General features: G+C 37.6%; 93 protein-coding genes, 4 tRNA genes, 6 rRNA genes, 1 pseudogene and 1 riboswitch (1 of these 105 only partly in view). Of the genes and pseudogenes, 44 read left to right on the top strand and 60 right to left on the bottom strand.

Translation table 11 applies throughout. From position 1 onward, the window contains the following. From MUW56_RS13430 to MUW56_RS13410, 5 genes are all read left to right on the top strand, one after another. Positions 1–211, top strand: partial view of an ATP-binding protein gene (locus tag MUW56_RS13430; RefSeq protein WP_292013659.1) — the 3' portion only. It extends 575 nt beyond the left edge of the window; only the last 211 of its 786 coding nucleotides appear in the window; its start codon lies off the left edge, out of view; the stop codon is at positions 209–211. Continuing rightward, positions 208–849, top strand: a complete 642-nt coding sequence (locus tag MUW56_RS13425) for a response regulator transcription factor (RefSeq protein ID WP_292013658.1) — start codon at positions 208–210, stop codon at positions 847–849. Before MUW56_RS13430 ends, MUW56_RS13425 begins: the two co-directional genes overlap by 4 nt. A gap of 246 nt (positions 850–1095) precedes the next feature. After that, the gene (locus MUW56_RS13420) at positions 1096–2100 is read left to right on the top strand and encodes a zinc metalloprotease (RefSeq protein WP_292013657.1); all 1005 of its coding nucleotides are present in this window, start codon (positions 1096–1098) and stop codon (positions 2098–2100) included. A 305-nt stretch (positions 2101–2405) separates the two neighbouring features. Then, positions 2406–3398 (top strand): zinc metalloprotease, encoded by a 993-nt coding sequence (locus tag MUW56_RS13415; protein ID WP_292013656.1) that lies wholly within the window; start codon positions 2406–2408, stop codon positions 3396–3398. Between the two features lie 102 nt (positions 3399–3500). Next, on the top strand, positions 3501–4886 hold the full coding sequence (locus MUW56_RS13410; protein ID WP_292013655.1) for a phosphatase PAP2 family protein: 1386 nt from the start codon (positions 3501–3503) through the stop codon (positions 4884–4886). Between the two features lie 37 nt (positions 4887–4923). Here MUW56_RS13410 and MUW56_RS13405 read toward each other — a convergent pair whose 3' ends face one another. From MUW56_RS13405 to MUW56_RS13365, 9 genes are all read right to left on the bottom strand, one after another. Next, on the bottom strand, positions 4924–6789 hold the full coding sequence (locus tag MUW56_RS13405; RefSeq protein WP_292013654.1) for a M1 family metallopeptidase: 1866 nt from the start codon (positions 6787–6789) through the stop codon (positions 4924–4926). Positions 6790–6978: 189 nt separating this feature from the next. Then, entirely contained in the window at positions 6979–7806 is an 828-nt protein-coding gene (locus MUW56_RS13400; RefSeq protein WP_292013653.1) for an endonuclease/exonuclease/phosphatase family protein, read from the bottom strand. 66 nt (positions 7807–7872) lie between these two features. Next, positions 7873–8076 (bottom strand): hypothetical protein, encoded by a 204-nt coding sequence (locus MUW56_RS13395; RefSeq protein WP_292013652.1) that lies wholly within the window; start codon positions 8074–8076, stop codon positions 7873–7875. Beyond that, positions 8073–9335: a S8 family serine peptidase gene (locus MUW56_RS13390; RefSeq protein ID WP_292013651.1), complete on the bottom strand. Its 1263-nt coding sequence runs from the start codon at positions 9333–9335 to the stop codon at positions 8073–8075. The genes MUW56_RS13395 and MUW56_RS13390 overlap by 4 nt, the downstream gene beginning before the upstream one ends. A gap of 12 nt (positions 9336–9347) precedes the next feature. Beyond that, complete coding sequence (locus MUW56_RS13385; RefSeq protein WP_292013650.1) at positions 9348–9926, bottom strand: hypothetical protein; 579 nt, start codon at positions 9924–9926, stop codon at positions 9348–9350. Then, positions 9926–10624 (bottom strand): hypothetical protein, encoded by a 699-nt coding sequence (locus tag MUW56_RS13380; protein ID WP_292013649.1) that lies wholly within the window; start codon positions 10622–10624, stop codon positions 9926–9928. The genes MUW56_RS13385 and MUW56_RS13380 overlap by 1 nt, the downstream gene beginning before the upstream one ends. A 15-nt stretch (positions 10625–10639) precedes the next feature. Next, the gene (locus MUW56_RS13375) at positions 10640–11527 is read right to left on the bottom strand and encodes a DUF2589 domain-containing protein (RefSeq protein WP_292013648.1); all 888 of its coding nucleotides are present in this window, start codon (positions 11525–11527) and stop codon (positions 10640–10642) included. A 163-nt stretch (positions 11528–11690) separates the two neighbouring features. Then, a complete protein-coding gene (locus tag MUW56_RS13370; protein ID WP_292013647.1) occupies positions 11691–13628 on the bottom strand; it encodes a M1 family metallopeptidase in 1938 nt (645 codons plus the stop codon). 78 nt (positions 13629–13706) lie between these two features. Then, complete coding sequence (locus MUW56_RS13365) at positions 13707–14588, bottom strand: SDR family oxidoreductase (protein ID WP_292013646.1); 882 nt, start codon at positions 14586–14588, stop codon at positions 13707–13709. A 126-nt stretch (positions 14589–14714) separates the two neighbouring features. Between MUW56_RS13365 and MUW56_RS13360 the strand changes: the two genes are divergently transcribed. Then, a complete protein-coding gene (locus MUW56_RS13360) occupies positions 14715–17012 on the top strand; it encodes a GH92 family glycosyl hydrolase (RefSeq protein ID WP_292013645.1) in 2298 nt (765 codons plus the stop codon). 237 nt (positions 17013–17249) lie between these two features. On the opposite strand, the gene MUW56_RS13355 is transcribed toward MUW56_RS13360, so the two are convergent. Beyond that, entirely contained in the window at positions 17250–18587 is a 1338-nt protein-coding gene (locus MUW56_RS13355) for a dihydroorotase (RefSeq protein WP_292013644.1), read from the bottom strand. 208 nt (positions 18588–18795) lie between these two features. On the opposite strand from MUW56_RS13355, the gene MUW56_RS13350 reads away from it, so the two are divergent. The 8 genes from MUW56_RS13350 (at position 18796) to ribA (ending at position 25873) form a co-directional block, all read left to right on the top strand. Further along, positions 18796–20241: a lipopolysaccharide biosynthesis protein gene (locus tag MUW56_RS13350; RefSeq protein ID WP_292013643.1), complete on the top strand. Its 1446-nt coding sequence runs from the start codon at positions 18796–18798 to the stop codon at positions 20239–20241. Positions 20242–20370: 129 nt separating this feature from the next. Next, positions 20371–21387 (top strand): sugar phosphate nucleotidyltransferase, encoded by a 1017-nt coding sequence (locus MUW56_RS13345; RefSeq protein ID WP_292013642.1) that lies wholly within the window; start codon positions 20371–20373, stop codon positions 21385–21387. A 113-nt stretch (positions 21388–21500) separates the two neighbouring features. After that, positions 21501–22343, top strand: a complete 843-nt coding sequence (locus MUW56_RS13340; RefSeq protein WP_292013641.1) for a DUF4292 domain-containing protein — start codon at positions 21501–21503, stop codon at positions 22341–22343. Next, positions 22340–23902: a peptidoglycan DD-metalloendopeptidase family protein gene (locus MUW56_RS13335; RefSeq protein WP_292013640.1), complete on the top strand. Its 1563-nt coding sequence runs from the start codon at positions 22340–22342 to the stop codon at positions 23900–23902. Before MUW56_RS13340 ends, MUW56_RS13335 begins: the two co-directional genes overlap by 4 nt. 52 nt (positions 23903–23954) lie before the next feature. Further along, on the top strand, positions 23955–24170 hold the full coding sequence (locus MUW56_RS13330) for a twin-arginine translocase TatA/TatE family subunit (protein ID WP_292013639.1): 216 nt from the start codon (positions 23955–23957) through the stop codon (positions 24168–24170). A 15-nt stretch (positions 24171–24185) separates the two neighbouring features. Then, a complete protein-coding gene (locus tag MUW56_RS13325) occupies positions 24186–24800 on the top strand; it encodes a DUF4254 domain-containing protein (RefSeq protein WP_292013638.1) in 615 nt (204 codons plus the stop codon). Beyond that, on the top strand, positions 24797–25258 hold the full coding sequence (locus MUW56_RS13320; protein WP_292013637.1) for a hypothetical protein: 462 nt from the start codon (positions 24797–24799) through the stop codon (positions 25256–25258). Before MUW56_RS13325 ends, MUW56_RS13320 begins: the two co-directional genes overlap by 4 nt. 18 nt (positions 25259–25276) lie before the next feature. Further along, on the top strand, positions 25277–25873 hold the full coding sequence (ribA, locus tag MUW56_RS13315; RefSeq protein ID WP_292013636.1) for a GTP cyclohydrolase II: 597 nt from the start codon (positions 25277–25279) through the stop codon (positions 25871–25873). A 148-nt stretch (positions 25874–26021) separates the two neighbouring features. Here ribA and MUW56_RS13310 read toward each other — a convergent pair whose 3' ends face one another. After that, entirely contained in the window at positions 26022–26561 is a 540-nt protein-coding gene (locus tag MUW56_RS13310; protein ID WP_292013635.1) for a hypothetical protein, read from the bottom strand. Positions 26562–26675: 114 nt separating this feature from the next. On the opposite strand from MUW56_RS13310, the gene MUW56_RS13305 reads away from it, so the two are divergent. Genes MUW56_RS13305 through MUW56_RS13285 form a run of 5 tightly spaced genes read left to right on the top strand, consistent with a single transcriptional unit; the run spans position 26676 to position 31582 of the window. Further along, positions 26676–28400 carry a glycoside hydrolase family 3 N-terminal domain-containing protein gene (locus tag MUW56_RS13305; RefSeq protein ID WP_292013634.1) on the top strand — a complete coding sequence of 575 codons (1725 nt, stop codon included), beginning with the start codon at positions 26676–26678 and terminating at the stop codon, positions 28398–28400. 4 nt (positions 28401–28404) lie between these two features. Next, complete coding sequence (bshA, locus tag MUW56_RS13300; protein WP_292013633.1) at positions 28405–29553, top strand: N-acetyl-alpha-D-glucosaminyl L-malate synthase BshA; 1149 nt, start codon at positions 28405–28407, stop codon at positions 29551–29553. A 28-nt stretch (positions 29554–29581) separates the two neighbouring features. Further along, on the top strand, positions 29582–30844 hold the full coding sequence (locus MUW56_RS13295; RefSeq protein ID WP_292013632.1) for a DUF2851 family protein: 1263 nt from the start codon (positions 29582–29584) through the stop codon (positions 30842–30844). Position 30845: 1 nt separating this feature from the next. Then, positions 30846–31067 carry a PspC family transcriptional regulator gene (locus MUW56_RS13290; protein WP_034695702.1) on the top strand — a complete coding sequence of 74 codons (222 nt, stop codon included), beginning with the start codon at positions 30846–30848 and terminating at the stop codon, positions 31065–31067. A gap of 2 nt (positions 31068–31069) precedes the next feature. Next, positions 31070–31582, top strand: coding sequence for a GNAT family N-acetyltransferase (locus MUW56_RS13285; protein WP_292013631.1), 513 nt, complete (start codon positions 31070–31072; stop codon positions 31580–31582). 67 nt (positions 31583–31649) lie between these two features. Here the strand turns inward: MUW56_RS13285 and MUW56_RS13280 are convergent, their stop codons facing one another. The 3 genes from MUW56_RS13280 to MUW56_RS13270 all read right to left on the bottom strand — a co-directional run bounded on the left by MUW56_RS13280 (position 31650) and on the right by MUW56_RS13270 (position 33935). After that, positions 31650–32384 (bottom strand): SIMPL domain-containing protein, encoded by a 735-nt coding sequence (locus MUW56_RS13280; protein ID WP_292013630.1) that lies wholly within the window; start codon positions 32382–32384, stop codon positions 31650–31652. A 111-nt stretch (positions 32385–32495) separates the two neighbouring features. After that, positions 32496–33284 (bottom strand): carboxypeptidase regulatory-like domain-containing protein, encoded by a 789-nt coding sequence (locus MUW56_RS13275; protein ID WP_292013629.1) that lies wholly within the window; start codon positions 33282–33284, stop codon positions 32496–32498. Between the two features lie 6 nt (positions 33285–33290). Beyond that, positions 33291–33935, bottom strand: a complete 645-nt coding sequence (locus MUW56_RS13270; RefSeq protein WP_292013628.1) for a hypothetical protein — start codon at positions 33933–33935, stop codon at positions 33291–33293. Positions 33936–34218: 283 nt separating this feature from the next. Between MUW56_RS13270 and MUW56_RS13265 the strand changes: the two genes are divergently transcribed. The 19 genes and pseudogenes from MUW56_RS13265 (at position 34219) to MUW56_RS13175 (ending at position 55071) form a co-directional block, all read left to right on the top strand. Next, positions 34219–37359, top strand: a complete 3141-nt coding sequence (locus MUW56_RS13265; protein ID WP_292013627.1) for an exodeoxyribonuclease V subunit beta — start codon at positions 34219–34221, stop codon at positions 37357–37359. 180 nt (positions 37360–37539) lie between these two features. Then, positions 37540–37731 (top strand): annotated as a pseudogene (gene tssD, locus MUW56_RS13260) (type VI secretion system tube protein TssD); the annotation flags it as partial. 265 nt (positions 37732–37996) lie between these two features. Beyond that, positions 37997–39922 carry a phage baseplate assembly protein V gene (locus MUW56_RS13255; RefSeq protein ID WP_292013626.1) on the top strand — a complete coding sequence of 642 codons (1926 nt, stop codon included), beginning with the start codon at positions 37997–37999 and terminating at the stop codon, positions 39920–39922. 29 nt (positions 39923–39951) lie between these two features. Beyond that, a complete protein-coding gene (locus MUW56_RS13250) occupies positions 39952–41133 on the top strand; it encodes a hypothetical protein (protein ID WP_292013625.1) in 1182 nt (393 codons plus the stop codon). Between the two features lie 10 nt (positions 41134–41143). Further along, entirely contained in the window at positions 41144–41578 is a 435-nt protein-coding gene (locus MUW56_RS13245; RefSeq protein WP_292013624.1) for a hypothetical protein, read from the top strand. A 155-nt stretch (positions 41579–41733) separates the two neighbouring features. Next, a complete protein-coding gene (locus MUW56_RS13240) occupies positions 41734–42336 on the top strand; it encodes a hypothetical protein (RefSeq protein ID WP_292013623.1) in 603 nt (200 codons plus the stop codon). Between the two features lie 15 nt (positions 42337–42351). Further along, positions 42352–42636: a hypothetical protein gene (locus tag MUW56_RS13235; RefSeq protein ID WP_292013622.1), complete on the top strand. Its 285-nt coding sequence runs from the start codon at positions 42352–42354 to the stop codon at positions 42634–42636. 145 nt (positions 42637–42781) lie between these two features. Beyond that, entirely contained in the window at positions 42782–43579 is a 798-nt protein-coding gene (locus MUW56_RS13230) for a hypothetical protein (protein ID WP_292013621.1), read from the top strand. Continuing rightward, a complete protein-coding gene (locus MUW56_RS13225; RefSeq protein ID WP_292013620.1) occupies positions 43579–44472 on the top strand; it encodes a hypothetical protein in 894 nt (297 codons plus the stop codon). Before MUW56_RS13230 ends, MUW56_RS13225 begins: the two co-directional genes overlap by 1 nt. 25 nt (positions 44473–44497) lie before the next feature. Continuing rightward, the gene (locus tag MUW56_RS13220; RefSeq protein ID WP_292013619.1) at positions 44498–45379 is read left to right on the top strand and encodes a hypothetical protein; all 882 of its coding nucleotides are present in this window, start codon (positions 44498–44500) and stop codon (positions 45377–45379) included. Next, positions 45333–45764 (top strand): hypothetical protein, encoded by a 432-nt coding sequence (locus MUW56_RS13215; RefSeq protein WP_292013618.1) that lies wholly within the window; start codon positions 45333–45335, stop codon positions 45762–45764. Before MUW56_RS13220 ends, MUW56_RS13215 begins: the two co-directional genes overlap by 47 nt. Positions 45765–45975: 211 nt before the next feature. Then, positions 45976–46779 (top strand): hypothetical protein, encoded by an 804-nt coding sequence (locus tag MUW56_RS13210; protein WP_292013617.1) that lies wholly within the window; start codon positions 45976–45978, stop codon positions 46777–46779. 4 nt (positions 46780–46783) lie between these two features. Beyond that, positions 46784–48736 (top strand): PAAR-like protein, encoded by a 1953-nt coding sequence (locus tag MUW56_RS13205; protein WP_292013616.1) that lies wholly within the window; start codon positions 46784–46786, stop codon positions 48734–48736. A 19-nt stretch (positions 48737–48755) separates the two neighbouring features. Next, positions 48756–51020, top strand: a complete 2265-nt coding sequence (locus tag MUW56_RS13200; RefSeq protein WP_292013615.1) for a glycoside hydrolase family protein — start codon at positions 48756–48758, stop codon at positions 51018–51020. Next, complete coding sequence (locus tag MUW56_RS13195) at positions 50995–51969, top strand: hypothetical protein (protein ID WP_292013614.1); 975 nt, start codon at positions 50995–50997, stop codon at positions 51967–51969. The genes MUW56_RS13200 and MUW56_RS13195 overlap by 26 nt, the downstream gene beginning before the upstream one ends. Before the next feature lie 289 nt (positions 51970–52258). Further along, the gene (locus tag MUW56_RS13190) at positions 52259–53068 is read left to right on the top strand and encodes a tetratricopeptide repeat protein (RefSeq protein ID WP_292013613.1); all 810 of its coding nucleotides are present in this window, start codon (positions 52259–52261) and stop codon (positions 53066–53068) included. Positions 53069–53172: 104 nt separating this feature from the next. After that, complete coding sequence (locus MUW56_RS13185) at positions 53173–53844, top strand: hypothetical protein (RefSeq protein ID WP_292013612.1); 672 nt, start codon at positions 53173–53175, stop codon at positions 53842–53844. A 240-nt stretch (positions 53845–54084) separates the two neighbouring features. Next, positions 54085–54528: a hypothetical protein gene (locus MUW56_RS13180; protein WP_292013611.1), complete on the top strand. Its 444-nt coding sequence runs from the start codon at positions 54085–54087 to the stop codon at positions 54526–54528. A gap of 108 nt (positions 54529–54636) precedes the next feature. After that, positions 54637–55071, top strand: coding sequence for a hypothetical protein (locus MUW56_RS13175; protein WP_292013610.1), 435 nt, complete (start codon positions 54637–54639; stop codon positions 55069–55071). An 82-nt stretch (positions 55072–55153) separates the two neighbouring features. On the opposite strand, the gene MUW56_RS13170 is transcribed toward MUW56_RS13175, so the two are convergent. From MUW56_RS13170 to folE, 18 genes are all read right to left on the bottom strand, one after another. Further along, positions 55154–55663 (bottom strand): ferritin, encoded by a 510-nt coding sequence (locus MUW56_RS13170; RefSeq protein WP_292013609.1) that lies wholly within the window; start codon positions 55661–55663, stop codon positions 55154–55156. A gap of 127 nt (positions 55664–55790) precedes the next feature. Next, positions 55791–56237: a hypothetical protein gene (locus MUW56_RS13165; protein ID WP_292013608.1), complete on the bottom strand. Its 447-nt coding sequence runs from the start codon at positions 56235–56237 to the stop codon at positions 55791–55793. A 178-nt stretch (positions 56238–56415) separates the two neighbouring features. Then, the gene (locus MUW56_RS13160) at positions 56416–57396 is read right to left on the bottom strand and encodes a hypothetical protein (RefSeq protein ID WP_292013607.1); all 981 of its coding nucleotides are present in this window, start codon (positions 57394–57396) and stop codon (positions 56416–56418) included. Positions 57397–57534: 138 nt separating this feature from the next. Continuing rightward, the gene (locus MUW56_RS13155; RefSeq protein ID WP_292013606.1) at positions 57535–60186 is read right to left on the bottom strand and encodes a 4-alpha-glucanotransferase; all 2652 of its coding nucleotides are present in this window, start codon (positions 60184–60186) and stop codon (positions 57535–57537) included. A gap of 153 nt (positions 60187–60339) precedes the next feature. Then, on the bottom strand, positions 60340–61506 hold the full coding sequence (locus MUW56_RS13150) for a T9SS type A sorting domain-containing protein (protein WP_292013605.1): 1167 nt from the start codon (positions 61504–61506) through the stop codon (positions 60340–60342). A 1446-nt stretch (positions 61507–62952) separates the two neighbouring features. After that, positions 62953–63060: ribosomal RNA gene (gene rrf, locus MUW56_RS13145) — 5S ribosomal RNA — on the bottom strand. A gap of 159 nt (positions 63061–63219) precedes the next feature. Then, a 23S ribosomal RNA gene (locus MUW56_RS13140) occupies positions 63220–65977 on the bottom strand. 148 nt (positions 65978–66125) lie between these two features. Beyond that, positions 66126–66202, bottom strand: a tRNA-Ala gene (locus MUW56_RS13135). Between the two features lie 88 nt (positions 66203–66290). Further along, a tRNA-Ile gene (locus MUW56_RS13130) sits at positions 66291–66364 on the bottom strand. A gap of 204 nt (positions 66365–66568) precedes the next feature. Next, positions 66569–68085: ribosomal RNA gene (locus MUW56_RS13125) — 16S ribosomal RNA — on the bottom strand. A gap of 1566 nt (positions 68086–69651) precedes the next feature. Further along, positions 69652–69759, bottom strand: a 5S ribosomal RNA gene (rrf, locus tag MUW56_RS13120). A gap of 159 nt (positions 69760–69918) precedes the next feature. Further along, positions 69919–72676, bottom strand: a 23S ribosomal RNA gene (locus tag MUW56_RS13115). A gap of 149 nt (positions 72677–72825) precedes the next feature. Then, positions 72826–72902, bottom strand: a tRNA-Ala gene (locus MUW56_RS13110). Positions 72903–72990: 88 nt separating this feature from the next. Next, positions 72991–73064, bottom strand: a tRNA-Ile gene (locus tag MUW56_RS13105). 204 nt (positions 73065–73268) lie between these two features. Then, positions 73269–74785: ribosomal RNA gene (locus tag MUW56_RS13100) — 16S ribosomal RNA — on the bottom strand. Together the 16S, 23S and 5S rRNA genes with 4 tRNA genes alongside form the textbook arrangement of a ribosomal RNA operon. A gap of 1024 nt (positions 74786–75809) precedes the next feature. Further along, a complete protein-coding gene (cysS, locus tag MUW56_RS13095) occupies positions 75810–77276 on the bottom strand; it encodes a cysteine--tRNA ligase (RefSeq protein ID WP_292013604.1) in 1467 nt (488 codons plus the stop codon). 123 nt (positions 77277–77399) lie between these two features. Then, positions 77400–77831 carry a DinB family protein gene (locus MUW56_RS13090; RefSeq protein ID WP_292013603.1) on the bottom strand — a complete coding sequence of 144 codons (432 nt, stop codon included), beginning with the start codon at positions 77829–77831 and terminating at the stop codon, positions 77400–77402. A gap of 3 nt (positions 77832–77834) precedes the next feature. After that, complete coding sequence (gene folE, locus MUW56_RS13085) at positions 77835–78503, bottom strand: GTP cyclohydrolase I FolE (protein WP_292013602.1); 669 nt, start codon at positions 78501–78503, stop codon at positions 77835–77837. 101 nt (positions 78504–78604) lie between these two features. Here folE and MUW56_RS13080 point away from each other — a divergent pair, with 101 nt between their 5' ends. Then, a complete protein-coding gene (locus MUW56_RS13080; protein WP_292013601.1) occupies positions 78605–79756 on the top strand; it encodes a hypothetical protein in 1152 nt (383 codons plus the stop codon). Between the two features lie 52 nt (positions 79757–79808). Here MUW56_RS13080 and metF read toward each other — a convergent pair whose 3' ends face one another. From metF to MUW56_RS13045, 7 genes are all read right to left on the bottom strand, one after another. Then, positions 79809–80768, bottom strand: a complete 960-nt coding sequence (metF, locus tag MUW56_RS13075) for a methylenetetrahydrofolate reductase [NAD(P)H] (RefSeq protein ID WP_292013600.1) — start codon at positions 80766–80768, stop codon at positions 79809–79811. Positions 80769–80775: 7 nt separating this feature from the next. Beyond that, entirely contained in the window at positions 80776–83436 is a 2661-nt protein-coding gene (gene metH, locus MUW56_RS13070; protein WP_292013599.1) for a methionine synthase, read from the bottom strand. Positions 83437–83441: 5 nt separating this feature from the next. Continuing rightward, positions 83442–84533 carry a fatty acid desaturase gene (locus MUW56_RS13065; protein ID WP_292013598.1) on the bottom strand — a complete coding sequence of 364 codons (1092 nt, stop codon included), beginning with the start codon at positions 84531–84533 and terminating at the stop codon, positions 83442–83444. Between the two features lie 83 nt (positions 84534–84616). Then, positions 84617–85627: a homocysteine S-methyltransferase family protein gene (locus tag MUW56_RS13060; protein ID WP_292013597.1), complete on the bottom strand. Its 1011-nt coding sequence runs from the start codon at positions 85625–85627 to the stop codon at positions 84617–84619. Between the two features lie 72 nt (positions 85628–85699). Further along, the gene (locus MUW56_RS13055; protein WP_292013596.1) at positions 85700–86860 is read right to left on the bottom strand and encodes an O-succinylhomoserine sulfhydrylase; all 1161 of its coding nucleotides are present in this window, start codon (positions 86858–86860) and stop codon (positions 85700–85702) included. 76 nt (positions 86861–86936) lie between these two features. Next, positions 86937–88475 carry an NAD(P)-binding domain-containing protein gene (locus MUW56_RS13050; RefSeq protein WP_292013595.1) on the bottom strand — a complete coding sequence of 513 codons (1539 nt, stop codon included), beginning with the start codon at positions 88473–88475 and terminating at the stop codon, positions 86937–86939. 4 nt (positions 88476–88479) lie between these two features. Next, positions 88480–89418, bottom strand: a complete 939-nt coding sequence (locus MUW56_RS13045) for an alpha/beta fold hydrolase (RefSeq protein WP_292013594.1) — start codon at positions 89416–89418, stop codon at positions 88480–88482. 58 nt (positions 89419–89476) lie between these two features. After that, a riboswitch (SAM riboswitch) is annotated at positions 89477–89584 on the bottom strand. Positions 89585–89771: 187 nt separating this feature from the next. On the opposite strand from MUW56_RS13045, the gene MUW56_RS13040 reads away from it, so the two are divergent. Beyond that, the gene (locus MUW56_RS13040) at positions 89772–92387 is read left to right on the top strand and encodes a glucosidase (RefSeq protein WP_292013593.1); all 2616 of its coding nucleotides are present in this window, start codon (positions 89772–89774) and stop codon (positions 92385–92387) included. A 78-nt stretch (positions 92388–92465) separates the two neighbouring features. On the opposite strand, the gene MUW56_RS13035 is transcribed toward MUW56_RS13040, so the two are convergent. From MUW56_RS13035 to MUW56_RS12995, 9 genes are all read right to left on the bottom strand, one after another. Continuing rightward, a complete protein-coding gene (locus MUW56_RS13035) occupies positions 92466–92885 on the bottom strand; it encodes an OsmC family protein (RefSeq protein WP_292013592.1) in 420 nt (139 codons plus the stop codon). A gap of 97 nt (positions 92886–92982) precedes the next feature. Further along, complete coding sequence (locus tag MUW56_RS13030; protein WP_292013591.1) at positions 92983–94305, bottom strand: DUF58 domain-containing protein; 1323 nt, start codon at positions 94303–94305, stop codon at positions 92983–92985. Between the two features lie 67 nt (positions 94306–94372). Then, positions 94373–94498: a four helix bundle protein gene (locus MUW56_RS13025; RefSeq protein WP_292013590.1), complete on the bottom strand. Its 126-nt coding sequence runs from the start codon at positions 94496–94498 to the stop codon at positions 94373–94375. Positions 94499–94580: 82 nt separating this feature from the next. Beyond that, positions 94581–95612, bottom strand: a complete 1032-nt coding sequence (locus MUW56_RS13020; protein WP_292013589.1) for a MoxR family ATPase — start codon at positions 95610–95612, stop codon at positions 94581–94583. Positions 95613–95691: 79 nt separating this feature from the next. Then, on the bottom strand, positions 95692–96852 hold the full coding sequence (locus tag MUW56_RS13015) for a hypothetical protein (protein ID WP_292013588.1): 1161 nt from the start codon (positions 96850–96852) through the stop codon (positions 95692–95694). Positions 96853–96865: 13 nt separating this feature from the next. Continuing rightward, positions 96866–97294 (bottom strand): DUF4129 domain-containing protein, encoded by a 429-nt coding sequence (locus MUW56_RS13010; protein ID WP_292013587.1) that lies wholly within the window; start codon positions 97292–97294, stop codon positions 96866–96868. After that, on the bottom strand, positions 97276–97653 hold the full coding sequence (locus tag MUW56_RS13005; RefSeq protein WP_292013586.1) for a hypothetical protein: 378 nt from the start codon (positions 97651–97653) through the stop codon (positions 97276–97278). Before MUW56_RS13005 ends, MUW56_RS13010 begins: the two co-directional genes overlap by 19 nt. Beyond that, positions 97646–98608, bottom strand: a complete 963-nt coding sequence (locus MUW56_RS13000) for a DUF4013 domain-containing protein (protein ID WP_292013585.1) — start codon at positions 98606–98608, stop codon at positions 97646–97648. Before MUW56_RS13000 ends, MUW56_RS13005 begins: the two co-directional genes overlap by 8 nt. Next, a complete protein-coding gene (locus tag MUW56_RS12995; RefSeq protein ID WP_292013584.1) occupies positions 98592–99575 on the bottom strand; it encodes a stage II sporulation protein M in 984 nt (327 codons plus the stop codon). The genes MUW56_RS13000 and MUW56_RS12995 overlap by 17 nt, the downstream gene beginning before the upstream one ends. A 28-nt stretch (positions 99576–99603) precedes the next feature. Here MUW56_RS12995 and MUW56_RS12990 point away from each other — a divergent pair, with 28 nt between their 5' ends. Further along, positions 99604–100353, top strand: coding sequence for an RDD family protein (locus MUW56_RS12990; protein WP_292013583.1), 750 nt, complete (start codon positions 99604–99606; stop codon positions 100351–100353). An 80-nt stretch (positions 100354–100433) separates the two neighbouring features. Here the strand turns inward: MUW56_RS12990 and gwsS are convergent, their stop codons facing one another. From gwsS to MUW56_RS12975, 3 genes are all read right to left on the bottom strand, one after another. Beyond that, positions 100434–101501, bottom strand: coding sequence for a grasp-with-spasm system SPASM domain peptide maturase (gene gwsS, locus MUW56_RS12985; protein ID WP_292013582.1), 1068 nt, complete (start codon positions 101499–101501; stop codon positions 100434–100436). A gap of 440 nt (positions 101502–101941) precedes the next feature. Continuing rightward, complete coding sequence (locus MUW56_RS12980) at positions 101942–102604, bottom strand: hypothetical protein (protein WP_292013581.1); 663 nt, start codon at positions 102602–102604, stop codon at positions 101942–101944. A gap of 95 nt (positions 102605–102699) precedes the next feature. After that, entirely contained in the window at positions 102700–103533 is an 834-nt protein-coding gene (locus MUW56_RS12975; protein WP_292013580.1) for a hypothetical protein, read from the bottom strand. Positions 103534–104092: 559 nt separating this feature from the next. On the opposite strand from MUW56_RS12975, the gene MUW56_RS12970 reads away from it, so the two are divergent. Further along, positions 104093–104461, top strand: a complete 369-nt coding sequence (locus MUW56_RS12970) for a helix-turn-helix transcriptional regulator (protein ID WP_292013579.1) — start codon at positions 104093–104095, stop codon at positions 104459–104461. A 24-nt stretch (positions 104462–104485) separates the two neighbouring features. Next, a complete protein-coding gene (locus tag MUW56_RS12965; RefSeq protein ID WP_292013578.1) occupies positions 104486–104776 on the top strand; it encodes a GNAT family N-acetyltransferase in 291 nt (96 codons plus the stop codon). On the opposite strand, the gene MUW56_RS12960 is transcribed toward MUW56_RS12965, so the two are convergent. From MUW56_RS12960 to smpB, 6 genes are all read right to left on the bottom strand, one after another. Continuing rightward, positions 104765–105187, bottom strand: coding sequence for a glycosyltransferase family protein (locus tag MUW56_RS12960; RefSeq protein ID WP_292013577.1), 423 nt, complete (start codon positions 105185–105187; stop codon positions 104765–104767). The two genes, MUW56_RS12965 and MUW56_RS12960, sit on opposite strands and share 12 nt — an antisense overlap. A gap of 26 nt (positions 105188–105213) precedes the next feature. After that, positions 105214–105735, bottom strand: a complete 522-nt coding sequence (locus tag MUW56_RS12955; RefSeq protein WP_292013576.1) for a glycosyltransferase family protein — start codon at positions 105733–105735, stop codon at positions 105214–105216. Next, positions 105736–106560 (bottom strand): UDP-2,3-diacylglucosamine diphosphatase, encoded by an 825-nt coding sequence (locus MUW56_RS12950; RefSeq protein WP_292013575.1) that lies wholly within the window; start codon positions 106558–106560, stop codon positions 105736–105738. Between the two features lie 57 nt (positions 106561–106617). Then, complete coding sequence (locus tag MUW56_RS12945) at positions 106618–107358, bottom strand: YebC/PmpR family DNA-binding transcriptional regulator (RefSeq protein ID WP_292013574.1); 741 nt, start codon at positions 107356–107358, stop codon at positions 106618–106620. Between the two features lie 94 nt (positions 107359–107452). Beyond that, positions 107453–108955, bottom strand: coding sequence for an OmpA family protein (locus MUW56_RS12940; RefSeq protein ID WP_292013573.1), 1503 nt, complete (start codon positions 108953–108955; stop codon positions 107453–107455). A gap of 77 nt (positions 108956–109032) precedes the next feature. Continuing rightward, positions 109033–109491, bottom strand: a complete 459-nt coding sequence (gene smpB, locus MUW56_RS12935; protein WP_292015412.1) for an SsrA-binding protein SmpB — start codon at positions 109489–109491, stop codon at positions 109033–109035. 120 nt (positions 109492–109611) lie between these two features. Between smpB and MUW56_RS12930 the strand changes: the two genes are divergently transcribed. After that, positions 109612–111234, top strand: a complete 1623-nt coding sequence (locus tag MUW56_RS12930) for an ABC-F family ATP-binding cassette domain-containing protein (RefSeq protein ID WP_292013572.1) — start codon at positions 109612–109614, stop codon at positions 111232–111234. Positions 111235–111316: 82 nt separating this feature from the next. On the opposite strand, the gene MUW56_RS12925 is transcribed toward MUW56_RS12930, so the two are convergent. From MUW56_RS12925 to MUW56_RS12915, 3 genes are all read right to left on the bottom strand, one after another. Further along, positions 111317–112129 (bottom strand): M48 family metalloprotease, encoded by an 813-nt coding sequence (locus MUW56_RS12925; RefSeq protein WP_292013571.1) that lies wholly within the window; start codon positions 112127–112129, stop codon positions 111317–111319. Positions 112130–112557: 428 nt separating this feature from the next. Beyond that, positions 112558–113637, bottom strand: a complete 1080-nt coding sequence (locus MUW56_RS12920) for a hypothetical protein (RefSeq protein WP_292013570.1) — start codon at positions 113635–113637, stop codon at positions 112558–112560. A 796-nt stretch (positions 113638–114433) separates the two neighbouring features. Next, positions 114434–115234 carry a T9SS type A sorting domain-containing protein gene (locus MUW56_RS12915; protein WP_292013569.1) on the bottom strand — a complete coding sequence of 267 codons (801 nt, stop codon included), beginning with the start codon at positions 115232–115234 and terminating at the stop codon, positions 114434–114436. Positions 115235–115343: the final 109 nt, after the last annotated feature.

The following is a 115343-nucleotide window of genomic DNA, read 5'->3' as shown; positions in this document are numbered from 1 at the left end:
TTTTATTAACTTAAGTACGGCTGAAAATATCCTCTGGGAGCTTACCATTAATGATGATGGTATCGGATTTGACACCAGCCGGATAACTTCTAACGGGATTGGTCTTACCAATATGAAAAACAGAGCTGAAATCATCGGGGCAGACTTCCACCTTAACAGTAAGGAAAACTCAGGAACCCGGCTTCACATTATCTTAAAAAAACAATCATGAAAAAAACAATTGTAATCGTTGATGACCACATCCTTATCGCTAAAGCACTGGAAGGGATTATTGGAAATTTCAGTGACTTTGAAGTAATCTATGTATGTGAAAACGGAAAAGATCTGATACAGAAATTTGAAGACGGCATGCAGATCCCGGATATCATTTTGCTGGATATCAGTATGCCTATTATGGATGGCTTTGAAACAGCCTCCTGGCTTTCAGCTCATCACCCGGGCATTAAAATCATGGCCCTGAGTATGCAGGGTGATGACAACAGCGTCATTAAAATGATCAGAAACGGAGCAAAGGGATATTTATTAAAAAATACCCATCCAAAAGATTTGGAAACAGCCCTTACAAGATTAAATTCCGATGGTTTCTTCTATCCTGAGTGGGCATCAAAAATTATATTTTCTAATCTTAATAAGGATAAGGAAGCCGAAGTTTCCATAAGGATTTCTGATAGAGAAAAAGAATTCCTGAAATACACGGTAACGGAGCTCAGCTATAAAGAGATTGCAGACAGAATGTGCTGCAGCCCCAGGACGGTTGAAAGCTATCGTGACCAGCTCTGTGAAAAACTGGAACTGAAAACCCGTGTAGGGCTTGCAGTGTTTGCGATCAAAAATGGCTTCGCTAATTAATTCAAATTAAAAAAATCATAAAAAATATAAATAATATTAATTATTTACATTAAATCAATTTTAAAAATAAAATATTTTGCCTCATTAATGCAAAATGATTAAAAATCAACATAAATTCAATTTCTTTATAAAATATTCATTTATTTAAACTAAAAACAATATAAATATCAACTAAAAAGAAAAATAGTTTGCATATTAATTTTAAATGCTATAATTTCATATTCTTAAACAAAAAGAAATTGTAATATGAAAAAACTATTATTTGGAGCACTTATGCTCGGTCTGATGTCTGCCTGTAACAGCGACAACATTACCAATCAAAATGAAATTTCACCTGATCAACCCGCAACATCGGCTGATCTGGCTAAAAGAGGTTGTGCTTCTGAAGAAATACGACAGGAAGCTCTGAAAAGCAGTCCAGAGCTCAGACAAAGATATACAGCTTTAGAAAGCAATACTGAGAAATTTACCAATGATATGAAATTAGGAAAAGTTCTTGCTGATGGAAGCGTAGAGATCCCGGTCATCGTGAATGTTATCTATAAAACGTCTTCAGAAAATGTTTCTGACACAAGAATTGCTGAACAAATAAGTGTATTGAATGCTGACTATTCCGGTACAAATAGTGATGTCAGCAAAATCCCTTCGGAATTTCTGCCCGTAAGTTCAGGTGATGTTAAAGTAAAGTTCAGACTGGTAAATACGGTTAGAAAATCTACCTCAAAAACAGTCTGGTCTACCAATAATGATATGAAAAAAGCATCCAAGGGAGGTATTGACGCCACTAATCCTACCAACTATCTGAACATATGGATAGTAGGTAAAATGACGAGCCAGGGGCAGACCATTCTCGGATATGCTACATTCCCTGAATCAGCGGGCTTATGGAATGACGGTGTTGTAATCGCAGCTCCCTATTTTGGTAAAACCGGCGCTTCTTCTCCTTTCAACTTAGGAAGAACGGCAACACATGAGGTAGGACATTACCTGAATCTAAGACATATCTGGGGTGATGCCAATTGCGGAAATGACCTGGTTAGCGATACTCCTACACAGACAACCGCCAATTACGGAAAACCTACCTATCCTCTAAACAATACCTGCGGTGGTGTGCAGAGATCTGTGATGTTTATGAATTATATGGATTATGTAGATGATGCCGCAATGTTTATGTTCTCTGCTGGTCAGAAAACAAGAATGCAGTCTGTAGTAGCTTCTTCAGGCGCGAGATCGGGACTAAGAACACTCTAATCATCAGAAACTTAAACCCAATAAGATAGTAAAACCGTTCCATTATTTGGGACGGTTTTTTATTAAATGAGAAATTTATAAAAAAATTAAATCAATAGTATTTTTTTCATAAAAAACACACAATAAAGTGAAATAAAATAATATTTTTAATTAAATTAACTAAAATTCAAAACAAAGCCTCTTTTATTAACACAATCGTAACATTTGAAAGTAAAAAATATTAATAATCAAATAATTTGAAGAATAATTTGCATATTAAATTTAATTGATATAAATTCACAAACTCAAATCCAAAATAATATAATATGAAAAAAATTCTTTTGGGAGCTGGAATTCTATTTTTAGCTTCCTGTAACAACGATGTCAATTCTGTAGCAGAACAGCCTGAAACACAACCTCAACAACTATCCGGCAAAAGGGTTTGTCCTTCCGATTTGATGAGGGATAAAATTTTAAGCATGGATCCTGCTGCCAGGGCCAGAGTTAACGCTATAGAAGAATTTACACAACAACGCCTCAGCGACATCAAAGTAGGCAAAGTACTGGATGACGGCACCGTAGAAATCCCTGTAGTATTCAATGTTGTTTATAATACAGACAATGAAAATGTATCTGATGCCAGATTACAGTCGCAGATTGATGTCCTGAACCGGGATTATGGTGCTACAAACTCAGACATCAGCAATACCCCTTCAGAATTTGTTCCCGTAAAAGCAGGAGACACTAAGATCAGATTCAGACTGGAAAAAACAGTAAGAAAACAGAGCAGCACCACGGTTTGGACCCCTGACGAAAACAAAATGAAATCAGCTTCCACAGGTATTGTCGCTACTTCCCCTGACAATTATCTAAACATCTGGATTGTGAATAAAATGACCAACGGCACCCTTGGGTATGCCTATTATCCGGGAACGATCGATGCTTCTTTAGACGGTGTTGTGATTGGTGCTCCTTATATCGGAACAGGTTCTGGTACATCAGCTCCTTTCAATTTGGGAAGAACAGCTACTCATGAAGTAGGTCATTATTTAAATCTGCCGCACCTTTGGGGATCATATGATGTAGGATGCCAGACCGATTATTCTAATGACACTCCTGCTTCTCCAGGCCCTAATTACGGCGTTCCTTCTTATCCTCTAAACCGTGTCTGCAGTGGGGTGAGCCGTTCTCAAATCTTCATGAACTATATGGATTATGTAGATGATAGGGCTATGATCATGTTTACCACCAATCAAAGACAAAGAATGCAGGCTGTAGTTTCTATTTCCGGACCAAGATCAGGACTTAGGCTGTATTAACGATAAGTATTTATTTATCAGTAAAATAAATTCTATAATAATAAATTCATCTCTTCTTAGAGATGGATTTTTTTTATATTTTTATGCGACTTTACATTAAGGATGAAAAAAATAGTATTAGCAGCCTGTATATTTTTACATATATGCTGTTATAAAGCACAAGATACCATTCAGTCTCGAAATCTTCAGAAAGATATTACCTCCATCAGCACCGGCTTGCCCCTTGAAAACAAAACGACCTTCTTTCAGAGGGAATGGGTAAAAAAATCAATGGCTCCGGCACTACTTTTTACCGCTGCAGCTGCTACCTGGGGAGAAAAAGAGAGCATCCGTGAGATCAGAAACCGTTACCTTCCTACTTTTAAAGCCAAATATGATGATTATCTCCAGTATGCGCCTGCAGCTGCAGTTTATGGGCTAAAGCTTTCCGGAGTAAAAGGAAGAAACAATATAGGAAGGGCCAGCCTTTCTTATGTTACAAGTTTAGCTATCATGGGAATTCTGGTCAATTCTATCAAGTATACGTCAAAGGTTGAGCGCCCTGACGGCTCTAAAAACAATTCCTTCCCGTCAGGCCATACCGCAATGGCTTTCACCAACGCGAGCTTTCTGCATAAGGAGTATGGTATGGTAAACCCGGCATATAGCATTGCAGGATATGGTACGGCAGCTCTTACCGGACTTGGAAGAAATTTAAACAACAGACACTGGATTCCCGATGTTCTGGCAGGCGCAGGGATTGGGATCATATCTACCGAACTGGGCTATTTCTTTATCGACAAAATGTATAGAAATAAAGGAGACAATCTAAGTCTTTTATCCGGAATACAGGGGAATGACTACCCGTCTTTTATTGCGATAAAGCTCGGCTCTGCACTGGGTACTACTAACTTTTTAAAAGAATCCGACCTCGACAACAAAAAACAGGTAGGATTTGAGGGTGGATTGGAAGGCGCGTATTTCTTTTCAAAAAAATGGGGTATCGGAGGAGACCTCAGTTTCAGCAGCTTCCCTATTAAACCGCTGAAAATTCCTTTAGAGGAAGGAGAGAATTTTGGAAACTACAGTATCATCACTCAATCTTTAGGTTTTCTCGGTTCCGGAGCAGGTCCCTATTTTTCTCACGAGTTTTCCGACAAATGGCAGCTCACCCTGAAGGCAACTGCCGGATACTCAGCAACAGCAAGTGGAAAAGTATTTATAAAAAGCGACAGTATAGACACCCCTACTCACGAACTCCAGATTGCCCGATACAAGCCTAAGCCTGCCTTCCGCTGGAATGCAGGAACTTCTCTCACCTATAAATTCAACCCCGGATTAGGGCTTACTTTATATGCAGACTATAATCAGATCAAATCCAGCATCCGCTATCATTTTAGTGATGAAGTCAAAGAAAGTGATGAATTGGATCAAGAGCTTAACCGTCTGATCGCTAAAGAGAGAATCAACTACATCACCTTGGGCCTAAGGTTAACTGCCTATTTTTAACATTAAAAAAGCCTTCAGATTGTGAAGGCTTTTACTTTTATAAAGTTTTACTGTTATCTCCCGGTGTATAATCCATAAAAAGATCTCCATCCAACTGTACTGATTTTACTTTTTTCTTGATCGGAATCACAAGATCTGTCAGCTTTTGATCTTTCTCCCAGACGGAAGGTGAAAAATGAAGCTTTTCCATTGTCCCATCCTCATATGACAGTATCGCATCAAAAGGAATAGCAAATCCTCCCACATTTACAACATTTACCGTAAGCAAATCATTCTTCTGCGAAGCACCAGCTACCTTTAAATCGATATAATTATTGGTGTAAAACCAGTTATGGAAGAACCAATTCAGATTTTTACCCGCTCCCGCATTCATAGAGTTAAAATAATCCCAGGGCACCGGATGTTTCCCATTCCAGTTATTCATATAATGATGTAAAGCTTTTTTAAACAATTCATCTCCCAGGTAGTCTTTTAAAGCCAGGTAAGATAAGGACGCTTTTACATAGGAATTATTTCCGTATCCCGGGCCGCTTACCTGTGTACTCATCGTAATAACCGGCTGATCCTGTTCTGCAGACGGATCATTGATCCATTTTTTAACCCTGAAATTCTTATAAAACTCTTTCGCGGCAGCCTCCCCGTTTTCATCAATTCCGATGAGATATTCCAATGTTGTTGCCCATCCCTCATCCATAAAAGCATATCTTGTTTCATTGATTCCCATATAAAACGGGAAATAAGTATGGGCAATTTCATGATCGGCAGTCAGTCTTGCATCCTTCAGGTCATCGGGAATACTGGTATCATTGATCATCATTGGATACTCCATATCTGCATACCCCTGGATTGCGGTCATTACATTATATGGGTATTCTACGCCTGGCCAGTTTTTAGAAAACCAGTCCAGATTATAACGCATCCAGCCCACATAATGTTCAAAATCTTTTGCTCCGGCTTTATATCCTGCCTGCACACTGGCTCTTTTGGTTTTCAGCTGAACACTCGCGGCATCCCATACATAATGATTACTCATTGCAAAACAGAAATCCGTAATATGATTGGCTTTAAACTTCCAAACATTCCATTTGCTCTGTTTGGTTACTTTTCCTGACTTCATTTCCTGCTCCGTAGCGATACTCATCACTTTGTCACTTTTTAATGAAGCTTTATATCTTTTTAAATATTCCGGCTGAAGCACAGCATCCGGATTCAGAAAATCCCCGGTTGCCCAAACTACATAATTCTTTGGTGCTGTAATCGCAAAACTATAATCATTGAAGTCATTATAAAATTCTTGCCGGTCTGAATGAGGAAGCATATCCCAGCCATTATAATCATCATACACAGAAATTCTAGGGAAAGAATAGGCTACATAAAACGTTTCCGGATCTATCTGGCCTTCTCTTCCGCTCTGTACCGACAGCGGATACTCCCATTCAATTTTTACTTCAGCTTTTGATTTAGATTTTAAAGCTGTTTTTAACTTTACTTTTTCAACGGTACTCCAATCATCACTGTTGATATCATATTTTTCACCGTTTACAATGAAAGATCTGATCTTCAATCCTGAGGACAGAAAATCTTCAGATACAAATCCTGATCTTGGCGACTGCGGCTTGTGAAGATTATTCACAAATCGTATAGCCAGCTCATTCAAATTATCCGGACTGTTATTCGTATAGACAATTGTTTCTTTTCCGGAAACCACCTTGGTATTGGCATCTACTTTTACTTCTACCTTATAAATCCCTTTATTCTGCCAATAATTTTTACCAGGAGCTCCGGAAATATCGCGGGTTCCTTTTTCATAGGCTTTTTTAATGTTTCTAGGCATATATAATTCCTGGGCAGAAAGCTGTAACAATGAAACCACCATCATCATTCCGGAAAAAATTCTCTTCATAAATATCCTTTTTAAGATTGGCCTCAAAAATAACGAAAATGTCGCATAGAACAGCATTTCTTTTATCATAATATTTTTCAAAATAACCTTTGCACCCATTATTTCACAGCTCATTTTTCTCCACAATTACATAAAAAATCCAATCCCTAAAAAGAATTGGATTTACTATCGGTTTACAACCAGATAATATTATAATGAAAGTTCTGCAAGAACCGGAAAATGGTCTGACGGATACAGCAGATTTTCTCTTCTGTCATTAATATGTCGGTGAGATTTTATGGTGAAACCTTTGGTAAAAATATAATCAATCCTCTCCTTCGGAACTTCATTGATATTGAACGCGGTAAATGTTCCTGCCGGACCATAATGTTTTGTTTCCGAATGATAGAAAGTATCCTTCATATTCTGAGAAAGAATTCTAATAGGTTCTGAATCTTCGGTCAGATTGAAATCGCCGCTTAATGTTACAGGCAGATTTTTAGGATTAAGTTCTTTGATCTTTTTCAGGATCAGCTCAGAAGATTTCACCCTGGCCACATTTCCGATGTGATCAAAATGAAGATTCATTGCCAGGAATTCTTTTTTTGATTTTTTATCTTTAAATACTGCGTAAGTACAGATCCTGTTCAATGCAGCATCCCATCCCCTTGAAGGTTTTTCAGGGGTTTCAGACAGCCAGAATGTCCCGGACGTCACCACATCAAGCCTGTTTGTATCATAAAAAATCGCAGAGAACTCTCCCTTTTCTTTACCATCATCTCTTCCTACTCCGATGTAATCATAATTTTTCAGTCCGTTTTTAATATCCTTCATCTGCTCAGGAAGAGCCTCCTGCACTCCGAAATAATCCGGATGATAATAAGTAAGCAAATCGGCAACATCCTGTTTTCTCTGGGGCCATGAATTTTCTTTATCCGATTCAACATTAAGCCGGACATTAAAACTCATTACTTTAAAGTCCTGTGAAAATCCCAATACAAAAAGCATCAGGAATACAATTGAAAATCTGAAATTCATAATCTATTTTATCAATAAGAGACAAAAATAAAACTTCTCCGTGACAGAAAAGCTTTATTGATATGATTATATTGTTAAATTATCTTTTTCTTCTTCTATAGATATAAAATACTCATGAAATTCGTTCTCTGAAACAGGTACGCTACTTTCAAGTTTTACAACCCCAATGGTTTTATAGTGAGCTGCCAGCTTTATCTCTTTACTTTTGAGAAGAGCTTCAAGCTTTTTAATATTTATATCTTTCTTTACAACTGCGAGATAAGTGATCATAGGTATACCTGTATTAAACCATTTCCTATATCTCTGTATTTTATGCCTTCAATAGGCCTGGCCCTGTTTTCAATAAGTTCCCAGATTTCTTTTGCCGGTTTATTGGGAAATTGTTCCATATACAAGGCAGCAAGTCCGGAAACATGCGGTGCAGCCATACTTGTACCACTCATGCTGTAATAAAAATTATTTTTGTTCTTTGCATTTTTAGGATAAGCACTTATAATATCTACTCCGGGAGCACACACATTGATATTCCCTCCTGTAGACGGATTGATACCCGCATTTGAAAATCTGGCGATCTTCATTTGGCTGTCAATAGCTCCCACAGCCATTATAGATTTTGAATTGGCAGGCATTGAAACGGGTTGCGGAATCTGCGGTCTGTTGCTGTCATTCCCTGCAGCCGCTATAATAAGGCAATTATTTTCCAATGCTCTTTCTCCTATGGTTTCGAAAAGCAGGGAAGGCTGATCATCAAGTTTCACCGGAGATGCCAGCGAAAGGGACAGTATTCTGAATTTTTTCGTAATCGCCCAGTCTATGGCATCAATCACGCTGCTGGTAGTCCCTCTCCCATTGTCTGCGAGCACTTTTGCAATCTTCAGATTGCAGTCTCTGGCAATTCCGTAATATCTTCCCGTATCGCTTCTGGTATTTCCTGTGGCAACTCCCGCACAGTGTGTACCATGCCCGTTGGGATCTCTGTTCCAATCTTGTCCGTCGATGAAAGATTTACCTTCAATTTCTTCAGAGGAAAAATCAGGATGGGAAGTTTCAAGTCCTGTATCCAGAATGCAGACATCAATCCCTTTTCCTGTATAGTTGGCATTTTCCAGCCCAATAGCTTTCAGTCCCCATTCCATCTCAACCAATGATTGTTGGGGTAAAGGCTTGCTGGTGATGTATTTTTCAAGTTCTGAAATTTTTTCTGCGAGTCCGGCAGACTGTTTTTTAAGCTCGTTGACCAACTGCAATTCATCTGCAGGAAAAAATTCCCGTTCTTTTTCGTAATAAACGATAGAATTCGATTCGTTTTTCACAGCACTTTTCAATTGATCTTCATCCCTATTTTCCACCACGAGAATCCCCAGATTTTTGTAAAGCACACCGTTATCCTGATCAATAATTTCATAAGAACGGTTTTCTTTGGAGAGAAGCTCTGAGGAAGTAATACTCATTTCCAATTCTTTCTCTATTTTTTTGAGTGCGTTTTTCTGCTGATCTTTCAGCAGAACGATATATCTTCCGGTTTCCATAATGATCTTTTTTTAAATTAACTTCAGAAATACTTTTTCCAGAATAAGGAAAATATCTTCCGGGATAATAGTCAGTCTTAGTTTCTTATTAATTCCTGATATGGCTGTATTCTGCTCGGCCAGTGAATTCCAGAAGCTTTCAATTTTGGGAACAGAATTCATTTCTTTCACCTTTTCATCATCCAAAATTCCATTCTGGTATAATGAAACAATGATCCCTGAAATAAGTTCTTCTGCATCGTCCAGTTTTTTGTTTTCCTTCGCATATATTTCCATCAGGATATCATAAATACCTTCTAACCCGTTGAAAGAAAACCCTCCGAGAAGCTCTCGCCTTCCCGTTATAATCTTCTCCATTTTTATGGGATTAAAACCTCTTTTCACGGTTGCAATCCTATTCATGATCTTCAAAACTTCGGATTCGTGGCTGGTGTTTCCTTTTGTACGGAAATATTCCAGGACCTCGCTGAGAAATACATCAAACCGGGCATCAAAGTCAAATGATTTTGACAGGTATAAAGCCTGAACTTCATTGAAATGTTCCAGAAGTTCTTTGATTTTCTGTACTGTGTAGTGAATAAGTTCCTGCATTACTCAAAAGTTATCTGTTCTATTTCATTACCGTCTTTATCTTTGTAAGACACAATTCTGATTCCTTCTTCCTCCATTTCCACATGAAGGTTGATGAACAGCTTATCTTTATCTTCCGCTGCGCTGGTATTGGGATCTATATAAATATTGTTCAGTTTTGCATTCACCAGTGTATATTTATTCAGTAAAACCTTTGAAAAAATCTCTTTCAACTCATCAGTTTCTTCTTCTGTTGTCCCGTCCTGAGGCCGGAAGATTCCGGAATTAAGAAGCTGTACTTTGTTTCTGAGATCCAGTTTAAGAACTTCATTGGCAGGGAGTTTTCCGAATTTCTGATCATTCTTTTCCAGTTTACTGAACAAGGCCTTAAACTCTTCAGTCTGAATCTGTTTTCTTGTAATTTCAGGAATATTCATCTTTTTCTCTCTGTTTACCAGACGGATTCTCTCATTCATTTCTATCACGAACTGATCCTGATTCAGTTTAAAATTATATTTGGGTGCAGAATCTATATCCGTGATTTTGATGGGGATATCCATCTTTACACTGGGCAGGGCATATCTCGGAACCTTAAAATATTTAAGGTATTCATGACGGGCATATTCTTTGGCAATAAGAACAGCATTCTCGTCTGCTTTTTTACGAGCCTGAATTATCTCGTTGTTGAGATAATCCAGGTAATCTGATAATTTTATCATATTTCGTAAAACGTATTATTGAGAAAGAAGTCCAAGAACCTTCTCAAGTCCGGCAGGCATTTCATCATTGGTTGCTCTCACTTTTACCCCAAGAGAATATTCTTTTTCCACTTTGATTCCTGTACTGGAAGTTCTTTTGTAAGAAACATCCACTTTGAATTTTACAGGCCCCCATCCACCGGATACTCCGGCATTGATTCCGAATTCGTCACTTACGTCTTTGGTGTATGTTGAATTAAGTTTAACATTAAAGTCTACTTCACAGGTTTCAATTCTGAAGCTTGGAACGTTTAACAATGCTATAAAAGGAACCGTAAGTTCTACCGGATCAGGAATCGTTTTAGGATTAGTGCTGCTTACCGGCTGGTCCGGATCAAAATCCGGGTTGGGAATATTTTTGGTGTATTTGAATTCTGCCATTCTTAATTTTTTCGCGCTATTCGGGTTGTTGGGATCCGTAAGCTCGAAACCTACTTCATTGATGAAATTAACGGTGGCAATAGAGGCATTAGACTGTGCTTTTACACACGCATCCAAAGGTCCGCCAATAATGGTGGCAAAGTCAATACTTCCCAATTCTGCAGCGAAATCTGCATTAGCAGCGTCTGAAGTTTTGAAGATCTCTTCATCAGCGGCCATTTTACCGGCAATAAGTTTCATAATTTCTGAAGATGCGCCGGAAAAAGATTTTTCCCACTTTTCATCATAGTTTTTTTTGAAGTCTTCTACGATACTTAGCAGTTCTTTATTGGTAAGGGCACTTAATTCTGAAGTCTCGATTCCTGATACCTTTTCATAGACTGCAGGGCTAAGTACTTTTTCTACTCCCGACAAGAGGTCGATTAACTCATTTTTTGTTTTTTTGGCGTGGCTTGCTTCAAGCACTGATTTTAATGTTTCCATGTTGTTTTGTTTTTGTATTAATATGGTAGAGCAAAACTACATCACTGACAATCCAAACACCGTAGGGAAACACCTCTACTTACCCCGGAAAAACACCCTAAAAATAAAAGCCTGACTTACAATTGCAAGTTCAGGCTTTATAATAAGTATATTTTGCTAATATCTATGCCGGTTTACGGCTGTTATTTTCCAGATTGATATCTGGGACTACCGAATTCGGATCAAGCTTTACCTCATCTATTTCTTTATTTGAATCAACTTTAAAAGTCCATTCTGTATTTCTTTTCCAAACTTCAACAGGAATTTTCACCGTTTGCGCCGTCCCATCTTTGAATTTCAGCTGTACGGTTGTAGGCATTGGTAGCTGGCCAAGGTTTTCAATGGTAATCTGAACTCCGTTTTTAAAGTCTCCGTTGATATAGCGTACGTCTTTAACAGCCTGATCAATTTTCCACTTACTGAAAAACCAGCCTCTCCAAAACCAGTTCAATTCCTCCCCGGAAACATTCTCCATGGTATGAAAGAAGTCCCAAGGAGTAGGATGTTTGAACGCCCAACGGTCAATATAGGTTTTAAAAGCTTTGTCAAACTTCTCAGGTCCGAGAATGGTTTCCCTTAAAATTGACAACCCCGCTCCAGGTTTATAATAAGCCAGCGCTCCAATACTCCTTTCTTTCATATTATCCGGACCTACCATAACAGGTTCCAAATTATCGCTCAGCAGAAAACTTCCTGACTGAGCCATATTCGGTTTTCTATTATATTCGCCTTTATTAAAAGCCTCTGTTGAAAGCCCATTGATGAATGTATTAAACCCCTCATCCATCCAGGCAAATAATCTTTCGTTAGACCCTACGATCATTGGAAACCAATTGTGTCCAAATTCATGATCCGTTACTCCCCAAAGATCCTCACCCTTAGAATCCATATGACAGAAAACAATTCCCGGATATTCCATTCCACCTTCATTTCCTGCAACATTGGTCGCTGCAGGGTAAGTATAACCATACCATTTATTTGAATAATGCTCTATGGCGGCCTTCGTATATTCTGTAGATCTTCCCCATGCTTTATCACCGGCGCTTTCAACAGGATAGGCAGAGATAGCCAATGATTTTTTACCGTTCGGAAGATTGATTTTCGCTGCATCTAAAATAAATCCGGCAGAAGATGCCCAGGCAAAATCTCTGGCCTGTACAATTCTAAACTTCCAGGTTTTTGTTCCGGCCGCCTTGTTTTTATTTATTTCAGATTCAGGGCGGATTATCACGGTTTTATCACTGTCTCTGGCCTGCTTCCATCTGTTAATTTCCTCTTTAGTATACACTTCCTTCTCATTAAGCAGTTCTCCGGATGCAACCACATAATGATTGGCAGGTACAGTAATATTAGCTGTAATATTTCCGTATTCCAGATAAAACTCCGAAGCCCCAAGGTAAGGCAGGGTATTCCAACCCATTACATCATCATACACACACATTCTCGGATACCATTGTGCCATCGTAAAGATCTTGCCGTTTTTAGTATCCTGTACCCCCATTCTGTCTGAGCCATATTCCGGAGAAATAAAAGAGTAGTCAATGACAATATTCGCCACACCTCCTCTTCCTTTCAATTCTTTAGGCAGATCGATCTGCATTCTTGTATCGGTAATGGTATATTTCACCGCTTTCCCATCAAGTTTCACAGACTTAATAGAATATCCTCCCTGAAGCTCTTCACCATGGGCCCCGTTTCTGCTGCCCGCTAAAGGAACAACAGCGTTTCCACGAGAATCTTTTGCAAATAAATTCTGGTCCAGCTGCAACCAAAGAAAATTCAGCTGATCAGGGCTGTTATTTGTATATTTAATCTCTGCCGTACCGGCAATCTCTTTCTTATCTTCATTCAGGCTGACATTCAGATGATAGTCTGCTGAATTCTGCCAATAGGCATGGCCTGGCTGACCGCTTGCGGAGCGGGTTTCCGTACCTGTCTGAGGATAGAAGAACGGCTTAAATGCCTCTACATAATCATATTTTGGGGTTTCCTGAGCATACACAGACCCTGAAAAAAGGAAAAGCGCAACTGCAGAAACAAGTGCTGGAATTTTATAATTCATTTGAAACAATTTACAGATAAGTAAAAAAGGTGCCCGGAATTGTTACAAATCCGGGCACCTTTTCATTATTTTTTTTAATTAGTTTGATTTCTTTGCTTTAATCATAGCTTCCAAAGCATCCCACATTTCCTGAGGGATATCTTCCAGCATGTTAAATTCACCAGCTCCCTGAAGCCATTCACCACCGTCAATAGTCACTACTTCACCATTCATATATGCAGAATAATCAGACACCAGATAGGCTGCCAGGTTGGCCAGTTCCTGATGTTCTCCTACTCTTCTCAAAGGGACTTTCTTTCTCATATCAAATTTTTCCTGCAGATCACCAGGCAGCAATCTGTCCCATGCTCCTTTTGTAGGGAAAGGTCCGGGAGCAATAGCATTAAAGCGGATTCCATATTTTGCCCATTCCACAGCCAATGATCTTGTCATCGCTAAAACTCCGGCTTTAGCACATGCTGAAGGCACTACATAAGCAGATCCTGTCCACGAATAAGTTGTTACAATATTTAAAACGGTTCCCGGACTTTTAGAACCTATCCAGTGCTTTCCTATTGAAAGGGTACAGTTTTTTGTTCCTTTCAAAACAATATCTACAATAGAGTCAAAAGCAGAATGCGTTAACCTTTCTGTTGGAGAGATAAAATTTCCGGCCGCATTATTCAGTAGAATATCAATTTTGCCAAATTCTTTTAAAGCGGCCTCTTTCATGGCTTCCACTTCCTCCCAGTTTCTTACGTCACAAGCTACACAAAGCACCTTACCTCCTGTTTGCTCTTCAAGTTCTTTAGCTGTACCCTGAAGCTTTTCAAGATTTCTGGAAGTGATCACCACATGGGCTCCCAATTCAAGAAAGTATTTGGTCATGGCTTTTCCAAGACCACTTCCCCCTCCAGTTACAATCGCTACTTTATCTTTCAGTGCGCCTTCGCGCAACATTGGTTGTGTATATAAATTCATATGAAATATTTTTCTAAAAATAATAAATATTGAACGGATGGCCCTCAATTTAAATTTATAAATAATGCCATAAATAATTATTCTTTGTTTTTTAATTAATTTTATCCCTTAATAATATACTTACTCATGAAAAATCCGGGAACTGTTATTTTTCTATTATCAATGTTTTTCACCTCAAATTTGAAAGCTCAAAAATTTGAAAAGCTTTATCAATACGTAAACCCGTTGATCGGAACTGAAAAAATGGGACATACTTATCCCGGAGCTACAGTCCCTTTTGGAGCGGTACAGCTAAGTCCTGAAACAGATTCCATTTCTTATGAGCTCAACGGAAAGTATAATGGTGAAGTATATAAGTATTGTGCCGGCTACCGATACGAAGACAAAACAATTACAGGTTTCAGTGCAACCCATTTCAGCGGAACAGGCCATTCCGATCTGGGAGATTTCCTTATCATGCCCACTGTCGGAAAACTGCAGTTGAACCCCGGAACAGCTTCTCATCCTGAACAGGGCTATAGAAGCAGATTTTCCCATCAAAATGAAAAGGCAGAGGCAGGATACTACAACGTAAAACTCGATGATTATAATATTCTGGCAGAGCTGACAGCCACCCAAAGAGTTGGCGTTCACCGCTATACATTTCCTAAATCCGATCAATCTCATATCATTCTGGATTTAATGGCAGGGATCTATAATTATGACGGAAAAAATGTCTGGACCTATGTAAGAGTAGAAAACGGCAACACCGTAACAGGGTACCGCCAGACGAACGGATGGGCAAGAACCCGGACGGTATATTTCGCAATGAAGTTTTCGAAACCTTTTAAATCATACGGCCAGAAAAACGATGACGGTACCCAGGTATATAAAGGATTTTGGAGAAAATTCAACCAGACTGAAAACTTTCCGGAAATCGCCGGAAAAAATCTGAAAATGTATTTTGATTTTGACACCCATGAAAATGAGGCGATTGAAGTCCAGCTTGCCATCTCTCCTGTAAGCCAGTCCAACGCACTTGAAAATCTGGAGAAGGAAACAGGAAACTTAAATTTTAATCAGATAAAAGCCAAGGCCCAGGAAGACTGGAATAAAGAATTAAATAAAATTGTCATCCAGGGATCTGAGACCGAAAAGGTTAATTTCTATACTGCCATGTACCATACTTTTATTAACCCAACAGTTTATATGGACGCCAACGGAGAATATAAGGGGCTGGATCAAAACAACCATAAAGCAGAAGGATTCACAAATTATACAACATTCTCATTATGGGACACTTACCGGGCTCTCCATCCATTTTTCAATATTATTCAGCCTAAACGGAATAATGATATGGTAAAATCCATGATGGCGCATTACAATCAGTTTTCAATGAAAATGCTTCCTATCTGGTCACATTATGCCAATGATAACTGGTGTATGAGCGGCTATCACAGCGTAAGCGTAGTAGCTGATGCCATTATCAAAGGAAATTATAACGGTGATCCAAAAGAAGCTTTGAAAGCCTGTGTAGAAACAGCCAGTAAGAGAAATTATGAAGGGATAGGACAATATATTGATTTGGGCTATATTCCTGCCGAGAAAAACGGAACTTCAGTTTCCAATACACTAGAATATGCCTACGATGACTGGGCGATTGCCCAGCTGGCAAAATATTTGGGTGAAACTGAAATATACAATCAATTTATTAAACGCTCTGAAAACTGGAAAAATAATTTTGATAAAGCAATCGGATTCATGCGCCCGCGGCTGGCAGATGGAAGTTTCAAAAAAGATTTTGATGTATTAAGTACCCATGGACAGGGCTTCATTGAAGGAAATTCATGGAATTACAGTTTCTTTGTTCCGCAAAACCCGGATGAACTGATCAAAATGATGGGCGGCCGGAAAAAATTCGCTGCAAAACTGGACGGATTGTTTTCCATGCATTTACCTGATGAGTTTTTTGCAGATACTGAAGATATTACAAGAGAAGGAATCATCGGTGGATATGTACACGGAAACGAGCCGGCCCATCATGTCGCTTATCTATATAACTGGGCAGGGCAGCCGTGGAAAACGCAGGCACAGATCCGCCATATTTTAGAAATGCAGTATAAAGCCACTCCGGATGGATTGGGAGGAAATGATGATGCCGGGCAAATGAGTGCGTGGTATATTTTAAGCTCACTTGGGTTTTACCCTGTGGCACCGGGTTCTGAAGACTATTCCATTGGAAGCCCTGCTGTTGAACGGGCCGTTTTGAATCTGGAAAACGGAAAGACCTTTGAAATTGATACCGTCAATCAGGAGCCGAAGAACGTCTATGTTCAGAAAATTCTTTTAAACGGAAAAGAGATTCAAAATTTCACTTTGAAACACACTGAAATAATGAATGGCGGAAAACTGATGTTTTATATGGGGGATAAGGCGAAAAAATAATGATTTGAGGTAAAATTGAAAATCACGTGGAATCAAACGAATTCATGTGATATGCTTATCTGCAAGAAAATAAGACTGCGCTTTGCCGATTCTTCTATTCTAAAGTAAGTTTGGGCTGAAGCCATATGCATATGTTATAATAAAAAGCGGGCTAAAGCCCGCTTCTATTGATATCATCGTCATTAAAATTATATCTGATACGAATTACAAAAGGGATTTTGCAATTTTTTTACCCAATTACGCCTGAACTTCAAAAAGCAAGCGCTCTCCAAATTTTTCTTCTGCAATTTTACCGTTGTCATATACTAAATGTCCATTGACAAAAGTATGGGTTACCTTAGAATGGAAGTTCATGCCTTCCAATGGGCTCCATCCGCATTTATACAATAAATTGTCTTTAGCAACCGTCCAGTCTTCATTAAGGTTTACCAAAACCAGATCTGCTTTATATCCTTCTTTTACAAAACCTCTTTTCTCAACTCTGAAAAGAATAGCCGGATTGTGGCACATTTTTTCAACAATTCTTTCAAGAGATATTTTTCCGTTTCTGTAATTCTCAAGCATCACGATCAATGAATGCTGTACCAAAGGAGCTCCTGAAGGGCATTTTGTATACACATTCTGTTTTTCTTCAGCAGTATGCGGGGCATGATCAGTGGCAATTACATCAATTCTGTCATCCAGCAATGCTTCCCAAAGACCGTCTTTATCTTTTTGAGTCTTTACCGCAGGATTCCATTTGATCAAGCCTCCTTTTGTTTCATAGTCTTCATTTGTAAAGGTTAAATGATGAACACAAACTTCAGCGGTAATTTTCTTATCTTTTAAAGGGATGTCATTTCTGAAAAGGTTTGTTTCTTTTGCTGTTGAAAGATGGAAGACATGCAGCCTTGCCCCTGTTTTCTCTGCCAGTTCAATGGCTTTGGAAGAGGATTTATAACAAGCTTCTTCACTTCTTATCAAATGATGAAATTTTACCGGAATATCTTCTCCGTACTCATCCAGATACTTTTGGGTATTCGCTCTGATCGTAGCTTCATCCTCACAGTGAACAGCGATAAGCATTTTGGTATTACTGAAGATATTCTCCAGGGTTTCAGGGTTATCAACCAGCATATTTCCGGTAGATGATCCTAAGAACAATTTAATTCCCGGAACATTTCTGGGATTTGTTTTTAGGACTTCTTCAAGATTGTCATTGGTTCCCCCCATCATGAAACCATAGTTGGCATAAGCTTTCTGAGAAGCAATTTCATATTTATCCGCCAATAATTCCTGGGTAACGGCATTCGGAACCGTATTCGGCTGATCAATAAAACTGGTTACCCCGCCAGCAATGGCAGATCTGGATTCACTTTCAATATCTCCTTTATGGGTCAGGCCCGGTTCACGAAAATGTACCTGATCATCAATAACACCCGGAAGAAGGTATTTCCCGGAACCGTCAATGATCTGATCTGCATCTTCTGCAATAGCAGTTTCTATTTTAGAAATTAAATCATTTTCTATTAAGATATCGCTTTCAAAGACTTTTCCTTCGTTGACGATGTTTACATTTTTGATAAGGATCTTCATTTTTTACGTAGAAATTAGAGGTTAGGTGAGAGGTTAGAAAAAATTTGGGGTTATAAATTATCATTGGCCAATAAAAATATGGTCATTAATTTCTAACTTCTTGCTTCTAACTTCTGTACACCGCAAAATTAAGGTTTATGAATGAATTTTAATATCACTGATCATAAATCAATTTCTAAATATTTACATTTGCATAAAATTTCACATTTTGAAAAAACTTCTCAACGAGACGATCATATATGGGATTGGGGCGATTATGCCGAGAGTTATTTTATTTATTCTCAACCCTTTATATATCAACCAGATTGAAAACAAAGATTTTGCCATATTCTCCAATCTTTATGCATTAATTTCTTTTGTAAATATTATGCTGTCTTTTGGTTTTGAAACGGCTTTCTTCCGTTTTTCTGCAGAAAAGGAAAATGAAAAGAAAACATTCAACACCTCTTTTTGGTTCCTTTTTGGGTTGTCTACCCTTTTCCTGCTGGGATGTCTGATTTTCAGCCAGTCAATTGCTGATACTCTGGAGTATTCCTCTAATCCGGAATACATCCGTTGGTTTGCCTGGATTGCGTTTTTCGACAATCTCTGTGTGATCCCTTTCGCGTGGCTGAGGTATAATAACAAACCGATTAAATATTCTTTGGTAAGAGTTCTGCAGTCTCTTTTTCAGACCGTTGTCACAGTTGCCTTATTCCTGTATATTCCTTTAAGTGTTTCCCAGGGCTTCGGTTTAAAGGAAAAAGTATCTTTCCCTTTTTACAGTAACCTTGCTGCCAGTTTTTTAGGCTTTCTTTTGCTGCTTCCGGTTGTTTTCAAAATACGGTTCCAGTTTTCTGTTGACCTCTTTAAAAGGATGATTACCTATTCCTGGCCGGTCATGATTGCCGGTCTGGCGTTTATGTTCAACGAAAATTTTGACAAAGCTGTTCAGATTTATTACATTCCGAATGAAGATGCCGGTGCTTATGGCGGATGTTATAAGTTGGCAGTTCTGATGACATTGTTTGTCACTGCTTACAGAATGGGTATCGAACCATTCTTTTTCAAACAGATGAATAATGATAATGCCAAAAACACCTATGCTAAAGTTACAGAATACTTCACATTTTTTGCCTCCACAGTAGCAATGGGAATCATAGCGAATATTTCATGGCTAAAACAGATCTTAATTCCCAACAGTACTTATTGGACTGCTGTTGACATTATCCCGATTATCGTGATTGCCAATCTGTGCTTCGGTATCTATTATAATTTTTCTACCTGGTACAAAGTAACCGACAGAACCAAAATAGGAACTGTGATTTCCTGGTTGGGAGCCGGGCTTACGATTGTGCTGAACCTTCTGTTCCTTACCAAATATGGATTTATGGTCTCAGCATGGGTAACTTTCATCGCCTATTTCGTTATGATGATTACGTCCTATTTATTGGGACAGAAATATTATCCTATTCCATACAGGATTAAAAAAATGACCTTCTTTTTAGGATTGCTGATGCTTTTCAGCTTTTTAATGGTCTATTTCTTTGATTATAATTTCTGGATAGGAAACCTTTTATTCTTACTCTACGCAGGAATTTTGATTTATACGGAAAAAGATATGCTTTTATCAAAAGTGAAAAAAATTAACTTTGGTCTCTATTTTGCTATTTAGCAATCCTGTCTTACAGATTACAACAAAACCCGGTAAAGATGATAAATTTTACGTTTTAACAAGCGTTTTAATTAGTATCTTTAACAAAAAAATAAACTATAATTAAACAAAAACATAGTTATATTATTTATGAAAATTATTGTTCCTATGGCTGGACGTGGTTCCAGATTACGTCCTCATACGCTGACTGTTCCAAAACCTCTTATTCCTATTGCAGGAAAGCCCATCGTACAGAGATTGGTGGAAGATATTGCTAAAGTTGCCGGAGAAAAGATTGAAGAAGTAGCGTTTATCATTGGAGATTTTGGTTCTGAGATCGAAAGATCCCTTATTCAGATTGCTGAAAAGCTGGGAGCAAAAGGAAGTATATACTACCAGAATGATCCTTTGGGAACTGCCCACGCCATCAAATGTGCAGAACAATCTATGCAGGGAGATGTCGTAATTGCATTTGCAGATACCCTTTTCCGTGCAGATTTCCAACTGGATAAAAATTCAGATGGAGTGATTTGGGTAAAAAGCGTAGAGGATCCATCTGCTTTTGGAGTGGTAAAATTAGACAACTATGGTTTCATCACTGACTTTGTTGAAAAGCCTCAGACTTTCGTTTCAGACCTTGCCATTATTGGTATTTATTATTTCAACAGTGCTGAGAAATTAATGGACGAAATCAATTATATCATGGATAATGATATTAAAAACGGTGGCGAATATCAGTTAACGACCGCTTTGGAAAACCTCAGAGCAAAAGGGGCTAAATTTACTTTAGGGAAAGTAAATGACTGGATGGACTGTGGAAATAAAAATGCTACGGTAGAAACCAACAGCAAAATTCTTGCTTATGAAAAGGCAGAAATGGCACAACATCCTGCTTCTGCTGTGATTGAAAATTCACTGATCATCCCTCCTTGCTTTATCGGAGAGAACGTAAAAATCTCCAATTCAAAAGTGGGACCTGGTGTTTCATTGGGAAATAACACGGTGATTGTAAATTCTAATATTGAAAACTCGCTGATTCAGGAGAATACCAGGATCAACCACGGAAACCTTTCCAATTCTATGATCGGTAATTCTGCACAGTATTTCGGGGTAGCAAGAGAGATTTCTTTAGGTGACTACTCGGTATTAGATTTTCTATCCAAATAAATAAGATCGAAAATTATTTAATTTAAATACAATATAATCAGGCCACACAAAATGTTTTTGTGTGGTTTGGCGTTAATATTGCAACGTATTTTTTTAATTGAAAAGATAAATACATGAAAAATTGGATCCCATTCCTTTTATTACTTCTTGCCTTATCATCCTGTAAAACCAAAAATGTCATTAATACTGATACGGGTACACAGGACAGTATTTCAACTGCGGAAAATAACAGAAATCCAAAAGATGTCAATGAACCCGTGAGGGATAAACTTACCTTTTATGAACATGTAGTGATCCCTCCCAAATTCGAACAGATTAAAATTGACAGTAAGGTACGCGTGGAAACGGGAAGCTTTGTACCTACCCTGGATGCCACCACTTATATTGAGAATGATAAAAAGGTCTGGATGAATCTAAGAGCCGTGTTCCTTAATGTAGCCAGAGGAATTGCAACTCCGGAAGGTATAAAAGGACAGGACAAAGTAAATAAAGCTTATATTGACTCTGATTTTGATTACCTTAATAATTTATTGAACGTCAATTTTATCGATTATAAATCGCTGGAAAAAATATTGATGGGACGCACCTTTGTCAAAATCAATGATTCTCAGTTTACGCTGACCCAGAATGCACAGGGATATAAAATGACATCCAATGTAAATCAGAAGATTGTCACTGACGAAAAAAGCAGGGAGTATAAAATTGTGTTACAATATGATACCAATTATGATTTATTAAATGTGAATCTAAGAGATGTATTATCTACAGACGAGCTGGATATTTCTTACAGCGACTGGAATGAATACAATGGAATCCGTCTACCCAAAAATGTTAAAATAATTATAAAAGGCTCAAAATCCAGCCAAATCTTAATGGAAAATACGAAATTTGACTTTTCGAGGATGGAAACACCTTATTCTGTACCATCGAGTTATAAGAAAATTGAGATTAAATGATTAAAAAATTTAGCTTTTTAATAGGTATTCTGATGTTCGTATTACATCAGGGACAGCAGAAAAAAGACCAGCTGCAAAAGCAGAATGCCGAACTTAAAAAACAAATTGCACAAATAAATACGGATCTAGCCAAAACCAGAAGTGAATCTAAACTTTCTATAGCCTATCTCACCAACGTTAATCAAAAACTAGTTTTAAGAGAAAAGGTATACAGTAATACTCAGAAAGAAAAAAGATTCATTGAGGATGATATCTATTTACGACAGTTAGAAATCAACCGTCAGAATAAAGAATTAGCAGTTCTTAGAAAAAACTATGCTGAAGTTCTCGTTAACGCCTATAAAAATAAAGGCGTACAGAATAAAGTAACATTCATCCTTTCTTCCAAAAATCTGGGAGAAGCGATCCGAAGAGTACAATATCTGAAACAGTACTCTGATTACCAGGATAAGAAAGCTGCCGAAATCACCGATGCAGCCAATCAGATCAAAAAAACAATTGCACAAAGACAAAGCTCTGTAAAAGAGAAAGAAAATCTGTTGGTCAACCAACAGAAGGATTTGGCTACAATCAATGCAGAAAGAGCTCAGAAAGAGCAGCTTGTAGCCGAATTTAAAAAGAACGAATCCAAGCTTACGGCTGAACTCAGACAGAAACAAACCCAGTCTAAGGCTCTTGAAGGACAGATCAGAGCGATCATTGCTGAAGAGATCAGAATAGCAAAGGCTGAGGAAGAAGCCCGAAGGAAAGCAGAAGCAGAAAAAATACGTTTAGCTAAAATTGCTGCTGAAAGAGAAAAAGCAAGAATCGAGGCGGAAGCTAAAGCAAGAGCTGAAGCATTGGAAAGAGAAAGAAAGCTCGCGGAAGCGGAAGCTAAAAAAACAGCAGAACTGGCTGCAAGAAGAGCTGAAGAAGAAAGAAAACGCAGTGAAGAGGCGGCCAGAGCAGAAGCCAGTGCAAAAGATGAAGCAAAAAGACTTGCTGCTAAAAAAGCATCAGACGAAGCAGCCGTAAAAGCTAGAGAAGCTGCTGATAAATTAGTTGCAGCAAGAGCCGCAGAAACAGCCCTTGCCAAGAGAAAAGAAGAAGAGAAAAAGGCAGCAGAAACTAAAGCCATGACAAGCTACGGGGTTTCTACTTCTACCGGAAGCAGTTTTGCAGACAACAGGGGAAGACTCGGTTATCCAGCAGATAGAGCCGGGCAGATTACTCACCGATTTGGAAGACAGCCACACCCGGTTTTCAAAAACATTACTGAAGAAAACAATGGTATTAAAATTTCTGTCCCTGCAGGAACACGTGCAAAATCAGTGTATCCGGGATCGGTATCTTCAGTATTGGCCAACAATGACGGAACAAAAACAGTTATCGTAAAACACGGAAGCTATTTCACCATTTATTCCAACTTAGGAAATGTAAGTGTTTCTAAAGGACAACAGGTTTCTTCAGGCACACCGGTAGGTACGGTAGCACAGGATTTTGACGGTTCCTATACCCTTGATTTCCAAGTATGGAACGGTAGTACACCAGTTGATCCATTAGGTTGGATTTCATATTAAAATAAAGCTTAACTTTTTAAAATAAAGCTTAACTTTGCAAAAATTTTAAGAGATGAATACACTAACAATACTTGCCTTATCTTGGCAGCACATCCTTATCGTAGCCATACTTTTGGTATTACTATTCGGAGGAAAGAAAATTCCGGAATTAATGAGAGGAGTAGGTTCAGGGATCAAAGAATTTAAAGATGCGGTAAAAGAAGAAGACAAACCAGGATCTGAAAATAAAACTTCTTCTACAAATAATAATAATTCTCCCAGTAACTAAAATTCCTCAGAATTAATGAATTTCACTGAGACTGCATGGAAAGTCTTCAATCAATGTATTGAAGACTATCACGTGTCTGATGACGTTAACTCTCTAATTAATAACCCGTTCGAAAAAGATAGTTTGGAACGGATTTTGTATGCAAAGAACTGGATTGATACCGTTCAATGGCATCTGGAAGATATAATTAGAGACGAAAATATTGACCCGGCTGAAGCTCTTCAACTGAAGAGAACGATAGACGCCTCCAATCAGAAAAGAACTGATCTGGTAGAATATATCGACAGCTGGTTTCTTACAAAGTTTGAAAATATAACTCCAAAACCTGAAGCAAGATTAAATACAGAAACTCCCGCTTGGGCAGTAGACAGATTATCCATCCTCGCTTTAAAGGTCTATCACATGTCATTAGAAGCCAATAGAGAAACTGCTTCTGAAGAGCACAGAAAAAACTGCCAGGCAAAACTGGATGTACTGCTTACTCAGAAAGAGGACCTGTCAACTTCTATAGATCAGTTGCTTGCTGATATTGAAAACGGTAATGTTAAGATGAAAGTTTACAAACAAATGAAAATGTATAACGATGAAAGTCTTAACCCAATCCTTTATCAAAAAGGGCAACAGAAATGAAAAAACGATTTTTTTTTGGAGTACTACTTATAATAATAACTTCTTCCTGCGCAACGGAAAAGCTTAATCTTTCCCCGCTGTCGAATAATTTTTATAGTGAAACAAAAGGTTCTGATTCTGACAGAGGTTCAAAGAAGAGTTTTAATATCAATATCAAGGAAAATGTAAATGCTTCTGAGATTTCAAATATGATTTCAACCTTTCCTAAATTTAAGAGCAACGGTTTGAATGACGAAATAACAAGCTTGAAATACAGCCTTCAGAATTATTTATACGCTATTGATGCCAACAACTCTACAGGAAAAAGCAGATCCCTTAAAAGCTTCGAAAAATCGTATAAGAAAATTCAAAAACTAAGACAGAATCTTGACAGAGATGATGACGAGGTACTCAACCGATATCTCGTTCGCCTTAAAACGAATATTTCTGTTATTGAAGACAATTTACCAGGAAGTTAAAAACTAATAGAACTATTAATGATTAAAATTCAGGCGGAAGCTAATGTTCCTACAGAGCATGGCAATTTCCGAATGATAGCTTTCTCTGAAAACGAAAACGACTGGATGCCTCACATGGCTATTGTCGCAGAAAATACAGATTTTACAAAACCTGTCAATGTGCGTTTCCATTCAGAATGTATTACCGGAGAAGTTTTCCATTCAAAAAAATGTGAATGCGGCCAACAGCTGGATGCCGCAATGAAATATATCCATGAAAATGGAGGAATTATTATCTACCTTCGTCAGGAAGGCAGAAATATAGGCATCATCAATAAGCTGAAAGCTTATTCTTTACAGGAAAAAGGCCTTGATACGGTACAGGCTAATCTTGAACTGGGACTTCCTGCTGACGACAGAAACTTTGGCGTCGCTATTGAAATCCTGAATTTATTAGAGGTAAAAGATGTTAACCTGCTTACTAATAATCCTGAAAAGGTAAAATATGTGGTAGACAGTAATATCCACCTTAATTCAAGAGTCCCGTTACAGATACCGGCTAATGAAATAAGTAAAGGCTATCTTCAAACAAAAAAAGATTTCTTTGGGCATCTTCTGGATGACAATGACAATTAAATACAACAAAAGCTTCAGCGTTTTTCTGAAGCTTTTTTTATTGACTGTATTTTATTGTTCTTTATAAAAGGATATCCATTTATCAATCAAAAGCCCCGAGATTTCTCCCGGGGCTTTCTTTAATTATAAAAAACTGAAAAGATATTTCTTAATTTACTCTTGTTGATGAAACATTAGAATCATTAAGATTGTAATATTTCACAACAGCATTATAATCACTATAATCTACCGGCGGAGTTGCTGTTTTCAGATTGTTTCCTGGGTTGGCAGGAAGAAGTACTATTCTAAATCTTTGGTTGTTCAGATACTGGCCTGCTTCCGTTGAGGTCATTCCTGTAGCAAGGTTAAAGTTAGCATCATCTATTCTGATCTGTACGTTTTGAGAATCGAAAACGAAATTATAGTCAAATACTCTGTTGGTCGGCATGTTGGGAACATCAGCCAGATAAACAGATTTTGGAATCTGCTGCCAAGCACCTCCAGCATCTCTATATACTAAAACTACATCTGTACTGTTAATTTTAATTCCCTGTTTGAAAGCATAGGTGTTACCGCTGTTAAACGTTCCTGTAACATCTTTCATTTGAGAATCTACCGTATTCTGAACAACAACATCATCTTTATTGTCACAGCTATACGCTAAAAAACCAATACCGGAGAGTAATATAAATGGAAGAATTTTTTTCATTTTTACAAAAGTTTAGTTATTATTTATAAACCGTATTCAAATCATATACCAAAAATTTCAAAAACTTTGTTTTCGTCATTTTTTTAATTGTATTTTTGTTCTTATTCAAAAGTCATGAAGAAAATAGTATATACTTCACTCTTTATTATGGCCCTGGTAAGCCCAAAAGCAAAAGCCCAATATCAGCCTAAAAATACTTCCAAAGAAGAGGTAAAAAAAGCACGGCAATGGGTGGATAAAACGTATAAAAATCTTTCTCAGGATGAAAAACTGGGACAGCTGTTTATTGTTGCATTGTATACGAATAAAGGGGAAGAGTATATAAACCAGGTAAGAAACATTGTTGTAGGAGATAAAATAGGCGGCCTGATTCTCATGCAGGATGATGCCGCAAGAGAAATCAATCTGGTGAATGAGTTCCAGCAAAAATCCAAAGTTCCGTTAATGATCGGGATGGATGCGGAATGGGGAATTTTCCAGAGAATTGCTGCCGCTCACAAATTTCCTTGGGCGATGACATTGGGCGCGATACAGGATAAGAATTTAATCTATCAGATGTCAGCGAAAATAGCAGAAGACTGTCACAGAATGGGAATCAACTGGGATTTTGCGCCTGTAGTGGATGTCAATACCAACCCTAATAACCCAATTATTGGTAACAGAAGTTTCGGTTCAGAGGTTGATAATGTAATTCATTCTGCTTTATCTTACTCCAATGGTCTTCAGGACAATAATATATTAGCTGCCATCAAACATTTTCCCGGCCATGGTGATACCAGTACAGATTCACACCTCGATCTTCCGGTTGTTTCTCATAACCTGGAAAGATTGAATACTATAGAGCTGGCCCCTTTCAAAGCATTGATGGATAAAGGTATCGGCGGAGTGATGGTGGCCCACTTATATGTTCCAAGTTTAGAATCAGGGAAAGGAATTCCAGCTTCTGTTTCAAAAAATATTATCACAGGATTACTGAAGGATAAACTGGGTTATAAAGGCCTGATCATCACTGATGCCTTAAACATGGGAGCAGTAGCCAACAAATATAAGCCGGGAGAACTGGATGCCATGGCATTTAAAGCCGGAAACGATATTATGCTTTTCTCGCAGGGGGTTTCTGAAGGAAAAAAACTGATTCAAAAGGCTATTGACAGGGGAGAAATTCCTCAGTCAAGAGTGGAAGAAAGCGTAAAGAAGATCTTACTGACAAAATATTTCCTGGGACTTACACAGTATAGTCCAAAAAATCCTGAGAACATCAATACTGACCTGAATAATGATTCTCATAGAACATTGGTTCAGAATTTATATTCCAATGCATTAACCTTATTAAAGGACAGTAAAAAACTATTGCCTCTTACCGGAAAGCAGGTGTATTATGTTCCTTTGGAAGAAGCACCTTACCAAACGTTTGCTGACAGGCTGGGATCCACTGCCATTATAAAAAAAGCGAATGAGATCCATACTATTCCAGCAGGCTCTACCGTAATTGTAGGTTTCCATAAAGATAATTCAACAGCTTATAAGCCTTATAAAATATCGGCAGAATCCAAAAAGGTTCTTGCTGACCTGACCCAAAGTCAAAATGTTATCCTCAATGTATTCGGAAGCGCTTACGCTTTAAAAGATATTGATCTTTCAAAGGTTTCTACGGTTTTGGTTTCTTATGAGAATAATGATGACTCAATGAATGCAGCAGCCGATGCTTTGAACGGAAAAACAAAAATATGGGGAAAACTTCCTGTACTGGTCAATGATCAGTTGCAGGCAGGAATGGGAATGGATTTAAACCCAGCTTCCTCTACAAATATCAACTCAACAACATCAAAACAACAATAATCTAATGAAAATAGGCATACTTTGCTACCCGACATACGGTGGTAGCGGAATTGTAGCAACGGAACTGGGAATGTCCCTTGCCAATAAAGGATATGAGGTACACTTTATCAGTTCTGCACTTCCGGCAAGATTAGATATTACCAACCCCAATATTTTCTTTCACAGGGTAAATGTTCAAACCTACCCTCTTTTTCAGTACCAGCCTTATGATATTGCATTAAGTTCTATGATTTACAGGGTCGTGAACCTTTATAAACTGGATCTGCTACATGCCCATTATGCGATTCCTTATGCCTATGCGGCATTTACCGCTAAGCAAATGCTTCAGGAGGACAATAATGACATTCCACTGGTAACCACTCTTCACGGAACGGATATTACTCTTGTAGGACAGCACCCGAGTTATAAACACGCCGTAGAATTTTCAATCAACCAGTCAGACGCCATTACTTCTGTTTCTGAAAGCCTGAAGAAAGATACGCTTCAGTTTTTCAATATCAAAAAGGAGATACAGGTGATTACCAACTTTATTGACAACTCTGAATTTGATGACTGCTCTGAATGCCAGAGAACACAGTTTGCCAATCCTGACGAGAAAATATTGATCCATGTATCTAACCTGCGTCCTGTAAAACGGGTTGACGAAGTACTGCAGATCTTTAAGAATGTGGAGAAAAAGGTAAAATCAAAACTGATCATTATCGGTGAAGGTCCTGATATGGAAAAGGTCAATCAGTTCCTGGAAGAAAATCCGGATCTTATTTCAAAAATCCGTCTTTTAGGAAAGGTGAATGATCTTTATAAGATTTTACAGCTTTCGGATGTATTCTTACTGCCTTCGGAGCAGGAAAGTTTTGGTTTGGCTGCTCTTGAGGCGATGGCCGCTTATACTCCGGTAATCAGCTCCAATGCGGGCGGAATTCCTGAAGTAAATATTCAGGGTGAAACAGGATACCTGGCAGAAATCGGAAATGTAGAAGCGATGAGTAACTATACCATCAAATTACTCAGCAACGACGAACTTTTAGCCAAAATGAAGAAAAATGCGAAAGAACAGGCAATAAAATTCGATTTGAAAAACATTCTTCCTATATATGAAAAAATGTATAGAACAACGATAGAAAATTTTAAGAAGGAGCTGACGAAAGTATAATATTTCTATTATATTTATCGTCACACTTATGACGGAAAAACTACTTCAATATCTTTGGAACTATAAGATTTTCAAACATTTTGACTTCAAGGATATTGAAGGAAATTCCGTTGAAATCATCCATTTTGGAAAATGGAATAAAGATGCCGGTCCTGATTTTCTGGAGGCTAAAATCAAAATCAGCGGCCTGGTTCTGGCCGGAAATATAGAACTTCATGTCCGCTCATCAGACTGGATTTTCCACAATCATTCTCAGGACCCCAATTATCAGAATGTTATTCTCCATGTTATTTTCCAACATGATATTGAGGTCAGTGATCTTACCGGCAAAAATGTCCCTACGCTGGAACTCAAAGACTATATTGATGAAAATATATTATGGAAATATGAAAGGCTTCTCAACGGAAGCGAGTTTATTGCCTGTGAAAAGATTTTCAACCAGAGCAAAATTCCTGTACACTTTCATGAAGGGAATATCCTAAAAAAGCTGGCAGAAAAATCTCAGGAACTTGAACAAAGTTTAGCACAATACAAAAATAATTTTGAAGCCGTTTTATTTCACAGCCTTGCCTACTCTTTTGGATTAAAGGTCAATGCCCATATTTTCAGGCAGATTGCTGAAAGCATCGATTTCAGTATCATTAATAAAATCCGTCAAAATCCGCTGCAGCTGGAAGCCTTATTTTTTGGCATTTCCGGATGGCTTGGCCATCCGGAAGACAGACAAATGGAAATCTGGAAAAGGGAATTTGAATTCGTAAGCATAAAGTTTAATATTTCAGGCTTACAATTCCATCCCAAATTTTTAAGATTAAGACCTCCCAATTTCCCTACCATCCGTTTATCTCAACTGGCAGATCTCTACTCCCGGCAGCAGCATCTTTTTTCAAAAATAATCGAAGCTAAGAATGCCGATCAGCTTTATGAGCTCTTCAATGCAGTAAAAGCTTCGGAATATTGGGATTTCCATTTTAATTTTGGAACTCTTTCAAAATTTAATCCTAAAATCCTAAGCAAAAATTTTATTGATCTTCTTATCCTCAATACTGTTCTTCCTTTAAAATATACCTACCATACATATCACAATGAAGAAACAGCAGATGAGATCATAGCATTTTACAGCAGTATTGCCGCTGAAGAAAATTCAGTGGTTACAGGATGGAAAAATCTGGGCGTGCCTATACAGAATGCGATGGAAAGCCAGAGCCTCATTTATCATTACAAAACCTCGTGTGAAGAAAAAAATTGCTTAACTTGCAGTATTGGATTTAAACTATTAAAAGAATCTTGAAATGCTAAGTAATATCCGTCATAAAATGGAGCGAGAATGGTTCGGCGTTCTTACAAGAACCGGAGCTAAGTTAGGAATTCCCGTATCTAAATTAAGGATTTTCTTTATCTACTCTACTTTTGCCACAGCCGGCTTTTTCTTCCTTATTTATTTGGGTCTGGCATTTACTTTGTGGATTAAAGATATTTTTATTACAAGAAGACCAAGCGTTTTTGATTTATAATTATGGAATTTTTACCGATTAATCATGCTGAGGATCATAGAGTTCAGGAGATCTATAATTCATACATCAGCACCTTTCCTGTAGACGAACAGAGAGATAAAGAGCAGTTTGTGGGGCTTTTTTCAAATCCACGTGCCAAAATAATGTCTGTAGAGCATGATGCTCAAGCCATCGGGTACCTTATCTTATGGAAATTGAGTTCTTTTGTTTTTGTTGAGCATTTTGAGGTATTTGAAGCTTTCAGAAGTAAAAAACTGGGTTCGCATATTGTAGGACATTTACTGGAAAACTATCCGAAAGTTATCTTAGAAATTGAACCTGAAGAACTCAGTGAAGATGCTAAAAGACGTTATGCCTTTTATCAGAGAAACAATTTCCATCTTATTGATACTGCCCATGTGCAGCCAAGCTACGGGGAAGGCAAACAGTCATTAAATCTATGGCTGCTTGCCAACTATACTCCGGAAGGCGTAGAGGAAGTAAAGAAAGAAATTTGTGATACTGTGTATCTTTAAAATATAAAACGCCGGAAACATTCCGGCGTTTATTTTTATTCTGTTTATTCCTTTTTTAACTCAGGTTTTAATTCACCTCATATTCTAATTTTATAGTGATACTGGCCTCTTTTTCTTTAGATGAGGTATTGAAAGTTCCGCCATAAGAATAATCTTCATTTGAATTCGGAGCTGTAATCTGAATTACCCCCATAGTTGCTTTCTTCAGGTTTCCTAAGCTGCTTCCGGAATTTTCTGCAATTTTTTCGGCACGTTCCTTGGCATCCTTTGTCGCGCTGGCGATCATTTCCTGCTTTACGGTAGCCAGCTTGGTATAAAAGTAAGAAGGAGAGGAAGAGGTGAACTCAATCCCCCGGTTGATTATTTCCGTAATATTTCTGGAAAGATTTTCAATTTCAGCCACATCTTTGCTTTCAATAGAAACCTTTTGGGTCAGGTTGTACCCCGAAAATTCTCCCTGTACATAGTTGCCATTGGCGTCATTATAGCTTCTGAACTGTTTCTGAATATCAACGGATGAAAATACAATTTCTTTCTGTTTTATTCCTTTTGAAATCAGATAATCATTGATCACTTTTCTGTCTAAAGCCAGCTCATCATAAGCCGATTTCAAATCAATATTGTTTTTCGAAAAGCTCCCGGACCAGGTAATCAGATCGGAAGTGAACTGTTTGGTTCCCAACCCTGTTACAGCAATGGTATTTTCAGATTTGTTCCTGTTCTTAACAGCATTGCCTAAAAAGCCCAGTCCAACGACAAAGCCCAATGCTCCTACTGCTACTGCAATAATGTTTTTGTTCATAAAATTTGTGAATTTGGGTTGTTTTTACAACACTACTGTATCAATTTTCATTCCAATATTTTAAGATTTTTTTAACACAAGAATTGAAAAACAGGATCAGATTCCTCCTGATTATTTCTGGTTTTGTTTTAATCTTTCTGCATATAAAGGTAGAGTTTCTTCCAATCTCAAAAGTACGCCTGATAAATTTTTGGCTTTTACGTAGGTGCGTACCTGCGGCTTCACCAGGAATGAGAATTCTATAAATTCTGAAATTCTGTCGGAAGGAATTCCTGCTTTCGTAAAGTATTCGTCCTCTACTCTATTGCGGATCCAGGCAATATGTTCCTGCAGGTCGTCATATTTATACTGTCTTTTCTGTCTTCTCGCTTTCCCACTGATCAGATCATACACTCCCTGAACATTTAAATTTCCTAAAAGTATCGGCAACAGCACTTGCTTTACTTCCGCCGGTTTTTCCCTCATTTTTCCAACAGGCTGCGGTAAACCGACCGCATCCCGTACGATTTCTCCTTTATCTGCTTTGGCAACGGTTCTGGAATCCTGTTCAAGGTCACCGCTGAGTTTTTTTACAATCTTTACTTCTTCTATTTCTTTCGGGATCTGGAAAAGAATGATCAGCAATTGTGAATTAATCCCATCGGTAAGAACCCTTTTAGACACCCTCCGGAAATCTTCTTTCACAAATCTCAGTTCATCATTCGAAGAGGCTTCAATAGAAAACATTCCCATAGAATTGGAATACACTTTGTGGTCAGTAGACATATTGATCACCGTTACTGCACTTAAGTTTTCACCATTATCATCTATAATTCTTCCGGTCACCGTTTGCTGTGAAAATAAAGTTCCGGATATCAGAAACAGCATAAGGTACAGGCTGTGGTTTATCTCAGTTCTCACCTTTGGTTATTTTTGAGTTTGCGGAGCACGGTAGGATGCTATTCTGGTCAGAACAAAACGTTGAAATCTATTCAGGTCCGCATCGTCGCAGAACCCGTATTTTAAGATTTTTCTTCTTTCAAAACCGCCCGCAAAAACATAATAAATAAAATGTTCGATCTGGGATTTCTCTATTGTAAGGCTGGCAAAATAATCCTCTCCAAGGCTCGTCTTCAGATAATTCATTAAATCAATATCATCCCACCGGTCTTTTACTTTTCCAATGGAGAAGCCTTCTCCTCTTGGCTGTACAAATTCTCCGGGTCTTGCAGCCAGTATTCTGGGATCCGATTTCTGAGCAATATACTGATCTATTTCTTTAGCCAGTTTCACCACCTTTTTGGGCCTGTTATAATTTTTCGAGTCTATTTTCAGGTTTCCTGTAAGACCTTGCTTTACTTCCACTTCGGGAATCTGTATCGCAGATCTTATAAGGACTATGTTCATCGGAGCCCGGATATTTTCCTGAGATACTATTTTTGTCAGCCGCTCATAACCCGCTTTTACAAAACGGAGCTCATCTCCCACCCTTCCGGAAATCATAAAATGACCGTCCGTATTTGAAACCGCCATTTCATCCGTCCGGATATTGATCACGGTTACATCCTGCATCTCAATACCTCCTTCAGCAGTTATTTTACCGAAGATATAGCTTTGAGCATGGGTATGAATAAAAAAAATAAAGGTTAAAAAAAGAAAAGTTTAAGTTTCACGGGCTGTTTTTATAAAGCAAAGCTAAAATTATTTTTAAATTATACCATAAGTTTAACCTCAGTTAACGCCTTTTAGTATTTATTTTTGAATTTTGCCTTTGAAACTGTTAAATAGCACAACTGAATTGTTAAAATTTCTTTGAAATTTTAGTTAACTTGCAGTCTCAATTCTACCTTTAACAATGCAAAATTCTTATACAGTCATCAATGCATCCGCAGGATCAGGGAAAACATATGCTCTGGTCCAGAGACTTCTGATGATCTGTCTCCGCTATCCTAATCAGCAGCATTCGATCAGGAATATTCTTGCACTGACTTTTACCAATAAAGCAGCCAACGAGATGAAGGAGAGAATTTTATCATGGCTTGGGAATTTCTCTGCCGGGAATTTTGCCAAAAATACCGATCTTAAAAATATTCAGAAGGCATTTGAAGAACAGGGATTAAAAATTACCATTGACGAGCTTCACCTTCGTTCCAAAAAGCTGCTGGATCATATTCTTCATAATTATTCGACGCTGAATATTGGGACCATTGACCGTTTTAACTCAAGACTGGTCAGAAGTTTTTCTTATGAATTGGGATTGGCTAAAAATTTTAATCTTGAAATTGAGGCCGAACCCTTTCTGATTGAAGCGGTGGATAAAATGCTTGATCAGATCGGCGAAAATGAAAACATCTCCAATTCTTTCATGGATTATGTGGATTACAGTCTTGAAAATAATGAAAGGATCAACCTCAACAAAAACCTTTATGATTCTGCCAAAGAATTCGTTAAAGATATTCACTATGAACATCTGAAAAACAATAAAAGTTTTGATGACGTCAATTATGAAAATATAAAGAATACACTCCGTCAAGAGATTATATTTAATAAAAAACAGGCAGCGGAACTTGCAGCAAAATCTATTGAGCTTTTTAAGTCCAGAAATATTGAGATTGAAGATTTTGCCCAGGGAAAAAACGGAATCGGAGGATTCTTTCCCAAGGTCATAGATTTTTATCAGCAGAAAAGAGCAGGCTTTCCTTTCCCTACTACTCAGGAAGAATCGGTGATCAATAACTACAGAAAAGGAGCTTCTTCAAAGTCCAAACATAAAGAAACTGAAATTTTTGAAATCCTGGATCAGCTTCTTGAAAACAGGATGCAGCTGATTCTTTTGTATATAGAAACTCAAAAGAAAGAAAAAGTCTTATCTGCGCTCCTTCCTTTAAAAGTAAACAAAGATATCCAGGATGAGCTTAGAAAGATTGAAGAGGAGAATGATCTTGTGCTCCTTTCAAAATTTAACATCCTCATCAACGAGAATCTTAAGAACGAACCTTCGGCATTTATTTATGAAAAGGTAGGTTCCCAGTTTATGCACTATTTCTTTGATGAATTTCAGGATACTTCGGAATTACAGTGGCAGAATTTTGTTCCGTTGAGGGATCACAGTGTGTCTTCAGAAAACACTTCATTCACCTTGGTAGGTGATCCAAAACAAAGTATTTACAGATTCCGTGGCGGAGAAAGTAAACTGATGCTGGATATTATCAATAAAAAAGAGTTCTCCCCTAAAGAAGCTGATCTTCTTGTGCTAAAAGACAACTGGAGGAGCGCCAGAAATATCGTACAGTTTAATAATGAGCTCTACCGGTTCCATTCCGAAGGTCTTGAGGAAGAACATAAAAATATATTCGGAACCGATGCTGAGCAAAGCCCCAGGTCAAAGATGGACGGACGGGTAAAGATCAACCTCATCGAAAACCTTACCAATGAGGAGTTTTATGATGATACTTCAGCCCGAATGCAGAAAGATATTCAGGAGTGCCTGGATCATGGATTTAAATTCTCAGACATTACCATTCTCTGCCGTGGAAATTTTGACATTTTCAGCTATTCTCAAAAGCTGGGAAATTTAAAAGTCAGCTACCGCGGTGAAGAGACCAATATAAAAACGATTTCTGATAAAGGGCTTACACTGGAACTTTCCAACACCCTGAAAGCCGTCATTGAATTTCTGAGATGGGAAATAAATCCTAAGAACAAACCTTGTCTGATCATGATGATGTACCATCTGAATACCTTGGGACGAATTCATATGGCAGACTTTACCCTGGAAATGAAAGAGATTCTGGATATTACAGCTCATGAAGAAATTCTTCAGTTTATTCAGCAGAAATATTCGGTACAGCTTAGGCAGGATAACTTTCCGAGATTTAATCTCTACAACTTTATAGAGTATTATATCAACGAATTCTCCGTGGAGAACCGGGAAACCGATTTCCTCTTAAACTTCATGGAAATGCTTTTCAACTTTACCCAAAATGCGGGAGCCGGTACAAAAGAGTTTCTGAAATACTGGGATGAGGAAGCTTCTTCTTACACCATCCAGGCTTCGGAAAATATTGATGCCATTCAGATCATGACCATCCACAAATCGAAAGGGCTGGAATTCCCGATTGTTTTTATCCCGATGATCAATAAAAACCGGGATAATGAATTCACCAACTGGTTTGATACTCATGATAATGATGCGTTGAAATCTGTCAATATCAATCAGTTCAACAAAAATCTAGAAGTATATGATGAAGAAATTCAGTTCTTTAACAAAAAAAATTCTTATAAAAACCTGATTGACAGGCTGTGTCTGCAATATGTAGCCACTACAAGACCTGTTGAACAGTTATTTTTCTATCTTCAAAAACCTAACAAGACTTCCAATAATCTTGAGCTGTTAGAATTTCTGAAAACAAAAAATACGGAAGACTTAGATGAGTTTGATCTGTATGAGGTACAGCCGGAGATGCTTAAGAAATATTCCAAAGAGAAGACTTCTCTCTTTAAAACCCGGAATATCCGGAATCTTAAAAATAGTAATGAAAAAAGCACTTCCATAAAGATTGCTACGCCATCCAAGAATTATCAGGTCAGAAATGAGAAAGTAAGAATCGGACTTTTCGTTCACGAACTTTTATCTAAAATCAATACGAAAAATGATATTTCCAAAGTATTGGAAGGTTATGCACTGGAAGGCCAGATTACTCTGGATGAGAAAAGTGAAATCCAGGTTACCTTAGAGGAAATTGTCAAAACTTATGCAGAATTCTTTGATGAAAAGTGGGAAGTGATCAATGAAAAAGACATTATGATCTCCGAAAATGGAGAAAGTCATATTTTCAGACCTGACCGCATTTTAAAAAGTGATGAAGGATATATTATTGTAGATTTCAAAACCGGGGAACAAAAGACCAAAGATGAAGCACAGGTGGAAGGCTATAAAAACATTCTGGAAAACCTGGGAAAAAAGGTCCTCAAAACCCAGATTATCTACCTTTAATTTTTCAAATACTGCAGGAACTGAACGATCGTAGAATTACGACACAAAATCGTAGAACTACTACAAAAAGTGAAAGTTAGGTTCAAAAAATTTTATGATTAAGCTAAGAAATATACATTTGCGATACAATCACTGAATCATATATTATTAATTAATCAAAAAAATTTACTCAGCATGGCAGAAATTACTTTTAACAAATCCCACGAAGAAGGAACATTAATTACTTTAAACTGGCAAAACGGATATGTGATCCAGCACGAAGTAGACTTTGACGCGATCGACACCAACAGCATGCTGATCACGTTTGTAGTAAGTGCCGAAACGATCAATTACGGGAGCTCTGAGTATGCCGGATTGTGGCCTTCCGCTTAATTCTTACTTACTAAACTGATAAAAATCATCCTAGTTCTTAAGGATGGTCTTTTTGCGTCTCTTCATAAAATATTTTCATTTTTAAAAGAAAGGAATGTTTTATCTGCTTTTTACAAACAGCTGATCCCATTTGAGGACCTATAGTCATCAAAAAATCACCATCAAAATCGTACTTCTACTACAATTTTTAAAATTTAACAGTTTATATACCAAAGTAATACAAAACATTTCTAATTTTAGTGATATAACCACAAAAAAATAACCGATGAAAAATAAGGTAACCAATGCAGATAAAATTGCTGAAAATCATATTGCGGGAGTCCAGCGTGTGGTAAAACTGGATGTTGTCATTGAAGGTAAGATCATCAGACACTTCAAACATTTCCGCCTTCAGCAAAGCATACGGAAACACCATAATTTCGAATTAACCCTTGCCCATGACACCTTGGGTGATGATCAGGATCATAATCTGGAGAATGCCCAGCAGTTTCTGGGAAAGCGTCTCACGGTGGTCTTTAAATATAAGGATGCCGAAAACGAAAGCCCGGAAAGAACTTTTGTCGGCTTTATCACCCAGGTCGCCTTCAGCCAGGAAAAAGCCAGCCTGGGAAGTATTGTTCTGAAAGGAAAAAGCCCTACTATCCTGATGGATTCAGCACCGCATACTCAAAGTTTTGGTGGTGATCAGCCTGTTAATACATCCATCATTGCAGACAGAGTGATCAAGGAGGCTCTTGGTTCCGGCAAGTATGACTTTAAAGTGGATACCAAAAATAAAAGCTACATCAACTACAGCGCACAATATAAGGAAACCCATTACAATTATCTTGCAAGACTCGCTGAAACCTATGGAGAACAGTTTTACTATGACGGGGAGGTTCTTCATTTTGGAAAGCTTCCACCTGGTGAAAAGCCTATAAAACTCACCTACGGGAGTAATGTAAGTGATATTTGTATAGAATTGAAGGCTGTTCATACCAAACCTGAGTTTTTCGGTTACAACAGCAGCAAGCATGAAAAACTATTAAGTTCAACAGCCAGCATTAAACATTGGGGGCAGCTTGCCTCAAAAGCTTATGATCTGAATGACAACATTTATAAAACCAGATCATTAAATCCGTCTCCTGTCAATGCAAACATGTCTTTAAATGTAGATGACGCTCAGAAAAGTGCTGCCGGAAGCGCTGCTGTAGAGGTCTTCACAGTTTCCGGAAATACGACAGTACCTTTCCTGCATCCGGGGTGTATTGCAGATATTGAGATGAGAAAACCCAACACGAATCAAACATCGTATTTTACAAAACTGATGATCACGGAAGTGACTCATGAAGTCAATACGCGGGGATATTACAACGGAACATTTGAAGCTATAGCTGAAGGAACAGGATATATTCCTGCCCCTGAATTTGACAATCCCCAGGCTGAGCCACAGATTGCCACAGTTATTTCCAACACGGATCCTCTGAACCAGGGACGTATACAGGTACAATTCGACTGGCAGCTGCATGATACCACTCATTTCATCAGAATGATGAGCCCTGATGCCGGCGGTACCGATGCTGTCACTCAGAACCGAGGATTTGTAGCCATTCCGGAAGTAGGGGATCAGGTTATGGTAGGCTTTGAATACCATCATCCCGATTTTCCGTTTGCCATGGGAGGAATGTTCCATGGAGCAGTAGCATTAGGCGGCAGTGTCAATAATCATATCAAATCTATACAGACCCGAAGCGGTAATAAAGTAATTTTCAATGATGAAGAAGGGAGTATCTATATTGAAGATCCTAGTGGAAACACCTACTTTATGGATGGCAAAGGAAACATTGCAGTCAATGCTCCGAAAGACATGACCTTTACTGCGGGTAACAATATTAAAATGACAGCAGGCCGTGATATCACCTCGATAGCAGGAAACAGTATGTTTTCCACAGCAAATGTCAATATCGTATCGAATGCCGGTGTTAATATGATTGATACCGCAGGAAAAGACCTTATGCAGACTGCAACCGGAAATATTCATGAGTCTTCCGATATGAGAACTGAAATTTCTGAAAATGAAAGAAATATTCAGGCTAAGAAAAGCGACTCCTATGCGGAGAAAGTAACGGTAGTAAGCACGAAAGAAAACATGATTCTTCAGAGTGAGAAAACCGTAAAATCCCAAAGCGGCGAACAAGGGAACTCCCATTAATTTACTACAACTGAATAAACCAATCAACTATGGGAGCAGGTGTAATATTTGACAAAAAAAAGGACATCTCCAGAAAAGGAATAGAACCTACACAGGTAAAAAGTATAAAACTGATTTCCTCTTTGGATGACGGAGCCGCTAATGACGGTACCGGAGCTATCAAAGAGAAATCAGGACTTATATTTGGTGGGACTTATACATTTAAGGTAGAATCTTATACCAATGAAGAGCCTAAAGACAGCGATCTTATTCAGTGGGCGGTAAGCTATACGGATACTGAAACGGGAAAGTATTATAAAAATGTATTGGAAAGCACGAGTCGAGGTGATGAGGTAAGTATTACATTTAATGACAAAAACGGATGTGGCAATAATTTAGAAATAAAAGCTTACATTAATGATATGGAGCAGGAAGGAAAACTGGTGATTTTCAAGCACCACCGGTTTAGGTTTTTTGACAGAAAGCAATTGCTCAATGAATTGCAGTCCAGGAAACAGGATCCGTGGCGCATCAATCAGGATCAGACCAATACCTGCGGGCCCAGTGCAATTATGTATTCTTTTGCCAAAAAAGATAAAGAAAGCTATGCACAATTTATTACGGATCTCCATAGAAAAGGATTCTGCCAACATAACAATTATAAAATTGACATCAGTAGTGACGGGGATCTAAAGGATATCGCTGATACTAATCCTAAGACACAACAGAATTTTCCTGCCACAATGGCATCATGTGACTGGATTCCCAATACCTGTATTACGGATGATGAAAATATCTTTTTTGACTACGAAGGGAATACCAAAGAAGATTTTTCTGCAATAACGGTACCTTCACGAATGAAAATGTTGAGTGAAAAACTTTTAGGATTTACCGATGTAACAGATAACACCAATTTATATTTTAGAAAAAGTGGCTGGGCCTGGGGATCTACAGTAGAAGATATCGCTGAACTGATGAACATTAAAGAGGAAGGATATGAAGTCTTCCTGCTGGTGAATATGGGTCTATTCAGTGATAAAATTTCCGGGGATTTTGCTTTTCCTGAACATTGGATTGTATTGGAGAACATTTCACATTCCCAGACAGATACAGGTTATGTGGATATAACCATTTATACATGGGGAAGAGATCCTAAAACAAAATACAGTTATAACAAAATAAGATATGAAGTATTCAGAAGTAATTATTTCGGGTATGTCAAGGCAAAATAAAAATATTGTGATGAGTATACTTGCATTACTGCTAATAAGCTGTAGTGAGAAAAAACATGAAAATTGTAATCCCAATACTCCGATGTCTTTCATCAATATTCATTCTGAAAAGCCAGTCGGGACGGTCAAAGTTTACCAGTACAGAAATGATATTCTGAAGGATAGTATGATGTTTTTTGCAGATAAAAAAAATAAGTCTGACTATGTTCTTACGAAAGATGGTGACCAAAACTATTCCATTGAATTAAAAAAAACATATACTTATCTCGATCGCTTCAAAGTCTTAATTGACCGGAATGAATATATCCTGAAAGATTTTAAGGTTGGACCAACAAAAGTAGGTACTAATTTCCAGCAGAAAGATTTGTGTGAGGTTCAGGAATATAATATTAATGGTCAGTTAGTAAAAAATAATTCGGTACTAATTGATTTAGGTAAAAAATAAAGCTTACTGCGCTTATGAAAATAAAATTGAAGAGATCCCTGTGGAATCTAAATCAAAATGAGCCAGCCCTTTTATATTACAATATAACCAGAATGGAAAACAAACACAGAGGATGAGCAAGCTGTAATAACGAAAACCCCTTAAACGCAACTGTTATGGCGATTATAAAGAATGCAAAAAATATCAATATACAGGTAAATAACAATTATACCTCACTCAGCAAGGTTTCCCATGAGGAATCTCAACAGGTGATTATTGAGGCTACCAAGCAGAATTTACAATTGTCCAGTCAAAAGAAAACACTATTACAGGGATTTGGTAAAGGAGGAACGATAGATGATGAAGAAACTGTAGACAAAGTAAATGGCTATTACTATAATTATAACGGAGCCTATGAAGGACGTGTAGCCGGTGAGAAAAAAGGCAATGAAAATGATGTGTATGCCTGTAATGGAAAAGGAACAGAAAAAGGTATATTTTTAGATATCAATAAATTAGACATCTCTCACGATGATTTTTGTTGGTCAGCTGGAATCATAAAATTGGAATCGGGGGCCAATGATTATAATGAATTAAACTGTATCGCTAATACAGCCTCAAATAGAGCAAAACATAAAAAAACAACGCTAAGGATTTTACTTGAAAAGGGTGAACCTGCAGGAACGAATAAATATATCCCTTATTCAACGGTTCCCAAGCAAAACAAAAAGAAACTAGAGGATTCAGATAAGACATCGTATGCTAATAACACACGTTAGGCTTTAATAAATGTATTGAATGGAGGTGATGACAATTCTTATTCTGCCGAATTATGGGATGGAGATGATTTTTTGGTGTGGGGAGCAGGAGAAATTAATCCTTATGGCAAAATATCTCATGCTAAATTTAGAGAATATGGCTTTATAAAGATTGACAAAGATATCTATGAGAAATATAAAAATGTAATAGTAGATAAATATTTCATATTTCATACGGGGATAGTGGCAGCCATACAAAATTACCAGAGAACAATCAAAAACATGCTCACTATACAACCAGCAGTGGAGCAAAAAAAATAAAATATCCAATTCCACAAACTGTCTTTACAGATAAAACAAACTGGCAAACTGGACATTTTTATTATGATACAAAACAAAATAAGACCGAGGGATTGGTTGCAACAACCACCTACGGAAGAACAATTTTTTGGAAACTTCAGAAAAAATGAAAAATAATTTAATTTTTATAGTAACTATACTATTCTTCAGTTTATCAGATGCTCAAAACAGAGTATACTCACTTTATGATGGTAAAGAATTAAATAAATTATTCATTAATAAAGAGCAGGTGAAATATAGTAATGAAGGTACTACTATAGTCTATACTTTAGAGAAACAGAACTCAGAGTCTTTAAAAATAAATAATGATCATTTTTCTTTTTCTATTTTGTTTGATAAAGAGAATACAATTAAGATATTGCCTTTTAATCTTCAGATTAAAACCAACTCAGAGCTATATAAATATTTAAAAAACAGCGTATTAAATAAAAGTGAAATTCAAAAAATAGGATTATTATTTTATCCAATCAATAGATTTTATGATGATTGCTGCTTATATTTTAATCAGGACATTTTCATTAAAGACTGGGACCAAGATATGTATTCTTCAAAATTTAAAATATTTTCCATTGAACAGCTAGATGGTAAAAAAATATTATTGAAAGGAACCTACCATTATAAAGGAGATACAGTAGATAAAATTAACTATTACAGGGATGAAGATGGAAATTTATTTGAATTCTACAGTGAGCATCTTACAAATAAAAGCAATAAGTATAAACAGTATAGCTTTAAATATTACGCTCCAAATGAGAAATATATATTAGATGGTTTTCACTACAGAGATAAAAATAATCGCGTGATGAAAGCTGTCTATAAAAATGAGAATATGTCTGATACCAGTAAAACAAAGACTCAGACATTTAATTATCCTTATTTAAAGGTCCAAATTAAAGATAATTAATGAAAAATTTATCCTATATATTATTTTTATCTGTATTAATTACATTTAATTCTTTTGTTTCTCAAAAAACCGAGATAATAAGAATAAAAGAACTGTATATTCCCCTGAAAACATATGAAAATGATAAGATTGTAAAAAATGACAGCAAAAAAGAAGCTTTTTCTTATGTTTATAAGCTAAGTACTGGAAAAGATACTATCAAATATTATAATGATTCTTATACCTCAATTGACAAAACGGTTCCGGTCATTTATATTTTAAAAAATAATTCACAGTTAAATAATAGTTTGACCTTACATATTCATGAAGAAGGTAAGGATATGGACAGTATGATTATAAAATTTACAGATCAACATCAAACGGTTACTATTAATCAGAATGATGTTTACACCTTAAACCAGGCTTATTATACTGAACTTAAAAATAGTATCTATACCCAAAACAATATTCTGGACCTCGTAGATTTATTGGATGATAATTTAGGAGATTATCCGTACCAATTTAAATATTTGAGCAGGATCTCTTCTTACAAAAAATATAAAGATCATAATGTAACCATTATAAAAGCTTCATTAAAGACAAATAGGACACAATCAGATGAAAAAGATACATGGAATGTCATGTATACATATGATAAAAATAATATACTTCAATCCATTATAAAAAAGTCAACGGATGGAGAGGCAGCCTTTGAAAAAAAGATGGTAAGTAAAAGTGGAACTGAATATAAGTACAAAGTCCGTAATAATGTGGAAAGCAGATATGAAGACAAAGATGAAATCACCTTCGATATCAATAAACATACATATTCTCTCATACAAAGTCACTTTCAATTTGGATTAGTGAAAGAAGAAACCTCACAGGTAAAAAGTATATCATTCAAAAAAGAATAATTGATTTAAATAAAAGGTAATACTAATGGCCATAGTAAAAAAAGCTAACAATATCAATATACAGGTTGCTAACAATTATACCTCACTCAGCAAAGTTTCCCATGAGGAATCCGGAGAAGTAATTATTGAAGCCACCCAACAGAATCTGGAATTGTCTAGTCAGAAAAGAGCAATATTGCAGGGCTTTGGAAAAGAGAGTAAAAAAGAAGAACAAAATATATTCAGCAGTAGTAAAAAAAACGGCGGGCCGATAATAACTATTACAGATCAAATAGTTGGAAGTGGGCAACAAAAAATAGTCGGGAATTATACAAGAGGGAACCTAGACTATATCTACATCAATGTTCCACTATACCAAGTAACTGTGATTGACGATGAAGATTCCAATTTTAAAATGGAGTTTATGGTTACAAGAGACTCTTGGGTAGTGAATAAAGATAATGGTAAAACAATGTCTCTTGATAATATTGCTTTTGAACCCGCAAAAGGAGGATCTAATGAATATGACGCTCAATATATTGACGTTTATCCACATTATAACAATACTTCTGCCTTTGAATTGAGACAAAATGGGGATAAAATATTGAGATCTCAACCTAGAAAAAATGATAATGGACAAGATGTTACAACGGCATCAAGCGTTATGATTCATGTAGGAGGAATATATATCAATGATGAAGAGCGTAAAACAAGGCATTCAGGATCGTTAGCATGTTTTGGGATTGTCAACAAGGATAATTCTTTTAAAAATCCATCCGATAAGGAAGCCATCCGTGTGATAGAAGGAATATGGAAACAAGCTGATAAGGATTCATATTTTGGCCATGCCAATATAAAAATAATTGTAATACCAAGAAAAAATGTTGAAAAAACGAGAGAGGTTACTAAACCAGCTAGCGCATTATAGTATAGTCTTTCTTTTACTATCATGCAGTAAATACCAGGGAAACTTAACCGTTATAAAAGCTTATGCTCCTGAAAACGGATATGCGCCCTGCCCATTAAGTAACAAAGGGATTCAGCTTAATATAAAAAATATATGGAAATATAAAAAAGGAAAATTAATTCAGTCACAAGGATGTTTATCCGAAGGACTTTATACCGAAGACTTTGAGAAAAATAACCAGTATTCCAATGAAGAAGAAAAAATCAAAAATCTTTCCATAAGTAAATCAGAAAATAGTATCAATTTCTTTAACCAGAAATATACTATTGTAAGGAATAGTAAGGACAGTATTTTTGTTAAATCCGGTGAAGATGAATATTTAATTTTTGTAGGGGATATTAAGTAAGAACCATTGTAATACAAACAGACGAAATTAAAATATGGAACTAAAATAATGCACTTAAGGTATTCACTGATATCAGTAGTGTTCCTTTCAATAAGGTTATCAGCCCAGTATGCAATAAGTGACATCAAGAAATATGCATTTAACAGATGATTTATTACTATTTTGAAGCATTTTAAAAATTAAACACCAACACCAGAAAACATCAGTAATCATGACTTCCATAGTTTCCGACATATTCCCCACCTCCACTTACTTTGTACAGGATCAGTGTACCCTGAAGATTGGTAAAGAGCAGCATGATGCACAGCTCTCCTATACTCTTTACGTAGAACCCGGGAAAAAGGACCATGAAGAAATTTTAATAAGCAGGACCAATGTAAAAGTTAATCACCAGAAAATAGATACCAAATTCCTAGAAGTATCCAACAGCTATATGGAAGCCCTTTTCCCAATAGCCTGTAAAATAAACAAATATAGTTTTTCAGTAGAAAATATTGCTGATATCAGAAAACGGATCCAAAAAGCAGATGCCGACATTCATGATATCTATAGCGGCGAAGGTATAGATCATATTCAGACTCATTTTTTTAGGGCAACAGAAACCGATGAAAAGCTGGCTCATTTTATCAAGCAGCTTCACTTTATAAAAGTACTGGAATACGGCTTACAGAAGTTCAATCCCAAAAAGCAATATGAAACTTTGTGGAAGGTTCTTCCCATTGGAACTACAGAATGGAAAGGAGAAACCCAATATAAAAAAGAGAAAAACTCATTGTCATATGAACCTAAAATTGACAATGCCCAGGATATTATGAATGATATCATCAGATACATTCATCGGTATGATTACTCCGTTAATTTTGACGAAGAGACGCTCCCACTCTATGCAGACTTTCAGAATAACATAAGCTACACCGGGAAAACCGGACGCATTAAAAAAGCAGAAACCAACGTTTGTATAGAAGCAGAAGATAAATTTTATTACCAGCACACCATCACCATAGAAACAAAATAAGAATATGTCAGCACCTATCCCATATACCGTTCAGAGCGGAGAGACGCTGCAGGATATCGCCAAAAAACTGGGTATCAAAGACTGGACAAAACTTCAGCAGTATCATAATCAGCAGGCCGGTTCCGATCAGCAGACCTCTGCCACTCCTTATGCAGGATTCAAGCTTTTGACGCCTCCGCAGGATGAGGTCTACACCATGAATGGGGAAACTCCGCCGCCTGACGCTGCAGAAGAACAAAAGAATGCAGAACAGAAACAAGGAGAAGAAAAAAAGAAAGAAGAGGACGAGAAAAAAAGTGAACAGGCTTCCAAAAGTGATCATGACGGAAAATATTTTGTGGTCCATAATGCCAAATGCGTCTGCGATAAAGCTGAAAACCCCAAACAGACCGGAAACCTCCTGGTCACTTCACATGCTATTATTGTTTTAAATGATGAACAGGGTAAATTAGCAGCCACGGAAGCAGATACTACTTTCAACCCTGCTCCTGCAACCTTTGGAAAATGCACACTAAAACCTTCTTCAGGAGGATATCTTCCCTGTGCCCTGGCTCCTGCTCCAAAGTGGACGAAAACCTATGAAAGTACCCAGGTGATGGGTAAAAATACACTGACTGAAATATCTGAGCTTCAATGTATGGTAGGTGGAAAAATCACGATCTTCAATCATGGGCAGACCGATTCTGTAAGTAATGCCCACGCAGACAATACCAATCCGGCAGAACTTGCCATGGTGAATCCGGCAATAGAACAGCCTAAGAAAAAAGAAGAATACCCTTCCGTAACATCTATTATTTTAACCAAAATTGAAAACAGAGCCACTTTTAAAGAAATAGATTCCAAAAATAAAAACGGAATCGTATATCTCCGTAAAGATGAAGAAGCTTCTTTTAAGGCTAATCTGAAAAGCGGCAACAAACAGCTGACCTCCTGGATGGTGTACAGTGATCATCAGGGTAAAAAAGAAAACAGAGTCTTTCTAAAAGAACAGGTGGGGACAGAATTTTCACAAAGCTTTGAAGGCGTGGGAAAATTCAGAATAGAAGGCTACGGAAAACCTAAAAGCCAGGAATTTGAAAAAGGAAAATATGACAAATGTGATCCTACCTGTTCTATTGATGTTGAGGTCGTAGAAAACAGCCTGCTCGATCTCGAGTGTACCTCAGCGGACTTTACAACCCGTATCGATCCTTCTAAAAACAGAAAATTCAGAAAAGGAGTTCCCTCTGTTTTTAAAGCCAAGTTTTTCATTCCTGATTTGACAGAAGAAGAAAAATCAAAACTTACATTATCTGTACAGGATGCAACGGAAAATACAATTACTGAGGGAGTTCAGGTAAATGGTGATACGCTTACCTTTACTCCCAAAAATTCAAAGGCAAAATACACCATAGTCGCCCGTTATATTAACGATAAAGGTGAAACCATAGAAAAAAAGATTTCCGGAGAAACAGAAGGGAATGCCGTCTTAGGCATCAGCCATGGTGCTGAGATCGTAAGACCCGGAACCGCAATGTCCTTCAGTGTTTCAAAAATGAAATATAAGTTCGGAGATGAAAATTCACCGTATGGTCTTACTTCAGATGAATCTTCAGAAATCAAATGGAATCTGAACGGTGTGCTCCAGGGAACAGGAAAAAACATTACCATCCCCGGTTCTCAGCTTATGAAACCCGGGAAATATATTGTAGAGGCGTATAGTATAGCAGCCAATGCCGGTACTAAAAAAGAAGATGATGACTGGCATTTTGAAGTCAAGGAAAATATTGTTACTGAAATCAAAGCGGGTAAAAAGGCCAGAACAGGCTCTCAAGTTCCTTTTGAAATCAGTAAAACATTACTCAGCGGTTATGACGCTGCAAAAGACGGCCCTATTGTCTGGAAGGTAACCGGTCCGGCATCCGCTTCCGGATCCGGATCCGAAAAAATTTACGTATACATTTGCTCTTCCCGGTGAATATACCATCGACTGCCTGATGGGCGGAAGATCTTCACAAAATCCATTAAAACTCAAGGTTATCCAACCGAAAATCCTAGTTGAAACATCCAAATGGATTGATAATGACGGAAGCAGCGGTAATGTAATCAAAGAAGCAGGATATGAACAGGAAGTCTGTGCTTTTGTAAAATATGAAGGACTGCAGGGCGAAGAAGTCACTTTGCAGATCTATGACAATGACAGTAACGGAGTCAATCTGGTCCATAATATAGCCGGAACACTGCCTGAAAATAATAGCGGAGTCTATTGGCCTTTTACCCTTAACAATAGCATAAAACTTAAAATAGAAGCCCGGGGATTAACTAAGGACGGCCAGCTCCATTTTAAACTGGCTCCCAAAGATCCTTCATTGAAGATACTCAACGGAGAAAAAGCATTGGGTGAATATTTAAAGGTCTCCAATATTCCTAAAATTGTAGACGGTTACTTCTGCGATGCCACAGATACCGAAAAATACTACAATTCACCCATCGATAAAGCTTTATATTTTAAAGTGTATGCCATTAATATGGTGGATAAAAAAGTGGAAGTCCATTTCATGACCCAATCCGATCCTTATTTTGATATTGCGTGGAGTGCCAAACAATGGAAAGACTGGAAAGACGTTAAAGAAAAGTTTTCCAAAGAAACCTTCTTCCATAAAGCTGAAGGTACCATCAATAAAAAAGGTGAACTGATCGTAAAAGTAGACCCTTCCAAACTTGGAAAACCTAAAAACTATTTTAAAATAGCTGCCATTGTAAAAATTACAGAAGGCGAAGGTAAAGACGCCAAAGAAAAAGCTGCCTATATGGAAAAGACTGATCTGGCCATTTTATATGCTACCGCAAAACTTCCGGATATGGTGGAGAATAAAGGGGCTGTGAAAGTGGGAAGAGAGACGTTAAGCAACAATACCAACTGTGGGGGCAAATTCTGTATTAAAAAAGGCAGCCCAAAGAGTGAGCTCATCAGGGAAATTAATATCCGTCTGGCTGGATTTGGAGGAAACGTCCCAACAGATGAATTTACGGACAGAACAGAAAAAATGATAAAGCAATTCCAACGGGATTATATGAAAGTTCCGGAAACCGGAAAGGTTTGTGGTAATGTATTGAAGGCGATAGATGAGTTCCAACAGAAATATCCAATAAATTTTGATGAAATTAAATGTAAATGCGGATCTTGTACGGGCTTTGGAAAAGAAAGAAATAGTGATGAATACCAAAAAACAACAATTCAGGAAAAGCATAGAAAATATGAATATCCTGGAATTCATAGAAGTTTGATTTGCGCTTATAGAGCATCTATGTTTTATATTGATAAGGATAAGCAACTTAATTTTAAAACAAAATGGATTGAGTCTGGTTATAGATGCCATGACCATCCAATTTATATAAGAGACAGAACTACTAATCACTGCGGAAAAGCGATAGATATTCATTACAATCTATTAAGCACAGGACAACGGACTAGGAGTAATGATGACATGAATAAAATCAGAAAAGATATTTTCATGAAGTATACGGGGGCTAAACAGGATTGGAACGCGGGTAAAGATATTTTTTATTTAGAGTCTTTTGCTACGACTTGGGTTCACTTTGATGTAAGAGAATTTTCTCAGGAGTATTTAACTAAAAATTATTTTGTGAAAAATTCTGAAGAGCTCAATGGCAAAAGTATTGTACAACTAGCTAATGAATTAGGGTTTAAGGATATGTGTAGCTGTAGTGGTAAATTTTCTACCCCTAACTCTACATCTGGGAATTCTACAGGGAATACAGAACGAGTAGACCCTAAAACGCTTAAAGCAAGTGACCAGCTGATAGCTTTTATTAAAGATTGGGAAAAATTAATGAAAGATCCATACAACGACAAAAAAGGCTATTGTACTATTGGTTATGGGCATTTGATTAAGAAGAAAAGATGTGAAGAAATTACAATACCTGATGAATTTAAAAACGGAATAAACGAAGAAAAAGCAACAGAATTATTTAAAGAAGATTTAAAAGAGTTTGAGCAAGCTGTCCAAAGAGATGTAACAGTTAAACTATATCAAAGAGAATTTGATGCATTGGTTGATTTATTATTCAATTGTGGTGCTTATTTTTTAAGCGCCAATAAAGCACCTAATTTGTACAAAAAATTATTAGATGAAAAATATGAAGAGGCAGCCAAAGAATTTCTAGATATAGAAAACCAAACAAGAAGAAAGCAAAATTATGAAATGTTTATAAATGGAAATTATGATTCGACACATTAAAGTATTTTTACCCATATTGGCTGTTATTTTTATAAGCCTGAACTGCAAGAAAAAAGAAACTGCAGTCTCTAATCTTTCAAGCACTGAAAAAAATATTGCAATAAAAAGTAATGTAACCGGTAACGACTCTCCCTATACAATCTGGAAATTTGCGTCTAATAATTTAAATCAAAGTTATAAAGACTACGCTCTTTATATCAGTGAGGATTCTATTAAAATCGTGAACTCAGGGCAGATAGTTTGTACAGGTGAGATTGTTAAAGAAAAAGAAACCTTTTCAAGCTATTTTAAAAGCTCCAAAACAGGAAATGAAATCAGAGAGCAACTAAAAAACGAGTTTGCGATTAAAGCGACAGACGATCTATTGGTAATCATGAATGCTGATGGAGACATTTCAAAAAAAGGCTGTCAGTTTCCATTTAATGAAATGTTTATTGTAGGCGGATATTTATTCTTTTATAAAGACGGATATCATTCCTTTGTAGCAGATAATACTTCTACAAGTCATGAAAACAAAGGTCGATTTAAATTTTCCAATGTAAAACTACCCTATCAAAAGAAAATTGATATTAAAAATGTAAAATACAACAAGCTTTCTGTTAAGGACATACCAGGATTATCAGAATTTGCCTGCGGGGAAGAGGAAATAAGATATATTCCACTAGAAGAAATGGGAAAAATGAATTTAATTCTTATTCCCATGGACTGTGGTGATGCTCCGTACAGATATTATTTATTATCAATTTTAAATAATAAGGTTATTTCTAATTTATATGTAGAGGGTGAATTGTATGAGCCCGAAAATAATAAGAGTCCTGAAACAACTAGCTTTAGCATTAATAGTGAATCTGTATTAACTGTAAAAACTATAAATAAAGACTTTCAAGGAAAAAATGTAGAAAAGAGATACACAATAACTGATCAGGGAAAAATTATTGAAAATAAGTAAAAAGACTTGAATGAAGAATCTGTCTTTAGCCCGTAGATATAATATTATCAATGTAAACATCACTCTTTTTTCATCTCAATAATATCAAGTGTATTATTAATAGGTACACTAATATCGATGGTACGCTGCTTATAAGAATTCTGGTAATTTTTATATTTAGTCTGAATTGATAGATTCTGATATTATTATAAAATCTGAAAAAGGGATTTAAAATTTTAAAAGAAAGTATTTAAACATAATCCTGGTCATCAAAAGACTAACAGGCTGCTCTAAGAATAACACACAAATAATGAAATTGAGTATTTTTATAACCTTAGTATTCCTCTATTTCTACAGTGATAACGTACTAACATCCATGCCTGATTGTAAAATACAAGTACAGGAAAAGAATATCGTGTTGCTTTGTCATGACAAAAAAATAGTCTATAAAGATTTAGTTATCAATGAAATGTCGGTTTCAACAGATTTTATAAAAGGTAAAAACAATGAGTTTTCTTTGCTTTATGAATTAAATGCTTCTACAACTAAGATTAAAGAGAAATATAATTTTATCTATTCAGATCATGGAATTTTTTTAATTTATAAGGAAGTTTTAAAATTTGGAAAAGATGGTATCATGAGCAACAGAATATATTTTGATGCTTTTGATATGAGAGACAGGAATTATGAAAGCCTTGAATCACTTGGAGATCAATTAGAAGAGACATTTGCTCACAATAATGCTGCGGTTAGTTATTTTGACTTAAAAAACAAAAAATTTGCAACAAGAATTTTTAAAGCTTCTAATGAAGATATTTTTATTAACTATCCTGAACCTGCTCAACGTAATATAATTATAACTGATGTAGAAGCAGCAAATAATTTAGCATTTTCTTTAGAACAAAAAGGAGCATATAGTGACGCTAAACTCCTATTAAATAATATTATTTCTCAGTATCCTGAACGAGTTGTTGCATATTTAAATTTAGCAGATGCAGAGTGGTCGTTGGATAATAAAGAGGAAGCTAAGAAAAATTATAATCTTTATCTTTCTCTTATGAAAAAACAAAATAAGAATTTAAGTAAAATTCCTAAAAGGGTTTATGATAGAATTAATTAATTTCCGAATTACACTAGATCATAAAATATTAAAAAGGAAATATTTTTAATATGGTATTTGTTTTTGATTCGTAGATTATACACTTAATATTGAAGAATAGTATAATGAATATAAAAATAAGATTTTTTTCCACTTCAATCATATTGAGTGTATCATTATTAGCTTGTAAAAAGGATCTAAAAAGTCAAACCATAGTTACAAAGGAAATAAGCACACACGAAAAAGTTATTGACTCCTTAATTGTTGATATCGATAAAGATGGTAAACCTGATAAAGTAATTGTTTTTGAAAAAAAACCGCTAGGCAATAGAACTATTGCAGTACAGCTTAACACTCAAAAAATCTATAAAACAGAAAGTTTCAATGATCAAATTATCGCTTGCTCTAAATGTGGTTATCAGTCTGGCGATCCATATATCAATTTAGAAGCCAGCAATAATGGATTTAATCTCATCTTAGAAGATAGAGTTTATTCATTTATATTCAAATCGGACGAAGCTTTTTTAGAGAAAATAGATATTCTAAAAACTAAGCAAACATCGGAAGGAATTGAAGAAGAACATGAGATTTACACTCCTAAAGATTTTGGTTCTCTTAGTTTAAATAATTTTGATGATGATATTATTCTTAAACTTAGAAATCATTCCAAACAAGTATCTCTTCCCCTACAACAAGAAGATCTGGATAAATTTGAATGGGAAACCGATAATTCTTTGGGTAATTATAAATGGTACGGTACTTATAAGAATTCTGGTAATTTTTATAGTCTGAATTGATAGATTCTGATATTATTATAAAATCTGAAAAAAGGGATTTAAAAATTTAAAAGAAAGTATTTAAACATAACCTTGGCCATCAAAAGACTAACAGGCTTGTAAGCTACCCATCAAAATCAGTGGTGATTGGCTTATGGTTGAAGATGATAACAAAGATTTTTTTTTGGATAAAACGGCGAGATAAAGAAGATAAACTAATTTCAGAATTATATTATGATGCACAGTAAGTATATAAAAAACTTGATATTCATATTATTCCATTTATTTTCAATCAGTTGTAAAACTCATGATGAAAATAAAAAGTATATTAAAGAATCAACTACCGAAAATGTCAAATTATTCGATTCTAAATTTCAGGGCGAATTTTCATCCACAGTAGAAACCGAAGAAACAACTTCCGGAACAGCAAGCATTACTTATCATTTCAGCATAAAAAATGATGTTGCAATTTTAACGACTACTACTTACCATGAACCTATCAGATGTAATGGGAATTATAAAGCTCTTGAAAATAATGGCATTTTGGAGTTGTATTATTCAGGAGATGAGGAAAGCTGTAAATCAAAAAATGCTAAATTCAAAATCAAGCGGGAAAACAATAAGTTTTACATACAAGGCTTGGGTGGAGAAGCTACCTTTAACGAATGGATCGAACTTTCTAAAACAAAAAGTGAGAAAAAATAGCACGAGTATACTAATATCGATAAAAAATGGTACACTATCTATAAGACGCGTTTTGATGATGGTAAAATTGGTGGAATTAATCCTATTCCACCCAAAAAATTGAATAGAATGACAAAATTAATTATTTTGACTGCGATATTATCGTTGTTTTTAGGGTGTAAAAAAACCAGTCCGGTAATACCTGTAAGCAAAAATAATGTAAAAGATACAATACAGCATAGCCCAAGATGTACCCTTAAAGAAGCTGAAAATAAAATCCTGAAACTGGATGAAGTGATTGCAAGCAGCCATTTCATTGATTCTCTTTCGAACCATAAACAGGGTATTGCTTTGATATCAGACAGTACAAGCATAGATAAAATACCCTATTACTCAATTCAGGCCGGCTATAATTCTGAGCTTCGCTTTGAAAACTACTACCTGTTTTACGTGGAGAAAGGAAATTGTGATCATATAAAAATTTTGGAGCCGGCATCCGGGAACATCATAAATATTGAGGATTGGCGGAAGGCCCAAAACGGAAACTTATCATATGATTTTTAAAAGAATAATCCCGGAAATAAAATCAATAAAAAACCGCTGTCCTGTTGAATAGCGGTTTTATATTCTGAAAACATTTTTAGTTTTAAGCTGTGGTATCAGGAGTAAACACTCTCTGTGCCAGTTCCTGGTCAAAAAGATATAATGCAGACGGGTTATCACAAACCATTTTGATCTTTGTCACATACTGCGAAGCACTGGCTTCCTCTTCTACCTGTTCGTTGATAAACCACTGTAAGAAAGATGTCGTTGCAAAGTCACCTTCCTCATTAGCATTTTTTACAATATTGAAAATACTTTTAGTTACTTTCTTTTCATGTTCCAATGCCTTCTCGAAAATATCCGTTGCATTTTCGAACTCATGCGGAGGTTTTGCAATTTCCCCGATGATAATTTCCCCACCTACATCATTCAAATAATCAAACATTTTATCTGCATGCATCAATTCTTCTTTGCTCTGAACTCTGAAGTAATTGGCAATACCATCTAAATCTTTTCCTGAAAACCATGCAGACATTGAAAGATAATATTGAGCAGCGTATTGTTCGTGGGCAATTTGTTCGTTAATTAATTTTGCAATTTTTTCGCTAACCATAAGTATTAAATTTATAGTCAAAAGTAGGGAATAAAAGCCCGAAATCAAAAGTTTTACAGAAAATTAATACAAAAAGGATGGGAATAAACCCATCCTTTACACATTAAAAAATCAAAATTATAAACTATTATTTCGCTTCAGAAGCTCCTGTATTCATCGGCTTTTTCATCATTCTTCTTTCTTTCATTGCCATTTTTCTCTGCTCCATTTTAGCGTCTCTGTCAGCCTGCCATTTATCATATTGTTGTGGAGTAAGAATTTTCTTCATATCTGCATCCATTTGTGTTCTTTTGGCCTTCATTTCTTCCATTTTAGCTTGTCTGTCCACTTTATTCTTTTCAAACTCAGCTTTCATTTCAGCTTTTCTCTTTTCATGAAGTGACTTTATCTGCGCCACTTGCGACGGATTAAGATTAAGATCTTTTTGCATCTGTGCCATATGATCCTGTTCTTTTTGCTGCATCTTCTGTTGCATTTCTGCTCTTCTTGCTTCTTTGTCCTGAGGAGTAGTATGCTGTGCCATTGCAAAACTTCCCATTCCGATAAATGCTATTGCTAAAACTAATTTTTTCATCTTTTAAAAATTTAATTAATTGTTGTTATATCTTTTTGATTAGCAAATAAAATAGAAGTTAAATTAACAAATTCATAAATAATGTTAAATTTTAACAAAAATAAATCAATTAAACATATAAAAAAGAGCAGATTATAAAAACCTGCCCTTCACACCACTTAAATATAATATATGAAAATTAATTCCTTACTAAACTTCCTCTAAAGCCTCCGCCTCCATTACCTCGGTTGTGCTGGCTTGGCGCTGGTCCTTCAGATCTTTGTCTGAATCCGCCGCCATTTCCTCTGAATCCGTTGTTTTCTTCTCTTTTGGGAGTACTTTCCCTTTTGATTTCACCATTTCCTCTAAATCCACCATTATTGTTTCTGAATCCGCCATTATTTTCTGAGCTTCCTCTGAAACCTCCGTTGCTGTTTCCTACTCCATTGTTATCATGATTACGAAAACCGGAATTGTCATTTTTTCGCCAGTTATCATTCTGACCACGGAATCCTCCGGAATGAGTACCATCATCTACAGATCCTCTGAATCCATTATTGGCTCTGCTGTCTCTTCTGATAATATCAAAACTGGGATTATCCATTCTGCGGAACCTTGTTCTGTCAACTCTGTAAATATTGATATTTACACTTCTGTATCTTGGCATTACCGTATACCTCGGTACATAATACGTTCTTCTGTAGTTTTGGAAATAAACGACCGGGCTGAAGCCACGATAGTAATTATTCTGGAATACGACAAAAACTCTTGGTCCCAAAATTCTTTCCAATGCATAGAACCTGTCATAGTACCATCGGTCCGGGTTATATCTGTAGAAATTATTCCAAGCTGAAAAACTGACGTACAGGTTATTCAGTCTCATGATCTGATCTACCTGCCAGCGGTTTAATCTGTTCTGTACAAAAAAACCGTTCCAGTCAATGTTAATAATACTATTTCTGTAATCGTTATAATAACTTTGATAGTAATCACTTGGATAATAATCCTGAGGATAATTGTAATAATAATCATCAGGGAAATAATTTCGGTCATCTTCATCGCTGTAATAGCCTCCTCCGTTCTGATAATAACCATCATCCTGCCAACCGTTATTCGGGTACTGCTGAGCAGACGCCAAAACGCCCAGGCCCAAAGCTAATCCCAAAAATATTTTTTTCATCTCTATAGTTGTTAATTGGTTAGTATATAGCAGAATATCTTATTCTATCTTTTGGATACAAATAAAAAAAAGAAGTTAAATCATAAGATTAAACTTCTTTTAAATTATTTTTAACTACCTGATAATCAATGGTAAAATTTACATCCTGCCGCTATCTTTTATCCAATAGGCTATTTTTACATTAAAAACCTCCTTTTGCTTCAGATCTTCAAGTTTTATATGCATTCTGTACCGCCAATAATGTGGGAAAACTGCAGGATTATTGATCCTTTCATCCTCTATATTTTTATTGGAAAGGTCAAGATCTGTTGCCAAAAACTCCTGAATCGGGAAAATGGCCAGCATCGCGTCATTATACAAATGCTGCTTCATGATAATCTCAGCAAGATGCGGGTCCAGGTTCTCCGGGGCCCTTCCATATTGAACCAGCTGTTGATTAAAATATTTTTGTGTCAGTGCAGGATCTTCCTTCCACCACTGCCTCAATGTTGAGCTGTCATGGGAAGAAGCCGTCACCACATTCATATAATGAGCATTCTTAGGATTATAGAACGGAATATTTTCTGCCGGCATACGCTGAACTTTAAGAGCGATGATAGCCAGCTCATCCATTACCACCGGCACACATGCAGGAACCATTCCCAGGTCTTCCCCGCAAATCAGCATTTTGGTAGCATTCAGAATCACAGGAAGCTTTTCCATGGCTTTTTCGTACCATAAATGATCCTGTCTTCTGAAGAAATAATCGTGGTACAGCTCATAGATTCCTTTTTTCTCCGGTTCTGAAAGGTAAGTATAGGACTCTGTGTTATATACATTGAATCTTGGATGATACACTGTTTCCCCGTTCCTTTCCTCTGTTAAAAAAAGAACATTGGCACAAAGTGAAATCAGCTGTTCTTCAAGCGGTCCGTGAGGGTTCTTTTTGAAAAAATCCACCAATTTTCTCTGGGTATCAAATTCTTCTTTAAATGAATAGGTTCCATCCTGATTGTTATTGATAAACTCCAGCACTTTTCCACTGTTTTCACCAAAATAATCCCACAGGATCTGGTTATTGATAAACGGTTTGCAGTATCTTTCATAATCAAACGGAATCTGCCATGCTTTAAATTCCTCCAACACAATAGGAACGGCAGGATAAAAATATCCCAGAATTCCCTGTACAGCAGAAACCGGCATTCTCCAGATTCTAAAGAAACCTAAAATATGATCAATTCTCATGGCATCAAAATACTGCTCCAATGCCCTGAAACGATTTTTCCACCATCTATAATCATCCTCTTTCATAGCTTCCCAGTTATAAGTCGGAAATTCCCAGTTTTGTCCAAGCGCTGTAAACTGATCCGGTGGTGCTCCAGCCTGGAAGTCCATGCCAAATAACTCAGGCTCTGTCCATGCTTCAACGGAATACCTGTAAATACCAATCGGCAAATCTCCTTTCAGAGAAACACCAAGACTATGGGTATAATCCACAGCATCTTTTAACTGCTTATGAAGCTGGTATTGTACCCAAGCATGAAGCATTGAAGTATCATAGTCCTTACTTTTTGTGGTAAAGAACTGTGAGATCTTTCCTGCAATATATTTTTTGTGGGTCTTCCACTCATTAAAATTAGGGGTTTTGTACTTGTCCCTTAGCACACAAAATGCAGCGTATGGAACCAGCCAGTATTCATTATCCTTGATGAATTTTTTGAAGCTGCGGTCTTTGTAGATATTTTCCTTTTCTGCATTAAAAACAGCCTTTATGTATTTCCATTTTCCTGCAATCACTTTTTCGTAATCAATCAGATCAAGCGAATTTAACATCTCTTTTTCAGCAAGATATCCTTCAACTAATTCTTTCGGTAAACCGAAGTCCAGTCTTTCTAAAGAAATATATTGGGGGTGCAATGCATACACCGATACGGCAGCATACGGATATGAATCTGTCCAGGAATAGTTCGCAGTAGTATCATTGATCGGAAGAATCTGAATAATACCAAGGTTCGTTTCCTTTGTCCAGTCTGCCAATTTTTTAAGATCGGCAAACTCTCCTACCCCAAATCCATCCTCACTTCTTAAAGAAAACACAGGAACAGCAACCCCTGCATCATGATACATCTGATAAGCCTTGAATTTAAAATAATGATTGGAAACAATCTGCAATACATCCGCAAAAGGATTGGCAACCGCAAATCTGTTTTCACCGGTTTCAACATCAATCACCTTGTTCTCTTTCGTATCGTAAAGACAATATTTGAATTGAATAAATTCATTTTCCGGAATTTCAACACAAGCTTCCCAAACCCCGAAATCAGTCTGGCTCAGATGAATGATTTCATTATAATTCCAGCTGCCTAATGATGCAGTACTTCCAAACAGTACAATCTTCCAGTCCGGATTATAAACAGGAGCCTCAATTCTGAATAAATGAGTATGTTTTTTTAAGACAGTGATTTTCTCCGGAACAAATCCATGTAATTTATTATAAAGGATTTTATTGTTTAAATAATGCTCCGGAAAGTTTTTATTATTCCATTCATCGAAAATAATAAACTCCTTATAATTGTGTGGAAAATTAAGATGATGCAGAACAAACTCCTCCCTTAAAACATAACCTTTTTCATCTACAAGTCGATATTTATACGAAACAGATTTAGAAAAATAATCTACCTCACACTTCCATTGGCCGTTATCTGCATAAAACATAGCGTGAACATGATCGGAAGTTCCTTCTTCACCTATAACAAGTTGCAGACTTTCTCCGGCTTTTGTAATATAACCTACATTAAAGTATAGCTTCATCTATATTTTTTTATAAAATTACATTTTAATATCGAAAAACAAAACTTCTTGAATATCAAATAATCATTAAAAAACCTTCTCAGATTAATCTGAAAAGGTTCTGTTTTTATGATGCTGTAAAGACTTCCTATCCCTATTTTATAAACAACAGGTTTACTTAGTCACCAGAATTTTCTTATTTAACACCGCTTTTCCTGATTCATCCGTAAGACTCACGATATACGCACCATTTATCAGGTTTTTAAAATAAGCTTTTTGATCCAGAGAACCATCCTTTACAGATAAAGTCTCATTCATCACATTTTTGCCTGACATATCAAAAACACTCAGTTTAATGTTCCCCTTAACCTTTTTATTATTGACATGAATGTTGATAAAATGTTCATCCACTCTGGTAGGGTAAATATCCAGATCAGTAAATGTTCCGGAAGAAGCATGTCTGTTATTCACAAAATATGGGCTGGCAAGGTCATAAATGGGCAAGTTTTCACCTCCGGGAAGTTGCTTTGCCTGTAATGTCACCAAGTCCACTTCATATAGAGACCCTCCTTTTGCACTTCCAATTACCACATTTCCTGTAGCATTGACTGCAGAACCATTTACCGAATAATGATCAGGAATTCCTGCAATTTTCCCTATATATTTTGCCTTTAAATCTTTTAAAGACACTTTAAAAACATTCCCTGAAGCCGCAAATATATAGAAGTTATTCTCTGCATCTGCCACCATATCTCCTCCAAAACCAGTTTCCATCGCAGTAAATGAATGCTTTCCGTTTGAAGGATCATCCTTTATGATTCCCAGATCATTCACGGCATATTGACCTCCCTTTTTATTGATCTGTAAAAGCTGTGTCCCGGAATTATTGATTGCATAGATATTGCCGTCAAACCCGGTTGTCATTCTGGTGATATGGGAATTAATATCACAGGAAGAAATCTTAGCCACATAGTTCTCTACCAGGGTAATTTCTTTAGTTCTGGTATTTAAAACATAAACATTGGAGGAAAACATAGGCATATAGACCAGATCATTATGAGAAGGGTCATATGCCAGAGCAGCCATTGTTACAGCCTGGGAGCGGCCGTAAGAGTTTCTGTCTTCGGTTACAATTCCTTTTCCAGTCTGTGAAAATACTTTTGCTGAAGAATCAGCTGTGAAAATGGCCTCTCCGGAAGTGCCGTTTATGCCGTCCATGGCCCGAAAATCACTGAAATCGATACGATGGGTATCCTTTCCGGTAATCGCAAAAAAATCCTGTTGTGCATGGGTATTTATACCTAATAACAACAAAAATAGAGGGAATAAATGTTTTTTCATAATATGCAGAATTTAGATTCGTAATCATTTGATAAAACTAAGTTACATAATTTTCAAATTAAAAAACAAAATATCTGTGCTAGTAGAATAATATTTACAATTAATTCATAAAAATGATATGATATTGATAATAAAAACTTTGCTATTTTTAGAGCTTAATCCCGCTATCCACTTCTACTCCTCGCGCCCCATCAACACTTTGCCTGCTGCGGGGTAACCGTTTCTATCGGGGCTAGGGTGGGCGTAGATATCCGAAATAATAAGTGGTGATAGAAGAGAAAATAATTGAAGTATAGATCTTAGATCTTAGATCTCAGATTTCAGATTCTGGATTATAAATAATCAATAATTAATGATTAATTGATGTTGGTAACAGTATGAATGATGTTTGGTTATAGTATGAATAATAGTCATGATGATCAGCAGCAATAATAGATTATTGATCATTCGTGCTATTCGTAGCTGATATATGGGAATGATGAATGAAGAATAAAGGATAAGTGGTGATGGATTGAAATGCAAATTTGCAATGTTTCTTTAGCCCGTTCTAAAGGTTATGCAATCCTACGGCTTTAGCCGAAACATAAATACAGCAAAGTTAATCCTAATTACAAATAGGTTGGGCTAAAGCCCATCATCCCAGATATCATATAAGTAAATGGGCTAAACCCATTTCTATTGATTATAAAAAAGCAGGGATAGATATAATAAAGAGATAAAATTAAAAAAATAGATCTTTTCATTCGGGGGATATAAACGACTTTTAAGGAGAGTATAGATTCCAGATCTCAGATTTAAGATTCTGGATTATAAATAATCAATAATGAGTAATTGATGTTGGTAACAGTATGAATGATGTTTGGTTATAGTATGAATAATAGTCAGGATGATCAGCAGCAATAATAGATTATTGATCATTCGTGCTATTCGTAGCTGATATATGGGAATGATGAATGAAGAATAAAGGATAAGTGGTGATGGATTGAACTGCAGACTTGCATGTTTCAATAGGGACGGGCTTTAGCCCGTTCTAAAGGTTATGCAATCCTACGGCTTTAGCCGAAACATAAATACAGCAAAGTTAATCCTAATTACAAGTAGGTTGGCTAAAGCCTATTTCTATTGATTATAAAAAGCATGGATAGATATAAAAAGATAAAATTAAAAAAATTAGATCTTTTCATTCGGGGGATCTAAACGACTTTTAAGGAGAGTATAGATTCCAGATCTCAGATTCTGGATTATAAATGATCAATAATGGGAATAAAGGATAAGAGAGAGAACTGCAGATTTGCATATTTCAATAGGGACGTATTAGCCCGTTCTCAAAGAGAGCGCTATATAGCCTAAACGTATCGCAATCGGGTAACGGATACGTAAGGTATATAACGTATATAACAAAAAAACCTTTATCGTTATGATAAAGGTTTTTTAAAATAAAATAAAAACTGGCGGCGGCCTACTCTCCCGCGTTAGCAGTACCATCGGCGCTGGTGGGCTTAACTTCTGTGTTCGGAATGGGAACAGGTGAGCCCCACCGCTAAAACCACCCTAAAGAAGGTATATAAGATATCAGAGCATAGATTTCAGATATCAGACTTAATGTCTGTCATCTGATGTCTTTTATCTGACATCTGGTTTAATCGATAAAAACTTTCACAAAGACAAAACCTTCGTTGCGCATAAAGCACTTGGTTTATAAAAGCAACCATAGACTATAAATCTACGGGTAATTAGTACTACTCGGCTATGACATTACTGTCTTTACACCTGTAGCCTATCAACGTCGTCATCTACAACGACCCTTAAAAGATGTCTCATCTTGAGGCGAGTTTCGCACTTATATGCTTTCAGTGCTTATCTCTTCCAAACGTAGCTACTCAGCGGTGCACCTGGCGGTACAACTGATACACCAGAGGTTTGTTCAATTCGGTCCTCTCGTACTAGAATCAAGCCCTCTCAAACATCTAACGCCCGCAATAGATAGAGACCGAACTGTCTCACGACGTTCTGAACCCAGCTCGCGTGCCACTTTAATGGGCGAACAGCCCAACCCTTGGGACCTTCTCCAGCCCCAGGATGTGACGAGCCGACATCGAGGTGCCGAACCTCCCCGTCGATGTGAGCTCTTGGGGGAGACTAGCCTGTTATCCCCGGAGTACCTTTTATCCTATGAGCGATGGCCCTTCCATACGGAACCACCGGATCACTATGTCCTGCTTTCGCACCTGATCGACTTGTTGGTCTCACAGTCAAGCACCCTTATGCCATTACACTCTACGCACGGTTACCAAGCGTGCTGAGGGTACCTTTGAAAGCCTCCGTTACTCTTTTGGAGGCGACCACCCCAGTCAAACTACCCACCACGCAATGTCCTTCTAAAAGAAGTTAGGCTCCAAGTAAGTAAAGGGTGGTATTTCAACGTCGGCTCCACAAACACTAGCGTGCATGCTTCTAAGCCTCCCACCTATCCTACACATTACTTACTCAAAGTCAATACGAAGTTATAGTAAAGGTTCACAGGGTCTTTTCGTCCCATTGCGGGTAATCGGCATCTTCACCGATACTACAATTTCACCGAGCTCGTGGCTGAGACAGTGCCCAGATCGTTACACCATTCGTGCAGGTCGGAACTTACCCGACAAGGAATTTCGCTACCTTAGGACCGTTATAGTTACGGCCGCCGTTTACTGGGGCTTCAGTTAATGCCTTCGGTTTAACCCTAAGCACCTTCCTTAACCTTCCAGCACCGGGCAGGTGTCAGACCCTATACAGCATCTTTCGATTTAGCAGAGTCCTGTGTTTTTGATAAACAGTCGCCTGGGCCTCTTCACTGCGGCCACCATTGCTGATGGCGTCTCTTCTTCCGAAGTTACGAGACTATTTTGCCTAGTTCCTTAGCCACGACTCACTCGAGCACCTTAGGATTCTCTCCTCGACCACCTGTGTCGGTTTTGGTACGGGTTGCTTCACTTCGGCTTTTCTTGGAAGCACTTTCCCTACAGCAGCTTCGCCCGAAGGCTAGGCCTTGACTATTCCGTCAGTCTCCAGTAAGTACGGCACTCCGTCCCCTTTTTAGTGTGAGCAAGTATGGGAATATTAACCCATTGTCCATCCACTACCCCTTTCGGGTTCGCGTTAGGTCCCGACTAACCCTCAGCTGATTAGCATGGCTGAGGAAGCCTTGGTCTTTCGGTGAGCAGGTTTCTCGCCTGCTTTATCGTTACTTATGCCTACATTTTCTTTTCTATCCGCTCCACAATACCTCACAGTAATGCTTCTGCGCAAATAGAATGCTCTCCTACCAGATATATCTAAAATATAAATCCATAGCTTCGGTAATATGTTTATGCCCGATTATTATCCATGCCGGACCGCTCGACTAGTGAGCTGTTACGCACTCTTTAAATGAATGGCTGCTTCCAAGCCAACATCCTAGCTGTCAATGCAGTCCAACCGCGTTGTTTCAACTTAACATATATTTGGGGACCTTAGCTGTTGGTCTGGGTTCTTTCCCTCTCGGACATGGACCTTAGCACCCATGCCCTCACTGCCGCAGAACATTTATTAGCATTCGGAGTTTGTCAGGAATTGGTAGGCGATGAAACCCCCGCATCCAATCAGTAGCTCTACCTCTAATAAACTTATATACGACGCTGCACCTAAATGCATTTCGGAGAGTACGAGCTATCTCCCAGTTTGATTGGCCTTTCACCCCTACCCACAGGTCATCCGAAGACTTTTCAACGTCAACCGGTTCGGTCCTCCACTCTGTGTTACCAGAGCTTCAACCTGCCCATGGGTAGATCACAAGGTTTCGCGTCTAATCCTACTAACTATACGCCCTATTCAGACTCGCTTTCGCTCCGGCTCCGGTACTTAATACCTTAACCTCGCTAGTAAAATTAACTCGTAGGCTCATTATGCAAAAGGCACGCCGTCACAGCTTTACGCTGCTCCGACCGCTTGTAGGCGTACGGTTTCAGGTTCTATTTCACCCTTCTATTCGAAGTGCTTTTCACCTTTCCTTCACAGTACTTGTTCACTATCGGTCTTTCAGGAGTATTTAGCCTTGGAGGATGGTCCCCCCATATTCAGACAGGATTTCACGTGTCCCGCCCTACTCATTTATCACTTAAATATGCCTTTCATATAAGGGGCTATCACCCGCTACGGCTGTTCTTTCCAGAACATTCTATTAAACATATAAAAGCTTTTGGGCTAATCCGCTTTCGCTCGCCACTACTTACGGAATCTCTTCGATTTCTTTTCCTCCGGGTACTTAGATGTTTCAGTTCTCCGGGTTTGCTCCTCTTGCGAGGTGACATGTCTTCAACATGCCGGGTTGCCCCATTCGGATATCTGCGGATCAATTCGTGTGTGCCAATCCCCGCAGCTTTTCGCAGCTTACCACGTCCTTCGTCGCCTCTGAAAGCCTAGGCATCCGCCATACGCCCTTAACGATTTCTTTCCTATTGGTTACTCAAGCGCTTTATGCGCTCGGTTTTCTTTTGTGATGTCTTTACCGTTAATGTCAATGATCTTAATTCTATTTCTGATTTAATTCGCAAATATTGTTTTTGGCTCTATTTGCTTTTTTAAAACTAAACCATCTATGATGGTGGAGAATAAGGGAGTCGAACCCTTGACCTCCTGCGTGCAAGGCAGGCGCTCTAGCCAGCTGAGCTAATTCCCCCTCTAGTAGACTTCAGATGTCAGATCTTAGATTTCAGACTTTTAAAATCTGAGCTCTAGCATCTTATATCTTCCCGTCTTATAATTAGTAGTCTCGGGCAGGCTCGAACTGCCGACCTCTACATTATCAGTGTAGCGCTCTAACCAGCTGAGCTACGAGACTGTCTGTTAGACTAACAGATTTCAGATATTAGATATCAGACTGATCTTCTTCTTTTATCTTGCCTCTCGTCTCAATCCCTTTTACTAATTTCTAGTGGGTGTTGTATTGTTAATATAACCAACCAAACAAAAAACTAAAGCTTCTCTTTAAGTAAGTTCCTGTATCTTGCGATACTAATTTTGTTTATCGTCTAATGACGCTCTAAAATGAGATGTTCCAGCCGCACCTTCCGGTACGGCTACCTTGTTACGACTTAGCCCTAGTTACCTGTTTTACCCTAGGCAGCTCCTGTTACGGTCACCGACTTCAGGTACCCCAGACTTCCATGGCTTGACGGGCGGTGTGTACAAGGCCCGGGAACGTATTCACCGCGCCATGGCTGATGCGCGATTACTAGCGATTCCAGCTTCATAGAGTCGAGTTGCAGACTCCAATCCGAACTGAGACCAGCTTTCGAGATTTGCATCACATCACTGTGTAGCGGCCCTCTGTACTGGCCATTGTATTACGTGTGTGGCCCAAGGCGTAAGGGCCGTGATGATTTGACGTCATCCCCACCTTCCTCTCTACTTGCGTAGGCAGTCTCACTAGAGTCCCCAACTTAATGATGGCAACTAGTGACAGGGGTTGCGCTCGTTGCAGGACTTAACCTAACACCTCACGGCACGAGCTGACGACAACCATGCAGCACCTTGAAAATTGTCCGAAGAAAAGCCTATTTCTAAGCCTGTCAATTCCCATTTAAGCCTTGGTAAGGTTCCTCGCGTATCATCGAATTAAACCACATAATCCACCGCTTGTGCGGGCCCCCGTCAATTCCTTTGAGTTTCAAACTTGCGTTCGTACTCCCCAGGTGGCTAACTTATCACTTTCGCTTAGTCTCTGAACTCGAAAGCCCAAAAACGAGTTAGCATCGTTTACGGCGTGGACTACCAGGGTATCTAATCCTGTTCGCTCCCCACGCTTTCGTCCATCAGCGTCAGTTGTTGCTTAGTAACCTGCCTTCGCAATGGGTGTTCTAAGTAATATCTATGCATTTCACCGCTACACTACTTATTCCAGCTACTTCAACAACACTCAAGACATGCAGTATCAATGGCAGTTTCACAGTTAAGCTGTGAGATTTCACCACTGACTTACACATCAGCCTACGGACCCTTTAAACCCAATAAATCCGGATAACGCTTGCACCCTCCGTATTACCGCGGCTGCTGGCACGGAGTTAGCCGGTGCTTATTCGTATAGTACCTTCAGCTAGATACTCGTATCTAGGTTTATCCCTATACAAAAGAAGTTTACAACCCATAGGGCCGTCGTCCTTCACGCGGGATGGCTGGATCAGGCTCTCACCCATTGTCCAATATTCCTCACTGCTGCCTCCCGTAGGAGTCTGGTCCGTGTCTCAGTACCAGTGTGGGGGATCACCCTCTCAGGCCCCCTAAAGATCGCAGACTTGGTGAGCCGTTACCTCACCAACTATCTAATCTTGCGCGTGCCCATCTCTATCCACCGGAGTTTTCAATATCAAATGATGCCATTTAATATATTATGGGGTATTAATCTTCCTTTCGAAAGGCTATCCCCCTGATAAAGGCAGGTTGCACACGTGTTCCGCACCCGTACGCCGCTCTCAAGATCCCGAAGAATCTCTACCGCTCGGCTTGCATGTGTTAGGCCTCCCGCTAGCGTTCATCCTGAGCCAGGATCAAACTCTCCATTGTATGTTTGTCTGACTCACTCAAAGTTTTGACGCTTTAGTTTTTCCTTACTTGGTTGTTATATTGTATGTCAATGATCTTTATATCTTTCGCTTTTTAACGAAGCAATCTTTCTGTCTGTGTTGCTCCGTATTTGCGAGTGCAAAAGTAAAACTTTATTTCGATTTGACCAAATCTTTTTGAAGAAAATTTTAAAGTTTTTTTTGTAACCTTAATCCTTCGCCAATCCTCAGCCCTACTCCTTCTGCGCTCCCTTTATTTGGGATTGCAAAGATACAAACTCTTTTTTAAACCGCAACTTTTTATCTAAAAAATTTAAAGTTTTTTTCGCTTGTCTCTCCCGTACTCGATATCGTTCCTGCTTTTCTGAAAAGCCCTTCTGCGCTTACTGATCTTCTCTCGTTTTCAGTGGGGCAAAGGTAAGCCAACTTAAACATACCAAACAAGTTTATTTAACTTAAAAATACCTATCGTGGAAAAGAAAGATTGTAAATAGCTGAATTATAAAATATTATACACCTATTATAGTTATCCACAATGTATGTTTATTATGGTATGGTATGAAAATTATGCCCTGAGATTGAATATTTGAAGTTTTATGGTATAGGTAAAGAAACGATAATAAGGGATTATTTGCTTCACTTTTCCATCGTGGGGATCTGGATCTAAACAGGGACTGGAGTATAGAGTGTAGATTTTAGATTCCAGATCTCAGATCTCAGATTTCAGATTCTGGGTTATAAATAATCAATAATGAATGATTGATGTTGGTGACAGTATGAATGATGAATGATAGTATGAATAATAATCATGATCAGCAGCGTCAATGATGGATTTGATCATTCGTGCTATTCGTAGCTAATATATGGGAATGATGAATGAAGAATAAAGGATAAGTGGTGATGGATTGAACTGCATATTTCAATAGGGACGGGCTTTAGCCCGTTCTAAAGGTTATGCAATCCTACGGCTTTAGCCGAAACATAAATACAGCAAAGTTAATCCTAATTACAAATAGGTTGGGCTAAAGCCCATCATCCCAGATATCATATAAGTAAATGGGCTAAACCCATTTCTATTGATTATAAAAAAGCAGGGATAGATATAATAAAGAGATAAAATTAAGAAAATAGATCTTTTCATTCGGGGGATATAAACGACTTTTAGGGAGAGTATAGATTCCAGATCTCAGATCTCAGATTTCAGATTCTGGATTCTGGATTATAAATGATCAATAATGGGGAATAAAGGATAAGTGGTGATGGATTAAATGCAGGCTTGCATGTTTCAATAGGGACGGGCTTTAGCCCGTTCTCAAAGAGAGCGCTGCCCTATGGCTTTAGCCTAAACGTATCGCAATCGGTAAAGGTAACCGGATCTTCCGGGATAGATGCAGATAGAGATAGAGATAGAGATAGAGATGAATAGAGAGAGTGGAGATCTACGTATATATATAGAGGTACAATAGAGGTACAGGTATAGATATAAGTATAGATACGTAAGGTATATAATGTATATAAAAAAAAAACCTTTATCGTTATGATAAAGGTTTTTTAAAAATAAAATAAAAACTGGCGGCGGCCTACTCTCCCGCGTTAGCAGTACCATCGGCGCTGGTGGGCTTAACTTCTGTGTTCGGAATGGGAACAGGTGAGCCCCACCGCTAAAACCACCCTAAAGAAGGTATATAAGATATCAGAGCATAGATTTCAGATATCAGACTTAATGTCTGTCATCTGATGTCTTTTATCTGACATCTGGTTTAATCGATAAAAACTTTCACAAAGACAAAACCTTCATTGCGCATAAAGCACTTGGTTTATAAAAGCAACCATAGACTATAAATCTACGGGTAATTAGTACTACTCGGCTATGACATTACTGTCTTTACACCTGTAGCCTATCAACGTCGTCATCTACAACGACCCTTAAAAGATGTCTCATCTTGAGGCGAGTTTCGCACTTATATGCTTTCAGTGCTTATCTCTTCCAAACGTAGCTACTCAGCGGTGCACCTGGCGGTACAACTGATACACCAGAGGTTTGTTCAATTCGGTCCTCTCGTACTAGAATCAAGCCCTCTCAAACATCTAACGCCCGCAATAGATAGAGACCGAACTGTCTCACGACGTTCTGAACCCAGCTCGCGTGCCACTTTAATGGGCGAACAGCCCAACCCTTGGGACCTTCTCCAGCCCCAGGATGTGACGAGCCGACATCGAGGTGCCGAACCTCCCCGTCGATGTGAGCTCTTGGGGGAGACTAGCCTGTTATCCCCGGAGTACCTTTTATCCTATGAGCGATGGCCCTTCCATACGGAACCACCGGATCACTATGTCCTGCTTTCGCACCTGATCGACTTGTTGGTCTCACAGTCAAGCACCCTTATGCCATTACACTCTACGCACGGTTACCAAGCGTGCTGAGGGTACCTTTGAAAGCCTCCGTTACTCTTTTGGAGGCGACCACCCCAGTCAAACTACCCACCACGCAATGTCCTTCTAAAAGAAGTTAGGCTCCAAGTAAGTAAAGGGTGGTATTTCAACGTCGGCTCCACAAACACTAGCGTGCATGCTTCTAAGCCTCCCACCTATCCTACACATTACTTACTCAAAGTCAATACGAAGTTATAGTAAAGGTTCACAGGGTCTTTTCGTCCCATTGCGGGTAATCGGCATCTTCACCGATACTACAATTTCACCGAGCTCGTGGCTGAGACAGTGCCCAGATCGTTACACCATTCGTGCAGGTCGGAACTTACCCGACAAGGAATTTCGCTACCTTAGGACCGTTATAGTTACGGCCGCCGTTTACTGGGGCTTCAGTTAATGCCTTCGGTTTAACCCTAAGCACCTTCCTTAACCTTCCAGCACCGGGCAGGTGTCAGACCCTATACAGCATCTTTCGATTTAGCAGAGTCCTGTGTTTTTGATAAACAGTCGCCTGGGCCTCTTCACTGCGGCCACCATTGCTGATGGCGTCTCTTCTTCCGAAGTTACGAGACTATTTTGCCTAGTTCCTTAGCCACGACTCACTCGAGCACCTTAGGATTCTCTCCTCGACCACCTGTGTCGGTTTTGGTACGGGTTGCTTCACTTCGGCTTTTCTTGGAAGCACTTTCCCTACAGCAGCTTCGCCCGAAGGCTAGGCCTTGACTATTCCGTCAGTCTCCAGTAAGTACGGCACTCCGTCCCCTTTTTAGTGTGAGCAAGTATGGGAATATTAACCCATTGTCCATCCACTACCCCTTTCGGGTTCGCGTTAGGTCCCGACTAACCCTCAGCTGATTAGCATGGCTGAGGAAGCCTTGGTCTTTCGGTGAGCAGGTTTCTCGCCTGCTTTATCGTTACTTATGCCTACATTTTCTTTTCTATCCGCTCCACAATACCTCACAGTAATGCTTCTGCGCAAATAGAATGCTCTCCTACCAGATATATCTAAAATATAAATCCATAGCTTCGGTAATATGTTTATGCCCGATTATTATCCATGCCGGACCGCTCGACTAGTGAGCTGTTACGCACTCTTTAAATGAATGGCTGCTTCCAAGCCAACATCCTAGCTGTCAATGCAGTCCAACCGCGTTGTTTCAACTTAACATATATTTGGGGACCTTAGCTGTTGGTCTGGGTTCTTTCCCTCTCGGACATGGACCTTAGCACCCATGCCCTCACTGCCGTAGAACATTTATTAGCATTCGGAGTTTGTCAGGAATTGGTAGGCGATGAAACCCCCGCATCCAATCAGTAGCTCTACCTCTAATAAACTTATATACGACGCTGCACCTAAATGCATTTCGGAGAGTACGAGCTATCTCCCAGTTTGATTGGCCTTTCACCCCTACCCACAGGTCATCCGAAGACTTTTCAACGTCAACCGGTTCGGTCCTCCACTCTGTGTTACCAGAGCTTCAACCTGCCCATGGGTAGATCACAAGGTTTCGCGTCTAATCCTACTAACTATACGCCCTATTCAGACTCGCTTTCGCTCCGGCTCCGGTACTTAATACCTTAACCTCGCTAGTAAAATTAACTCGTAGGCTCATTATGCAAAAGGCACGCCGTCACAGCATTACGCTGCTCCGACCGCTTGTAGGCGTACGGTTTCAGGTTCTATTTCACCCTTCTATTCGAAGTGCTTTTCACCTTTCCTTCACAGTACTTGTTCACTATCGGTCTTTCAGGAGTATTTAGCCTTGGAGGATGGTCCCCCCATATTCAGACAGGATTTCACGTGTCCCGCCCTACTCATTTATCACTTAAATATGCCTTTCATATAAGGGGCTATCACCCGCTACGGCTGTTCTTTCCAGAACATTCTATTAAACATATAAAAGCTTTTGGGCTAATCCGCTTTCGCTCGCCACTACTTACGGAATCTCTTCGATTTCTTTTCCTCCGGGTACTTAGATGTTTCAGTTCTCCGGGTTTGCTCCTCTTGCGAGGTGACATGTCTTCAACATGCCGGGTTGCCCCATTCGGATATCTGCGGATCAATTCGTGTGTGCCAATCCCCGCAGCTTTTCGCAGCTTACCACGTCCTTCGTCGCCTCTGAAAGCCTAGGCATCCGCCATACGCCCTTAACGATTTCTTTCCTATTGGTTACTCAAGCGCTTTATGCGCTCGGTTTTCTCTTTGTGATGTCTTTACCGTTAATGTCAATGATCTTAATTCTATTTCTGATTTAATTCGCAAATATTGTTTTTGGCTCTATTTGCTTTTTTAAAAATAAACCATCTATGATGGTGGAGAATAAGGGAGTCGAACCCTTGACCTCCTGCGTGCAAGGCAGGCGCTCTAGCCAGCTGAGCTAATTCCCCCTCTAGTAGACTTCAGATGTCAGATCTTAGATTTCAGACTTTTAAAATCTGAGCTCTAGCATCTTATATCTTCCCGTCTTATAATTAGTAGTCTCGGGCAGGCTCGAACTGCCGACCTCTACATTATCAGTGTAGCGCTCTAACCAGCTGAGCTACGAGACTGTCTGTTAGACTAACAGATTTCAGATATTAGATATCAGACTGATCTTCTTCTTTTATCTTGCCTCTCGTCTCAATCCCTTTTACTAATTTCTAGTGGGTGTTGTATTGTTAATATAACCAACCAAACAAAAAACTAAAGCTTCTCTTTAAGTAAGTACTTGTATCTTGCGATACTAATTTTGTTTATCGTCTAATGACGCTCTAAAATGAGATGTTCCAGCCGCACCTTCCGGTACGGCTACCTTGTTACGACTTAGCCCTAGTTACCTGTTTTACCCTAGGCAGCTCCTGTTACGGTCACCGACTTCAGGTACCCCAGACTTCCATGGCTTGACGGGCGGTGTGTACAAGGCCCGGGAACGTATTCACCGCGCCATGGCTGATGCGCGATTACTAGCGATTCCAGCTTCATAGAGTCGAGTTGCAGACTCCAATCCGAACTGAGACCAGCTTTCGAGATTTGCATCACATCACTGTGTAGCGGCCCTCTGTACTGGCCATTGTATTACGTGTGTGGCCCAAGGCGTAAGGGCCGTGATGATTTGACGTCATCCCCACCTTCCTCTCTACTTGCGTAGGCAGTCTCACTAGAGTCCCCAACTTAATGATGGCAACTAGTGACAGGGGTTGCGCTCGTTGCAGGACTTAACCTAACACCTCACGGCACGAGCTGACGACAACCATGCAGCACCTTGAAAATTGTCCGAAGAAAAGCCTATTTCTAAGCCTGTCAATTCCCATTTAAGCCTTGGTAAGGTTCCTCGCGTATCATCGAATTAAACCACATAATCCACCGCTTGTGCGGGCCCCCGTCAATTCCTTTGAGTTTCAAACTTGCGTTCGTACTCCCCAGGTGGCTAACTTATCACTTTCGCTTAGTCTCTGAACTCGAAAGCCCAAAAACGAGTTAGCATCGTTTACGGCGTGGACTACCAGGGTATCTAATCCTGTTCGCTCCCCACGCTTTCGTCCATCAGCGTCAGTTGTTGCTTAGTAACCTGCCTTCGCAATTGGTGTTCTAAGTAATATCTATGCATTTCACCGCTACACTACTTATTCCAGCTACTTCAACAACACTCAAGACATGCAGTATCAATGGCAGTTTCACAGTTAAGCTGTGAGATTTCACCACTGACTTACACATCAGCCTACGGACCCTTTAAACCCAATAAATCCGGATAACGCTTGCACCCTCCGTATTACCGCGGCTGCTGGCACGGAGTTAGCCGGTGCTTATTCGTATAGTACCTTCAGCTAGATACTCGTATCTAGGTTTATCCCTATACAAAAGAAGTTTACAACCCATAGGGCCGTCGTCCTTCACGCGGGATGGCTGGATCAGGCTCTCACCCATTGTCCAATATTCCTCACTGCTGCCTCCCGTAGGAGTCTGGTCCGTGTCTCAGTACCAGTGTGGGGGATCACCCTCTCAGGCCCCCTAAAGATCGCAGACTTGGTGAGCCGTTACCTCACCAACTATCTAATCTTGCGCGTGCCCATCTCTATCCACCGGAGTTTTCAATATCAATTGATGCCAATTAATATATTATGGGGTATTAATCTTCCTTTCGAAAGGCTATCCCCCTGATAAAGGCAGGTTGCACACGTGTTCCGCACCCGTACGCCGCTCTCAAGATCCCGAAGAATCTCTACCGCTCGGCTTGCATGTGTTAGGCCTCCCGCTAGCGTTCATCCTGAGCCAGGATCAAACTCTCCATTGTATGTTTGTCTGACTCACTCAAAGTTTTGACGCTTTAGTTTTTCCTTACTTGGTTGTTATATTGTATGTCAATGATCTTTATATCTTTCGCTTTTTAACGAAGCAATCTTTCTGTCTGTGTTGCTCCGTATTTGCGAGTGCAAAAGTAAAACTTTATTTCGATTTGACCAAATCTTTTTGAAGAAAATTTTAAAGTTTTTTTGTAACCTTAATCCTTCGCCAATCCTCAGCCCTACTCCTTCTGCGCTCCCTTTATTTGGGAATGCAAAGATACAAATCTTTTTCACTTTCGCAACTTTTATTTTAAAAAAGTTTTAAACGTTTTTTGTAGATTTCTTATCTTAAAGTATTTCGTTTCTGCTTATCTAAAAGCCCTTCTGCGCTTACTGATCTTCTCTCGTTTTCAGTGGGGCAAAGGTAAGCCAACTTAACCATACCAAACAAGTTTATTTAACTTAAATTTTACATTCCCGTAACATTTTTTGCTAAAACCCTGAATGGCAGAGTGAAAAATTTTAAACATTTGTTTGAGGGGAGGGCTGTGGGCGTTCGAGAGTTGGAGAGTTGGAGGGTAAAGGGGTGTTTTTGGGAGAGAGGATGGGTAAATGAATAATAGGGAATGTATAATGTATAATGGAAGGTATACATATATAATAGCAGAAGCTTTTTTAAAAACAAACATTCTTTATTTAAGTTTGGGCTAAAGCCAGGGAAGGAAGATTTGTTTTTATTAAACGGGATAAAGCCCTTTTCTATTGAATTTTAAATTATCGACAGGAATCCTAGCCCTGATAGGAATGGTTACCCCGCAGCTTGCGTGGGAGGGTTGGTGGGCGTGAGTGTCGGAAGAGCGTTGGCGTGAGGAGTAGAAATGGAGAGCAGGAAATAGCTCATAAGAAACATTCGTGTTATATACTATATATAATGTACGAAGATATATTTTCCCAGGCGGGCAAAAAAAAACATTCCGTAAGAATCCTAAGTATGGGACTCCTACGGAATGGTTATAAAACGAAGTTATATTTTTAGTTCAGAACATAGGATGTTCCGTCTCTTCCATCTTTCAACTCGATTCCTTCAGCAAGCAGTTTGTCTCTGATCTGGTCTGAAAGGTCAAAGTTTTTGGATTTTCTTGCCTGGTTTCTCAATTCAATCAAAACCTTTAATGTCTGATCTAGCTTTTCATTGTTGTTTTCTTCAACGGTCTGTAATCCTAACACATCAAAGATAAAGGCATTCAGTGTTGTTTTCAACTCTTCAAGATCTGCTGTTGAAATGGTTTCCTTGCCATCATTTACAGCAAAGATATATTTCACGGCTTCAAATACGTGGGCAATCAGAATGGGAGAATTAAAATCATCCGTTAAAGCATCATAACATTTCTTCTTCCACTCTTCAAGGCTGAAACCTGACTGTTTCTCATCGTCTGGAGTAACTGAGTTCAATACTTTTACAGCTTCCATCAGCCTGATAAAGCCTTTTTCACTGGCGATCATGGCATCATTGGAAATATCCAGCACACTTCTGTAATGTGCCTGCAGGAAGCAGAAACGTACAATTGACGGGTGGAAAGGTTTTTCAAAGAAGTCATTATCTCCGGTCACCAGCTGCATCGGAAGGATATAGTTCCCTGTAGACTTACTCATACGCTGCGAGTTCATTGTCAACATATTGGCATGCATCCAGTAATTTACAGGAGCTGCATCATTGCAAGCTTTTCCTTGTGCTATTTCACATTCATGGTGTGGGAATTTCAGGTCCATTCCTCCTCCATGGATATCGAAGGTTTCTCCTAGATACTTTGTACTCATTGCCGTACATTCAAGATGCCATCCCGGAAAACCTTCTCCCCAGGGAGAGTTCCATCTCATAATGTGGGCGGGAGAAGCTTTTTTCCACAATGCAAAGTCCTGAGGATTCTTCTTTTCGCCCTGGCCGTCAAGATCACGGGTATTGGCAAAAAGCTCTTCTATATTCCGTTTTGAAAGTTCTCCATAGTTCAGGCCTCTTTTGTTATATTCCAATACATCAAAATATACTGATCCATTGCTTTCGTAAGCAAAGCCTCTTTCAATTAATTTTTGGGTCAGCTCTATCTGTTCTACGATATGACCGGTTGCTGTGGGCTCAATATTCGGAGGAAGCAGATTGAACATATCTAAAACTTTATGGAAGTCTACCGTATATTTTTGTACGATCTCCATAGGTTCCAGTTTTTCAAGTCTGGTTTGTTTTACGAATCTGTCATTGTCTACATTTCCATCATCGGTAAGGTGCCCGGCATCCGTAATATTTCTAACGTATCTCACCTTATACCCTAAATGCATTAAGGTCCGGTAGATAAAATCGAAGGAAAGAAAGGTCCTTACATTTCCCAAGTGTACATTGCTGTATACCGTAGGTCCGCAGACATACATTCCTACGTTTCCTTCTAAAATAGGTTTGAATATTTCTTTTTCCGCTGTAAGCGAGTTATATATTTTTAATTGCATTTATTGTAAGTTAAAAGATTTAATGATTAAAAGATTCAAAAATTAGTTAAAAAAATATTCTGTCACAACAAATAATCGTTGTGATGAAAATTTTATCTGAAACTTTTTTAAATTTTATCATAATTAAATTGCTTTTAAATGATGGTGCAGATGATCCACATAATCCCTGATCAAAAACTCCAGGGTAAAAACCTGAGGTTCTGTTTTGGTTGTATCGCAGGTTCTCTGTAAGGCATCACCAGGAATATTTTCAACGATATAAACAATCTGATAGTTCAGCGACTTCCACAGATCAATAAGATCTGCAGTGGGAACATTCTGATAGTTCTGGGCTTTTACCCAGATGTTCTGATCATATACAATATTCTCATTCTCCTTATATTGAGTCACTACAAATCTACGGATATTCGTAAAAGCACTGTCACAAAGATGGCCTATAATTTCTTTTTTAGACCATTTTTCCGGTGAAGTTTTGAGTGACCACTCTTCTTCAGATATATTTTGGAATCTCTGAAGTTCAGCATCAATAGTATTTTTAAGGATCTGGTAGTTCATTTACTAATAATCGAGTTTAGCATGGCTACCTACATAATGTAAGAATTCCTGTCTTGTGATAGGGTTCGTTCTGAATATACCACTTAATTCTGCCGTAATGGTAGAGCTCGCCGTATCTTTTATCCCTCTGCAGTTGACACAAAGGTGTTTTGCATCAATAATACAGGCTACATCTTTTGTTCCCAATGCTTCCTTCAAAGCATTTACGATCTGCATGGTAAGCCTTTCCTGTACCTGTGGTCTTTTCGCATAATAATCAACAATCCTGTTGATTTTAGAAAGACCGATTACCTCTCCGTTTGAGATATAGGCAACGTGTGCCCTCCCGATGATGGGTAAAAAGTGGTGTTCACAAAAAGAATATACGGTGATATCTTTTTCCACCAGCATCTGACGGTATTTATATTTATTTGAAAAAGTAGAGATCCCCGGTTTGTTTTCCGGAAGAAGTCCTCCGAAAATCTCGTTCACATACATTTTGGCAACACGCTTTGGAGAATCCTTTAAAGAATCATCGGTCATATCCAGTCCCAATGTTTCCATAATCTCCCCAAAAAGCTCAGTAATTTTTTCTATTTTTTCCTGTGGCGATTTATCAAAAGCATCTTCCCTTATAGGCGTATGTTCTTTTCCTGTGAAAATATCATCGTCGTTATCAGTAAAATCAACCATTTTTATTTAATTTGCAGCAAAAATACGGATAATATCTGTTCATCTATTTCAATTGAGGTGAAAAACATTATCTTTTATAACCTGCTCTGATTAAAAAGTCTATGATTATTGTCGAAGAAGTACAAAACAAAGAACACAAAAGGGAATTTCTGGAATTCCCTGCTCAGCTTTATCAACACGACAAAAATTATATCCGGCCTTTAGATCAACATATTGAGGAGATCTTTGATCCTGAAAAGAACAAATTCTTTAAGAATGGTGAATGTAAAAGGTTTCTGTTTAAAAACAACAATAAGACGGTTGGTAAAGTAGCTGTGTTTGTGAACAACTGCTATCAGCAGAAGCAGCCTACCGGTGGGATTGGTTTTTTCGACTGTATCCATGACCAGCAGACCGCTGATTTTATTTTTGACCATTGTAAAAACTGGCTCCGGGAAAAAGGAATGGAAGCCATGGACGGGCCTATTAATTTTGGAGAACGGGATAAATTCTGGGGCCTTTTGATTGAAGGTTTTATAGAGCCTTTATTTGCAATGAATTACAATTTCCCTTACTACAGGGAACTTTTTGAAAATTATGGTTTTCAGATTTATTTTGAACAACTTTGTTTTACGAGACCTGTTTTCGCAGAAGTTTCAAGGATTTTTACCATTGCTCATGAAAAAAACAGAAGAAATCCTGCTATTTCTGCCCAGCCTATGAAAAAAAACAATCTGAAGAAGTTTGCCAAAGACTTTACTGAGGTTTATAACAAAGCATGGGCTTCTCATGGGGAAGGGAAACAGCTGGAGGAAGCCAAGGTCCTGAAAATGTTCAATACCATGAAACCTATCATCAATGAGCATATCTCGTGGTTTGTATATGAAAATGAAAAACCAATCGCGATGTGGATCAATCTTCCGGACCTGAACCAATGGTTTAAATATTTAAATGGGAAGTTTGGAATTTTTGAAAAGCTGAAGTTTTTGCTGCTCAAGCGATTTAAAAAGAATGAAAAAATGGTCGGCCTTGTGTTTGGAGTGGTTCCCGAATGGCAAAAAAAAGGAATTGACGGATACATGATCTGGGAAGGCACCCAGCACCTGAGAAAGCATACGGATTTTACAACGACTGAGCTTCAGTGGATTGGGGATTTCAATCCTAAGATGATCAAAATTGCGGAAACGCTTGATACAACGGTAACCAGAAAACTGGCAACTTACCGCTACTTATTCGATCGGGATCAGGAATTTGAAAGACATCCTGTTCTATAAAATAAAAGCCCTGCCTTTGAACGGCAGGGTTTCTTCATTTTTGGTACTTTTATTAGAATAGCTCACCGGCTACTTTTTTAATATTATCGCTTTTCCCCATTGAGTAGAAGTGCAAAACGGGAACTCCAAAATCCAGAAGTTCTCTGCACTGGGCAATAGACCACTCTATTCCGATTTGCTTTACAGCTTCATTATTTTTTGCATTTTCCACTTCACTGATCAGTTCTTCCGGAAGATCTATTTTGAATACCTGCGGCAGAATTTTCAGATGCTTTTTCGTTGCAATGGGTTTAATTCCGGGAATGATAGGAACGGTAATTCCCATCTCTCTTGCTTTCTGAACGAATTCAATATACTTTTTATTGTCAAAAAACATTTGGGTAACGATATAATCTGCTCCGGCATCCACTTTCTGTTTCAGCCATTTCAAATCATAGTTCATGGAAGGCGCTTCCATATGTTTCTCGGGATATCCGGCCACACCGATACAGAATTTATTGAGATCGTCACAGACCATATCCTCATTATGGAGATATTTTCCTCTACCCAGGTCATTGATCTGATGTACGAGGTCCATTGCGCTGGCATGTCCCCCCTGTGTAGGTTCAAAATACTGATGTCCTTTCATGGCATCACCCCTCAAAGCCATAATATTCTCTATTCCCAGATACATACAGTCTACCAAAAGATATTCTGTTTCTTCTTTTGTAAAGCCACCACAAAGTAAATGAGGAACTGTATCCACATTATATTTATGCTGGATGGCGGCACAAATCCCCAAAGTTCCCGGACGCATTCTCGTGATGCGCCGCTCCATCAGCCCATTTCCTTTGTCGATATAGATATATTCTTCCCTTGAAGTCGTAACATCAATGAATGGCGGTTTGAATTCCATCAGCGGATCTATATTCGTATAAAGGTCTTCAATACCGATTCCTTTCTGTGGCGGAACAACTTCTAAGGAGAATAAAGTTTTTCCATTTGCATTTTTAATGTGTTCTGTTATCTTCATATCAATTTTAATCTGCTAAATTTGGTGACAACCATTTTCTCGCTTCCTGGAGGCTACACCCTCTTCTGGCAGCATAATCCTTAAGCTGGTCTTCTGTAATTTTTCCCAAGCCGAAATATTTGGCGTGCGGACTTCCGAAATAATACCCGGAAACGGAAGCTGTAGGAAACATCGCCAGACTTTCCGTCAGGTAAACTCCGATGTTTTCCTCTACTTTTAAAAGATCCCAAATGGTTTTCTTTTCCAGATGGTCAGGACAAGCCGGATAGCCCGGAGCAGGGCGGACTCCTTTGTACTTTTCAGCAATTAATTCTTCATTGCTTAAACTTTCCTGATTGGCATATCCCCAGTATTCCGTTCTCACTTTTTTATGTAAAAATTCGGCATAGGCCTCAGCAAAACGGTCTGCCAATGCTTTTACCATGATGGAGTTGTAATCATCATGGGCTTTTTCATATTCACCGGACAATTCATCTGTTCCAAAGCCTGTGGTCACACAAAATGCTCCCATATAATCGGTTTTCCCTGAGTTTTGAGGGGCAATAAAATCACTTAAGGCCAGATATTCTTTTCCTTTTGATCTTTGGGCCTGCTGTCTTAAGGTTAAAAATTTAGCCTGCTCATTATTATTCTCATCCAAGATCAGAATATCATCTGATTCATTGGAATTGGCTTTAAAAATCCCAAAAATAGCTTTGGCTGTTAATAGCTTTTCATCCAAAATCCTCTTCAGAATAACCTGGGCATCTTTGAATAATTCTTTAGCCTGAACGCCTACTACCTCATCTTCCAAGATATTAGGATATTTTCCGTGTAAATCCCAGCTTCTGAAAAATGGTGACCAGTCGATAAACGGAACAAGTTCATTCAGATCCTGATCTTCGATCACTTTAATCCCCACATTATTCGGAGTAAAGATCTCTTCATTTTCCCAATCTATTGTAAAATGATTTTCTCGGGCTTCTTGAATGGATACATAATCTTTATCCACCTGTCTGTTCAGGAACTTTTCTCTGAAATCCGAATAGTCATTTTTTAAATCTGACACATATTCTTTGTTTCGGTCTCCCAGCAATGAACTTACCACATTTACAGCTCTGGAAGCATCATTGACGTGAACGACTGCATTTTTATATTTTAAATCGATTTTCACTGCAGTATGGGCTTTTGAAGTCGTTGCACCACCAATCAATAAAGGAAAATCTAAATTTTGTCTTTCCAACTCCGAAGCGATATAGACCATTTCATCCAGACTCGGGGTAATCAACCCGCTTAATCCAATCACATCTACTTTTTCTTCAATCGCAGTCTGAATAATCTTTTCTGCAGGAACCATTACGCCAAGGTCTACGATCTCATAATTGTTACAGCCAAGAACCACGCTCACAATATTTTTACCGATATCATGAACATCGCCTTTTACGGTAGCCATTAAGATCTTCCCGTTGGCTGGCTTGGAACCGTCTTTTTCTGCTTCAATATAAGGCTGTAAATAAGCAACTGCCTTTTTCATTACCCTTGCCGATTTTACAACCTGCGGCAGGAACATTTTTCCACTTCCGAACAAGTCTCCTACCACGCCCATTCCGGTCATCAGATTAACTTCAATGACATGAAGCGGTTTTGCAGCCAATTGCCTTGCTTCTTCCACATCTTCTTCAATAAAACGGTCAATCCCTTTTACCAATGCATAAGTAATCCGTTCCTGCAATGGATTATTTCTCCATTCTAAGTCTTCGGTTTTTTCTTTCTTTACCGATTTATGTTTTTCTGAATAATCAAGCAGCCTTTCCGTAGCATCTTCTCTTCTATCCAGGATAACATCCTCTACCCGTTCCAGCAGTTCCTTATTGATTTCATCATACACCTCCAGCATTGCCGGGTTTACAATACCAATATTCATCCCTGCCTGAATAGCATGATAAAGAAATACAGAGTGCATAGCTTCTCTTACCGTATCATTTCCACGGAATGAAAAGGAAACATTGCTTACTCCCCCACTTACAGAGGCATAGGGAAGATTTTGTCTTACCCATCGTGTCGCCTCGATAAAGTCGATGGCATTTTTTCTGTGCTCATCCATCCCCGTAGCAACCGGGAAAATATTTAAGTCGAAAATGATATCTTCTGCCGGGAATCCGATCTGGTTGACCAGAATATCATAAGACCGTTTTGAAATTTCGATTCTTCGTTCAAGACTGTCAGCCTGCCCTACCTCATCAAATGCCATGACGATCACTGCTGCTCCATATCTCTTGATCGCTTTTGCATGTTTGATAAACTCCTGTTCTCCTTCTTTTAGGCTGATAGAATTCACCACACATTTCCCTTGTGCTACCTGAAGACCCGCTTCAAGGATCTCCCATTTGGAAGAATCGACCATAATGGGAATTCTTGCGATATCGGGTTCGGAAGCAATTAAGTTCAGAAATTTGATCATGGACGCTTTTCCGTCAATCAGTCCGTCGTCGAAGTTGACATCCAGAATCTGAGCACCTCCTTCTACCTGATGGCGGGCAATATCTAATGCTTCAGAGAATTTTTCCTCTTTAATTAGTCTTAAAAATTTTTTGGAGCCGGCAACATTGGTTCTTTCACCAACGTTGATGAAATTACTCTCCGGTGTTATGATAAGAGGCTCAAGGCCTGATAATCTTAAATATTTCATCAATTTTATTCTTCTAAAATATAATAGGCATTATTGGCATTCTGCCTCAATAAATCTCTGTGCTTGCCTAGAGCAGTTACCAATGGAAATCTTTTATAAGCCAAGCCATGTTCTTTAGCAAATTCTTCGATTTCCTCTGTGATCTCATTATAATACATGTAGCTATAGTTTGGAAACAGATGATGGGCAACATGGAAATTGAAATTTCCCAACACGTTTCTTACCACCCAATTATTTTCTTTTAAATCATTGGTCACCTCCAACTGGTGACGAAGCCAGCTGAACGGAAGCCCGTTTTTCTCATTTAATCTTGGAAAAGCATTATCAGGGAGCGGATGCAGAGGCAATAAAACAAACAATGCAAAAATACTCGCTGAAATTACCTGTAAAAACCACGCTCCCAAAGCCAACCCAATGGATACTTTAAAGAACCAGACAGGAACCACAATCTGATAAAAGAAATAGAACAGTTTATAACTCACCATTTTTACTTTTTCTATAACAGGTATTCTTCCCTGGGTTTTTAAAATCACTCTTTCCTTATCAAAGAAGTCTCTAAAATCTCTTATAAACATCCAGTTGAATAAATACAACGGATATACTAAAAAGAAAAATCTGTGCTGATACTTCTGAACTCCCTTTGCTTTGATCCATGGTACGATCAGCAACAAACCACTCTGCTCAATATCCGTATCCCATCCATCCACATTGGGATAAGCATGATGACTGGCAATATGTCTTTTCTTCCAGATATAGGAATTAGCACCTACAAAATCAAAAATGTTCAACACGATCCCGTTCAGTCTCTTACTTTTGTAGATATTGTTATGGGCTGCTTCATGAATCAGGTTTAAATAAATCAAAACCAGAAAAATTCCCATTGATACAAAACTCAGCACATAAACCCAGGACCTTTCTGCATTGAAAACAGCAACAAGGTATAAGCTCAAATAGATTAACGGCAGCATAACCGCCTTGATCTGAATATAAATATCCCTGTTTTCAGGAATTGCTTCTATCCGTTGGTTCACTTTCTTTCTTAGTTCATTAAACAGCTTAGCATCATCTGAATCTTTTAAGTAACTCGGCTTTTCCATTATATTAAATTTTGTGGTTTACTTAAAGATAATATTTATAACCTAGTCCTCATTATTGCTTTTAATTAAAAAAATCTATCAAATCACACAAATTTCTTCAATTTTCTTGGCTCATACCTTTCTACAAGATCAGCAATTGCTTTGATATGTTCCGGAGTGGTCCCACAGCATCCCCCGATAATATTGATCAATCCTTTTTCCACATATTCTCTGATCTGTCTGGCCATATCTTCGGGAGTTTCATCATACTTTCCGAAAGCATTCGGTAAACCTGCATTCGGATAGGCTGAAACATAGAATTCTGAATTATGGGCCAATGTTTCCAAATAAGGTGTCAGCTGATCGGCTCCCAATGCACAGTTGAATCCGACACTTAACAAATTCAGATGGGAAACGGAGATCAAAAAAGCCTCAGCGGTCTGTCCACTTAATGTTCTTCCTGAAGCATCTGTGATGGTCCCTGAAACCATAATAGGGATTTCAATTCCTCTTTCATCCTGAATTTCATCAATGGCAAACAGCGCTGCTTTGGCATTCAGCGTATCAAAAATGGTCTCTACCAAAAGGATATCTGAACCTCCTTCCAGCAAAGCTTCACACTGCTGCTTGTAAGCGAAACGCAATTCTTCAAAAGTGATCGCTCTGTATCCGGGGTCGTTTACATCAGGGCTTAAACTTGCCGTTCTGTTGGTAGGGCCGATAGATCCTGCTACAAACCTTGGTTTATCCGGATTTTTTGCGGTGTATTCGTCGCAGGCTTTTCGGGCAATCTTTGCAGACTCATAGTTCAGCTCATAGACGAGTTCTTCCATATGATAATCCGCCATGGCGATTGTCGTTCCTGAAAATGTATTGGTCTCAATGATATCGGCTCCTGCTTCCAGATATTTCTTGTGTACTTCTTCAATGGCGTGAGGTTGTGTTAAAGAAAGCAGGTCATTATTTCCCTTTACCGGATGTTCCCAATCTTTGAACCGTTCCCCACGGTAATCTTCTTCCTCAAATTTATATCTCTGAAGCATTGTTCCCATGGCACCATCAAGAATTAAGATTCTTTCTGATAAAGCTTTATATAATTGTTCTGAATTTTTCATTTTTATCTATTTTGGCTAAAGCCGTTGAATATTTTGATCATCAAAACGGGTTAAAGCCCGTTCCTGTTGAATTTAATCTAAAGCCTGTTTCAGATCTGCAATAATGTCATCCACATTTTCTAAACCTACTGAACAACGAACCAATCCTGCTGTAATGCCTACTTCGTTTCTTTCTTCATCTGACAGTTTGGAGTGTGTTGTAGATGCCGGATGGGTAACGATCGTTCTTGTATCCCCTAAATTGGCAGACAGCGAACACATTTGTATCTTATCTAAGAAACTTCTTCCGCCTTCTATTCCGCCTTTAATTTCAAAAGCAACGATATTTCCTCCAAGCTTCATCTGTTTTTTAGCAACATCATAACTCGGGTGGGATTTCAGGAATGGGTATTTTACCAGCTCTACATTCGGATGGTTTTCCAAAAATTCTGCTACTTTCAATGCATTTTCACAGTGTTTTTCCACACGAATTGCCAGTGTTTCCAGGCTTTTTGATAATACCCAGGCATTGAAAGGAGATAAAGCAGGTCCTGTATTCCTTGCGAAAAGATAAATTTCTCTGATCAGGTCTTCTTTTCCTACTGCAATTCCTCCTAAAACACGTCCCTGTCCGTCAATCAATTTCGTTGCTGAATGTACAACAATATCTGCACCATATTTGATCGGCTGCTGAAGATAAGGTGTTGCAAAACAATTATCTACAATAAAGATCAGATGATGTTTTTTCGCAATCTGTCCGAAAAATTCCAGATCCAGGATTTCAATGGCAGGATTGGTAGGAGTTTCCAGGTATAAAACCTTTGTATTGGGTTTAATATATTTTTCAACATTCTCTGCATCTTCAGCTTTGAAGTAAGTTGTTTCAATATTCCATTTTGGGAAATACTTGGTAAACAAAGTGTGGGTTGATCCGAAAACCGACTGACAGCTTACAATATGATCTCCCGCACTCAATAATGCAGCAAAGGTGGAATAAATAGCGGCCATTCCTGTTGCAAACGCATATCCAGCTTCCGCACCTTCCATTTTTGCAATCTTCTCTGTAAACTCTGTGACATTCGGATTAGAGAAACGGCTGTACAGGTTTTTAGGCTTTTCTTCTGCAAAGCTTGCCCTCATATCTTCAGCATCCTGAAAAATAAAACTGGAGGTAAGATATAAAGGTGTGGAATGCTCGTCAAACTGAGTTCTTTCAGTTTGCGTTCTTATTGCTGATGTTTCAAAATTTTCCATATCGTTTTAATTAGTCTAACAATGTATCGATCTCCCAAAGTAATCATCGATACATTATGCATTTTAGTTTGTACAATTATTTGGTTTCACTTACTCTTAAAATATCACCGAAAACCCCTCTCGCCGTTACCTGAGCTCCGGCTCCGGCACCCATAATAACAATTGGATTTTCACCATAGCTCTCTGTATAGATCTCAAAGATTGAATCTGAACCTTTCAATTGTCCCAGTGCTGAACTTCCCGGTACGGAAACCAGCTTCACATCAAGCTGCCCTTTTTCTTCCTGAAGATTTCCATGTAAATCTCCCACATAACGAAGGACATGTCCCGGCTCCTGATTTTCTTTGATCTTCTGATATTCTTCATCAAGTTCTGCCAATCTTGAAATAAATTCATTTTTATCCACGGAAAGAAGGTTTTCAGGGATCAGGTTCTGAATATTGATATCCTGGAACTCATTGATCAGATCCAGCTCTCTTGCCAAAATCAAAAGTTTTCTTGCTACATCATTTCCTGAAAGGTCTTCGCGAGGGTCCGGCTCTGTATATCCTTTATCCATTGCTTCTCCTATAACTGTAGAAAATTGGTCATTTCTTACAGAGAAATTATTGAAGATATAGCTTAAGGAACCTGAAAAAACGCCTTTAATTCTTGTAATATTTTCTCCTGAAAGGTGTAATAATTTGATGGTGTCAATCAATGGAAGGCCGGCTCCTACATTAGTTTCATAAAGATAGCGTCTGTTATTTTTACTCAACGTATACCTTAGTTTGCGGTATTCTTCAATAGGAAGGGTGTTAAAGATCTTGTTGGAAGAAACCAGATCAAATCCGTTTTCTGCTAAGGCATGATAGTTTTTAACAAAGTCTTTACTTGCCGTGTTATCCACAACAATCAGGTTTTCCAATTGATTTTCATTAGAGAACCTGATCAGTTCCTGTACATTTGAAGGGTGCTCTGCTGCCACAACCTCATCGGTCCAGTTAGCATCAAACCCTTTTTTATTGAAGGCTATTTTCTTTGAATTAGCAACAGCCACTACTTTAAGATCGATTTTTTTACGTCTCTTAATTTCTTCAGAAGATTCCAAAACCTGTTCGATTAATGTTTTTCCAACGTTCCCATGACCGATAATTGCCAAATGAACTGTTTTTGGTTTTTTGAAAATCTCAGACTCCAAAATATTTCTGGTTTTCTCATCCTGTGAAGATGTGACTACAATATTCACTCTGTTTTCTCCTGCCACCTGGTTCAAAAGCAATGGGAATACATTGTTCCGGCCCAGCTCGGCAAGCACTTTATTGAAATCTTCCGCTACGAATCCTAATACGGAAACGTTATTGATGCTGTAAATCTGGGAAACCTTTCCTGACTTTCTTTCTGGTTCAAACTCATCAATAAGACAAGCTACAGCTTTTTCTGCATCATTCTCATGAACCAATATGGAAATGCCGTTCTCTATGGCTTGTTGAGAAATAACCCCTACACTGATACGCGCTAAAGTAAGTGCTTTAAAAATCCGTCCGTCAATTCCGATTTCTCCAAGGAAATCTTCTCCTTCAAATTTGATGATTGATCTGTTCTTCAAAAATTTTATTTCGTTAGCGTTTTTCATTACTCTATAAGATATTTTTTATGATATTATTTAATTGTTTGTACTCCATTAGGAAGGCATCATGCCCGTGTATAGACTGGATCTCGTGGTATGAAACATTCTTATTTTTCTCTTTTAAATTTTCAAAACACATCCGGATTTCAGAAGCCGGAAAGAATAAGTCTGTATCTACGGAGATCATGTGCATTCGTGCCTGTAGGTTCTCCAGTGTCGTTTTATCAGCATTTATATTCATCAGGAGATGATTCATCAGCTTGTAAGCTTTTAAACTAAACCTTTCGTTTAGTGCATTACCGTGATAAATTAACCAGTCTTCTGATTCCAGGCGCTGTTTCTCCTGATTATATTGGTTTTGAAATCTGTCATTGAGTGACTGTGGAGTTCTATAACACAGCATGGCATGGATTCTGGCTTTCTGTAATGGTTCATCTTTATCATTCAATAAAAATTTCTGAACCAGACATTGGGCATGAAGCCAGTCGTGTGTTCTGTAATCACAGGCTATGGGAATAAATATTTCTGCGAGATCCGGCTGCTTGGCAAGCATTTCCCAGGCGATCCCTCCTCCTAAAGAGCCTCCGATAACAGCATACAGCTTTTTGATATGCAAAGCTTCAAGTCCCTGCAGAAATATATTGGCAATATCTGAAGGCGTGAAGTCTTCATAGTCTTCAATTAAAAAATGATCATATCCATTCCCCGGAATATTGAAACAAAGAACAGTGTACTTTTTTGTATCAATCACCTGATCTTCCCCAATGAGATGTTTCCACCAGCCTTTCTCTCCGGATACCTTTGAGTTGCCGGTTAAAGCATGATTAATCAGGATAATGGGTGCTGTAAACAGGGCTTTCCCGAAAAGCTCATAGCTTAACGGGATATGATATTCCTTTTGGGAATAAGTCTGATACGAAAGATTAATATAGTTTAGTTCTGTTTTCAATTCTATTATTTTAATACAATTGAAAATGCCACAGGAAATGGCTGAAAAGAACTTCAGTAAGTTATCTGTCCAAAATAATTTTGGTAGAACGTAGCACCTTCTTTACTTCCGTAAAGGGTTGCTAAGGTTTCGCAGGGTCTAATCCCTCAACCTTTCTTGATAACATTTTCAATATTTGAATGAACGAATGCTGCAAAGGTAGTTCTTTTCTTTTAATTTTAAAAAAAAATTATTTTAATATTTAAAAAATCCCATAGCACAAGCATTTCAAAGCTATATTAAGGATTCTTCAGATGGAAAGAATTGGAATTTTTTTCCAAAAAAACTAACTTCGTATGGAAAAATGATGACATATGACCGCCGAAAAAGAAAGATTACAAGATTCCAAATGGAAAAACTGGGGACCTTATGTAAGCAACCGGCAGTGGGGAAATGTGCGTGAAGATTACAGTCCGAACGGAAATGCATGGAACTACACCAATCATAATAACGCAGAAAGTTACGCCTACCGCTGGGGCGAAGAAGGTATTGCCGGAATTTCTGATGTAAAACAGCTTTTCTGCTTCGCTTTTTCATTTTGGAATAAGAAAGATAAAATGGTAAAGGAGCGTTTCTTTGGTCTCAGCAACCCGCAGGGAAATCACGGTGAAGATATCAAAGAAATTTTTTATTATCTGGATAATACCCCTACTCATAGTTATATGAAAATGGTGTACAAGTATCCGATCAATGAGTTTCCTTATGATGAGCTTGTTACTGAAAACGGAAGACGCAGCAAAAAGGATACTGAGTATGAAATTTTTGATACCGGAATTTTCGATCATAATGAGTATTTCGATATTTTCATGGAATACTGCAAAGCAGACCATAATGATATCCTGATCAGGGTTACCGTCTGTAACAGGAGCCAACAGGATGCTCCCATTGTAGTGGCGCCTACCGCATGGTTCAGAAACAACTGGAAATGGGGTTACAATACCTATAAAGCGGAAATGCATGCATCCCATGACGGAAGTATTCATATTGACCATGACAGCATTTCGGTCAAGAAGCTGTATTCAAGAAACCCAAATACACAAAGTGTATTCTGTGAAAATGAAACAAATACCCCGAAGCTTTATGGGGCCCCAAAAACTGAAAACTCTTATTTCAAAGATGGAATTAATGATTTCATTATCTATAGAGGGAACACTGTAAACCCGGAAAAAAGAGGGACCAAGGCATGTTTCCTTATTGATGAGCTTATTGGGAGCGGACAATCCAGAACTTTTGATTTCCGATTATGTCCTGATGATGCAGATGAGCCTTTTGAAAGGTTTGATGAAATATTCAGTATCAGAAAAAATGAAGCAGAAGAGTTCTATAATGAAATTCAGAGCGATACGACCAATGAAGATGAAAGAAACGTTCAAAGGCAAGCCTTTGCCGGACTTCTATGGAATAAACAGTTCTATCATTATAATATCGGAAAATGGCTGAAAGGAGATCCGAATTTTGAAGCGCCGAGAAATTTTAATGAGTATGTAAGAAATACGGAGTGGAACCATCTCCACAATAAGGACATTATTTCTATGCCTGACAAATGGGAATATCCCTGGTATGCAACCTGGGATCTTGCATTTCATTGTGTTCCCTTCTCTATCATTGATGCGGAATTTGCCAAAGGACAACTGCTGCTGCTGACCAAAGAGTGGTATATGCACCCTAATGGGCAGCTTCCTGCCTATGAATGGAATATGAGTGATGTAAATCCGCCTGTACATGCATGGTCCTGCTTCAGGGTTTTTAAAATTGATGAAAAAAATAACGGAAAACCGGACCTGCTATTCCTGGAGAAAGTTTTTCAGAAACTTCTCCTCAATTTCACCTGGTGGGTTAACCGAAAGGATAAAAATGGTAAAAATATTTTCGGAGGAGGTTTTCTCGGTCTTGATAATATTGGTGCTTTTGACCGGAATATGGTTTTAAAAGACGGACAGCATCTGGAACAGGCAGACGGAACAAGCTGGATGGCAATGTATGCATTGAATATGATGCGGATTGCGATGGAACTTGCCCAATATTACCAGGTGTATGAAGATATGGCGATCAAGTTTTTTGAACATTATCTCTATATCGCTGAAGCTATGGAAAATCTGGGAGAAGGAACCAAAGGTTTATGGAATGAGGAAGACGGATTTTTCTATGATGTTCTTCAACTTGGAAACGGGGACAGCGTCTCTCTGCGGTTAAGAAGTATCGTAGGCCTTATCCCTATGTTTGCTGTTGAAATCGTTGATCACAGATTACTGGAAAAAATGCCCAATTTCCGGGAAAGAATGGAATGGATATTAAAAAACAAGCCGGAACTGACCAAGCTGGTTTCTCATTGGGATGAAGAGGGACAAGGGAGAAAGCATTTAATGAGTATCCTCCGTAAAAACAGGCTTACCAAGGTATTGACCAGAATGCTTGATGAAAAAGAGTTTTTAAGCACATATGGAATTCGTGCCATGTCTAAGGTATATGAAGAAAACCCGTTCGTATTCTCCACTCACGGAAAGGAAAATGTAGTGTATTATACTCCTGCGGAAAGTGACAGCAGAATGTTTGGGGGAAACAGCAACTGGCGTGGTCCGATCTGGTTTCCCATTAATTTCCTGATCGTGGAAAGTTTACAGCGTTTTCATTACTATTATGGAAACAGTCTGAAAGTAGAATATCCAACCGGAAGCGGCGACAAAAGAAACCTTGATGAAGTGGCGCAGAATATCAGTAAAAGGCTCTGCTCTATCTTCTTAAAAGATGAAAACGGACAGCGGGCTTTCAACGGAGGAAACCCAACATTCAATTATGATGAACATTTCAAAGATTATATCACCTTCTTTGAATATTTCCATGGTGATAACGGCCGGGGTGTAGGGGCATCCCATCAGACCGGATGGACCGCCACTGTGGCAAAACTGATAAAACCAAGACTGACATTCTAAATAAGTAATGAATAATCAGCAATGAGTAATAAAAAAGCCGGATGAATCATCCGGCTTTTTCTATTTTTAAATAAGAGATTAAATTTTTTCTCCGTTTACATATACTTCATATCCGATTTCTACGTTCGGTTCTAACGTTTTTGATACGGAACAGTATTTTTCAAAAGAAAGTTCCGCTGCCTTTAGTGCTTTTTTAGGATCAATTTCTCCTTCCAAAAGAAATTTGACATTGATAGACTTAAAAGGTTTGGCATCATCTACAGGAATTCTTTCTCCTTCTACTTCTGCCTGAAAACCTGTAATTTCCTGACGCTGTTTCTTTAAAATAGAAATGACATCAATTCCGCTGCAACCGGCGACTGCCATCAATACACTTTCCATTGGTGAAACACCTTTAGCTCCCGGTTGGGAAGTATTGTCCAAAAGGATAGAATTTCCCTGAGCATTTGTACATTCAAATAAAAAGTCGTCGTTTATTCTGTTAAGTGTAATTTTCATTGCTTATTGCTTATTGCTTATTGCTTATTGCTTATTGCTTATTGCTTATTGCTTATTGCTTATTGCTTATTGCTTATTGCTTATTGCTTATACAAAGTTATAAAATTCCTCTCGCTTTTATCTCCAAATATTTATTGATAACATCAATATTCAAATTCTCAGGGAGAGTATATACAGTATAAATTCCGTATTTGCGAAGTTCCTGAATAATCAGCTTCTTCTCAAATTCAAATTTTTCAGCGACGATTTCATCATATATTTCCTGCATATTCTCCGGATTTTTATTCACGAGGCTCTGCAGCTCTGCGTTTTTAAAAAATACAACGACCAGTAGATGGTTTTTGGCAATACCACGCAGATATTTCAGCTGGCGGTTTAAGCCATCCAGGGTTTCAAAATTGGTAAAAAGCAGAATCAAACTTCTTTGGTTAAGAGAGTATTTTACATCCTGATATAACCTATTGAAATCACTTTCAAAGAAATCTGTTTTACTATTGTATAGAGCTTCAGAGATTTTTTTCAGCTGTCCTGATTTGTTATCCGCCGCAATTTTGTTTTCTGCTTTTTTTGAAAAGGTCATCATTCCGGCCCGGTCTCCTTTCCTTAAAATAATATGGGACAATGCCATGGCCGCATTGATGGAATAATCCAACAGGCTTAATCCGTTGAAAGGCATCTTCATGGTTCTGCCTTTATCGATCAGGATGAAAATACGCTGTGATCTTTCATCCTGGAATTGATTGACCATTAAGCGATTGGCCTTGGAAGTCGCTTTCCAGTTGATTGTTCTGATATCATCTCCGGGAACATAATCTTTGATCTGTTCAAATTCCATTGTATGTCCCAGTTTTCTGATTTTCCTGATTCCTCCCAGCAGAAATTCACTCTGCAGCGCCATCAGTTCATATTTTCTAAGATGAACAAAAGATGGATAGGAAGGAAGCATAGCATCTTTCTGGAAGGTGAATCTTTTGGCAGCAAATCCCAAAGGCGAAGAAACATAGACATTCAGATTCCCGAAATGATACTCCCCTCTTTCTTTAGGTTCCAACGTGTACTGAAAGAAAGAATTTCCGCCGGCAATGATCTGTTTTTCAATTAAAAAATCTCTTTTCTGAAACTGAAACGGGATTTCATCTATAATTTTCGCTGTAATTTTAAAGCTGTAATTGTTCTTAATATCAATCTTGACAAAGTTTTCGTCTCCATTGGAAAGTTTTTCCGGCAGGATCCTCTGAGCCTGTAATGCATTTTTTTGATTAAAAATAAGTAAGTAATCCACCATTACTGCAAGAAAACATATCAACAGCACAATATGGGCTTCCCACATCAGAGCCGGAAAGAAAAATGCAAGAACATACAGGATTCCCACTCCAATGAGTGTAAAAAAGAAACGTGTATTGATGTATAAGTTTTTCATGGGTTAGGTTGCAGCTCGCAGATTATAGGTTTTAGGTGAACGTTTATTAGCTTTATCTCAATCATAATCACTGTAGAGAGTTAATTAAGCCGTTGAGCATTTTTGATATTTCTATAATTTCGTTGCTTGGTTTTGAATAATTTGATTCGTTTAAAAAATTAAGATTCTTAGAAATAATCAATTGGGGTTCCACTAAGGTCTTTAAAATTTGCCATATATAGTGTGCTGTAATTAAAATTCATTTCTATGACCATCTATTACCTGCCATCTGCTATCTATCTAGGAATTTCTATTCCTTCTAAAATTTGACGGATAATTTCATCTGCTGTAAGGCCTTCCATTTCTCTTTCCGGAGAAACGATGACTCTATGCCTTAAAACAGCATAACTTGCTTCCTTGATGTCTTCCGGAGTGACAAAATCTCTCCCTCTCAATGCTGCAAATGCTTTTGAAGCAGTAAGAAGTGCCAGTGAGGCTCTTGGTGAAGCTCCCAGGTATAAAAACTGGTTTTCTCTGGTATTGATGATAATTTTGGCAATATATTCCATCAGCTGGGATTCCACAATGATCTCTTTTACCAAATGCTGGTATTTTTTCAGCTGTTCGGCTGTGATCACCGGATTTACCCCTTCTGTTTTGTCTTCTTTTTTACTTTCGTGCTGATTTCTGATGATGGCTATTTCCTGTTCAAGATTAGGATATCCTACATTGATCTTAAATAGAAAACGGTCTAACTGAGCTTCCGGAAGCCTATAAGTTCCTTCATGCTCTATCGGGTTTTGCGTAGCGACTACAAGAAATGGCTCTTCCATAATATAGCGGCTGCCATCCATGGTAATCTGTCTTTCTTCCATGACTTCAAACAAAGCGGACTGTGTTTTAGCCGGAGATCTGTTGATCTCATCAATTAAAATGAAATTGGAAAAAACAGGTCCTTTCTTAAATTCAAATTCAGAATTTTTCACACTGAAAACAGACGTTCCCAAAATATCGGAAGGCATAAGATCAGGGGTAAACTGAATTCTGCTGAAACCTACATCAATTGTTTTGGCCAGGAGTTTGGCTGTAATCGTTTTGGCCACTCCCGGAACCCCTTCAATCAATACATGCCCGTTTGACAATAATGCTGCAAGAAGGTGCTCAATCATATTCTCCTGCCCAACAATAACCTTGGCGATTTCAGTTTTTACTTTGTCTAAACCTGCGCGGAGTTCAATCATATCTATTCTTGACTGAAACTGTTCTTCACTTTTATCAAGCTGTATAGAGCTTTGATTTTCTATATTTGGGTTATCAAGGTTTTCCATAATTTTTATCTTTGGGTTTTTCGATAGGACTTCGTTCTATCTTTTTATTAAATCGTCCCGTTGGGACTCTCTTATTGCTTTATTTGAAAATCCCGTCAAGCACTTTATTCATCTTGGCCAGATCTTCTTTCATTACGCTTGCATACGGGTCCTGTGCTTTTTTAATAAGCTCTATGGCCTCGTCGATCATTTCTATTGTTTTTCCTGTCTTGAGATGCAGTTTTTTTGCAAACTCAGAATCCAGATTCTGGGTATCGATAAGCAGGTCCAATCTCACTTTATTCAGGAAATATTGAGCTTTCTTTGCCATCATATCATGAAAATCCCCCTCCTGAAGATATAAATTCCCAATACTCTTTACAAAATCTAGAGAGGTATTCCTCAAAGGCTCTATAACCGGTACTACTCTCTGTTTCCTTTTGGCATTAAAGAATATAAAAAGAATAAGCCCGCCGAGGAACACCCACCATGCATATTTCAACGCAGGATTTGACAATACAAATCTCATAAAGAAACGGGAAGCTTTGCTATTGCTTGGCACAAACCAGACAGTCTCCCTGTCCTGAAGATAAGAGAAAACATCCTGTGTATATTTGACATTTCCTGGCTTCAAAAGATAATAATTGGTCAGAAAAAGAGGTTCACAGTGAACATACACTGTTCCTTTTCCATACTTCACTTTAATAAAGTTGGCCTGGTCCGTATTTTTTCTCTCTACTGTTTTTCCCAGTATTTCAACGCCGGGTTTTATCAATGAAAATCCTCTTCCGGATGGGAATTTATCTAATTTAATAAAATCATTCTGATATTTTTTATCGGTAAATTTCAGTACATTTTCTTCTTCAAAAGAAATATCAGAATCATAGTATCCGATATTGTCTGAAATTTCTTTAGGCATACTTCGCCCTACGATCAGCATTGCATCAGAGCCTGCTGATACCTGGTCAAGAATTTTTTTCCATGATTCCCCGTCGATCTTATTTTCTATAACGACAATATTGTGAGCTCCCTTTTTATGCTGATTGTAGTATTCGTAAGGAGTCTGCTCAATTTTTTTCAGATTGTTTTTAAAAAGAGCCTTGGCCTCATTATTAAAAACAAACAGACCGAAAGGAGACTTTTCATCAAGATCAAAGTTTTTACGCCAGTCTGTGGTTTCTTTTTTGTTAACTTCAAGCAACGCCAGAATAACCATCACAACGATGAAAATTACAGCATATATTTTGAAAGTTTTGTTCATGGTTCGTTTTTAATTATGGTTTAAATTCCTGATACTGCTTTTTGAATTTCTGATAGCTTTGTTCTTCAATACTGAACTCTCCGTACCAGACATAATCAAAGATGTAGGCAAGACCTGAAAATTCTTTTTTCAAATGGGGCGTTTTAAGCTCTGTGGTGTAATCTTTATTGGTTTTTTCAGGGTTCCAGCTGATCAGCTTTTTATCACTTAATTTTTTAAGAACAAATAAGAACTGATAGCGGACAGCCGACCGGTAATCGCCTTCATGCTCAAATTTGGCAATACTTTCAGGAAAATTAATCTCATGGATATTTTCGTGAAGTTCCTCCACATTAAGATCAACCTTCTTGTTCTTTTTCCCAAAGATGAAATTCCCATCCTTTCCAAGGAAATATTTAATGATAAAATAAAGTAAAAATCCAACTAAGATAATGGCAAACAAGCGGATAGGACAGTCGTCAATTCAGCAGATTGGGAAAAGACTTTTTCACCAAAAATACGCTGTAAAATCTTATCTATTTTCCGCAGCAACTTTTCCCAGAAAGATTCTCTCGGCTTTGACACGGTATAATCAAATTCATTTCCTTTATACCTTGACGGGATATTCTCTTTAAATTCTTTGGCATACACCGGATTTTCCGATACGGGATTTTTCACCAATACGGAGTCAGCGCGAAGCATATTATGATAATGCCCTGTATTCAGAGAGTCCCCCAGATAGTCATCCACAGGGATATTATCCTGAGCATAAACAGCACCAAGACCTACAAAAAACAGGATGAAAAGAAAAAATTTATTCATTGATACCAATCGTTTCTATTTCTTCAAGCTCTACTTTCTGATGAAGGTCTGTTCTGCTGTCATAGTACATCAGCCCTGCATTCACAGACAGTAAATTTGAAAGGAAGAATGAAAGAAGCATTGAAATCCCGTAAAATACAAAAAATATAATTCCTGCTATTCCGGTAAAAGGATTCTGCTCAAAGTTCGCATCCGGGGTAGAAGTAAGAATCGACCCGTAAAAAAATATCATCGGAACGTATGTAAAAATCGAGCTGACCATCGATACAATAATAAACATAATAATTGATGCGCCCCAGTATTTCCAGTAGGGTGATTTTTCACTTCCATTAGGATAGGAAAACTGTGACCGTATGGAATAGCTTAAGCTTTCAAAAAATCTTCTGTCCGAATTAAAATAATCATACATCAGAAATGTAACAACATTAAATATTGTAGGATAAATAAGCATTACCAGGAAAAGGCCGATGATAATAAATATCAGAATGTAAGAGAAAAAGATCACGAACAAACTCAACGGAGCCACAATAAAAATCATTCCCAGGCACAGTTTGGCTATTTTTCCTGCATTATGCTTAAAGTCTCCTAAAATCTCATCCGTTTTTATTGTACTGGCGCCCTGAGCGGTTCTTTTAAGATAAAAGACAGGATACAGATAATTGACAATCGCAAGGATCATAAAAAGGAGAAATGTTAACAATCCTACAGCGATCAGCATTCCCATGTTATCTGAAAAATACTGCTCAAAATAATAAGTTTCACCACCCAAATTGGATCCGAAAACCTGAGAAAAAAGCTCTTTGTAACCAAAAATAACCACAGTGACCATTAGAATAAGCAACAGCCCGTTGATCAAGAGATAATTCTTGAAATAATTTTTCCCGAACAATTTGAAAAAATTGAAACTGTCGCTGATAAAAGTTCCGAAATCTCTTTTTTTATAAAACTGTATCATTGATTTGGGTATTTATTTTTTTATTGACTACTGACGGATATACAAAATAGTAAAAGCCGATAATGGCAAGTGAGGAGATAATAATTGCTAAGTTCAATGTCAAAGGCATTTTCAGAGCATGTCTTGTCACATATCCTTCAATAATTCCGGCACAAATTGTAAATGGAACTGTGCTTAAAAATATTTTGAAAGAATCTTTAAAACCTCTTTTAAAGGAATTAAATCTTGAAAAAGTTCCCGGAAACAGAATAGAAGCGCCTAAAATTAATCCACACATCGCCTCTACAACCATCGCAAATATTTCAAAAACTCCATGAAGCCATATTCCTCTGGCACTATCCTTAAGTGCCCCGTAATCGTAGAAAAAATATTGAAACGATCCCAGCATTACACTGTTGGACAAAAGCGCAAATACGGTTCCTACGCCTCCTGCAATTCCATATATATACAATTTAGCGCCTACCTGGATATTATTGAAAATAATTCCAATGGTACTTCCCCAGGTAGATCCGCTTTGGTAAACCCCTACGGCATTATTATTTTTAATATTTTCAATGGTCTCATTCACATAGCTTTCTCCAAGAATAATGTTGGCAAAATCTTTATCATAGATTGCAGAAAGCACCCCTATTGAAGTAAACAGGATAAAGAAAGCAAAGGCGTACACCAGATATCTTCTATACTGATACACCAGTAATGGAACCTCAGTCCGGAAAAAATAAACCAGCCTGTTTTCTTCCATCCTTTTCGTCTTATAGATCTTTTGAAAGATCTGGGAAGACAGATGGTTTAAATAAACCGTGGTATTACTTTTGGGATAATAGGTTTGGGCAAAAGAAAGATCATTGATCAGGTTTATATACAATGAGGACAGGTCATCCGGATTTTTTTTTATTTTCCCTTGAATAACCTGTTCAATTCCCAACCATTTTTCTTTATTTTGTTTAATAAAATAAACTTCTCTCATAATTGTAAAGGCTAAAATAATAAAAATTATGTCTCAAATTGCGATAAATACTTCACAAAATGTAAATATTAACTTCAATATCGCCAGTGTAGGAGAAAGAATGCTCGCATTCATCATCGACCTTTTAATACGGGTCGCTTATGTTGTCATTATATTATATCTCTTTTTTAATATTTTCGATTTGGGATATCTGCTGAGCGGTCTTGATCAATGGTCTACAATGGCCGTGTATATTGTTCTTACATTTCCCACGTACATCTACCCTGTTGTTTTGGAAAGCTTGATGGAAGGCCAGACTCCCGGAAAAAAACTGATGAAAATCAAAGTGGTAAAAATTGATGGTTATCAGGCCAGTTTTGGAGATTATATGATCCGATGGATTTTCCGGTTGGTTGATGTTTCTTTTGCAGGGATAGTAGGCCTAATTTCAATGATTGTCTCCAAAAACAACCAGCGTCTGGGAGATATTGCTTCCGGAACAGCCGTGATTTCTTTAAAGAACAACATTACTATTTCCCATACGATCTTAGAGAACATTCATGAAAATTATGTCCCTTCTTTCCCTCAGGTGATCGCCTTGAGTGATAACGATATGAGAATTATTAAAGACAATTATACAAAAGCACTGAAAATAGATGACCGCCAGATTATCAGTAGGCTTTCTGATAAGATCAAAAGCATCTTAAAGCTTGAAATAGATACGACCCAAATGACTGAAAGGCAGTTTATCAATGTCATTATTAAAGATTATAATTACTATACGGGAAAAGATAATTAATCTGGTCAATGGACAATTTTGCTTCGCAAGTGAATTAAATCTAAAAAAATTAACAGGAAGTGGCCAAAAATGATTATCATTCAGTTACTATAATACTGTAAGGCTTTTTGTTTTAATGGATTTTTACTCCATTCTTCCCATTCTCCTGTATAAGGATCATAACCACACTTTAAAGGTCTGGAAATATCTAAGTCTTCATTATTAGTATGAGTACGTTCTGTAAATGCCCGGCAGTCTGTACAAACATAACGGAACTCACAATCTTTACATATTTCTACACTATCTTTGGTCAGATTCCAATATTTTCTAAATTCAGTTTGCTTTAAAGCTTCTTCAAGAGTGGTGCTATTAATATTTCCAAAAACATCTTCCATTAAAGGACAGTTTTTTATATGACCGTCTCTATCTATTCCAATTTTTTTGTGCAGGCAAGAGTTATGATTGATGGCCTCCAAAACTTTAGGAAGGTTAGTATTGAAATATTTTAAGTCTACCTTTCCACAGGAACTTATACTTATATTCTCTTTTATAAAATTTACAATAAACCGGAATTCATCTTTAATCTTAAAAGGATTAATTTTACAGTTATAAAAAACCAAATTACTTATTCTGCAAGCTTTTGCGTTCAGTACCTCTAAATTATCCAGATTAATATTAATATGATACGGAGAATATATTTCAATATTTTCTAATGGAGTATTCTTAAATAGCTCATCTATTTCTAAAAACTCATTAAGAGAAATATTTCTTTTGGAATAAACTACTAAATGTTTTATCTGTAAATTTTCAACAGAACATTTTATTTTATAAATAACATGTATATCTTCAAACTCCAAAAATAAGTCTGAAATAATATTAGAATCATGGTATTTCAATGACAATTGGGAAAAACCATGATCCCAATCATTTTTTGTGATAAAGCCATATTCATTTTCCAAAAGAAAATCTATATATTCCGATATGATTTCCTGAGATTGGGCATCATAATTTTGAAGAATATTATCAATAGATTCTATTTTCAGCTCTTCTATCAGTTCATACAATTCCAGAGAAAACAACTCCGAAACATTTCTCTGCAGATCTGAGATTAACACTCTACTCACACCTTTTGTTATTAATATGCTGGAAAATAAATTGAAATATTTCATAACATCCGAACCAAAGATTTTACAGGCTTTTCTTTCATATAAAAATCTGTTCCATATTTCTCACATTCTACATAATAAGAAATATTGGATTTTATAAGCAATCTTCTCTTTTTTACTATTTCTATATATTGGAATGTAAGGGGAAGTTTATTTTTTTCATTAACAATATTCTTCATTAAGCACAAAATAAATCATTAAACATTATAAATATTCAGCTATTTCTTTATCTAAAAAATAGTTGCATGTTTTAGACACATTTAAGAATTGTCCAACCGGGTTTACTTCAAGAAAATAAAATTGATTTTCACTTTTTATAAAATCAATGGATCCACAGTTCAGATCTAAAGACAGCATTAATTGATGTATTTTTTCTTCAATAGTACTGGGGAGATCATAGGGTACATTTCTATTAGGATTTTCGTCATTATATTTTCTATAATCTATTTCCGTCTGCCCATCATTTTGTGAAAAAACGGCCATAGACCAACACCTTCCATTGAGATAAAAAGTTCGATTTCGAAATCTTTTTCTATTTTTTCCTGAAAAAAGGAAATGAAAAAATTATCTTTTGTGTATTTGTCTATCACTGAGGTATACATCACCCCGTAGGAATTTTCCTGAATGCTTTCTAGTGTAGGATTTCCTGCAATAGGTTTTACAATCGTTTTTTCAAGGTGTACATCATCTGTATTCTCAGCAAGATAATAGGCTGGAACATCTAATCCGGTAATTTCAGCCTTTTTAAGAACAAGCAATTTATTGACATGGCAATTGCTCTGTTTATTAATATGTCTTTTCGATTCCAACATTTTAATAACGTAATCTTCCAGCCAATGTTGATGCTCACTCATATGAATATCTACCGAGAGATTTTCATAATAATGTCTTTTAAACTTCAGCCCTCCTCTTCTATACCAAACGCTGCTGATATCGTCAATAAAAAAACTATTCTTTGTGCTTTCAATATAGACTCTTTTTTCTTTTGTTTTGATTTCAAAAACTTCATCTTCATTTACCCGTATAAATTTCTTACCTAAGATGAAGAGCCATTTAATGACCTCGTCAGTGGTAGCTTCTTTATTTTTAGATATAATGAGTATCATTTTTTTTATTTTTTTATAGCAATATTTGAGGAAGAATTTTACATTTTTCAATCTTATTGGCTTTGAAGAATCTTTCATAATCAGGTTTTTGTGCTTTAAACTTGGAATCCTATACTTTTTCTATGATGGTTTATTTTTGCAGAATCAGTTGACACATTTGGATTAAACCTATATATTCCTTCTTTATCTGCAAGAAAAGCCTGGACATCAACCATCAAAGCATAATCACGAGGAACACAATCTCCTGACTTTACATATTCATATAATTTAGATTTTATATAAGGATATTCCTTTGACTCATTCATATGGGTAAGAAAGGTTGTCATCGCAAAAAATGTATCATTAGGGCCCATTGTCCCCATTTTTCGTGCAGTAGGATAGCCATATTTATTAAATACCCAAATAAGAAGTTTGGCATTCTTTTCTACATTTTTCTTTGCCAATGCTGTATCCAAAGGTCTTCTTCCTTGCTGATCTCTTCTCATAGCTACCGTAAAAGAGTCAACCAGCCTTTGGTTCAGATTTTCTTTCCAATCCAAAATCTGCTCTTTCACATCTGCACTATCAATTCCATATTTTTTAAAAAGAGAATAATACTCTTTGCAATTACCACCACGTTCTGCTTTTAAAAGGATCAGCTTCTTCAAACTTTTTTTACCTCCAAAATCAATATTAAAATGATCTGTCAAAATAATATATGTTTCATATTCACTTATCCTTTCCTGATTTTGGGGCTCATATTCGTCAAAAAGTTCTTTATATTTTTCTACTGCCAGCTTGGGGTTACCTGCCATTCTATATATGCTGTCAATTTCATTAGCTTTCTGATAGTATACGATATAGTTCTTTTTTTTACAAGCTGTAAAAAAAATAGAAATTGTGATTATAAGACAGAATAGCCTAAAAATGAAAAAATATCTATTTTTCATATTGTGATGATTTATTAGAAAAACAAGGAGGATTAAAATCCTCCTATGCTTTTTTGTTAATAGGGTTCTATTACTTGAACTTGACCTACTATCACCGAAGTTCTAGATTTATACGTCCACACTCCTGCAGTTTCATCTGTATAAAAGTCTGTATCATTTACTTGCCCATCAGGAGTATTATACAGTGAAGGTGAACTTCTATTACTCGCATATCCACCTGTAATAGCTTGTAAGTTTTTCAGTTTTTTGTTTTCTAAAGAAGAGAAATCTCTCTACATACCATTTAATTTTTTCATAATAATTTTTTTTATTGTTTGTGTCAACGTTAACATTTCAAATATATCTAACAAGTTTGAAATAAAACCAAAATTTTTATGTGATTTTTATGTGATTTTCAGCCCATAACTAACATTTATATTATAAGATAAGTATTCTTTATTCATAAAGATTTCCAAAGAATCAAAACCTAACAGGTTGTAAAAATAGGTGATGTCTAATCACTTTTATATCCATATAAACCCATAAAATCTTATATTTGTATTAATACAAAAACACCAAAATGATCAAAAACAAACTCATCAAAGTCCGAAAGGAGAAAGAATATACTCAGGAAAGCATGGCCAAAATACTGCATATGACACAATCACAATACCAAAGAAGAGAAAAGGGAGAAATTAAGATTTCAGACGAAGAATGGGAACGTATGGCAAAAGCATTGGATACTTCTATTGATTCCATAAAAGAAGAAGATTCCTCAAGCCAGGTTATTAATAACTTTGACAATAATGAAGGAAGTTATTTTGGAAGTAATAATTACTTTTATAACATTCCAGATTTTCTTCTTCAAAACCAGCAGGAATATATTAACCTTCTGAAAAAGGAAATTCATGAACTTACAGAGCGTATAAAAATATTGGAGCAACGTTGATAACACATTTTTAATTTTATCCTAATGAAATTTGAAAACAATAAATCCGGAAACGGCGGAGTTCTTACTTTAAATAATGAAACAAAAGAAGTAGGAAGACTTACCTATACTATTTTCCCTGAGGATCACAAATTTATCATTTCTTTTGTATTGGTACATCCTGAATTTGAAGGCAGAGGAATGGGAAAATTTTTAGTGGAAGAAGCCATCAAATTTGCAAGAGAAAACAATTGGAAAGTATATCCGCACTGTTCCTATGCAAGATCTGTGATGATGAGAATGAGTGATGTGGAAGATATATTTTTAAAGAGTTAAAACTTCGTTGAGCAGGATATCTTCAATATCATCCGGATAATCTACTTTTAGATGATGATCAGAAGCTACCCACTCCATAATTTCCTGTATATTTAAAACTTTAGAATTGGGTATCCCCATTTTGTCAAGAGCACAGGCGTTGCATTCCTGTTCATATTGATGGTGGATAGGAATCACAAATAGTTTTTTATCCATAAACAGTGCTTCTGCAGGACTTTCAAAACCTGCATTGCACAAAACTCCTTCACAGCCTTCAAAATATTTCAGATACTGGATTTCATCAATAGGAAATACCTCCACATTTTTTACCTTCACCTGGACTTTACTGTATTTTGAAAACACTTTCCATTCTACAGGAATCTTTCTTAAAACTTTGATGATATTTTCATCAGCAAAACTGGGAAGATACACAAGATAATATCCCTTTTTGTAAGGATTCAGACTTCTGATTTTTTTCTGATCACCGGTTTTTTGATCTGAGGATGATAATTCTCAAAATGAAACCCGATTTTCCTTTCGCTGGGAACATAGTATTTTAAAATCATTTCTCCCAGAAAATCTTTTTTCTTAGGCTTTGGTGTTTCCGGGAAACTCATGGAAGCCTGATGGCTGAGTTCTATCATCGGAAGCTTTTTCAGCTTGGAAGCCCAGCCTGTCAAAGGTTCATAATCATTGATGATTAAATCATATTGTGACAGCTCCAGTTCTCTGATTGTTTTAGCAGCTTCAAAGAATTTATTTTCTGTAAACGTTTTTCGGTACGATAAACCGCCTGTTTTGTTATAAAGAAGAGAAATACCCCTGTATTGGAAATTAACGTCGAAATCGGCCTTTAATTGCGACTGATGTCCACTGATCAATGTATCCACCTTAGCATGCTTTTTCAGAATAGGAATAATTTCCTGCGCTCTGGCAACATGGCCGTTTCCGGTACCTTGAAATGCATATAGAATCTTCATTTAGGAAAAATTGGTTACGATTTTTAAGAGGGCAGAATTATCCATTTCCTGAATATCTTCCACTTCATCATCTTTGAGTAGATGCTTATGATCATCATAATAAAAGATTTTCCATTCCTTATCATGATATTCCAGGGCAGACAAATTTTCAATCCAGTCTCCGGAATTCAGATACGTACAGGATCCTTTTTTATTGACAACCTCACGAATCTGCGGCTGATGGATATGCCCGCAAATGACATAATCATAATGATTGTCTATAGCCAGTTCGGAAGCTGTAAGCTCAAAGTCTCCGATATATTTTACGGCCTTTTTCACATTGTTCTTAATTTTTTTTGAAAATGAGTATTTTTCTTTACCCATTTTTTCTAAGAACCAATTGACCATATTATTGATGATAATTAAAAGGTCGTATCCTTTTCCGCCGAGCTTGGCGATCCATTTGGAATGTTGGACAGAGGCATCGAAAACATCCCCGTGAAAGATCCATGTTTTCTTTTGGTCAATAGTCAGACAGATTTTATTACAGACTTTAAGTTTTCCCAATTCAAAATCCGTAAACTTACGGAACATTTCATCGTGGTTGCCTGTAATATAAAAGACCTCGGTATTTTTTGTAGCGAATGAAAGAATCTTTCTGATTACTTTCAAATGAGGTTTAGGGAAGTAAGACTTTTTAAACTGCCAGATATCAATGATATCACCATTCAAAACCAAGGTCCTGGGCTGGATAGAATTCAGGTATCTCAGCAATTCTTTAGCCTTACATCCATAAGTTCCCAAATGAACATCCGAAATAACAACTAATTCAACGTTTCTTTTCATAGTTTTATACAAAGAAACTAATTGAAAGTTAACTGTATATGAATGCTATATTATTTTTTATAGAGAGTTCATCAGTTCTTCAGAGATCTCCATATTATGGTAGACATTCTGAACGTCATCATCCTCTTCGAAGCGCTCAAGCATTTTCATATTAGCTTTAAATTGTTCTTCGTTGACTTCTTTTGTATTATTCGGAATTCTCTGAAGCTCCGCACTTTTCGCTTCTATTCCAAGTTCGTCCAGTTTATGAGATAAAGAACCGAAATCTTCAAAAGCAGTGGTGATCATTACTTCTTCATCGTCTTTTTCTACATCTTCTGCTCCTCCGTCAATCATTTCCATTTCAAAGTCATCCCAATCCATTTTAATCTGGGCTAAATCGATGGTGAAAATTCCTTTTCTGTCAAAGATAAAGGCTAGCTCTCCATTTTTACCAAGGTTACCGTCAAACTTATTGAAAACGGCTCTTACATTGGCGACAGTTCTTGTGGTATTGTTTGTGGTACATTCTACAAAGAATGCAACTCCACCCTGCCCATATCCTTCATAAGTGATCTCTTCATAGTTTTCAGCATCAGCGCCACTTGCCTTTTTAATGGCTCTTTCTACGTTGTCCTTTGGCATGTTCGCCCCTTTGGCATTCTGGATACATCTTCTTAACGCTGGGTTAGATTCAGGATCCGGTCCGCCGGCTTTTACAGCCAGTGCAATGTCTTTACCTATTTTAGAGAATGTTTTGGCCATTTTATCCCATCTGGCCATTTTAGAAGCTTTTCTATATTCAAATGCTCTTCCCATTTTATTTTTTAAATTTTCAACAAAATTAATTAAAAGTCAACAAAAAAAAAATACCTCCAAAGAATTGGAGGTATTCATTATTTAGAAAAATTAATTATTTTTTCTTTTTAACTACTTTTTTAGCAGGAGCTTTCTTACCTCCTTTTTTTGTAGCTTTTTTTGTAGCAACAACATCAGATTTTTGATATTTGTTCCATTCACTGTCATCACCAATGTATCTAACAGTTACTTTTCTATCAGATTGTCTTTCAGCATCAGATGCAGATTCTGCAACTTTAGCATTTTGCTCTCCAATACCGATTGATTTTAATACGTTAATATCTACACCTCTCGCATCTAAAGCAGCAACTACAGAAGCAGCTCTTTCTTTAGATAATTTCAAGTTGTAAGCATCACTTCCTTTTTTGTCAGTTTCTCCAACTAATAGGAATCTTCCTCCATCTTTCTTAATGATTTCAGAAGCAGTATCTAAAGCTCCTTTAGATTCAGGTCTGATTGTAGCTTTGTTGAAATCAAAGTATACACTCTTAAGATTCTTTTCAACATCAGTAGCTGTTACTTCTTTTGGCTTAGGACATCCGTTGTATTCTGGAAGACCTGGAACAGTAGGACAAGCATCATCTTTATCTAAGATACCGTCACCGTCTGTATCTGGCCAAGGACAACCGTTGTTTTCAGCAGGACCTGCTACTGTAGGACAAGCGTCATCTTTGTCGATTACACCGTCACCGTCAGTATCTGGCCAAGGACAACCGTTGTTTTCAACTGGACCAGCTACATCTGGACATTGATCGTCTTTATCTGGAACTCCGTCACCGTCTGTATCAGGACATCCTTGGAATTCAGGTAAACCTGGAGTATCTGGACAAAGGTCATCTTTATCTAGGATACCATCTTTATCTCTATCTCTGTTTCCGAATCTAAATAAGATAGATGCGGAAGCTTGCCAGAAGTTAGCAACAGTAGATTTATCACCTGGAGTTGATACATAGTCTCCTTGGATCCCAAGACCGAAGTTCTTAGTTACCCAGAAGTTAGCACCTGCACCAGTAGATACTGTAAAGTGGTTAGCTTTACCATTCTCATTACCATTCTCTCCGTTTGATACAACTTCGATTGGGTTACCGTTAGCATCTACACTTGTTCTTGGGAAAGTAAGTGCAGTATAGTCATGTCTTAAGTAGTTAGCACCAACTCTTAAATATGGATCAAACCAAGATTCTTCGTTCCATAAAAGACCTGCAGCTTTAGCCTGGAAACCAATACCTGTCATTAGGAAAAATTCTTTCCCCATGTTGAATCTTTTGTTTTCAACATTTCCAACAGAAGTTTGCCAGTCAATTACTAAACCTTTTCCAATGTTTCTAGCAACTGTTAACTTAGATAATGGAGGTGTAATAGAGAAGTTGTTCACATTGAACATTCTCTTTGTTAAATTTTGAGCAGAGAACGTATTACTGAAAGTACCTCTTGCTGCTACATGGTTTTCTGCATGAGCACCAACTCCGATTAACCACGGATTGTTGGTAGTCTGTGCGAAAACAGTAGAGGCAACAGTAAGCGCCAATGCTGAAATTCCTAATTTTAGATTTTTCATAGAATTAAATGATTAAATAATTGATAATGCAAAATAAATATAATTTTTCTTTATACACAAAGTTTTTCAAATGATTTTTAACTTTTCTTTAATATTCTGTCCAGGTTTCGCTTATTTTCTCTATCTTTAATAGCGTCCCTTTTATCGAAGAGTTTTTTCCCTCTACCAAGCGCTATCAGTACCTTTGCTTTACCCTTATCAGTGATATATAATTTAAGTGGGATAATTGTATTCCCAGCATCCTTTAACTTTTTTTCAAGTTTTTGCAATTCTTTTTTGTGCAAGAGCAATTTCCGTTCCCTTTTTGTTTTGTGATTGTAAAAAGTTCCCAGTTTGTACTCATCAATCATCATATTAATAATGTATAACTCCCCATCAATAAACTGACAGAACGATTCTGCAATAGAAGCTTTCGAAGAGCGTAAAGATTTTATTTCCGTACCTGTCAAAACCATTCCGGCTTCATATTCTTCAAGAATTTCATATTCAAAACGGGCTCTCCTGTTTACTATATTAACTGTTTTTTCAATCTTCATCATTTTAGATTTCGTTAATGAAATATACAAAAAATACGATACATTTAAAAACTTGACTATTATAATATTACAAAATACCCAAATTCTTTTCGTATTTTTGCGCCAAATTTACAAAACTATATGTTAACAGTATCTAACTTATCTTTACAATTCGGGAAAAGAGTTCTTTTTGACGAGGTAAATATTATGTTTACCAAAGGAAACTGCTACGGAATCATCGGAGCAAACGGTGCGGGAAAGTCTACATTCCTTAAAATACTAACAGGAAAGCAGGATCCAACGACAGGAAATGTATCTCTGGAACCAGGAAAAAGAATGTCAGTTTTGGAGCAGGATCACTTTGCTTATGATCAGTATACTGTTCTTGAAGCTGTTTTGAGAGGTAACAAAAAATTATTTGAGATAAAAGAGGAAATGGATGCGTTGTACGCAAAAGAAGATTTCTCTGACGAAGACGGAATTAAAGCCGGTGAACTAGGTGTAATCTATGATGAAATGGGAGGGTGGACTGCAGAATCTGACGCACAGACTATGCTTTCTAACGTAGGAATCTCTGATGATATGCACTGGCAATTAATGAGTGAACTTGAGAACAAAGACAAAGTAAAAGTTCTTTTGGCTCAGGCGCTTTTCGGAAACCCTGATGTACTGATCCTGGATGAGCCTACCAACGACCTTGACATTGATACCATCTCTTGGCTGGAAGATTTCCTTGCAGATTATGAGAATACGGTAATTGTGGTTTCCCACGACCGTCACTTCCTGGATACAGTGTGTACGCACATCGGTGACCTTGATTACTCTAAGCTTAATCTTTATACAGGGAACTACTCTTTCTGGTATCAGGCATCTCAATTAGCAACAAGACAAAGAGCTCAGGCTAACAAAAAAGCTGAAGAAAAGAAAAAGGAACTTCAGGATTTCATCGCAAGATTCAGCTCCAACGTTGCAAAGGCCAAGCAGGCCACTGCAAGAAAGAAAATGATCGACAAATTAAACATTGACGATATTAAACCGTCTTCAAGAAGATATCCGGCCATCATTTTCGAAATGGAAAGAGAAGCGGGAGATCAGATCTTAGATGTAAAAGGTCTTGAAAAAACGAAAGACGGGGAATTACTATTCTCTAATATTGACCTGAATCTTAAAAAAGGAGATAAAGTAGCCGTACTTTCTAAAAACTCTTTAGCCATAACAGAATTTTTCGAGATTCTGGCTGGAAATATTGAAGCAGATAAAGGAACAGTTGCCTGGGGGGTGACCACAACCCAGTCTCACATGCCTTTGGATAACACCAACTTCTTCCAGGAAGACCTAAACTTGGTTGACTGGCTGAGACAGTTCACAAAAAATGATGAAGAACGTCACGAGGAATTCGTAAGAGGATTCTTAGGCAGAATGCTGTTCTCCGGAGATGAGGCTTTGAAATCGTGTAAAGTGCTTTCAGGAGGTGAGAAAATGAGATGTATGTTCAGCAGAATGATGCTTCAGAAAGCAAATATTCTTTTACTGGATGAACCTACCAACCACTTAGACCTTGAAAGTATCACGACATTGAACAACTCTTTATCTAACTTTAAAGGGAACATTCTATTGTCTTCTCATGACCACGAAATGCTTTCAACGGTCTGTAACAGAATCATTGAACTGACTCCTCAGGGAATCATCGACAGGGAAATGACTTATGACGAGTACCTTGCTGATAAAAAGGTAAAAGAATTAAGAGAAAAGATGTATTCTTAGTCTTATATCCTATTCAAATTGATATAAAAATACCTCAAAGTGCTACTTTGAGGTATTTTCGTTTAAACAATAAATAAAATAATTATTTCGTAAGTTTTGAAGCGGGCAGAGCAACAGTTCCCGGATCTTTCCATAAACCATCTTTCTCCGCTCTTTTCTTAATCGCCTGGGCTCTTTTTTCACTATCCGGGTGAGAGTTGAACATTTTCTCAAAACCTGTCTGGGTGCTTCCCTGTGAAAGTAATGCCAGCTTTTTGAAAGCAGTATAAGCTCCCACTACATCATACTGATTAGATTTCATAAAGTCATAAGAGTAAGTATCTGCTTCAGATTCCTGTTTTTTGCTGTGTGATGCATCTAAAAATGCATTAGCCATTTTCCCGACCTGACTCTCATTAAGGGTGGCTACGGCAGAAGAAGCTGAGGATGCAGCATCTAATGCTGCGGCTTTCAGATAAGCAGATTTCATCGCATCTTTTGTATCCTGATTTTTAACATGACCAATCTCGTGCCCAATTACTGCCAGCAGCTCATTGTCTGTCATCAAATCCATCAGCGAGGAAAATACACGAACACTTCCGTCTGCGCAGGCAAAAGCATTGATGTCCTTCACCTTATAAACTTTGTAATTCAAATTCAGGCCGTCCTGGGATTTATGTTTTCCGAACAGTTTGTTCAGTCTCACTGTATACGGATCTTTTGGTCCGGCAACAGCATTATTTTTATCCATCCAGTCTACTGATTCTTTGGATAATTTAATTGCGTCTTCGTTGGTAAATGTTAAAGCTTTTGCACCGTTTGAAACCATTCCTGCGGCTTTGCCCAGATTAATTTTTTGTGCGCTGATCGAATGCATTGCCCCTAATACCATAAGGCATACTGTAATTTTTTTCATAGTCATTTAAAATTTGGAACGCGAAGATAGCTTTTTTTTAATAATTATTAAGGCAAAACTTCGTTCCCGATCTTTTCAGAAAGCTATTTTCCCTGTTTTTATGAAACGGGTCAGAAATGGATTTACAAACCCGAGCCGGATGAGGAAGTTATAGCAAACTACGTTCGTCACTTTGTTTTGGTACTTTTGAATCTAAACTTCTGAGGAATTGACCATTATCAAAAAGACCGGAGAAACAGGATCTTAACGATATACATAATCAGATACGCAGAAAGCTGAAGAGCAATTTGCACTGCCTTATATTATTTCCGGAAATCATATCCCTGAATGGACCAGCGATAAAAATAAACACAAATTATTCTTTTTGGTGACAGATGATACATCTTACCGTATCAGGATTTTGATTTCGTTTTCCGGATCAGATAGACTTATCGAACTCTGGTAATCCCAAAAAATGTACCGAGGCCACTACCGGTAAGGCCAGAAGTTTGATATAAAACGGTTACCGTTTTTCCGGTGGGTGCTGCGAGTGCAAAGTTATAGGTACTCCCTGCGGTTGCCTGAAAAATCCCCTTAACAGTATAGGTTCTTGGGTCCACAGAAGCCTCAACATGAAAACGGCCTACCCAAAGTCCATTGGAAACGATCCCAATAACGGTCCTGTCTATGTCCGTTCCATATTCAGTAGACACTGCAGTAGGACTGCTTATAGTAAGTGTTAGTTCAAAAGTGTAAACGCCGCTACTGGACGGGACAAACCCTGTACCACTTGCATATTCATTATTTGCATCTAGTAATTCATTAGTCACCGATATAATCTGAATCACAGAACCACTAGGATTTGTTGCCGTTGTATCAGCAGAAATATAACCTGCAAAATTACTTGAAGAGATTAAAGATGTCTTCACTACTCCATTCGGATCTATCGTTAAAACCTTATCACCACTAGATGTACTTACCTGGGTTCCTTCAATTCTCAAAGGATCACTCGGCGCAACCAAATGAAGCTTATTAGCAGGGTTATTAGTTCCTAATCCAACTTTTCCATCATTTTTAATACGAATACTTTCTATATTATTGGTTTTTATTACCAGATCCTGATTATCTGTTGTCCCTAAAAAATGAGTAGCAGGATTGGTAGATGAATTTCCTAAGAGGGACCAAAAATTCCCATTAGCTGGACCTACAGGAAGTATTTTAAGCCATTTATTCTGGGCATTATTAAAATAATAGTAACCTACGGCATCTACATTGATAGTCTGCCCTGTCGTTATACCATTTTCGGCTGTTACGTAAACCAGTGCCCCATCTTGTAATGCCCCATAGGATTTTGCATTTAGTTGTGTTTCTGTAAGTTTTGGAGCCCTGATCCCATCCATGGCACTGATATCCGTGGGTTTCCCCTGTACATCTAAAGTTACGGAAGGAGATGGTGTATTAATACCTAATTGTCCAAACAATGAAGTAGATAATACTGACAACATCAATAAATAAGTTTCTTTTCTCATGATCTGTGTTTGTATGATATTAAATTAGGAGGCGGTATACTTAAAGGGACCAATAGATTTTCTGGATCTGTTACATCCTCATAATTTTGTTGGGTGCATTTAGGTATTACCAAACTAAATGTAATTTTTATTCATACGTAATTTTTATATCTGACAAATATAATTTTATTTTGATAAATAATAACGTTTTAACCGCATTTAACACATTAATAACAAACATTAAAAATAAATGTTATATTATTAATAATTTAAAATTTAGAATAAATAATAAAAACGATTCATTTTTTAAGAATAAAATTTCGCCGTTTAATCATTTTATTTCATAATTTTAAAAACCTACTTAAGAACACACCTGCTTTACCTTCCCAATGGTAAAATATTTCAAAAATCAGCCGGTCATAGTAAGAAATAACAGGTGTACATCCCCATTTTCGATGACAGACACTCTATAAGACTCTTCCTTGTTTTAAAATTCCGCAGAATACCAGATCGTATTACCAACGAGGCAATTGTGGATGGATTACATTCTCCCACCCGGTTTTGGAAAACTACTCGTTATTAGAAATATCGACAATTACCAAAATCCATTACACCGCCATAGAAACAAAGCGGAACAAAATAATCGAACTGACCCCCAGGAATCATCGACAGCGCCATGACCTATGGAACATCGATAAAAAAAGTAAAAGAATTAAGAGAAAAATGTATTCTCAGCTGTAAGACTTTACAAAAAGACAAAAACAAATAGCTGCCCGGCTGAGCAGCTATTTGCATTAAAGCTAAATAATATTTTAAATTATTTCTTAATGAAATTATGGGTTGATGAAGTACCGTCAGCACCTTTCACTACCATCATATAAGTTCCGCTTGCTAATTGTGAAACATCGATCTTCCGATCTGGTTTATCTTGTGATTTAACCAGCTTCCCTGAAGCATCATGTATTTTTACATTGGCAATTTTCCGGTCAGTTTTCAGGTATAGGTAGTCACTTGCCGGGTTAGGATACAATTTCACCCCATTACCTGACAATTGATTCTCTGAAACAGCAAGAGTTACATCTTCTGTAACGGATATATTATCAAAAAACAAGTAGCTAAAACCATTTGTATACTGGTTAAATCCAATATAATAAACGCCACTTACCGTCGGTGTAATGGTAAGATTGACAGATGTCGGCGTATTGTCTTTGGTCACGCCAGGATAATTCTGAATAAGATTGGTCATTGAAGTATTTACCGCAGAAGTCCCATAAGCTACCTTAAAACTCTGAGCCCCTAACCAGGTGCTATAATCAAAGCTAAGCTTATAAGTTTTCCCAGCCTCCAGATTTAATGCTTTTGTATAAAACCACAAATCCGTTCCACTGCCATTGGCAGACCCGGCTAATGTGCGGGACGTAAACCCACCCAACACTGTATAAAAGGACCAGGTACCCTGATTCACTTTTTGCCACGAAGTACACGGCGGAAAGGAAGCAGAAGCATTAAAATCTTCCAGATACGGAACATTTACAGGCACACATTGCGCCTGAACGTTCATCTTAGCAAACAATAAGCCCACTAAACTCAAAAAAACTAAATGTAATTTTTTATTCATAACGTATTTTTTATATCTAACAAATATAATTTTATTTTGATAAACAATAATAAATTAACCATATTTAACACATTAACACCAAACATCAAAGCTAAACATTATATTATAT

It is taken from the genome of Chryseobacterium sp., from assembly GCF_022869225.1.
Taxonomy (GTDB): Bacteria; Bacteroidota; Bacteroidia; order Flavobacteriales; family Weeksellaceae; genus Chryseobacterium.
The sequence above is the reverse complement of the archived record's forward strand: the minus strand, read 5'-3'. Positions and strand labels throughout refer to the sequence as shown.

What these genes read in the sequence shown, in the direction of transcription:
- MUW56_RS13355 (WP_292013644.1), bottom strand. Translation starts at nt 18,587, where the DNA reads ATGAAGATCCTTATCAAAAATGTAAACATCGTCAACGAAGGAAAAGTC.
- MUW56_RS12925 (WP_292013571.1), bottom strand. Translation starts at nt 112,129, where the DNA reads ATGAAAAAAATTACAGTATGCCTTATGGTATTAGGGGCAATGCATTCG.
- MUW56_RS13150 (WP_292013605.1), bottom strand. Translation starts at nt 61,506, where the DNA reads ATGAAAAAACATTTATTCCCTCTATTTTTGTTGTTATTAGGTATAAAT.
- MUW56_RS12980 (WP_292013581.1), bottom strand. Translation starts at nt 102,604, where the DNA reads ATGATACTCATTATATCTAAAAATAAAGAAGCTACCACTGACGAGGTC.
- MUW56_RS13175 (WP_292013610.1), top strand. Translation starts at nt 54,637, where the DNA reads ATGACAAAATTAATTATTTTGACTGCGATATTATCGTTGTTTTTAGGG.
- MUW56_RS13320 (WP_292013637.1), top strand. Translation starts at nt 24,797, where the DNA reads ATGAAAAAACGATTTTTTTTTGGAGTACTACTTATAATAATAACTTCT.
- ribA (WP_292013636.1), top strand. Translation starts at nt 25,277, where the DNA reads ATGATTAAAATTCAGGCGGAAGCTAATGTTCCTACAGAGCATGGCAAT.
- MUW56_RS12945 (WP_292013574.1), bottom strand. Translation starts at nt 107,358, where the DNA reads ATGGGAAGAGCATTTGAATATAGAAAAGCTTCTAAAATGGCCAGATGG.
- MUW56_RS13015 (WP_292013588.1), bottom strand. Translation starts at nt 96,852, where the DNA reads ATGAACAAAACTTTCAAAATATATGCTGTAATTTTCATCGTTGTGATG.
- MUW56_RS12955 (WP_292013576.1), bottom strand. Translation starts at nt 105,735, where the DNA reads ATGAAGATTCTATATGCATTTCAAGGTACCGGAAACGGCCATGTTGCC.
- MUW56_RS13395 (WP_292013652.1), bottom strand. Translation starts at nt 8,076, where the DNA reads ATGATCACTTATCTCGCAGTTGTAAAGAAAGATATAAATATTAAAAAG.
- MUW56_RS13405 (WP_292013654.1), bottom strand. Translation starts at nt 6,789, where the DNA reads ATGAAGAGAATTTTTTCCGGAATGATGATGGTGGTTTCATTGTTACAG.
- MUW56_RS13410 (WP_292013655.1), top strand. Translation starts at nt 3,501, where the DNA reads ATGAAAAAAATAGTATTAGCAGCCTGTATATTTTTACATATATGCTGT.
- cysS (WP_292013604.1), bottom strand. Translation starts at nt 77,276, where the DNA reads ATGCAATTAAAAATATATAACTCGCTTACAGCGGAAAAAGAAATATTC.
- MUW56_RS13245 (WP_292013624.1), top strand. Translation starts at nt 41,144, where the DNA reads ATGAGTATACTTGCATTACTGCTAATAAGCTGTAGTGAGAAAAAACAT.
- MUW56_RS13340 (WP_292013641.1), top strand. Translation starts at nt 21,501, where the DNA reads ATGAAAAATTGGATCCCATTCCTTTTATTACTTCTTGCCTTATCATCC.
- MUW56_RS13230 (WP_292013621.1), top strand. Translation starts at nt 42,782, where the DNA reads ATGAAAAATAATTTAATTTTTATAGTAACTATACTATTCTTCAGTTTA.
- MUW56_RS13060 (WP_292013597.1), bottom strand. Translation starts at nt 85,627, where the DNA reads ATGAAAAATTCAGAACAATTATATAAAGCTTTATCAGAAAGAATCTTA.
- MUW56_RS13035 (WP_292013592.1), bottom strand. Translation starts at nt 92,885, where the DNA reads ATGAAAATTACACTTAACAGAATAAACGACGACTTTTTATTTGAATGT.
- MUW56_RS12950 (WP_292013575.1), bottom strand. Translation starts at nt 106,560, where the DNA reads ATGAAAAGAAACGTTGAATTAGTTGTTATTTCGGATGTTCATTTGGGA.
- MUW56_RS12965 (WP_292013578.1), top strand. Translation starts at nt 104,486, where the DNA reads ATGAAATTTGAAAACAATAAATCCGGAAACGGCGGAGTTCTTACTTTA.
- MUW56_RS13255 (WP_292013626.1), top strand. Translation starts at nt 37,997, where the DNA reads ATGAAAAATAAGGTAACCAATGCAGATAAAATTGCTGAAAATCATATT.
- MUW56_RS13030 (WP_292013591.1), bottom strand. Translation starts at nt 94,305, where the DNA reads ATGAAAAACTTATACATCAATACACGTTTCTTTTTTACACTCATTGGA.
- MUW56_RS13425 (WP_292013658.1), top strand. Translation starts at nt 208, where the DNA reads ATGAAAAAAACAATTGTAATCGTTGATGACCACATCCTTATCGCTAAA.
- MUW56_RS13050 (WP_292013595.1), bottom strand. Translation starts at nt 88,475, where the DNA reads ATGAAAAACGCTAACGAAATAAAATTTTTGAAGAACAGATCAATCATC.
- MUW56_RS13325 (WP_292013638.1), top strand. Translation starts at nt 24,186, where the DNA reads ATGAATTTCACTGAGACTGCATGGAAAGTCTTCAATCAATGTATTGAA.
- MUW56_RS13005 (WP_292013586.1), bottom strand. Translation starts at nt 97,653, where the DNA reads ATGAATAAATTTTTTCTTTTCATCCTGTTTTTTGTAGGTCTTGGTGCT.
- MUW56_RS12990 (WP_292013583.1), top strand. Translation starts at nt 99,604, where the DNA reads ATGTCTCAAATTGCGATAAATACTTCACAAAATGTAAATATTAACTTC.
- MUW56_RS13160 (WP_292013607.1), bottom strand. Translation starts at nt 57,396, where the DNA reads ATGAAAAAAATATTTTTGGGATTAGCTTTGGGCCTGGGCGTTTTGGCG.
- MUW56_RS13040 (WP_292013593.1), top strand. Translation starts at nt 89,772, where the DNA reads ATGACCGCCGAAAAAGAAAGATTACAAGATTCCAAATGGAAAAACTGG.
- MUW56_RS12995 (WP_292013584.1), bottom strand. Translation starts at nt 99,575, where the DNA reads ATGAGAGAAGTTTATTTTATTAAACAAAATAAAGAAAAATGGTTGGGA.
- MUW56_RS13220 (WP_292013619.1), top strand. Translation starts at nt 44,498, where the DNA reads ATGGCCATAGTAAAAAAAGCTAACAATATCAATATACAGGTTGCTAAC.
- MUW56_RS12940 (WP_292013573.1), bottom strand. Translation starts at nt 108,955, where the DNA reads ATGAAAAATCTAAAATTAGGAATTTCAGCATTGGCGCTTACTGTTGCC.
- MUW56_RS13345 (WP_292013642.1), top strand. Translation starts at nt 20,371, where the DNA reads ATGAAAATTATTGTTCCTATGGCTGGACGTGGTTCCAGATTACGTCCT.
- MUW56_RS12930 (WP_292013572.1), top strand. Translation starts at nt 109,612, where the DNA reads ATGTTAACAGTATCTAACTTATCTTTACAATTCGGGAAAAGAGTTCTT.
- MUW56_RS12970 (WP_292013579.1), top strand. Translation starts at nt 104,093, where the DNA reads ATGATCAAAAACAAACTCATCAAAGTCCGAAAGGAGAAAGAATATACT.
- MUW56_RS13155 (WP_292013606.1), bottom strand. Translation starts at nt 60,186, where the DNA reads ATGAAGCTATACTTTAATGTAGGTTATATTACAAAAGCCGGAGAAAGT.
- MUW56_RS13170 (WP_292013609.1), bottom strand. Translation starts at nt 55,663, where the DNA reads ATGGTTAGCGAAAAAATTGCAAAATTAATTAACGAACAAATTGCCCAC.
- MUW56_RS13195 (WP_292013614.1), top strand. Translation starts at nt 50,995, where the DNA reads ATGGAAATTATGATTCGACACATTAAAGTATTTTTACCCATATTGGCT.
- MUW56_RS13400 (WP_292013653.1), bottom strand. Translation starts at nt 7,806, where the DNA reads ATGAATTTCAGATTTTCAATTGTATTCCTGATGCTTTTTGTATTGGGA.
- MUW56_RS13200 (WP_292013615.1), top strand. Translation starts at nt 48,756, where the DNA reads ATGGGCGGAAGATCTTCACAAAATCCATTAAAACTCAAGGTTATCCAA.
- MUW56_RS13380 (WP_292013649.1), bottom strand. Translation starts at nt 10,624, where the DNA reads ATGATAAAATTATCAGATTACCTGGATTATCTCAACAACGAGATAATT.
- MUW56_RS13280 (WP_292013630.1), bottom strand. Translation starts at nt 32,384, where the DNA reads ATGAACAAAAACATTATTGCAGTAGCAGTAGGAGCATTGGGCTTTGTC.
- folE (WP_292013602.1), bottom strand. Translation starts at nt 78,503, where the DNA reads ATGGTTGATTTTACTGATAACGACGATGATATTTTCACAGGAAAAGAA.
- MUW56_RS13330 (WP_292013639.1), top strand. Translation starts at nt 23,955, where the DNA reads ATGAATACACTAACAATACTTGCCTTATCTTGGCAGCACATCCTTATC.
- MUW56_RS13250 (WP_292013625.1), top strand. Translation starts at nt 39,952, where the DNA reads ATGGGAGCAGGTGTAATATTTGACAAAAAAAAGGACATCTCCAGAAAA.
- MUW56_RS12975 (WP_292013580.1), bottom strand. Translation starts at nt 103,533, where the DNA reads ATGAAAAATAGATATTTTTTCATTTTTAGGCTATTCTGTCTTATAATC.
- MUW56_RS13360 (WP_292013645.1), top strand. Translation starts at nt 14,715, where the DNA reads ATGAAAAATCCGGGAACTGTTATTTTTCTATTATCAATGTTTTTCACC.
- MUW56_RS13365 (WP_292013646.1), bottom strand. Translation starts at nt 14,588, where the DNA reads ATGAATTTATATACACAACCAATGTTGCGCGAAGGCGCACTGAAAGAT.
- MUW56_RS13295 (WP_292013632.1), top strand. Translation starts at nt 29,582, where the DNA reads ATGACGGAAAAACTACTTCAATATCTTTGGAACTATAAGATTTTCAAA.
- MUW56_RS13020 (WP_292013589.1), bottom strand. Translation starts at nt 95,612, where the DNA reads ATGGAAAACCTTGATAACCCAAATATAGAAAATCAAAGCTCTATACAG.
- MUW56_RS13415 (WP_292013656.1), top strand. Translation starts at nt 2,406, where the DNA reads ATGAAAAAAATTCTTTTGGGAGCTGGAATTCTATTTTTAGCTTCCTGT.
- MUW56_RS13385 (WP_292013650.1), bottom strand. Translation starts at nt 9,926, where the DNA reads ATGCAGGAACTTATTCACTACACAGTACAGAAAATCAAAGAACTTCTG.
- MUW56_RS13205 (WP_292013616.1), top strand. Translation starts at nt 46,784, where the DNA reads ATGTCAGCACCTATCCCATATACCGTTCAGAGCGGAGAGACGCTGCAG.
- MUW56_RS12920 (WP_292013570.1), bottom strand. Translation starts at nt 113,637, where the DNA reads ATGAGAAAAGAAACTTATTTATTGATGTTGTCAGTATTATCTACTTCA.
- MUW56_RS13210 (WP_292013617.1), top strand. Translation starts at nt 45,976, where the DNA reads ATGACTTCCATAGTTTCCGACATATTCCCCACCTCCACTTACTTTGTA.
- MUW56_RS13090 (WP_292013603.1), bottom strand. Translation starts at nt 77,831, where the DNA reads ATGAACTACCAGATCCTTAAAAATACTATTGATGCTGAACTTCAGAGA.
- MUW56_RS13285 (WP_292013631.1), top strand. Translation starts at nt 31,070, where the DNA reads ATGGAATTTTTACCGATTAATCATGCTGAGGATCATAGAGTTCAGGAG.
- MUW56_RS13270 (WP_292013628.1), bottom strand. Translation starts at nt 33,935, where the DNA reads ATGCAGGATGTAACCGTGATCAATATCCGGACGGATGAAATGGCGGTT.
- MUW56_RS13225 (WP_292013620.1), top strand. Translation starts at nt 43,579, where the DNA reads ATGAAAAATTTATCCTATATATTATTTTTATCTGTATTAATTACATTT.
- MUW56_RS13420 (WP_292013657.1), top strand. Translation starts at nt 1,096, where the DNA reads ATGAAAAAACTATTATTTGGAGCACTTATGCTCGGTCTGATGTCTGCC.
- MUW56_RS13265 (WP_292013627.1), top strand. Translation starts at nt 34,219, where the DNA reads ATGCAAAATTCTTATACAGTCATCAATGCATCCGCAGGATCAGGGAAA.
- bshA (WP_292013633.1), top strand. Translation starts at nt 28,405, where the DNA reads ATGAAAATAGGCATACTTTGCTACCCGACATACGGTGGTAGCGGAATT.
- MUW56_RS13390 (WP_292013651.1), bottom strand. Translation starts at nt 9,335, where the DNA reads ATGGAAACCGGAAGATATATCGTTCTGCTGAAAGATCAGCAGAAAAAC.
- MUW56_RS13335 (WP_292013640.1), top strand. Translation starts at nt 22,340, where the DNA reads ATGATTAAAAAATTTAGCTTTTTAATAGGTATTCTGATGTTCGTATTA.
- MUW56_RS12915 (WP_292013569.1), bottom strand. Translation starts at nt 115,234, where the DNA reads ATGAATAAAAAATTACATTTAGTTTTTTTGAGTTTAGTGGGCTTATTG.
- metF (WP_292013600.1), bottom strand. Translation starts at nt 80,768, where the DNA reads ATGAAGATAACAGAACACATTAAAAATGCAAATGGAAAAACTTTATTC.
- MUW56_RS13080 (WP_292013601.1), top strand. Translation starts at nt 78,605, where the DNA reads ATGATTATTGTCGAAGAAGTACAAAACAAAGAACACAAAAGGGAATTT.
- MUW56_RS13370 (WP_292013647.1), bottom strand. Translation starts at nt 13,628, where the DNA reads ATGAATTATAAAATTCCAGCACTTGTTTCTGCAGTTGCGCTTTTCCTT.
- MUW56_RS13290 (WP_034695702.1), top strand. Translation starts at nt 30,846, where the DNA reads ATGCTAAGTAATATCCGTCATAAAATGGAGCGAGAATGGTTCGGCGTT.
- MUW56_RS13240 (WP_292013623.1), top strand. Translation starts at nt 41,734, where the DNA reads ATGGCGATTATAAAGAATGCAAAAAATATCAATATACAGGTAAATAAC.
- MUW56_RS13165 (WP_292013608.1), bottom strand. Translation starts at nt 56,237, where the DNA reads ATGAAAAAATTAGTTTTAGCAATAGCATTTATCGGAATGGGAAGTTTT.
- MUW56_RS13185 (WP_292013612.1), top strand. Translation starts at nt 53,173, where the DNA reads ATGAATATAAAAATAAGATTTTTTTCCACTTCAATCATATTGAGTGTA.
- metH (WP_292013599.1), bottom strand. Translation starts at nt 83,436, where the DNA reads ATGAAATATTTAAGATTATCAGGCCTTGAGCCTCTTATCATAACACCG.
- MUW56_RS13215 (WP_292013618.1), top strand. Translation starts at nt 45,333, where the DNA reads ATGTTGAAAAAACGAGAGAGGTTACTAAACCAGCTAGCGCATTATAGT.
- MUW56_RS13190 (WP_292013613.1), top strand. Translation starts at nt 52,259, where the DNA reads ATGAAATTGAGTATTTTTATAACCTTAGTATTCCTCTATTTCTACAGT.
- MUW56_RS13065 (WP_292013598.1), bottom strand. Translation starts at nt 84,533, where the DNA reads ATGGAAAAGCCGAGTTACTTAAAAGATTCAGATGATGCTAAGCTGTTT.
- MUW56_RS13305 (WP_292013634.1), top strand. Translation starts at nt 26,676, where the DNA reads ATGAAGAAAATAGTATATACTTCACTCTTTATTATGGCCCTGGTAAGC.
- MUW56_RS13055 (WP_292013596.1), bottom strand. Translation starts at nt 86,860, where the DNA reads ATGGAAAATTTTGAAACATCAGCAATAAGAACGCAAACTGAAAGAACT.
- smpB (WP_292015412.1), bottom strand. Translation starts at nt 109,491, where the DNA reads ATGAAGATTGAAAAAACAGTTAATATAGTAAACAGGAGAGCCCGTTTT.
- MUW56_RS13375 (WP_292013648.1), bottom strand. Translation starts at nt 11,527, where the DNA reads ATGGAAACATTAAAATCAGTGCTTGAAGCAAGCCACGCCAAAAAAACA.
- gwsS (WP_292013582.1), bottom strand. Translation starts at nt 101,501, where the DNA reads ATGAAATATTTCAATTTATTTTCCAGCATATTAATAACAAAAGGTGTG.
- MUW56_RS13310 (WP_292013635.1), bottom strand. Translation starts at nt 26,561, where the DNA reads ATGAAAAAAATTCTTCCATTTATATTACTCTCCGGTATTGGTTTTTTA.
- MUW56_RS13000 (WP_292013585.1), bottom strand. Translation starts at nt 98,608, where the DNA reads ATGATACAGTTTTATAAAAAAAGAGATTTCGGAACTTTTATCAGCGAC.